The sequence below is a fragment of the Pontibacter sp. GD7 genome, assembly GCF_058216375.1.
Genome location: NZ_JBYZMP010000006.1, coordinates 1 through 115,343, shown reverse-complemented (window position 1 = coordinate 115,343; position 115,343 = coordinate 1). Strand labels below are relative to the sequence as shown.

The 115,343-nt window shown below is 47.0% G+C and carries 90 protein-coding genes and 1 rRNA gene (1 of these 91 running past the window's edge); 57 read left to right on the top strand and 34 right to left on the bottom strand.

The genetic code is table 11. The features are described 5' to 3' along the window. The 10 genes from AC4BAP_RS11215 to AC4BAP_RS11170 all read left to right on the top strand — a co-directional run. A protein-coding gene (locus AC4BAP_RS11215) for an NADH-quinone oxidoreductase subunit A (RefSeq protein ID WP_490582743.1) crosses the window boundary here: on the top strand, positions 1–129 show its 3' end. The gene continues 252 nt to the left of window position 1, outside the view; the window shows 129 of its 381 coding nt (coding positions 253–381); its start codon lies beyond the left edge, outside the window; the stop codon is at positions 127–129. Between the two features lie 82 nt (positions 130–211). Beyond that, the gene (locus tag AC4BAP_RS11210) at positions 212–763 is read left to right on the top strand and encodes an NADH-quinone oxidoreductase subunit B (RefSeq protein WP_490582742.1); all 552 of its coding nucleotides are present in this window, start codon (positions 212–214) and stop codon (positions 761–763) included. Positions 764–767: 4 nt separating this feature from the next. Further along, on the top strand, positions 768–1,274 hold the full coding sequence (locus AC4BAP_RS11205; protein ID WP_490582741.1) for an NADH-quinone oxidoreductase subunit C: 507 nt from the start codon (positions 768–770) through the stop codon (positions 1,272–1,274). Positions 1,275–1,289: 15 nt separating this feature from the next. Continuing rightward, positions 1,290–2,534 (top strand): NADH dehydrogenase (quinone) subunit D, encoded by a 1,245-nt coding sequence (nuoD, locus tag AC4BAP_RS11200; protein ID WP_490582740.1) that lies wholly within the window; start codon positions 1,290–1,292, stop codon positions 2,532–2,534. Positions 2,535–2,588: 54 nt separating this feature from the next. Further along, positions 2,589–3,122 (top strand): NADH-quinone oxidoreductase subunit NuoE family protein, encoded by a 534-nt coding sequence (locus AC4BAP_RS11195; protein WP_490582739.1) that lies wholly within the window; start codon positions 2,589–2,591, stop codon positions 3,120–3,122. Between the two features lie 150 nt (positions 3,123–3,272). Beyond that, the gene (gene nuoF, locus AC4BAP_RS11190; RefSeq protein WP_490582738.1) at positions 3,273–4,619 is read left to right on the top strand and encodes an NADH-quinone oxidoreductase subunit NuoF; all 1,347 of its coding nucleotides are present in this window, start codon (positions 3,273–3,275) and stop codon (positions 4,617–4,619) included. A gap of 132 nt (positions 4,620–4,751) precedes the next feature. Beyond that, on the top strand, positions 4,752–5,732 hold the full coding sequence (locus AC4BAP_RS11185; RefSeq protein ID WP_490582737.1) for an NADH-quinone oxidoreductase subunit G: 981 nt from the start codon (positions 4,752–4,754) through the stop codon (positions 5,730–5,732). Positions 5,733–5,735: 3 nt separating this feature from the next. Then, positions 5,736–6,791 carry an NADH-quinone oxidoreductase subunit NuoH gene (gene nuoH / locus AC4BAP_RS11180; protein ID WP_490582736.1) on the top strand — a complete coding sequence of 352 codons (1,056 nt, stop codon included), beginning with the start codon at positions 5,736–5,738 and terminating at the stop codon, positions 6,789–6,791. A gap of 85 nt (positions 6,792–6,876) precedes the next feature. Next, on the top strand, positions 6,877–7,386 hold the full coding sequence (locus tag AC4BAP_RS11175) for a NuoI/complex I 23 kDa subunit family protein (protein ID WP_490582735.1): 510 nt from the start codon (positions 6,877–6,879) through the stop codon (positions 7,384–7,386). Between the two features lie 4 nt (positions 7,387–7,390). Continuing rightward, a complete protein-coding gene (locus tag AC4BAP_RS11170; protein ID WP_490582734.1) occupies positions 7,391–7,909 on the top strand; it encodes an NADH-quinone oxidoreductase subunit J family protein in 519 nt (172 codons plus the stop codon). A 47-nt stretch (positions 7,910–7,956) separates the two neighbouring features. Here the strand turns inward: AC4BAP_RS11170 and AC4BAP_RS11165 are convergent, their stop codons facing one another. Together AC4BAP_RS11165 and AC4BAP_RS11160 are read right to left on the bottom strand one after the other, a co-directional pair. Further along, the gene (locus AC4BAP_RS11165; RefSeq protein WP_490582733.1) at positions 7,957–9,171 is read right to left on the bottom strand and encodes a TlpA family protein disulfide reductase; all 1,215 of its coding nucleotides are present in this window, start codon (positions 9,169–9,171) and stop codon (positions 7,957–7,959) included. Positions 9,172–9,264: 93 nt separating this feature from the next. Next, complete coding sequence (locus AC4BAP_RS11160; RefSeq protein ID WP_490582732.1) at positions 9,265–10,311, bottom strand: DUF6929 family protein; 1,047 nt, start codon at positions 10,309–10,311, stop codon at positions 9,265–9,267. Between the two features lie 258 nt (positions 10,312–10,569). Between AC4BAP_RS11160 and nuoK the strand changes: the two genes are divergently transcribed. From nuoK to AC4BAP_RS11135, 5 genes are all read left to right on the top strand, one after another. Continuing rightward, on the top strand, positions 10,570–10,899 hold the full coding sequence (gene nuoK / locus AC4BAP_RS11155) for an NADH-quinone oxidoreductase subunit NuoK (protein ID WP_490582731.1): 330 nt from the start codon (positions 10,570–10,572) through the stop codon (positions 10,897–10,899). A gap of 41 nt (positions 10,900–10,940) precedes the next feature. Next, complete coding sequence (gene nuoL, locus AC4BAP_RS11150; protein WP_490582730.1) at positions 10,941–12,905, top strand: NADH-quinone oxidoreductase subunit L; 1,965 nt, start codon at positions 10,941–10,943, stop codon at positions 12,903–12,905. A 12-nt stretch (positions 12,906–12,917) separates the two neighbouring features. Continuing rightward, a complete protein-coding gene (locus AC4BAP_RS11145) occupies positions 12,918–14,369 on the top strand; it encodes a complex I subunit 4 family protein (RefSeq protein WP_490582729.1) in 1,452 nt (483 codons plus the stop codon). 44 nt (positions 14,370–14,413) lie between these two features. Then, positions 14,414–15,796 carry an NADH-quinone oxidoreductase subunit N gene (locus AC4BAP_RS11140; RefSeq protein WP_490582728.1) on the top strand — a complete coding sequence of 461 codons (1,383 nt, stop codon included), beginning with the start codon at positions 14,414–14,416 and terminating at the stop codon, positions 15,794–15,796. Between the two features lie 141 nt (positions 15,797–15,937). Beyond that, positions 15,938–16,600, top strand: coding sequence for a dioxygenase family protein (locus AC4BAP_RS11135; RefSeq protein WP_490582727.1), 663 nt, complete (start codon positions 15,938–15,940; stop codon positions 16,598–16,600). Positions 16,601–17,455: 855 nt separating this feature from the next. On the opposite strand, the gene aspS is transcribed toward AC4BAP_RS11135, so the two are convergent. Together aspS and AC4BAP_RS11125 are read right to left on the bottom strand one after the other, a co-directional pair. Further along, positions 17,456–19,216 carry an aspartate--tRNA ligase gene (gene aspS, locus AC4BAP_RS11130; protein ID WP_490582726.1) on the bottom strand — a complete coding sequence of 587 codons (1,761 nt, stop codon included), beginning with the start codon at positions 19,214–19,216 and terminating at the stop codon, positions 17,456–17,458. A 72-nt stretch (positions 19,217–19,288) separates the two neighbouring features. Beyond that, positions 19,289–20,194, bottom strand: a complete 906-nt coding sequence (locus AC4BAP_RS11125) for a glycerophosphodiester phosphodiesterase (protein WP_490582725.1) — start codon at positions 20,192–20,194, stop codon at positions 19,289–19,291. A gap of 90 nt (positions 20,195–20,284) precedes the next feature. Between AC4BAP_RS11125 and AC4BAP_RS11120 the strand changes: the two genes are divergently transcribed. Next, a complete protein-coding gene (locus AC4BAP_RS11120) occupies positions 20,285–21,922 on the top strand; it encodes a glycosyltransferase family 39 protein (RefSeq protein WP_490582724.1) in 1,638 nt (545 codons plus the stop codon). Between the two features lie 484 nt (positions 21,923–22,406). Here the strand turns inward: AC4BAP_RS11120 and AC4BAP_RS11115 are convergent, their stop codons facing one another. Both AC4BAP_RS11115 and AC4BAP_RS11110 read right to left on the bottom strand, forming a co-directional pair. Beyond that, positions 22,407–22,925, bottom strand: coding sequence for a hypothetical protein (locus tag AC4BAP_RS11115; RefSeq protein WP_490582723.1), 519 nt, complete (start codon positions 22,923–22,925; stop codon positions 22,407–22,409). A 42-nt stretch (positions 22,926–22,967) separates the two neighbouring features. Beyond that, entirely contained in the window at positions 22,968–23,363 is a 396-nt protein-coding gene (locus AC4BAP_RS11110; RefSeq protein ID WP_490582722.1) for a GtrA family protein, read from the bottom strand. Between the two features lie 246 nt (positions 23,364–23,609). Here AC4BAP_RS11110 and AC4BAP_RS11105 point away from each other — a divergent pair, with 246 nt between their 5' ends. Both AC4BAP_RS11105 and AC4BAP_RS11100 read left to right on the top strand, forming a co-directional pair. Then, on the top strand, positions 23,610–24,524 hold the full coding sequence (locus AC4BAP_RS11105) for an ABC transporter ATP-binding protein (protein WP_490582721.1): 915 nt from the start codon (positions 23,610–23,612) through the stop codon (positions 24,522–24,524). 245 nt (positions 24,525–24,769) lie between these two features. Beyond that, entirely contained in the window at positions 24,770–28,402 is a 3,633-nt protein-coding gene (locus tag AC4BAP_RS11100; RefSeq protein ID WP_490582720.1) for an ABC transporter permease/M1 family aminopeptidase, read from the top strand. Between the two features lie 136 nt (positions 28,403–28,538). On the opposite strand, the gene AC4BAP_RS11095 is transcribed toward AC4BAP_RS11100, so the two are convergent. Further along, positions 28,539–28,976 carry a hypothetical protein gene (locus AC4BAP_RS11095; RefSeq protein WP_490582719.1) on the bottom strand — a complete coding sequence of 146 codons (438 nt, stop codon included), beginning with the start codon at positions 28,974–28,976 and terminating at the stop codon, positions 28,539–28,541. Positions 28,977–29,157: 181 nt separating this feature from the next. Here AC4BAP_RS11095 and AC4BAP_RS11090 point away from each other — a divergent pair, with 181 nt between their 5' ends. The 3 genes from AC4BAP_RS11090 (at position 29,158) to AC4BAP_RS11080 (ending at position 31,278) form a co-directional block, all read left to right on the top strand. Then, a complete protein-coding gene (locus AC4BAP_RS11090) occupies positions 29,158–29,715 on the top strand; it encodes a hypothetical protein (protein ID WP_490582718.1) in 558 nt (185 codons plus the stop codon). A 420-nt stretch (positions 29,716–30,135) separates the two neighbouring features. Next, on the top strand, positions 30,136–30,591 hold the full coding sequence (locus AC4BAP_RS11085; protein WP_490582717.1) for a nucleoside deaminase: 456 nt from the start codon (positions 30,136–30,138) through the stop codon (positions 30,589–30,591). A gap of 78 nt (positions 30,592–30,669) precedes the next feature. Beyond that, positions 30,670–31,278: a superoxide dismutase gene (locus tag AC4BAP_RS11080; RefSeq protein ID WP_490582716.1), complete on the top strand. Its 609-nt coding sequence runs from the start codon at positions 30,670–30,672 to the stop codon at positions 31,276–31,278. 246 nt (positions 31,279–31,524) lie between these two features. Here the strand turns inward: AC4BAP_RS11080 and AC4BAP_RS11075 are convergent, their stop codons facing one another. Continuing rightward, positions 31,525–33,756 (bottom strand): protein-disulfide reductase DsbD family protein, encoded by a 2,232-nt coding sequence (locus tag AC4BAP_RS11075; RefSeq protein ID WP_490582715.1) that lies wholly within the window; start codon positions 33,754–33,756, stop codon positions 31,525–31,527. Positions 33,757–34,340: 584 nt separating this feature from the next. Between AC4BAP_RS11075 and AC4BAP_RS11070 the strand changes: the two genes are divergently transcribed. The 3 genes from AC4BAP_RS11070 (at position 34,341) to AC4BAP_RS11060 (ending at position 36,644) form a co-directional block, all read left to right on the top strand. Further along, positions 34,341–34,652, top strand: coding sequence for a hypothetical protein (locus AC4BAP_RS11070; RefSeq protein WP_490582714.1), 312 nt, complete (start codon positions 34,341–34,343; stop codon positions 34,650–34,652). Positions 34,653–34,865: 213 nt separating this feature from the next. Beyond that, positions 34,866–36,182 carry a hemolysin family protein gene (locus tag AC4BAP_RS11065; protein WP_490582713.1) on the top strand — a complete coding sequence of 439 codons (1,317 nt, stop codon included), beginning with the start codon at positions 34,866–34,868 and terminating at the stop codon, positions 36,180–36,182. A 3-nt stretch (positions 36,183–36,185) separates the two neighbouring features. Beyond that, entirely contained in the window at positions 36,186–36,644 is a 459-nt protein-coding gene (locus AC4BAP_RS11060; protein WP_490582712.1) for a hemerythrin domain-containing protein, read from the top strand. 699 nt (positions 36,645–37,343) lie between these two features. Here AC4BAP_RS11060 and AC4BAP_RS11055 read toward each other — a convergent pair. After that, entirely contained in the window at positions 37,344–37,862 is a 519-nt protein-coding gene (locus AC4BAP_RS11055; protein ID WP_490582711.1) for a gamma carbonic anhydrase family protein, read from the bottom strand. A gap of 168 nt (positions 37,863–38,030) precedes the next feature. Next, on the bottom strand, positions 38,031–39,014 hold the full coding sequence (locus tag AC4BAP_RS11050) for a radical SAM protein (protein ID WP_490582710.1): 984 nt from the start codon (positions 39,012–39,014) through the stop codon (positions 38,031–38,033). Positions 39,015–39,304: 290 nt separating this feature from the next. Between AC4BAP_RS11050 and AC4BAP_RS11045 the strand changes: the two genes are divergently transcribed. Beyond that, complete coding sequence (locus AC4BAP_RS11045; protein WP_490582709.1) at positions 39,305–39,736, top strand: RidA family protein; 432 nt, start codon at positions 39,305–39,307, stop codon at positions 39,734–39,736. Between the two features lie 280 nt (positions 39,737–40,016). Here AC4BAP_RS11045 and AC4BAP_RS11040 read toward each other — a convergent pair whose 3' ends face one another. From AC4BAP_RS11040 to AC4BAP_RS11030, 3 genes are all read right to left on the bottom strand, one after another. Continuing rightward, positions 40,017–40,736 (bottom strand): LytR/AlgR family response regulator transcription factor, encoded by a 720-nt coding sequence (locus tag AC4BAP_RS11040; RefSeq protein ID WP_490582708.1) that lies wholly within the window; start codon positions 40,734–40,736, stop codon positions 40,017–40,019. A 5-nt stretch (positions 40,737–40,741) separates the two neighbouring features. Further along, positions 40,742–41,857, bottom strand: coding sequence for a sensor histidine kinase (locus tag AC4BAP_RS11035; protein ID WP_490582707.1), 1,116 nt, complete (start codon positions 41,855–41,857; stop codon positions 40,742–40,744). A gap of 201 nt (positions 41,858–42,058) precedes the next feature. After that, complete coding sequence (locus tag AC4BAP_RS11030) at positions 42,059–43,585, bottom strand: AbgT family transporter (protein WP_490582706.1); 1,527 nt, start codon at positions 43,583–43,585, stop codon at positions 42,059–42,061. Positions 43,586–43,778: 193 nt separating this feature from the next. Here AC4BAP_RS11030 and AC4BAP_RS11025 point away from each other — a divergent pair, with 193 nt between their 5' ends. Together AC4BAP_RS11025 and AC4BAP_RS11020 are read left to right on the top strand one after the other, a co-directional pair. Then, positions 43,779–44,672 carry a S66 peptidase family protein gene (locus AC4BAP_RS11025; protein ID WP_490582705.1) on the top strand — a complete coding sequence of 298 codons (894 nt, stop codon included), beginning with the start codon at positions 43,779–43,781 and terminating at the stop codon, positions 44,670–44,672. Positions 44,673–45,012: 340 nt separating this feature from the next. Further along, the gene (locus AC4BAP_RS11020) at positions 45,013–46,368 is read left to right on the top strand and encodes a S41 family peptidase (RefSeq protein ID WP_490582704.1); all 1,356 of its coding nucleotides are present in this window, start codon (positions 45,013–45,015) and stop codon (positions 46,366–46,368) included. Between the two features lie 214 nt (positions 46,369–46,582). Here the strand turns inward: AC4BAP_RS11020 and AC4BAP_RS11015 are convergent, their stop codons facing one another. Beyond that, the gene (locus AC4BAP_RS11015; RefSeq protein WP_490582703.1) at positions 46,583–47,290 is read right to left on the bottom strand and encodes an endonuclease III domain-containing protein; all 708 of its coding nucleotides are present in this window, start codon (positions 47,288–47,290) and stop codon (positions 46,583–46,585) included. Positions 47,291–47,465: 175 nt separating this feature from the next. Here AC4BAP_RS11015 and AC4BAP_RS11010 point away from each other — a divergent pair, with 175 nt between their 5' ends. Both AC4BAP_RS11010 and AC4BAP_RS11005 read left to right on the top strand, forming a co-directional pair. Continuing rightward, on the top strand, positions 47,466–48,155 hold the full coding sequence (locus tag AC4BAP_RS11010; RefSeq protein WP_490582702.1) for an MBL fold metallo-hydrolase: 690 nt from the start codon (positions 47,466–47,468) through the stop codon (positions 48,153–48,155). Positions 48,156–48,250: 95 nt separating this feature from the next. Beyond that, positions 48,251–48,922, top strand: a complete 672-nt coding sequence (locus AC4BAP_RS11005; protein WP_490582701.1) for a DUF2238 domain-containing protein — start codon at positions 48,251–48,253, stop codon at positions 48,920–48,922. Positions 48,923–49,062: 140 nt separating this feature from the next. Here AC4BAP_RS11005 and AC4BAP_RS11000 read toward each other — a convergent pair whose 3' ends face one another. The 4 genes from AC4BAP_RS11000 to AC4BAP_RS10985 form a co-directional block, all read right to left on the bottom strand. After that, positions 49,063–49,743, bottom strand: a complete 681-nt coding sequence (locus AC4BAP_RS11000) for a YiaD family glycine zipper/OmpA-like lipoprotein (RefSeq protein WP_490582700.1) — start codon at positions 49,741–49,743, stop codon at positions 49,063–49,065. Positions 49,744–50,068: 325 nt separating this feature from the next. Further along, positions 50,069–50,827, bottom strand: a complete 759-nt coding sequence (locus AC4BAP_RS10995; protein WP_490582699.1) for a YiaD family glycine zipper/OmpA-like lipoprotein — start codon at positions 50,825–50,827, stop codon at positions 50,069–50,071. 252 nt (positions 50,828–51,079) lie between these two features. Then, positions 51,080–51,979, bottom strand: a complete 900-nt coding sequence (accD, locus tag AC4BAP_RS10990; RefSeq protein ID WP_490582916.1) for an acetyl-CoA carboxylase, carboxyltransferase subunit beta — start codon at positions 51,977–51,979, stop codon at positions 51,080–51,082. 160 nt (positions 51,980–52,139) lie between these two features. Further along, on the bottom strand, positions 52,140–53,198 hold the full coding sequence (locus AC4BAP_RS10985) for a class I fructose-bisphosphate aldolase (protein ID WP_490582698.1): 1,059 nt from the start codon (positions 53,196–53,198) through the stop codon (positions 52,140–52,142). 432 nt (positions 53,199–53,630) lie between these two features. Between AC4BAP_RS10985 and AC4BAP_RS10980 the strand changes: the two genes are divergently transcribed. Then, positions 53,631–54,293 carry a DUF4136 domain-containing protein gene (locus AC4BAP_RS10980; protein ID WP_490582697.1) on the top strand — a complete coding sequence of 221 codons (663 nt, stop codon included), beginning with the start codon at positions 53,631–53,633 and terminating at the stop codon, positions 54,291–54,293. 400 nt (positions 54,294–54,693) lie between these two features. On the opposite strand, the gene AC4BAP_RS10975 is transcribed toward AC4BAP_RS10980, so the two are convergent. From AC4BAP_RS10975 to AC4BAP_RS10965, 3 genes are all read right to left on the bottom strand, one after another. Continuing rightward, entirely contained in the window at positions 54,694–55,701 is a 1,008-nt protein-coding gene (locus tag AC4BAP_RS10975; RefSeq protein WP_490582696.1) for a M28 family peptidase, read from the bottom strand. Further along, positions 55,691–57,184: a cysteine--tRNA ligase gene (gene cysS / locus AC4BAP_RS10970; RefSeq protein WP_490582695.1), complete on the bottom strand. Its 1,494-nt coding sequence runs from the start codon at positions 57,182–57,184 to the stop codon at positions 55,691–55,693. Before cysS ends, AC4BAP_RS10975 begins: the two co-directional genes overlap by 11 nt. A gap of 111 nt (positions 57,185–57,295) precedes the next feature. Further along, positions 57,296–58,420 (bottom strand): endonuclease/exonuclease/phosphatase family protein, encoded by a 1,125-nt coding sequence (locus AC4BAP_RS10965; protein ID WP_490582694.1) that lies wholly within the window; start codon positions 58,418–58,420, stop codon positions 57,296–57,298. A 324-nt stretch (positions 58,421–58,744) separates the two neighbouring features. On the opposite strand from AC4BAP_RS10965, the gene rimP reads away from it, so the two are divergent. From rimP to infB, 3 genes are all read left to right on the top strand, one after another. Then, complete coding sequence (gene rimP / locus AC4BAP_RS10960) at positions 58,745–59,218, top strand: ribosome maturation factor RimP (RefSeq protein WP_490582693.1); 474 nt, start codon at positions 58,745–58,747, stop codon at positions 59,216–59,218. 7 nt (positions 59,219–59,225) lie between these two features. Next, positions 59,226–60,479, top strand: a complete 1,254-nt coding sequence (gene nusA / locus AC4BAP_RS10955; protein ID WP_490582692.1) for a transcription termination factor NusA — start codon at positions 59,226–59,228, stop codon at positions 60,477–60,479. Positions 60,480–60,600: 121 nt separating this feature from the next. Next, the gene (gene infB / locus AC4BAP_RS10950; protein WP_490582691.1) at positions 60,601–63,573 is read left to right on the top strand and encodes a translation initiation factor IF-2; all 2,973 of its coding nucleotides are present in this window, start codon (positions 60,601–60,603) and stop codon (positions 63,571–63,573) included. A gap of 76 nt (positions 63,574–63,649) precedes the next feature. Here the strand turns inward: infB and AC4BAP_RS10945 are convergent, their stop codons facing one another. The 3 genes from AC4BAP_RS10945 to mscL form a co-directional block, all read right to left on the bottom strand. After that, positions 63,650–64,009 carry a hypothetical protein gene (locus AC4BAP_RS10945; RefSeq protein WP_490582690.1) on the bottom strand — a complete coding sequence of 120 codons (360 nt, stop codon included), beginning with the start codon at positions 64,007–64,009 and terminating at the stop codon, positions 63,650–63,652. Positions 64,010–64,101: 92 nt separating this feature from the next. Beyond that, a complete protein-coding gene (locus tag AC4BAP_RS10940; protein WP_490582689.1) occupies positions 64,102–65,046 on the bottom strand; it encodes a DUF3078 domain-containing protein in 945 nt (314 codons plus the stop codon). Positions 65,047–65,090: 44 nt separating this feature from the next. Beyond that, a complete protein-coding gene (gene mscL / locus AC4BAP_RS10935; protein ID WP_490582688.1) occupies positions 65,091–65,537 on the bottom strand; it encodes a large-conductance mechanosensitive channel protein MscL in 447 nt (148 codons plus the stop codon). 182 nt (positions 65,538–65,719) lie between these two features. On the opposite strand from mscL, the gene AC4BAP_RS10930 reads away from it, so the two are divergent. The 18 genes from AC4BAP_RS10930 to AC4BAP_RS10845 all read left to right on the top strand — a co-directional run bounded on the left by AC4BAP_RS10930 (position 65,720) and on the right by AC4BAP_RS10845 (position 93,164). Then, positions 65,720–66,502, top strand: coding sequence for an enoyl-CoA hydratase/isomerase family protein (locus AC4BAP_RS10930; RefSeq protein ID WP_490582687.1), 783 nt, complete (start codon positions 65,720–65,722; stop codon positions 66,500–66,502). Positions 66,503–66,535: 33 nt separating this feature from the next. Next, positions 66,536–68,029, top strand: a complete 1,494-nt coding sequence (locus AC4BAP_RS10925) for a lipopolysaccharide biosynthesis protein (protein ID WP_490582686.1) — start codon at positions 66,536–66,538, stop codon at positions 68,027–68,029. Between the two features lie 12 nt (positions 68,030–68,041). Further along, the gene (gene dut, locus AC4BAP_RS10920; RefSeq protein ID WP_490582685.1) at positions 68,042–68,491 is read left to right on the top strand and encodes a dUTP diphosphatase; all 450 of its coding nucleotides are present in this window, start codon (positions 68,042–68,044) and stop codon (positions 68,489–68,491) included. Positions 68,492–68,744: 253 nt separating this feature from the next. Beyond that, positions 68,745–69,752 (top strand): sugar phosphate nucleotidyltransferase, encoded by a 1,008-nt coding sequence (locus AC4BAP_RS10915; RefSeq protein WP_490582684.1) that lies wholly within the window; start codon positions 68,745–68,747, stop codon positions 69,750–69,752. Between the two features lie 4 nt (positions 69,753–69,756). Continuing rightward, positions 69,757–71,517: a tetratricopeptide repeat protein gene (locus AC4BAP_RS10910; RefSeq protein WP_490582683.1), complete on the top strand. Its 1,761-nt coding sequence runs from the start codon at positions 69,757–69,759 to the stop codon at positions 71,515–71,517. After that, positions 71,510–72,262 carry a lipoprotein insertase outer membrane protein LolB1 gene (gene lolB1 / locus AC4BAP_RS10905; RefSeq protein WP_490582682.1) on the top strand — a complete coding sequence of 251 codons (753 nt, stop codon included), beginning with the start codon at positions 71,510–71,512 and terminating at the stop codon, positions 72,260–72,262. Before AC4BAP_RS10910 ends, lolB1 begins: the two co-directional genes overlap by 8 nt. 75 nt (positions 72,263–72,337) lie before the next feature. After that, on the top strand, positions 72,338–73,573 hold the full coding sequence (locus AC4BAP_RS10900; protein WP_490582681.1) for a murein hydrolase activator EnvC family protein: 1,236 nt from the start codon (positions 72,338–72,340) through the stop codon (positions 73,571–73,573). Between the two features lie 856 nt (positions 73,574–74,429). After that, positions 74,430–74,639 carry a Sec-independent protein translocase subunit TatA/TatB gene (locus AC4BAP_RS10895; RefSeq protein WP_490582680.1) on the top strand — a complete coding sequence of 70 codons (210 nt, stop codon included), beginning with the start codon at positions 74,430–74,432 and terminating at the stop codon, positions 74,637–74,639. A 26-nt stretch (positions 74,640–74,665) separates the two neighbouring features. Next, positions 74,666–74,878 (top strand): Sec-independent protein translocase subunit TatA/TatB, encoded by a 213-nt coding sequence (locus AC4BAP_RS10890; RefSeq protein WP_490582679.1) that lies wholly within the window; start codon positions 74,666–74,668, stop codon positions 74,876–74,878. 1 nt (position 74,879) lies between these two features. Beyond that, the gene (gatA, locus tag AC4BAP_RS10885; RefSeq protein ID WP_490582678.1) at positions 74,880–76,316 is read left to right on the top strand and encodes an Asp-tRNA(Asn)/Glu-tRNA(Gln) amidotransferase subunit GatA; all 1,437 of its coding nucleotides are present in this window, start codon (positions 74,880–74,882) and stop codon (positions 76,314–76,316) included. A 6-nt stretch (positions 76,317–76,322) separates the two neighbouring features. Beyond that, positions 76,323–77,846, top strand: coding sequence for a lytic transglycosylase domain-containing protein (locus AC4BAP_RS10880; protein WP_490582677.1), 1,524 nt, complete (start codon positions 76,323–76,325; stop codon positions 77,844–77,846). 259 nt (positions 77,847–78,105) lie between these two features. Beyond that, entirely contained in the window at positions 78,106–80,382 is a 2,277-nt protein-coding gene (locus tag AC4BAP_RS10875) for an NADP-dependent malic enzyme (protein WP_490582676.1), read from the top strand. Beyond that, a complete protein-coding gene (ruvA, locus tag AC4BAP_RS10870) occupies positions 80,383–80,973 on the top strand; it encodes a Holliday junction branch migration protein RuvA (protein ID WP_490582675.1) in 591 nt (196 codons plus the stop codon). 14 nt (positions 80,974–80,987) lie between these two features. Continuing rightward, complete coding sequence (gene sov, locus AC4BAP_RS10865) at positions 80,988–88,145, top strand: T9SS outer membrane translocon Sov/SprA (RefSeq protein ID WP_490582674.1); 7,158 nt, start codon at positions 80,988–80,990, stop codon at positions 88,143–88,145. Between the two features lie 58 nt (positions 88,146–88,203). Continuing rightward, entirely contained in the window at positions 88,204–88,584 is a 381-nt protein-coding gene (gene gcvH / locus AC4BAP_RS10860; RefSeq protein ID WP_490582673.1) for a glycine cleavage system protein GcvH, read from the top strand. Between the two features lie 70 nt (positions 88,585–88,654). Next, positions 88,655–88,987 (top strand): VanZ family protein, encoded by a 333-nt coding sequence (locus AC4BAP_RS10855; protein WP_490582672.1) that lies wholly within the window; start codon positions 88,655–88,657, stop codon positions 88,985–88,987. Between the two features lie 43 nt (positions 88,988–89,030). After that, positions 89,031–90,302, top strand: a complete 1,272-nt coding sequence (locus AC4BAP_RS10850) for a M28 family metallopeptidase (protein ID WP_490582671.1) — start codon at positions 89,031–89,033, stop codon at positions 90,300–90,302. 213 nt (positions 90,303–90,515) lie between these two features. Further along, positions 90,516–93,164: a S8 family peptidase gene (locus AC4BAP_RS10845; RefSeq protein ID WP_490582670.1), complete on the top strand. Its 2,649-nt coding sequence runs from the start codon at positions 90,516–90,518 to the stop codon at positions 93,162–93,164. A gap of 484 nt (positions 93,165–93,648) precedes the next feature. Here AC4BAP_RS10845 and AC4BAP_RS10840 read toward each other — a convergent pair whose 3' ends face one another. From AC4BAP_RS10840 to AC4BAP_RS10820, 5 genes are all read right to left on the bottom strand, one after another. Then, positions 93,649–94,452, bottom strand: coding sequence for a M57 family metalloprotease (locus AC4BAP_RS10840; RefSeq protein WP_490582669.1), 804 nt, complete (start codon positions 94,450–94,452; stop codon positions 93,649–93,651). Between the two features lie 183 nt (positions 94,453–94,635). Beyond that, a complete protein-coding gene (locus AC4BAP_RS10835; protein ID WP_490582668.1) occupies positions 94,636–95,466 on the bottom strand; it encodes a M57 family metalloprotease in 831 nt (276 codons plus the stop codon). 290 nt (positions 95,467–95,756) lie between these two features. Next, positions 95,757–96,560, bottom strand: a complete 804-nt coding sequence (locus AC4BAP_RS10830) for a M57 family metalloprotease (RefSeq protein WP_490582667.1) — start codon at positions 96,558–96,560, stop codon at positions 95,757–95,759. Between the two features lie 470 nt (positions 96,561–97,030). Then, positions 97,031–97,909, bottom strand: coding sequence for a YicC/YloC family endoribonuclease (locus tag AC4BAP_RS10825; RefSeq protein WP_490582666.1), 879 nt, complete (start codon positions 97,907–97,909; stop codon positions 97,031–97,033). A 29-nt stretch (positions 97,910–97,938) separates the two neighbouring features. Next, positions 97,939–98,154 carry a hypothetical protein gene (locus AC4BAP_RS10820; protein WP_490582665.1) on the bottom strand — a complete coding sequence of 72 codons (216 nt, stop codon included), beginning with the start codon at positions 98,152–98,154 and terminating at the stop codon, positions 97,939–97,941. A 198-nt stretch (positions 98,155–98,352) separates the two neighbouring features. Between AC4BAP_RS10820 and AC4BAP_RS10815 the strand changes: the two genes are divergently transcribed. Beyond that, positions 98,353–99,885 (top strand): SulP family inorganic anion transporter, encoded by a 1,533-nt coding sequence (locus tag AC4BAP_RS10815; protein ID WP_490582664.1) that lies wholly within the window; start codon positions 98,353–98,355, stop codon positions 99,883–99,885. Between the two features lie 59 nt (positions 99,886–99,944). Here the strand turns inward: AC4BAP_RS10815 and AC4BAP_RS10810 are convergent, their stop codons facing one another. From AC4BAP_RS10810 to AC4BAP_RS10795, 4 genes are read right to left on the bottom strand one after another with little or no spacing between them, the layout of a single operon-like run. After that, positions 99,945–100,718, bottom strand: coding sequence for a TSUP family transporter (locus AC4BAP_RS10810; protein ID WP_490582663.1), 774 nt, complete (start codon positions 100,716–100,718; stop codon positions 99,945–99,947). A gap of 14 nt (positions 100,719–100,732) precedes the next feature. Beyond that, on the bottom strand, positions 100,733–101,884 hold the full coding sequence (locus AC4BAP_RS10805; RefSeq protein WP_490582662.1) for a serine hydrolase domain-containing protein: 1,152 nt from the start codon (positions 101,882–101,884) through the stop codon (positions 100,733–100,735). A gap of 9 nt (positions 101,885–101,893) precedes the next feature. Next, the gene (locus tag AC4BAP_RS10800) at positions 101,894–105,076 is read right to left on the bottom strand and encodes a hypothetical protein (protein WP_490582661.1); all 3,183 of its coding nucleotides are present in this window, start codon (positions 105,074–105,076) and stop codon (positions 101,894–101,896) included. A 4-nt stretch (positions 105,077–105,080) separates the two neighbouring features. After that, a complete protein-coding gene (locus AC4BAP_RS10795; protein ID WP_490582660.1) occupies positions 105,081–106,169 on the bottom strand; it encodes an NAD(P)/FAD-dependent oxidoreductase in 1,089 nt (362 codons plus the stop codon). Between the two features lie 80 nt (positions 106,170–106,249). Between AC4BAP_RS10795 and AC4BAP_RS10790 the strand changes: the two genes are divergently transcribed. The 5 genes from AC4BAP_RS10790 (at position 106,250) to AC4BAP_RS10770 (ending at position 114,130) form a co-directional block, all read left to right on the top strand. Beyond that, positions 106,250–106,885, top strand: a complete 636-nt coding sequence (locus tag AC4BAP_RS10790; protein WP_490582659.1) for an MBL fold metallo-hydrolase — start codon at positions 106,250–106,252, stop codon at positions 106,883–106,885. A 15-nt stretch (positions 106,886–106,900) separates the two neighbouring features. Continuing rightward, the gene (gene pssA, locus AC4BAP_RS10785; protein WP_490582658.1) at positions 106,901–107,605 is read left to right on the top strand and encodes a CDP-diacylglycerol--serine O-phosphatidyltransferase; all 705 of its coding nucleotides are present in this window, start codon (positions 106,901–106,903) and stop codon (positions 107,603–107,605) included. A 202-nt stretch (positions 107,606–107,807) separates the two neighbouring features. Then, positions 107,808–111,656: a type IX secretion system sortase PorU gene (porU, locus tag AC4BAP_RS10780; protein WP_490582657.1), complete on the top strand. Its 3,849-nt coding sequence runs from the start codon at positions 107,808–107,810 to the stop codon at positions 111,654–111,656. A 70-nt stretch (positions 111,657–111,726) separates the two neighbouring features. After that, positions 111,727–112,824, top strand: a complete 1,098-nt coding sequence (porV, locus tag AC4BAP_RS10775) for a type IX secretion system outer membrane channel protein PorV (protein ID WP_490582656.1) — start codon at positions 111,727–111,729, stop codon at positions 112,822–112,824. Positions 112,825–112,840: 16 nt separating this feature from the next. Then, positions 112,841–114,130 (top strand): M16 family metallopeptidase, encoded by a 1,290-nt coding sequence (locus AC4BAP_RS10770; protein ID WP_490582655.1) that lies wholly within the window; start codon positions 112,841–112,843, stop codon positions 114,128–114,130. Between the two features lie 1,135 nt (positions 114,131–115,265). On the opposite strand, the gene rrf is transcribed toward AC4BAP_RS10770, so the two are convergent. Beyond that, positions 115,266–115,343, bottom strand: a 5S ribosomal RNA gene (gene rrf / locus AC4BAP_RS10765); the annotation flags it as partial.

Below are 115,343 nucleotides of genomic sequence, written 5' to 3'. Positions count from 1 at the left end.
ATGTACCCTTGGGCAGTTAATTTCAGGGAGTTTGGCATGGAGGGATTTCTGCAGATGTTCGTGTTCATGGGCATGCTTCTTGCAGGTTTCTTCTACGTGATCAAAAAAGGTATCCTGAAGTGGGAATAGCCCGCTAAACTTTTCACAGGGCTTTTGTGTTCTTCTAATCGGTGCAATTGCACCTAAAAAAGACAAAGTCAAGCATTTAGAAATGAGCGATAATACAGATATAAAGTTAGCTGAGGCACCGGAGGGTATTTCTGGTGCAGGTTTTTTTGCCACCTCGTTTGAGAAGGTAATTGGACTGGCCCGCAAGCACTCGCTGTGGCCTTTGCCGTTTGCCACCTCTTGCTGTGGAATTGAGTACATGGCTACCATGGGCTCTAACTACGACATTTCCCGCTTTGGTTCGGAGCGCCCAAGCTTCTCGCCACGCCAGGCAGACATTCTGCTGGTAATGGGTACTATTGCCAAGAAAATGGGCCCGGTTGTGAAGCAGGTATACGAGCAGATGGCTGAACCACGCTGGGTAGTAGCTGTTGGCGCCTGCGCATGTTCGGGTGGTATCTTTGATACATACTCTGTGCTGCAGGGTATTGACCGCGTGGTACCTGTGGATGTGTACGTACCTGGCTGCCCGCCACGCCCGGAGCAAATACTGGATGGCCTGATGCGCGTTCAGGACCTGGCCGCTAACGAATCCCTGCGCCGCCGTAACTCTCCGGAGTACCAGGCGCTTTTAGCCTCTTACAATATTAAATAAGCAAATGGAGCTTACGAACGAAAACGTACTCGGCAAGATCATAAGCAAGTTTGGTGAAGATAACATCTGGGGAGCATACAACCCGGATGGCATCATGACATTTAACACCAACCGCGCAACGATTCACGAGCTTATTAAATACCTGCGCGATGATGAGGAACTGCAGATCAGCTTCCTGACCACGATGTGCGGTATCCATTTCCCTGAGCAGAAAGACCAGGAATTGTGCATGATGTACCAGTTGCACAGCCTGCGCCACAATTACCGCATCCGCATTAAGGTATACATGCCGGAGTCGGACCCTGTGATGCCAACCGTTACAGACCTTTACGCCACTGCCAACTGGATGGAGCGTGAGGCCTATGACTTCTATGGTTTCATCTTCACAGGCCACCCGAACCTGACCCGCATCCTGAACATTGAGGAGATGGAGTACCACCCGATGCTGAAGCAATACCCGCTGGAAGACCAGACAAGGGAAGACAAGATAAACACATTTTTCGGACGCTAAGCCAAAGTATAAAAAATGGCTACTGAACATAAAACAGCTGAGCTTACTGACCTGGAGCAGTTCCGTCTTGATCACGGACTGTCTCTGCATGAAGAACGGCCTTTAACCACGCTGAACCTGGGTCCTACGCACCCGGCTACGCATGGTATTTTCCAGAACATCCTGCAAATGGACGGCGAGAAGATCGTGGACGCTGTGCCAACGATCGGTTATATTCACCGTGCATTTGAGAAAATAGCAGAAAGAAGACCTTTCTACCAGATCACGCCGCTTACGGACCGCATGAACTACTGCTCATCCCCTATCAATAACATGGGGTATCACATGACGGTAGAGAAGCTTTTGGGTATTACGGTTCCAAAGCGTGCGCAGTACATCCGCGTGATCATGATGGAGCTGGCCCGTATCTCAGACCACCTGATCTGTAACTCGATCCTGGGTGTGGACTCTGGTGCGTTTACCGGCTTCCTGTACGTGATGCAGGAGCGTGAGCACATCTACGACATTTACGAGGAAGTATGCGGTGCCCGTCTGACAACGAACATGGGCCGCATTGGTGGCATGGAGCGTGACCTTTCTCCAAAGGCATTGCACCTGATCGGTGAGTTCCTGAAGCGCTTCCCGAAAGTATGGGCAGAGTTTGAGAAAATGCTTACCCGCAACCGTATCTTCATCGACAGAACTGTGGATGTGGGTGCTATCTCAGCAGAGCGTGCCCTAAGCTATGGTTTTACCGGTCCTAACCTGCGCGCCGCCGGTGTTGACTACGACGTGCGTGTGATGAATCCATACTCTTCTTATGAAGACTTTGAGTTTGAGATTCCGGTTGGCTCTAAAGGCGATACTTATGACCGCTTCCTGGTTAGAAATGCCGAAGTATGGGAAAGCTTGAAAATTATTGAGCAGGCTTACAAAAACCTGCCAGAAGGTTCTTACCACGCTGACGCGCCACACTACTACCTGCCTCCAAAGCAGGAAGTATACCGCAACATGGAAGCCCTTATCTATCACTTCAAGATTGTGATGGGTGAGATTGATGCTCCGGTTGGCGAAGTATACCATAGCGTAGAGGGCGGTAACGGCGAGTTAGGTTTCTACCTGATCTCAGACGGTGGCCGCACACCTTACAGACTGCACTTCCGCAGACCATGCTTTATTTATTACCAGGCTTATACAGAGATGATCAAAGGCGGTCAGTTGGCCGATGCTATCCTGACGCTGAGTAGCTTGAACGTAATTGCTGGCGAGCTGGACGCTTAATTAGAATTTTCAATTACCATTTATACATTGGCCCCGGCCGATGACAATACAAAAATGGCAGAGACTATAAACGAAGTAAAGTTTTCTGATGCGGCCATGGCCGAGATTCAGCGCTACATCAGCCACTACCCTGAGGGACGCCAAAAGTCTGCCTTGCTGCCTATCCTGCATATTGCGCAGGCGGAGTTCGGTGGCTGGGTAAGCCCGGAGGTAATGGACAAAGTTGCTGAGATCCTGAACATCAAGCCGATCGAAGTATACGAGGTAGCTACTTTCTATACTATGTTCAACCTGAAGCCGGTTGGAAAGCACGTGTTGGAAGTATGCCGCACTGGCCCCTGCTGCCTGCGTGGTGCAGACCAGATGATCGATATGATCAAGCAGAAGCTGAACATTGAGGAAGGCGAGACGACAGCAGACGGAATGTTTACCCTGAAGCCGGTAGAATGTCTTGCTTCATGCGGATCCGGCCCGATGCTACAAGTGCGCGAATTATACTACGAGAACATCGACAGCGAAGAAAAGCTGGACGCGTTTCTGGAGATGATGCGCAACAAGGAGCACGAAACGCCAACCTGGGCTAAGTAATTACTTGGACTTTGTGACAAAAGACTATCTGACAAAAGACTTTATACTTTATCTCTTTTGTCCTTTGTCAAAAAATCCTTTGTCAGTCAACAATAAAGTATAATCAGGCAGAAGCTGTTAAAGCAAAGCCAAGCTATATATCCTGCTAAAATGGGACTTAAAATATTAACCGAACATATTAACGTACCAGGCATTGAAACCTTGGAGGTATACCGTAAGCACGGCGGCTACAAATCTGTAGAAAAAGCCCTGAAAACGATGTCTCCGGATGAGGTGGTGGAAGAAGTGAAGACATCAGGCCTTCGTGGTCGTGGTGGTGCTGGTTTCCCTACTGGTATGAAGTGGAGCTTCCTGGCTAAACCAGAGGGCGTTCCGCGTTACCTGGTTTGCAACGCTGATGAGTCGGAGCCGGGCACTTTCAAGGACCGCTGGTTCATGGAAAAAAACCCGCACGCTTTAGTAGAAGGTATGATCACATCAAGCTACGCGCTTGGTGCCAATACATCTTATATCTACATCCGCGGCGAGTTGTTGTTCGTGCTGCGCATTCTGGAAAAAGCTATTGCTGAGGCATATGCAGCCGGATTGCTTGGTAAAAACATACTTGGTTCAGGTTACGACCTGGACCTGCACGTTGCTCCGGGTGGTGGTGCTTATATCTGCGGTGAGGAAACTGCCCTGCTGGAGTCTTTGGAAGGTAAGCGTGGCAACCCACGTAACAAGCCTCCATTCCCGGCTGTGAAAGGTCTTTTCCAGTGCCCTACGGTGGTAAACAACGTGGAGACCATTGCTTCTGTGCCTTGGATCGTGAACAACACTGGTGCAGAGTATGCCAAAATAGGTGTAGGCCGAAGCACAGGTACAAAACTTATCTCTGCAAGCGGTAATATCAATAACCCAGGTGTTTACGAGATCGAATTGGGTGTTCCGGTTGAGGAGTTCATCTATTCAGATCAGTACTGCGGTGGCATCTGGAAAGGAAAGCAACTAAAGGCTGTAGTGCCAGGAGGTTCTTCTGTTCCGATTCTGCCAGCCAACCTTATACTTAAAACGGCAGCCGGCGAAGATCGCCTGATGACATACGAATCGTTATCAGACGGTGGTTTCGTGAGCGGCTCTATGCTAGGTTCCGGTGCCTTTATCGTGTTTGACGAAGACCAGTGCATTGTGCGTAACACGTGGAACTATGCCCGCTTCTACCACCATGAGTCATGTGGCCAGTGTAGCCCATGCCGCGAAGGTACAGGCTGGATGGAGAAGGTGTTGCACCGCATAGAGTATGGCCACGGCCATCAGCAGGATATCGACCTGTTGGTAAGCGTGTCAAAGCAAATCGAGGGTAATACAATTTGTCCATTGGGTGATGCGGCTGCGTGGCCGGTAGCCAGTGCTATCCGTCACTTCCGCGACGAGTTTGAGTGGCACATCAAGCACCCGAAAGAGGCAACTGCTCCAGGTGCTGTGTACAGAGGCCAGCTGGCGGCTATAGAAGCGTAAGATCAAATACAAGTATCAAGACTTATACTTGATAAATACATAGCCTAAAATAAGGCGATAAAAAAGTATAGCTTAAATCGTTTGAGTTCTTCGCGATCAACGAACAACGAAAAACGAACAACGATAATAAAGATGGTTAAAATAACTTTCGACGGTATAGAGGTAGAGGTAGAAGAAGGTACTACCATTCTGCAGGCCGCTAGAAAAATCGGTGGCGATGTGGTGCCGCCTGCCATGTGTTATTACGGACCGTTAAAAGGCAGCGGCGGTAAGTGCCGTGTGTGCCTGGTTAAAGTAGCACAGGGTTCTGCCAAAGACCCACGTCCAATGCCAAAGCTGGTTGCTTCGTGTATCACACATGTGCAGGACGGCATGGTGGTGGAGAACACAACTAACGAAGACGTACTCAATGCCCGCAAAGGTATTGTTGAAATGCTGCTGATCAACCACCCGCTGGATTGCCCTGTATGCGACCAGGCTGGTGAGTGCGACCTGCAGAACCTTTCGTATGAGCACGGTGTGAGTGCTACCCGCTACGAGGAAGAGCGCCGCACTTTCAACAAAGTAGATCTGGGCCCATACATCCAGCTGCACATGACGCGCTGCATCCTGTGCTACCGTTGCGTGTATACTGCGGATCAGATCGCTGAGAACCGCGTGCATGGTGTATTGGGTCGTGGCGATGCCGCTGAGATCGGAACCTACATTGAGAATGTGATCGATAACGAGTTCTCAGGTAACGTGATCGATGTGTGCCCTGTGGGTGCCTTAACAGATAAGACGTGGCGCTTTAAGAACCGTGTTTGGTTTACCAAGCCTATGGATGCGCATCGCGACTGCCCTACCTGCTCTGGTAAAGTAACACTTTGGACGCGTGGCGAAGAAGTATTGCGTGTTACGGCCCGCAAAGATCAGTATGCTGAGGTAGAAGAGTTTATCTGTAATACCTGCCGCTTTGACAAGAAAGAGGTGAAAGACTGGACAATCGAAGGCCCACGCCACATCGACAGAGGCTCTGTTATCTCGGCTAACCACTACGAATTGCCGGTTGTTAACGTGCCGATCGTTCCAAACTTACCAGTATCCACCAAGAAAAACCTTCCACAGGAATAAGAAATGGAGTCTGTAGACCTATTATATAAAGCGATTTACATTCTGGCGATATTCGGCATCACCCTGCTGATAGCTACCTACTCAACATACTTCGAGCGTAAAATAGCTGCCTTCATCCAGGACCGCGTTGGCCCGAACCGTGCGGGTCCGCTGGGTTTGCTGCAGCCGTTGGCAGACGCCGGAAAGCTGTTCTTCAAAGAAGACTTTATACCTTCAAGAGCTAACAAAGCCTTATTCATTATTGGTCCGGGTATTGCGATGCTGGTAGCTACCATGTCCAGTGCCGTGATTCCTTTTGGAGACACCCTGACTATTGGCGGCCATGAGATCGTGTTGCAAGCCATTGAAGTAAACATAGGCGTACTGTACATCTTTGGCGTGGTATCGCTGGGTGTTTATGGTCTGATGATCGGTGGTTGGGCTTCTAACAACAAATTCTCCCTGCTTGGAGCAATCCGTGCTGCATCACAAAACATTAGCTACGAACTGGCCATGGGCCTTTCGCTTATTGCGGTGCTGATGATGACAGGCTCGTTGTCGCTTCGTGAGATCGCGGAGCAGCAGCAGGGCTTTAACTGGAACATCTGGTACCAGCCGCTTGGCTTTATCATTTTCCTGGTGTGTGCCTTTGCAGAAACAAACCGTACACCATTCGACTTACCAGAGTCTGAGGCCGAGCTTATCGGCGGATACCACACAGAGTATGGCTCCATGAAACTGGGTATGTACCTGTTTGCCGAGTACATCAACATCTTTGTGGCATCGGCAGTAATGGCAACTTTATACTTTGGTGCCTATAACTTCCCGTTCATGGAGGAGCTTCGCCAGTCGATCGCTGATCCGGTATTAGCCAACAACGTGGTAACGCTGGTAGGTGTAGGTGTGATGTTCGCTAAAATATTCATGTTCATCTTCTTCTTTATGTGGGTACGCTGGACGCTTCCGCGCTTCCGTTATGACCAACTGATGAAGCTGGGCTGGCAGATCCTGATTCCGCTTGCAATCCTGAACATCCTGCTGACAGGTGGCGGAATACTGCTGAAAGACTACTTATTTTAAACTATAGTACCGAAATTTGAATGTTGCCTGTAGCATACCTGTTCAAGTATAAAAGTATAAGGTAACGATCATAATCGAAATAGAGATGGAACCACTATCAAATAGAAGCAAGAAAGTGCAGAAAAGGGAAATGACCTTCGCGGAGAAGGCCTATCTTCCTGCTATTGCACAAGGTCTTGGTATCACGATAAAGCACTTCTTCAGAAAGAAAGCAACTGTACAGTACCCGGAGCAAACGCGTGAGCGCAGCGAGCACTGGCGTGGATTGCACGTGTTAAAACGCGATGAAAAGGGCGCTGAGCGTTGCACAGCCTGTGGTTTGTGCGCAGTAGCCTGCCCTGCCGAGGCCATCACCATGACGGCCGGAGAGCGTAAAGCGGGTGAAGAGCATCTCTACCGTGAGGAAAAGTATGCGGTAACTTACGAGGTAAACATGCTGCGCTGCATTTTCTGCGGATTGTGCGAAGAGGCTTGCCCGAAAGCGGCCATTTTCCTGCAGGATGATAAGATTGCGCCTGCCCGTTACGAGCGCGATGAATTTATTTACGGCAAAGACCGCCTGGTTGAGCCTCTGAAAACCACAGAAACGAAATAACCCGATGACAGAGAACCTGTTCTATTTCCTGAGTTCGCTTACGCTGCTTTGCGCTTTAATGGTGGTCATATCTAAAAACCCGGTGCACAGCGTGTTATTCCTGATCATTACGTTCTTTACCATATCAGGGCATTACATTTTGCTTAACGCACAGTTCCTGGCCGCCGTGAACATCATCGTTTATGCAGGTGCCATCATGGTGTTGTTCCTGTTCGTGATCATGTTCCTGAACCTTGGCAAAGACTCCGACAAGGGCATTAAGACATCCACTCTAAGCAAAATAGCCGGCACAGTGGCTGGTGGCTTGCTGTTTGTGATAATGATCGCAGCCCTGAAAGATGTGGAAATCGCAGGTTATAACCCGGACACATACAATTCACAGATCGGTATGGTGGAGAACCTGGGCGCAGTGCTGTTCAGAGAGTACCTGCTGCCGTTCGAGCTGGCATCTGTTCTGTTCCTGGTTGCCATGGTGGGTGCAGTAATGCTTGGCAAGAAAGAAACCGGCGAGCAGCATTTCTAAAGAACACCATCAGGTTTTGATATTTAGAGGCGGTTATAGCCCCTGCGCTATTTTAAAGCAGGGGCTATAACCGCCTCTAGTTTTGAAATCATCTTATCGTTAAATCCTATATGAGAAGCCAAAACTTTACCATCTGCACCAATTACATAAAGTGTAGGATAAGCTTTAACTAGAAAAGCATTGTCTATTGCCTCAGAAGCCAGTAAAGTGGGATATTTAATATCATTTCGGTACAAATAGTTCAAAATCTTTTCTTTTCTTAAAGGATTATCTTTGGAATTTATACCTAATACGACCAGCCCTTTAGAAGTATAATTCTGATAAAGCGTATTCAGATGTGGCATTGCCTGCAGGCAAGGATAACATGATAAATACCAAAAGTCCAGAATAACAACCTTTCCCTTATAATCAGATAGTTTTACCTCGTCACCTTGGAAATTATACATTGTTACGTCGGGTACGATACTACCTTTCTCAAGCGTTTTCAAATCAGAAATAAGAAGCGGCTGATAATACTCTATTTTATAGTCTTGTGGAAAGGTTAAATCTTTAAAATGAGTGTCCTGATTACTTCCGTTGATTACAATATTAGACAATGCTGTACTCTCATATTGAGAATTACCATTGTCTGTTGTAATGTACATAACCTTTTCGGGTAAAAAAGTAGTCTTATTTATCCAGAGCTTTAAAGTATCGCCGTCAAAACCGCTTTCTTGACGAGGTGGTCTAGTACGAGATACTACATAAAACTCAGGAGATTCTTCCTGCAAATTGCGCGATAGAACAGCAGGAGCATTTGTTAAAGCTGAAACATCAAACCCTTTAATAAGTCTGTCAACTATCATGTACCTGATAACATGCCCTGTAAGCGACTTTATACCATCTCTGACTGGGTCATAGACATAAACTAATTTATCTTCATGACTTATATTATAAGCCTCATCCCCAGTATACACTTGTTCCCAACCCTTACCAACCATATGAGCTTTAAATCCCAGTAATATATCTGATGTGTCCCTCATCAAAGTGCAGTTGCTGGTGAAAGTAGATGTATCATCGCTCATCATTGATTTACGAATATACTTTACATCATAATTAATGATACTGATATCAGCGATAGACTTATTAGATAATGCTATGATCTCCTCCGCTGTAAAATCTTCTGCTGCCAGTTCAGTAACAGGTGGTTTTGTACACGCTTGAAGTATAAATAGAAAGAGAATATAGGGCCAGCCAACTCTTAACACTTTTATTGCTATCATGGTATGATTCTAAGGATGAATATTCACTAAATATAAATAACTGAAAGAAACAGTACAAAATTTTTTAATGGTAACATTAATGAAACTCACAGATTATAACTTCTGCACATATAACTCTACCTCCAGCATTTCAGAACTACCCTGATCATCATCGGTAACAATAACCACTTTATACTTCTTATCTTTTACCAATTCAGTCACAACCAACGATTCCGCTTTTCCTTTAAAAGCTGTGCCTCCCGAAGCTTTAAGCTGTGCAACAGGTACAGGTAAGGGCGAGGCAGGATTTGTGGCATAAGGCAGATCCCGCAGCGGAATTATACCTACAAAGCTGCCCAACACTTCTCCATCCTGAATGGCATCCGGTGTATTCTCCACGGAAGCAGTAAAAAACAGTTTATCCCCTAGCGCGAAGGCCCCTGAAAAACCGGAAGGCACACCATTCAGGGCAGGCAGATCAAAATGGTAAACAGCCACAGCCGGAATAGGCCCATCTCTAAGTATAAAATCCTTAAAGTCATCTGCATTAAACCGGAACAACACATTTGGCCTGCCTCCAAAAGGGCGCTGTAATAAGTAGGCATACGCCTTGTCGATAGCAAGGCCTTCAATATTCAGTATGCCATCGGTTTCTATCTTTAGCACACGCTTCAGGAAAGTATAAAACCGGGTAAGGTCCAGTGGCCGAACAGCATAGTTCCCCGTTACATTCACCAAAAATCCGCCATTACGGGTAGCCGCGCTGCCAGACCCAAGCAGTAACAAAAGCGTATCGCGTCCATAAATAAGCTGGCTCATACTTTCAAGGTCGGGCTTGATGGCTTTAGGTATCCGGCCACCTTTAAAAGCGCTTGTATCAATCAAGGCATACTTTTTAGTTACTTTCTGCTGCTCATTAAGCTGGTACAAATACGGAGAATCATCGCTAAGTATAAAGTACCTGTTACCCACATTCTCCAGGCCGGATGCAGAAGGCAGATTGATGTAACTTTTAGAAGAAAGTATAGCGGCATCAACTTTTAGCTTGGGTGTGATCTCAGGGGCCGGGGCAATGGCAGGTTGAGAGGCCTTTTCGCCGGAGCTGCAGGCACTGGCCAGCGAAAGTATAAGAACAAATATGAACAGATGCTTATATGGCATATTAAATATATCTCAGGATTAAGCTTAGCTACGAAATCAGCAGCTAAAAGTATAAAAATCACAATTTAATCGATGCTTGCGTGCTGTTACTACCATGAAAAAAACAAGTGCCAGCCTTATCCCGATTTGGACAAAACCAACCACCTAAATAAGTAAAGAAGAGTGGAAATAAGTTATGGATTTTACAAAAATGGGGGTAACTTTGCGACTTGATTTTTGGACAGTAATTTAACAGTAATACGTTCAGTCCCATACAAGATGAACCAAATACCTGAGGTAATCAGAACCATTCCGTTGGAGTACTACATGTTCTTTAGTACTGCCCTGTTTGTGATTGGTGTGATCGGGGTGCTTACCCGCCGCAATGCGATCGTAATTTTTATGTGCGTGGAGCTTATGCTTAACGCCGTAAACATTTTGCTAACTGCCCTGTCTGCTTACAGAGCCGACGCCAATGCACAAGTTTTCGTGTTTTTTATCATGGCTGTGGCAGCGGCTGAAGTATGCGTTGGTCTTGCCATTATTGTAATGACGTACCGCAACATCCGATCCACAGATGTACAGGTTTTAAACTACCTGAAGTGGTAACGCCCTCATTTTAACCCTGAATAGCTTAAACACTTATACAGATGCAAGAAATTGTAATGCCGATTAGCAACCAGGAGATGGCACTACTTTGTCTGCTTGTTCCGATACTGCCCCTGCTGGGCTTTATCCTGAATGGCCTAGGCAACCGTAAACTGGCAAATGGCTTGGTAAGCATGATAGGCTGTGGCACCGTGCTGGCCTCTTTCCTTATTTCGATTTACCTGTTCCTCGACTTCATTGCAAACGGCAGCCGCGCCTATACTGTAGATTTCTACAACTGGGTGTCCGTAGCTGATTTGCAGATCGGATTCTCGTTTCTGATCGACCAGCTGACACTGCTGATGATGCTGATGGTAACGGGTATCGGATTCTTTATCCATCTGTACTCGGCCGGCTACATGAGCCACGACGAGAACTTTGGTAAGTTCTTCGCTTTCATCAACCTGTTCATGTTCTCAATGTTGTTGCTTGTGATGGGCTCTAACTACGTGATGATGTTCGTGGGCTGGGAAGGCGTGGGCCTTTGCTCCTACTTACTGATCGGTTTCTGGAACAAGAACACAAACTATAACAATGCGGCCAAGAAAGCCTTCGTGATGAACCGTATCGGTGACTTAGGCTTCCTGCTGGGCATATTCCTGATCTTTATCACATTCGGCTCGGTAAGCTATCCGCAGGTTTTCGCAGAGGCAGCCCGATTTACAGGTGGTATTGATACGAATATCATGATCGCGATTACCCTGCTGCTGTTTGTAGGTGCTATGGGTAAAAGTGCTCAGCTTCCGTTGTTTACCTGGCTACCAGACGCGATGGCAGGTCCTACGCCTGTTTCTGCCCTTATTCACGCGGCAACCATGGTTACGGCTGGTATCTACATGGTATTGCGTTCAAACGTACTATATGCGCTGGCTCCTACTACTTTAGAGATCATCGCTATAGTGGGTGTGGCAACGGCGGTGTTAGCAGCCACTATCGGTCTGGCTCAGAATGATATTAAAAAGGTACTGGCTTACTCTACTGTATCGCAGTTGGGTTACATGTTCCTGGCACTTGGCGTGATGGCGTTCTCTTCGTCTATCTTCCACGTTTTAACACACGCATTCTTCAAGGCGCTTCTGTTCCTGGGTGCTGGTTCTGTGATCCATGCCATGAGCAACGAGCAGGACATCCGTAACATGGGTGGCCTTAGAAAATACCTTCCTATTACCTTTATTACTTTCCTGATCGGTACACTGGCCATTGCCGGTATACCTCCTTTTGCTGGTTTCTTCTCTAAAGATGAGTTGCTGGCACATGTTTGGGAGCACAATAAAGTACTGTGGGGCTTAGGTATGCTGGCCTCTTTCATGACATCTTTCTACATGTTCCGTCTGGTGTTCCTTACTTTCTTCGGAACGTTCCGCGGTACAGCGTCTCAGAAAAGCCACTTGCACGAGTCACCTATCTCTATGACATTGCCACTTATCGTGCTGGCTATACTTTCTACGGTAGGTGGTTTCCTTGGAATTCCGGCTGTTTTCGGGGAAGGTAACCATATCCTTCAGAATTACCTTGCTCCTATTTATGATTATGCACAAGTAGCCAACGCTGCTGCGGTAGCTCCGCTTCATCTGGACCACGCTACAGAGTGGATGCTGATGGGCCTATCGGTGGGTGTTGCGGTAATTGCTGCGCTGATTGCTTACGTGATGTATGTGAGCAAGAAAACTGTGCCAGCTGCAGAAGGTGAGCGTTTATCTCCTATCCATAACCTGATCTATAACAAATATTACATCGACGAACTGTACGACACTATTATTGTGCGTCCGGTAATGTGGATGTCCACTGCTTTCCACCGTTTCCTGGATGTGATCGTTGTAGACGGTATCGTGAATGGCTTCGGCAAACTGGTAATGCAAAGCAGCCGCACACTGCGCTATGCGCAAAGCGGTGCCATAGGCTTCTATATTGTAGTAATGGTGTTCAGCATCGTTCTGATTCTATTTTTAAACTTCTTTATCGGATAAGGTTCTAAGAAGATGATTACAGCTCTTTTACTTTTCTGGCCTGCCTTAGCTGCACTACTGGTGCTGCTGATTAAAGGTGATGGCGCCAAGAAAGTGGCTTTTATTGCAGCGTTGGTAGAGTTCGCTCTTTCTTTATTCGCTGTATCTAGCTTCGATTCCCAAAACGGCACAACACAAATGGCACTTAGCTTTCCGTGGGTGGAGAGCGCCGGCATAAACTTCAGCATCGGCATGGACGGTATCAGCATCTTGATGGTGTTGTTAACCACATTCCTGGTGCCGCTGATCGTGCTCTCTTCTTTCAAGCATGAGTATAAAAACCCGAATGTGTTCTATGCACTGATCCTGTTCATGCAAACTGGCCTTATCGGGGTGTTTGTGGCTCTGGATGCGTTCGTGTTCTACTTCTTCTGGGAAGTTGCCCTGATTCCGGTATACTTTATCGCAGCGGTTTGGGGTGGTGAGAACAGGATCAAGGTTACGTTCAAGTTCTTTGTATACACTATCTTTGGTTCTCTTTTCATGCTGGCCGCTTTTGTATACTTATACTTGCAAACACCTGGTATCCACTCATCTGACATAAACGCATTTTACCAATTGGCATTAAGCACCGGTGAGCAGAGCTGGATCTTCTGGTTCCTGTTTATCGCATTTGCCATCAAAATGCCGATCTTCCCGTTCCATACCTGGCAGCCGGATACTTATACAGAGTCTCCTACACAAGCTACCATGCTTCTATCAGGCATAATGCTGAAAATGGGTATTTATGGCGTGATCCGTTGGTTACTACCAGTAGTGCCTATGGGTGTTAGCCAGTGGTCAGAACTGGTGCTTATACTTGCCATTATCGGCATCGTGTATGGCTCTATCATCGCCATCCGCCAGCGCGACCTGAAGCGTTTGATCGCTTACTCTTCCATTGCGCACGTTGGTTTAATTGCTGCCGGTATTTTTGCCTTAAACATGCAAGGCTTACAAGGTGGTATGATACAGATGCTAAGCCACGGTATCAACGTAGTAGGTCTGTTCTTCATCATCGATATCATCTTTAGCAGAACAAAAACTAGAGAGATTACCAGCCTGGGAGGTATCACACAAAATGCGAAAGCACTTTCGATCTTCTTTATGATCCTGATGCTGGGTTCAGTTGCTCTTCCCCTCACTAACGGCTTCATTGGCGAGTTCCTGCTGTTAGCTGGTGTGTTCCAGTATAACAACTACTTCGGTGCCGTTGCAGGACTTACCATTATACTTGGTGCGGTTTATATGCTGCGTATGTTCCAGGGTGTTATGTTCGGTACAAAGTCTGAGGCTACAGAAAATTTCTCAGATCTGACTTTCAATGAGAAAGCTGTACTGATCCCATTGGTGATCATGGTGTTCTGGATTGGCTTGTTCCCAAATACATTCCTGAGCATTTCAGAGCCTGCTGTTATTAATCTGTTAAGCATAATTAAGCGCTAGACAGCAAAAGAATAGAATAACGAGTTTATCAGAAATACGACGACATGACTTCGATTATACTTCTATCCGTATTTGGCATCGCGAACCTGTTTATAGGGTTCCTGAAGTCTAAGAGGATATTGTTGCCTCTGGCACTACTGTTTCTGGCGGTAGTGTTCGGTGTTAACCTGCTTAGCTGGAACAACACGCAGAGCTACTTCAACAACATGCTTACCATGGATAACTATGCGGTGGCATTTACAGGCATCATGACACTGACTACGTTGCTATTGTTGCCGTTCTCTCAGCGCTATGTGCGTGAAGGTGACTCTAACCTGGCCGAATATTACAGCTTGTTGCTCTTCTCTCTGGTAGGAGCTATCATGATGGTAAGCTATGAAAACATGCTGATGCTTTTCGTAGGAATTGAGATCCTTTCCATTGCAATGTATGTGGTAGCCGGTAGTAATAAGAAAAGCCTGCGCTCTAACGAAGCTGCTCTGAAATACTTTCTGATGGGAGCTTTCTTTACGGGCATACTGCTATTCGGCATTGTATTGATCTACGGAGCAACAGGTTCGTTTAACATCACAGAAATTGGCGCCGCACAAATTGCCACGGGTGGTGTAATGAACGGCATGTTTATACTTGGCCTATTACTACTTCTGATAGGTATTTCCTTCAAAATCTCTGCAGCGCCGTTCCACTTCTGGACGCCGGATGTGTACGAGGGTGCGCCAACGTTCTTTACTGCCTTCATGTCAACGGTGGTTAAAACTGCTGGCGTGGCCGCTTTCTTTAAATTAATGGCTGCCGCTTTCTCAGCTTCATACGCCACCTGGTTCCCGACATTAATAGCCATTACCGTATTAACACTTGTGGTTGGTAATATTGGTGCCGTTATCCAGACAAGCGCAAAGCGTATGCTAGCTTACTCAAGTATATCGCATGCGGGTTACCTGCTCATGTCGCTTATCGCCTTTAACGGTAACTCAGCATCTTCTATCCTGTTCTACTCGCTGGCTTATGCCACTGCTTCCATTACTGCTTTTGGTGTACTGATGCTGGTATCTGACCAGAAAGGATCGGACAAGTATGAAGCCTTTAACGGATTAGGAAAAACAAACCCATTGCTGGCATTTGCCATGACGGTATCCATGCTTTCTTTGGCAGGTATCCCGTTGACAGCCGGCTTCTTTGCCAAGTTCTTCGTGTTTACAGCTGTGCTACAGGATGCCAGCATGCTTTGGCTGGTAATTATAGCTGTGTTGCTTGCGGCGGTGGGTATTTACTACTACCTACGCGTGGTAATTGCCATGTACATGCAGCCGGCAGCTAATTACGAGAAAGTAAGTGTGAGCGGTATAGCATCATTTACACTGATCTTTATCACAGTTCTTACCATTCTTCTGGGCGTTGCTCCAGCATTGATGAGCAATATTCTGTAAGAACCAAGAAAATAAAATAAAACAAAAGAGGCTGCCCAAACAGGCAGCCTCTTTTGTTTTATGCCATAGTAAAAAACAACTAGGTTCCGACATCAGTAAAACAAAGTATAACCTCTACTGCTGTCTACAAAAACTGTTCTCATGGGCAATGTTTATACTTTTATCAGATCAACTTTTTTGCTGCTGTTGGTACTGGCCAGTTGCAACAATCAAGGCACTACACCTACCGAGACTGATACAACGGTGCAGTCAGGGCAGAGAATTGGAGGACGCTGCGAAACCTGTGAACTGATGTATGTAGATATGCCACAAAGTATAAATGCCGTGGACACCAGCGCAGCGTGGCATACTAACGCAGGTCAAAAGCTTATCGTGACAGGAACAGTTTATAAATCTGATAAAAAGACACCTGCCCCGAATATTATACTTTACTACTGGCAAACCAACGAAAAAGGAGTATATGCTGATAAACCCGGACTAAACCCCAAAGCCAGAAGACACGGTTATATCAGAGGATGGGTGAAAACAGATAAGCAGGGAAAGTATACTATCTATACGATACGTCCCGCTTCTTATCCCAATGGCCGAAACCCTCAGCATATACACATGCTGGTAAAGGAACCACAACTGGCCAATGAGTATTACATCGACGACATACTATTCGAGGATGACCCAATGCTGACCAAGCGAATCAAAGATCAATTAGAAAAGAAAGGTGGTAGTGGATTAGTAAGCCCAGTAATGCAAGATGATGTACAGCGGGTAAACCGGGATATTATACTTGGCATGAACATTTCCGGCTAGTTTGGTTATTGGTTACTGGTTGTTCGTTATTAGAGTTTCTGTAGAGACGCAATATTTTGCGTCTTGTTGGCTACAGGTAAATTGATTTCATTATGCGTGATTGGGATCGTAGAGACGCAATACTTTGCGTCTTGTTGGCTACAACGGTCTTAGTTAATTTGTGGGTTATTTGTTCCTCAGATAGCACGGTTACATTATCAGCCAACAACAGGATAATTAAGGCTTTACCAAAAAAGTAATCAATTATAATACATCCTGTTTGATAAGTAAACCAATACTAGTAAAATTCCCACAAGCACTAACGTGCCAATATTAATGTTATAAATGGCATTTTTTGTCTTAGCAACATGACCTGACCTTTTCCTCCCTTCCCAATACGCATCAAATCCTCGGCGCTCTTTACCAGTAACTTTACTGGCCAGGTAATTGGCAATCCATCTGGCTGAGGCTCCAATGAATTCGAAAACAAACGAAGAGAATATGACCTCAAATATCATAAACGCAGATAGATACCTTCATCTTTACAATCAGATTTATACTTATCGAATAATTCAAAACCAATATAGTTATAAGATTTCCATTCACCTAAAGATTTTCGCCAAGACCCATTCCTGTAAACTTTCTGTGTAACAGCACATCAGAGTTATACACCACACTTATCAACGTTACTTATCCACATATCCACAAAAGATAAAAGTAAAAGGTATAAAATCTCTTTTATAAAGTATAAACCAACCTCACAAATCCACAGTTATCAACAAATGTCAGGTGAATAACTGTGGATTTGTGGATAAACAAGAAGGCCTGCCCCATTTTCTGGAGCAGGCCTTGCTAATGTATGTTGAAGAACTGCTGTTACTGGTGCGGTACTCCTTTCATTCTTATGTGTAATTCTTCCAGCTGCGTATCCGAAATTGGGGAAGGAGCATCGATCATTACATCGCGGCCCGAATTGTTTTTAGGGAAGGCAATGTAATCGCGGATTGACTCGGAACCACCAAACAGAGAGCATAATCTATCAAAACCGAAGGCAATACCACCATGCGGCGGAGCACCGTATTCAAAAGCGCTCATCAGGAAGCCAAACTGAGCCTCAGCCTCTGCATGTGAGAAACCAAGCAAACGGAACATCTGCTCCTGCAGCCTGCGGTCATGGATACGGATAGAACCTCCACCTACTTCCACACCATTAATTACCATGTCGTAGGCATTCGCACGAATATCCCCCGGACGGTCATCGATCAGCTCAATATCTTCTGGCTTTGGTGAAGTGAACGGATGGTGCATGGCGTGGAAACGCTTTGAGTCATCATCCCACTCCAATAGTGGGAAATCTACTACCCAAAGTGGAGAGTACACATTCTTATCACGCAGACCTAAACGCTCACCCATTTCCAGGCGAAGCTCATTCAGGGCCTTACGGGTTTTATTTTTCTCACCGGCAAGTATAAGCAACAAGTCGCCGCGCTCTGCATGGAACGCGCTGCCCCAATGCTGCAGGTCGTCTGGAGAGTAGAATTTATCTACAGATGATTTGATGGTCCCGTCTTCGTTCACGCGGGCATAAACCAGGCCTGTAGCCCCGATCTGCGGACGCTTCACAAAATCTGTAAGTTCGTCCAGTTGCTTACGGGTATAGTAGGCTGCGCCTTTAGCGTTTATACCTACTACCAGTTCCGCATCGTCGAACACTTTAAAGCCTTTGTTCTTTACTAAGTGGTTCAGCTCCACGAAACGCATCTCAAAACGCGTGTCTGGCTTATCAGAGCCATAGTACTTCATGGCATCAGCGTAAGTCATGCGTGGCAGCTTGCCCAGTTTTATACCTTTTTCTTTTTCAAACAGGTGCGCGATAAAACCCTCGAACATGTTCAGCACATCCTCCTGCTTCACAAACGACATTTCGCAGTCTATCTGGGTGAACTCCGGCTGGCGGTCAGCACGCAGGTCTTCATCGCGGAAACACTTCACGATCTGGTAGTACCTGTCGAAGCCAGACACCATCAGCAACTGCTTAAAGGTCTGCGGAGACTGCGGCAGGGCATAAAACTCACCCGGGTTCATGCGGCTTGGAACCACAAAATCGCGGGCACCCTCCGGCGTTGATTTGATAAGTACTGGCGTTTCTACCTCGATAAAATAGTGGTTGTCCAGGTAATTGCGTGTGGCGCGCATGATGCGGTGGCGCAGTTCCAGGTTGCGGCGCACAGGCGTACGACGCAGGTCCAGGTAGCGGTACTTCATACGCAGGTCATCGCCTCCGTCCGTCTCATCCTCGATCAGGAAAGGCGGTAACTTGGCAGGATTCAGCACTTCCAGCTTATGCACCACGATCTCGATGTCGCCGGTAGGAATCTTGTCGTTTTTAGAGTAACGCTCAACAACTTTACCTACAACCTTAATAACATACTCACGGCCAAGCGTACGGGCCTGATCTATCTGATTTTGTGGCGAAACACCCTCTTCGTAAGTCAACTGCGTAATACCGTAACGGTCACGCAAATCAACCCACAGCATACCGCCTTTATCACGAATACGCTGTACCCATCCTGTTAAAATTACTTCTTCACCAACGTTGTCGAGGCGCAATTCGCCGCAAGTATGAGATCGGAGCATAGTATCTTGTATAGTTTTATGCAAATGTAAGAAATTGTATTTACGAGTTTACTTTAACAAAGCCTAAGTTGTTTACTTAAGCAGGTCTACCATAGCGGCAACGTTGTTTACCTGTATGGCATCCGGCTTAAGGGCTATCATTTTAGAAATGCTTGAGCGGGATTTTCCACCGAAAAGCGCCACCTGAAGTCCCTGCGCTTTAGCACGTTCTACCTGCTCCTGAGTTACCGCTTTGCCATTCGCACATATCCCATGAAAATTATTTTCGATGGCTATCTGCATGTCTTTCTCAAACTCATTTTCAGAATCGAACATTAAAGGAGCTTCCGCAGCTACCTGCCTGAAAGCATCCAGAAATGCAGGGTCATGCGAAATGAACATCAACTTCCCGAGCGGGTAATTATACTTTTGCAAAAGCGCCAGCACTGATCGAGCATAGTATAAATTACGCTCCGGGTTATAGTTGCGCAGATCCAGATGTAGTACCGGCAACTCCGGGTATGTGGCAAAGCGCTGCAGCATGGCCTCCATAGTGATGATCTCCTCGTCATGGAAAAGCTCGTAGAAGAAGCCTCCTTTATACTTTAGCCCAATCACATCGGCGGCTTTGTGGTTCTCAATCAAACCACTCTTATCTGTCATGGAGCTAAGGTCCACGTCGTGGTAAAGTATAGGCACTCCATCCTGGCTAAGCTGTACATCCACTTCAACCCCATCGGCACCGTGTTCTTCCATGGCTTTTACAATGGAAGCCATACTATTGGCCGGCAACGGGTTAAACGGGTTTAGCGGCGACATAAAACCGGAGCCGGCATGCCCCAACACCAATACCTCCGAATCTGTTTTCTGGCCCAGCCCAAACGGATAATACAAAACGCCAAGTATGGCCAGGGCTACTATTGCCGTTATGATTACAAACCTGTTTGTACGTTTACCGCGCTTCGGCTTCTGTACACTTGTTGTTTCAGTTGTTTTCAATTTTGAGTGGCTGTTAAGCAATTATACAGCGAAGGTAACACCATTTCTTTTTAATTACCCTTAAATTTGCACCTGCACAACCACAAGCCTATGCAAACTACGCGAAAATCATCTGTAGCTAAAGCCTTCACCGCGGATGCCGACACACTGGGACAACCTGCGCAGGAACGCTACCTGATGCCTTTGTCGGTTATACTCTTGATTGCTTTTGCCATCCGGATGCTGGCCGCGTTTTTCTCGAAGGGCTATGCGTTCAGTGACGACCATTTTGATGTGATCACGATTGCGCAGGGCTGGCTGGATGGTTTTCCGTTGTGGTTGAATGAGCCGATGCCACCACGCCACAGCATGCTGTACGTGCTGCTGCACTACGGCCTGTTTTATACTTTGGAAGCTATGGGCATTTTTAGCCCTGAGGTGAAGATGACCGTGGTACGCATACTGCATGGGCTTCACTCGCTGCTCATCGTATACTTTGGCTACAAGATCACAGAGCGTTTATCAAATAAGGCAAACGCAAGGCTGGCAGGACTGATGCTAGCGCTGATGTGGTTTATGCCTTTCATGAGTGTGCGTAACCTCGTAGAGATGGTGTGCATTCCGCCGTTAATGGCAGCTTTTTACTTGATGCTGCGTGCAGAGCAGGATAAGAAGAAACTCCTGATGCCATACTTCTGGGCAGGTACTTTGTTCGCCCTCTCTTTTGTATTCAGGTACCATACCATGCTGATGGGAGCCGGAGCAGGCATGGTGCTGCTGTACCGCAGGCAGTGGAAAGAAGCCTTTGCCTTGTTGCTGGGTTTTGCGTCAGCGGCACTGCTCATACAGGGCACCATCGACATCATCTACTTCGATTACCCATTCCACTCTATTGTAGCTTACTTCCTTTACAACACCGAGAATGCCTACAACTATAGCACAGGGCCTGTATACCGATTTTTGTTAACCATACTTGGTTTCCTGGTGCCGCCTGTTAGTGGGTTTTTATTGTTTGGCTACTCCCGTACAGCTAAACTGGCGCCTGCTATTTTCTGGGGCGGTCTTATATTCTTTGTGGCGCACTCCCTGTTCCCGAACAAGCAGGAACGATTTATACTTCCGCTGTTGCCACTCATTATGATTCTGGGAGTAATAGGCTGGCAGGATTTTGTGCATACCTCAGCTTTTTGGAATAAGCGCCGTAAACTACTGGCTGCCTGCTGGATATTTTTCTGGACGATTAATATACTTGCTGCCGTTGGCCTTGCCTTTACCTATACTAAAAAGAGCCGTGTAGCACCGCTGATATACTTATCTGAAAAACCGAACATGGATGCCGTAGTACTGGAATTCGGTAATCATAGCGTTAAAACCCCTCCCCTGTTTTACCTGAACCATGTAAGCGCAGACTATGACCTTTATACTATTGATGAAGACATGGTATGGGAAGATTACCTGGCAGGCCGTAAGCCACTACCGGAAGAGTTCGTGATGATTTATACTTTGAACGGTGACAAAACCACAACCGCCCTCGACTCTGCCATACAATCCACGCCTTACAAACCGGATTATGTTGTGGTAGTGGGCACTGATGAGATGGAAGAACGCATGGCCCGTTTAAGAAGCCTCTTCCCGAACCTGAAACTGGAACATACCATAACGCCATCGCTCTACGACAGGGTGCTACACTTCCTGAACCCACGTGTGCACAAAGATGAGCATGTGCAGATTTATGAGGTGGTGAGGTAGCAGAAAGTAAGTCTTTATTCTTTCGTATTTTTAATCTGCTGCCAATTTTACTAGCTGCTTTTAATCCTCAGTCTTGCTTGCCAATCGTTTCACATCTGGCTTTGGTGCGCTTAAGATAGGGGTTGGGATAGACACTTCTTAGCTGCTGTATTCTGCAACTGGAAAGAAAGCATAAAACAGTAATGCAGAAAAAGTCCCCCTTCGAAGGGGGTGTAGGGGGGATGTTTACACCTGCCAGAATTCCTCTCTTGAGAGCAGGGCGTTTCATTCTAATAAATTCTATACTTAGATCATAAGCAGCCATACTCTCAACCTGTACTATTGGCCCTCCGGGCCAGTTGAGTCGGAGACTCAACCTTATTTGTAAGTCACGAATCTGGAGATTCGCGCCAGAAAATAGTAGAATGAAACGATCCTGCATCTCAAGAGGGGTGCAGGGGTGTGTTTACACCTTTAAAGGAATAGATAGCGGCTAAATAAAGGGTTAATGTTTGTAAAACTCTGAAATTAGTAAAGAATTATAGAGACCATTACTTGAATGTTCGTTTAAAAACAGGCAATATAATCTTACAGACTCCCCTTTTTTCACCTCCTTCTTGAGTGGCTTTTCTAGTTGACTTTGAATAGGAGCCCAGAACGTTACATCACCCACCCGAAACAGATACTCATTTTTAACATCATTTTTTATAGCTTCGATATTACCTCCAAACAATTTAAATACATTTAACATCGAGCGCATTACTCCAGTATCTACAGTTCTGGACTCCCCCAAGTAAGTGGCCATGAACCTATATTTCGCAATTCTGGTGTAATAATTACTTTTCCCAAGTGTTACATCAATACTATCAGCATATTCCTGCTCATACTTTAAAATCTCAATTAGATTTATCGAATTGTAGTTTTTATTCCATTCTTCAAATCCTTTTTGAGCGAAAGCAGTGTTTATTTCGAATAAAAACGAAAAGAACACCAATAGCACAGCAATTCTGTAAACTGATGACATAGAGTGGTTAAAGTTTAAAGGGTTATGAAGAGCAGATTCTAATTACCTCGTAAAAGTATACAGGTAATTTATGGAGAAATTCCAGAAGAACACGATAACGATGGCGCAAAACTTTGCCACGTAAAAGTTAAACCGCAGCCGATCGGAAAGGACGTAGATGATGAAGTTGTTTAAGATTAAACCCACCAGCGCCACCACCAAAAACTTGGAGTACTGCCAGCCAATTTCAGGGTCGAGGCTGCGGAAGGTCCAGATGCGGTTGAGGTAAAAATTGCTGGCTGTGGCAAGTATAAACCCCAGACTGTTGGCCACATACTTATTCCAGCGCAGCTTCTCTTTTGCCACATACGTAACGCCAAAATCCAGCAGCAGGCCGGAAAATCCGACTATCCCAAACTTCAGAAACTTAAAGAAAAGACTTTGCAGGTATTCCGACATTCGTTACAGGCTACAGCAGAAAGGGTGTGGCAGCTACAGCATAGCAAAAATAATATACTTGTTACAGGCAGCCAAGTCCTAAAGCTGATCTTTTGCTTCAACATCTCACCCCGTTTCTAGATAAGAAATTGAAATCAAGCCTGTTTGGTCGATAAAAGGTATAGGTTAGTATAGTTTATTTTGAATGGTTGCTAAGAAATATTTAATTGATTATTAGCAAGTTTCACCTTAAAACAGACACTAACTATGGAACTAGTCATTCAAAACCTATCCAAAACTTATCCTAACGGCACAAAGGCGCTGAAAAACATCAACCTAACCATTCCGAAAGGCATGTTTGGTTTGCTTGGTCCTAATGGCGCCGGTAAATCATCATTGATGCGCACTATCGCCACTTTGCAGGAAGCGGACCAGGGCAGTATTATGCTGGGCAACCTGGATGTGCTGCACCAGAAAGAGGAAATGCGTAAGGTGTTAGGTTACCTGCCACAGGAGTTTGGTGTCTACCCAAAGGTATCTGCTGAAGAAATGCTGGACCATTTTGCCGTGCTTAAAGGCATTAGCAACTCCAAAGAACGTCAGGAAGTAGTAAAAGCGCTGTTGCAGCAAACGAACCTGTACGACGTGCGCAAAAAGAACCTGGGTGGCTACTCCGGTGGTATGAAACAGCGCTTTGGTATTGCACAGGCATTGCTGGGTAATCCGAAGATCATTATAGTAGATGAGCCAACTGCCGGCCTCGACCCGGCGGAGCGTAACCGTTTCCATAACCTGCTAAGCGAGATCGGTGAGAACATCATCGTTATACTTTCCACACACATCGTGGAAGATGTTACAGACCTCTGCCGCAATTTCGCCATCATCAACAAAGGTGAGGTATTGCTGGAAGGCGACCCGCTAAAAGTTATCGACGACCTGAAAGGCCGCATCTGGCGCAAATTCATCAACAAAGACGAACTGGTACAACACCAACTGCAATATGAGGTTATCTCTTCTCGCCTATTTGCCGGCAAAACCATTATACATGTAGTAAGTGATGTACAGCCAGGGCCAGAATTTGAACCGGTTGCACCAAACCTGGAGGATGTGTACTTCAGCAGAATTCATGAGGCTACAAAAGGCGAGCACCTTGAGCCTGCTGAAGTAATTGCTGTTAACTAAACCATCAGAGCAGTTTTACCCACCTCTGCCCCTCCCAAGAGGGGAATCGTGGAACGATTATAATCCCGCTCAAATTTAAAACAGACTCTGTTCTGTAGCCAAGCTTCATGAATGTGGTAAGGCAAGTAAGAATCCCCTCTTGGGAGGGGCAGGGGTGGGTTTAATCAATCTGCATTAATCTTAGGCAACTGCCACTGGGGAGACAGGGCATAATTAATAATTCATCATTCATAATTATTAAGAAGATGTTTAAAGAGATATTTCTTTTCGAATTAAAGTACAGGCTGAAGCGGCCTGCTACTTACGTATACTTTGGGCTGTTGTTTGCGATGGCCTTTCTGGCAATGCTGGCGCTGGGTGGTGCTTTTGGCGGAGGTGTTATCATAGGCGATGCCAGTGGCGGCAAGGTGAATGCCAACTCTCCGTACCAGATAAACTGGATCGTGACGCTGCTGAGTTGGTTCGGTGTGCTGATAACCTCTGCCATGATGGGCACACCCATTTTCCGAGACTTCGAGCACAAAACGCACTCCTTATACTATACCACCCCTATTACAAAGGCTGGCTATTTGTTTGGCCGCTTTTTTGGTTCTTTCCTGATCACGCTGTTTGTGTTTTTAGGCGTGGCAGTAGGCGCCTGGGCGGCAACGGTAATGCCTTGGGTAGAGCCGGAAAAGATCGGACCTTTCAACCTAATGTGGTACCTGCAGCCTTACCTGACTATCATCATCCCTAATCTTATATTTACCGGGGCCATTTTCTTTACGCTGGCCACACTTACCCGCAGTGCCCTGTCAATCTACGTGGGTGGTGTTATTTTCCTGGTGCTTTACGGAATCTCCAGCAGCCTTACCGGCGACCTCGACAACGAAACCATAGCCAATCTGCTGGACCCGCTTGGCGCATCTGCCATATACTATACCCAACGCTACTGGACAACTGCCGAACGTAACACGCTGATGCTGCCATTCAGTGAACACATACTCGCAAACCGTGCCCTCTGGACAGGCATCGGGCTGGCATTACTGGCTTTCTGCTATTTCCGCTTCAGCTTTTCGTTTGCCAATACAGGTATAAAGCTATTCCGTAAGCGAAGCAGCGCGGAAGCAGCCGGTGCTTTTGTGCCATCAGAGCGTTTAAAATTGCCAAAGGTAAGCCAGCAGTTTTCTTTCAGCCTAAGCTGGCAGCAGTTCCTGAAACTCACTAAGCTGGAGTTTAAGGGCGTTATCAAGAGTGTATACTTTATTGCCATTGTAACAGCCGGCATCATCTTCCTGTTTGTGTCGGGCACCCAGATAGGTAAAATGTATGGTACCACAGTTTTCCCGGTAACTTCCACTGTAATTACCGTGCTCAACGGAACATTTGCCCTGTTCTTCCTGATTATCATCACTTTCTATGCCGGCGAACTGGTGTGGCGTGAGCGTGACAACAACATCAACCAGATGTATGATGCGCTACCAATACCAAATTGGGTGCCTTTTGCCTCCAAGCTGCTTGCCCTGATGCTGGTGCAGGTAATATTGCTTTTCGTGATCATGTTCTGTGGCATCGTTATCCAGACGTTTAAGGGCTACTACAATTACGAACTGGATGTATACTTTAAAGGACTCTTCGGCCTGCAACTGGTAGAATACATGATGCTATGCGTGCTTGCCATGCTGGTACAGGTGATCGTGAACAACAAGTACCTGGGCCATTTTGTGATGGTAGTATACTTCCTGCTGAACATCTTTAAAGGCCAGCTTGGATGGGAACACAACCTCTACAGCTTTAACTCCGACCCTGGCATAACCTACTCTGCCATGAACGGCTACGGTCATTTTGTGTGGCCGTTTACCATCTACAAAGTATACTGGGCTGCCTTTGCCATTATACTTGCCGTACTGGCCAACATGCTGTGGGTGCGCGGCACGGAGTCGATGATCAAGTGGCGTTTTAAACTGGCTGCATTGCAACTAGGCAGGCCAACAATGGCAGTAACCGGAGCTGCAATGGCTATTTTTATGGTAACTGGCGGCTACATTTACTATAACACCAATGTACTGAATACCTATCGCAATTCTGATGAGCAGGAAAAACGGCAGGCAGAGTTCGAGAAAACCTACAAAAAGTATGACGGCATTCCGCAACCACGCATTACCGATGTAAAGCTAAACGTGGATATTTATCCTGATGAGCGTGCGTTCGCTTTTAAAGGCCACTTCTGGCTCAAGAACAAGCATGCGCAACCCATCGACTCCATCCACTTAATGTGGGACGACCAGTTAGAGATAAAGCAACTGGAGTTTACAAAGCAGGCGAAACAAGTGCTCAACGATACAGACCTTGGTTACCACATTTACAGGCTGGAGCAACCACTGCAACCCGGCGATTCTGTAAAACTGAACATGGACTTGCTTTATGAGACCAAAGGCTTCCGAAACAGCGGCTCCAACACCAACATCGTGTATAACGGCACCTTCATTAACAGCCAGTATTTACCCAAAATTGGTTACCAGGAGGCTGTAGAATTGAGCGACGATGATATACGCAAAGAGCATGGCCTGGACCCTAAACCACGCATGGCCGATGTAAACGATGCCGAGGCACGCAAGAACACCTACATCAGCAACGAAGCCGACTGGATTACCTTTGAGGCCACCGTAAGCACCGTACCCGACCAGATCGCCATTGCACCGGGTTACCTGCAGAAAGAATGGACAGAAAACGGACGCCGCTATTTCCATTATAAAATGGACGCGCCAATCCTGAACTTCTACTCTTTCCTGTCGGCGGACTACGAGGTGCTGAAAGACAAGTGGGTTGGCAAAGACGGTAAAGAAGTGGCAATTGAAGTATACTACCACAAAGGCCACGAGTATAACCTGGACCGCATGGTGAAAGGCGTTAAAAAGTCGCTGGATTATTTTACAACCAATTTCAGCCCTTACCAGCACCGCCAGGTTCGTATCATCGAGTTTCCGGGCTATGCCTCGTTTGCACAGGCTTTCCCTAACACTATTCCATTCTCTGAGTCGATCGGTTTTATTGCCGACGTGGACGACAACGACCCGGAAGACATTGATTACCCGTTCTATGTTACCGCACACGAAGTAGCGCACCAGTGGTGGGCACATCAGGTTATTGGCGGCGATGTGCAGGGCTCAGTGCTGATGTCGGAAACCATGAGCCAGTACAGCGCTCTTATGGTAATGAAACACGAATATGGTGAAGAACGCATGAACAAATTCCTGAAGTATGAGTTAAACTCATACTTAACTGGCCGAACGGCAGAAAGCAAGAAAGAATTGCCGCTTTACCGGGTTGAGAACCAAGGCTATATACATTACAGAAAGGGCAGCCTGGTAATGTATGCACTGGCCGACTACATTGGTGAGGAGAAGGTGAACGATGCTTTGCAGCAGTACATAAAAAAAGTTGCTTTCCAGCAGGCACCATATACTAATTCTATCGAGTTCATGCAGTATATTCGCGCCGCCGCTCCAGACTCGTTGCAGTACCTCGTAACCGATATGTTTGAAAACATAACGCTTTACGAGAACAAGACCACCGAGGCCAAATACACCAAACTTAAAAACGGGAAGTATAAAGTAAACTTTACTGTTGACGCTAAGAAACTTTATGCAGATAGTTTAGGTTCTGAAAGTGAGGCCACTATGAACGACTGGGTTGATATTGGCGTGCTGGCCCGCCAGAAAGTGAACGGGCACTGGCAGGATAAGCCGCTTTACCTGAAAAAGCACAGACTGAAGGCCGGCGAAAATAAATTTGAGTTCGTTGTGGATAAGAAACCAGCCAAAGCCGGAATCGATCCATACAATATTCTGATAGACAGAAATCCATCAGATAATACAAAGACATTGTCGGAGGGCTAACCTAGCGCCGGCAATAAGGCAAGCTTGTTTAAGGTGAGATGTAAGTAAGAATTGCCTTACGCACTAAAAAATCTACGTGACGTTAAGGAGAAGCCATACCTGCTGGGTATGGCTTCTTTCATTTTATACTTCTGGCTTACTTAAACAGTCCGCCAAGCTTATCGCCAAGGCCTTTCCCGAGTGTATCTTTCAGGTTTCCGCCTACCAGGCTCCCCAGTATATCCGACTGCCCCAGGTTTTCGGAGGCCATTTTTCCGGAGATCTTCTGCATGATAAAGTTGATAGCGAAAGGTGCCACCTGTTTGGCTATACTTTCCGGTATACCCAGCTTGGCTGTAAGGTCAGACACATACTTGTTGATGATGTTATTGGCTCCTGCAGTACCTTGTCCGCCTTTTAGCATGTTCATCACACCTCCAACATCGCCGCTGGTAGCTCTGCTTTTCACCTCGTCCATCAGGTTTTCCTTGGCCAGGTCTACGGAGCGATTGGCAGTATCCGGCTGCAACTGAAACTTATCCTGCAGTTCGCCTGCCAACTGTCCTTTTACCTGGCTGATAATGTTTTCTAGCATAGTGTTTTTTTATTTTGGTTATACTTGTCCGATAAAGTATAACGGCAACCGTCTCAACAGGATGTGCTTCCGGAATTTTTAAGGTGAAGTCTGCGTTTAACAAACTGGCAAAGTAATTGCACCTAAAACAGCGTAACTGCCAACTTACCTGATATTTTTATAGCTTTGCCTTTCCATATTTATGAACATGCGATATTTAGCCTTTTTAGTGATCATCATGCTGGCCGGCGCCACTTTTGGCCAGTCCAAATTAAAGAAGACCCAGATCAGCAAGGAGATCTCGGTAATGCTGCCCCGTGATTTTACGCCGATGCCCGACGATGGCATTGCCCGCCGTTACCCGGCCACTACCAAACCGCTTGCCGTATACACTAGCCCAAATGGCCAGATTGATTTCAGCGTAACGCAGAAGCGCTCTCAGTTCAGGGCTCAGGATCTGAACATGCTGCAGGAGTTTTACAAGGCAAACCTTCTGGAGAAATTTACCGATGTGGATTTTATCCGTGAGGAGATCGTGGACATAAAAGGTGAGCAGTATATTGTGTTTGAGTTTGTTTCTAAAGTAGCTGATGAACGCGGAACTACAAACTTGGCCCCGGTTCAGAAGTACAGCATCATACAATACACCATTAAAGGAAACCAGCTGATAATCTTTACCATGCACGCGCCTTTTGCCCTTAAAAACGACTGGCAACCAACCATGCGCGATGTCATGAGTTCTATCAGGATCAAAGTATAACCCAAATTTTATACTTACTGAAAGCCTCTCTTGTATAAAGGGAGGCTTTTTTTTGGTGCTTTGGCAGGTATTTTATTTTTCGTATGGACAGGTCGGGACCCAATGCCGTCAAATTAGGATTTAAGTATCTTATTGCTGTTTCGGATTTGCAATCCGAAACCTGGCTACTATCAGGATTTGTAATCCGTTTTGATACTATTTCAGTTTTCATTCAGGTTTAAGAAGAGGGCCGGATTACAAATCCTGATAGTAAGTACTTCTGGATTACAAATCCAGAAGAGCCGTTTAGCAACAGGTTTTCCTTAAGGTGATGGCATTGCATCACGACCTGCCCCTGCCAATACTTCTTACATTTTATACTTTATACCCTTATTCAAAGTAAAACTTTATTAAAACGGTACAACTTATACCTTTGCCCCTATGGCTACAGACTTTTTATCAATACACAGCGACGAGCATTTTATGCAGCAGGCTTACAGGCAGGCGCAGCAGGCATTTGAGGAAGGCGAGATACCCATTGGGGCAGTAGTGGTGGCCAATAACCGCATTATCGCTAAGGCCTACAACCAAACCGAGAAGCTGAATGACGTAACGGCTCACGCTGAAATGCTGGCCCTGACAGCTGCCGCTGAGTACCTGGGCAACAAATACCTGCACGAGTGCACCCTGTATGTTACCGTTGAGCCCTGCGTGATGTGTGCGGGTGCAAGCTACTGGGCACAGCTTAAACGCGTGGTTTTCGGAACATCGGAGCCCAAACGCGGTTATAGGCGTGTAGGTAATCTGCTGCACCCAAAAACAGAGATGGTAAGCGGCGTAATGGCGCAGGAGTGCGCCGATCTGATGTCGAGCTTCTTTGCGGGTAAAAGAAATTAACTAACTTTGGTACCAGGACGTACACGTAAAAGCTTTGTGACGTCATATCATTTTTAATCATAAAACATATATAAAACTATGGCTTTCGAACTTCCGAAACTACCTTATGCTTACGATGCTCTGGAGCCGCACATCGATGCGCGCACCATGGAAATCCACCATACAAAACACCACCAGGCTTACACAGATAACCTGAACAAGGCTATCGCTGGTACTGACATGGAGAACATGAGCATCGAAGAGATCATGCGCAATGTGAAAGAAGACAACAAAGCTGTTCGCAATAACGGTGGCGGTTACTACAACCACAACCTGTTCTGGACTATCCTTTCGCCAAACGGCGGCGGACAACCATCCGGCGAACTGGCTGATGCGATCAACGAGGCTTTTGGCTCTTTCGATCAGTTTAAAGAGAAGTTCAACAACGCGGCAGCTACACGTTTCGGCTCAGGCTGGGCATGGCTTTGCGTAAAAGACGGCAAACTGGAAGTATGTTCTACACCAAACCAGGACAACACCCTGATGCCATTCGCAGAAGGTTGCGGCGGACAGCCGATCCTTGGCCTTGACGTTTGGGAGCACGCCTACTACCTGAACTACCAGAACCGCCGCCCGGACTACATCAGCGCTTTCTGGAATGTAGTTAACTGGGAAGAGGTTACTCGCCGTTACAACGAAGCGAAATAGGTGTTTTAGACGTATCTCGATACACGTATCAAGTATCACGACAAATAAAGAAGCCAGATTATATCAAATCTGGCTTCTTTGTTTTTACCCGTAGAGACGCAATATTTTGCGTCTCTTAATATTTGCAGAGATTGACTAAGTCTGGGTATAGCAGGAGACGCAAAATATTGCGTCTCTACAAAAACTGCTTGACATGAATTCGGACAAGAGTCATACTCATCAGTATAATTCCATTAATCACAGGCCTTACTTCTGGGCTACCTGCTCGTGCCTTGCTTTGTAGGAGGCTACGCCGGCATCCAGGAACTGCACAAAGTTGTCTACATTCAGGTCGTAGGCGATAGGCTTTACCAGCACGTTCTCTGCTGCGTCCATCAGCACATAATATGGCTGCGCATTCACGTTAAATTTTGTGATCTGGTAATCGGCATACTTTTTACCGATGGTGGTTTTCTGCTTGCTATCGTAGCTGCTGGTATACCATTCACTTTCCGGCAACTCGGTCTTGTCGTCAACATACAATGCCACTACCACATAATCCTCTCGCAGGCGCTTCAGCACCGCCGGGTCCGACCATACATTGGCCTCCATCTCGCGGCAGTTAACACAGCCATGGCCCGTAAAATCGATAAAGATAGGCTTGTTTTGTGCTGCGGCGCATTTCTTTGCTTGTTCCAGGTCGAAGTATCCTTTGAGGCCATGCGGCAAGTGCAGGAAATCGCCATACTTTGGAGTTTCGCAAAGCTCGTTCGTAGTGCCGCTTACCATGGCTGTTCCTGTTCCATTCTGTCTGATGATCTGATTTATGTCGAAATCCTGTGTGGTTTGCGGCGGCAGGTAACCTGACAAGGCCTTAAGCGGTGCCCCGAACATACCTGGTATCAGGTATACTACAAATGCAAAGGTGGCCAAAGCCAGAAACAAACGCGGTACGCTCAGGTACTTGATGTCCGAGTCGTGCGAGAACTTAAGCTTGCCCAGCAGGTAAAAACCCATCAGGGTAAATATCACGATCCATAAGGCCAGGTATACTTCGCGATCCAGTATTCCCCAGTGGTATACCTGGTCGGCAACGCTCAGGAATTTAAGCGCCAAAGCCAATTCTATAAAGCCCAGCACTACTTTTACCGAGTTTAACCAGCCACCGGACTTTGGCAGGCTGCTAAGCCACGACGGAAACACAGCAAACAAAGTAAACGGAAGGGCAAAAGCCAACGAGAAGCCCAGCATGCCCACCACAGGGCGTAGTGTTTCACCTCCGGCAGATGCCACCAGTATACTTCCCACTATCGGGCCGGTGCACGAAAAAGACACCAGTACAAGCGTAAGTGACATAAAGAAAACTCCCAATAAACCGCCTCTGTCGGCCTGGGCATCCACTTTGGTAAGGAAAGAGCTTGGCAGCGTTATCTCGAAAAGGCCAAAAAAAGACATCGCGAAGATGATGAACACTGCAAAGAAAAGTAGGTTAGGAAACCAGTGCGTGCTGATGAAATTGGCCCCATCGGCCCCAAATAATTTGGCCACCACCGTACCCACCAAAGTATAAATGGCAATGATAGAAACGCCATAAACCAGGGCCTTAAAAATTCCTTCTCCCCTGTTTGTGCTGTTGCTGGTAAAAAAGCTCACCGTCATCGGGATCATCGGGAAAACGCATGGTGTTAGCAAAGCGCCTAAACCGAACACAAACGCGATCAGCATAAATGACCATAAGCCCTCTGCCTCATCGCCGGGGGCAGGTTCAGATAAAACAGCAGGTATAGCCTCCGGTGTGGTTGTTTCGCCTTTCACTGCCGCAGTTGTAGTATCTTCTGTCACAGTTGTGCCTGCCTCAGTCTGCATACCAATGGTGTCTACAGGCTCGTTGGTTGTCCCAAAAGCCGGCGAGGCAGGCTGTTGCATTTTATTCTGCGCTTCCTGCCTGGCTGGAGCATCCGGTTTTTGCGTGGCACCGGGCTTTGCAGCCGGCAGCGCTTCTCCGGTTATACTTATCTGTTTATCGGTAAAGGTAAAGCTGTCATCGAAGGGTATGCACTGCCCCGACACATCAGAACACACCTGGTACTCGTAAGTACCTTTCACCAGCAGATCCGGCTTCAGCACACGGATTTTCTGCCTGAACTGGGCCGTTCCTGTGAAATAAGTATACTCTCCCTCCCACAGGTCATCATACTTTTTCTTCGGCTTTACAGGCACAATCTTGCCCACCAGTTCATAGGAAGGATGTTTCTGAAACTTAAACTCCGTCACCATCGGCCCCAGGTCAGGGTCAAAATCTGAGGAGTACAGGTACCAGTTCTTGTCGATGCGGGCATTGAAAATGAGTTCGACCTCCTCGCCAGCTGCTGCCTGCTTCTTAGACACGTCGTAGCTCCAGGTTATGGGCTTCAGTATCTGGGCCTGTGCAAGGGATGCTATTAGTAATACCAGCAACCAGGTAGCTGCCAGTTTTTTTGCCATCACTTTCTTATTCATGTATGATGTTATGATTCTGTGCTGTTTGTACAAAAATATCAACCGCAGGTATGCCAGTAAATGTTCACACCTACCCTGCAAAAGTATGGAATTTTGTTCGGATGCGCTCAATAAGCAGTGCCATTCAGATAAACAACACGCTGGTTTGCCTATACAAATAGCATACTCCTACATATAACGCTGCTTCAACAACCTACAACACAACCCGCCCCCTTGATCTTACACATCACCTGAGTCAAACATCAACCTCACATTCAATTTAGGATGAAACCAATCAGTAACTGGTTCTGCTGATGGGGTTATGTAAAGCTCAAATACTAAATAAAAAAGTATCACTACACACTTTAAAACAATTTAATAATAATTTTTATAAAATTATTACATATAAATACAACCATATTAATATATATGCGTTGTTAAGTACCAAATAAAATAAAATTATTACACTAACAGTGAATTCAAAGCCTTACACCCTCCAAAATTTGACTTTTACGGGTAAAAAGGCACTATTAGCAGATCAAAAGGAATTATTTACAACGGCAAATTGTGTATCATATAAAGAATATTTGTAACTATTTATCACTATGGAGAAAACTGCAGCAACACAGCAAGAACTGTTAATCAAGACAGAGTGTGGCAAAGTATACAGTAATGTATTTAAGGCCATAAAGCTTGTGCGTGATGAGCGGCATAATTTCCATATTGTGTACAGAACGTATGCTGACGAGTACATTTATTCTTTTTGCAATCCCTTCCAGGATACTTATACAGCCGAAACTTACAAAGTGATTACTGAGGCTGAGGCAAAGAAGATATTTATGCCCCGGCTTTCTCAGGACAATGCTCGCGAGTTGTTCAGTACCGCAGAAGCGTTCTCTAAACAAATAGTCCTCTAACTGCTGTTAAGTATCCCATAAATAAAGAGGTGCCTCCCGGTGAGGCACCTCTTTATTTTTTTCGTAAGTTATACTTTGCAGTCGGGTATAAACTTAGAAGCTATAGAATATAAATTTTAATATATAGCTGCGCTTTTGTATCTTCTACCTAGCACAAGCACGTATTTTAAGTTAATTTTACCTCTTGCTGCATAAAAGCCAAGCAAAATAACTATGATATTAGACATCCTACTTACCATTTTCCTGGTTCTGCTTAATGGTTTCTTTGTGGCCGCTGAGTTTGCCATTGTTAAAGTAAGGGCATCTCAGATAGAATTGCGTGCCCAGGCAGGCAATACCATGGCTAAAATGACACAACGTATGCTAACCCACCTGGACGCATACCTTTCGGCTACCCAACTGGGTATTACGCTAGCCTCACTGGGTCTGGGTTGGATAGGTGAGAGCGTGGTGGCCCAGATCGTGATAAATGTAATGGAGTTCTTCGGTTTTAGCGGAAGCGAGGAACTGGCCCATACCATAGCCCTTCCGATCTCATTTGCCATCATTACTGTGCTACACATCGTTTTTGGTGAGCTGGCGCCTAAATCACTGGCTATTCAGCGTCCGGAGTCTACATCGCTGGCAATAGCATATCCACTGCGGTTTTTTTATGTGGTTTTCAGTCCGTTTATCTGGTTGCTTAATGGCCTGGCCAATATGGTGCTTCGAAGCATGGGTATACAGGCAGTGCATGGCGCCGAGGTGCACAGTGCCGAGGAGTTAAGGCTTCTTTTCGAGCAGAGCGCCGAGGGAGGTGCCCTACAGGACACACACCATGAGCTTATCGAAAACGTTTTCCAGTTTAGTGAGCGTATGGTGAAGCAGATCTTGGTACCGCGCACTAAAATGGTGGCCATTGATGTGAGTATCCCTGAACATGAACTAATGGAGGTTATTTTTAATGAGGGCTACTCGCGATTACCGGTATACAGCGGAAACATAGATAACATTGTAGGTATACTTTATGTGAAGGATATCCTGAGCATCATGCGTTTAGGTAAATCGATCAATATTGAAAAACTAATGCGCCCTGCCTACTTTGTTCCGGAAACGAAAAAGATAAACCTTTTGCTAAAGCAATTCCAGCGCAGGCGTTTACACATGGCCATTGCCACCGACGAGTTTGGGGGCGTATCTGGTATTGTTACGATCGAGGATATAATTGAGGAACTCGTAGGAGAGATCCAGGACGAGTATGATGAGGAAATGCCTATTGTAGAGCGCATCAATGACTATGAATACAAGGTTAATGGTGCTGCCTCCGTACCGGATGCCAATGATTACCTGCCTTATCCGCTACCAGAGGGGGAAGATTACGAAACCGTTGGAGGACTTTTGAATGTGATCTACGGCCATATTCCCGAAAACCTGAACGAGGTGGCCAGCTTTAATGAATACGATGTGCGCGTGCTGGAGAAATCTGAGCGCCGCGTTGAGTGGGTATTACTTACAGTTAAGGAGGAAGCCCGCGGAGGCATAGGGGAATAAGACATGAAGCGCCATGAAAGCATTGTACCTATTTCGCGGCAGCACCACAGCGGGCTGCTAACGGCAAGGCTACTGCAGAAAGGTGCTCCACCCTATAAAGGCATGCCCACTACCCCTGAGGCTAAGCGCGACTACACGTTGAATTTTCTGCAGCAGCATTTGCTTCCGCACTTCAAACTGGAAGAGAACACTGTTTTTAAACTAGCCCCGGAAGTATCGGAAGAACTGGCACAGCAGACCAAATTGCTTGAAGAGCAGCACCAGCACCTGGAGCAGCTTATAATTGCCCTACCCGATGCCACCAGTACAGACCTGCCAGACAGGCTCCATACAATAGGCAAGCTACTGGAGCAGCACATCCGCTACGAAGAACGTGTGTATTTTGAAGAGTTGCAAACGAAGCTTTCAGAAGATGACCTCAAGAAGTTGCAGATGTTGGTGATGAAGCATCTTGGGATGTAAAGCTATACTTTCACTTGCAAAGGGTTATTATTCCGCCTTTCTTTCTAGTTATCATCAATCCTCAGCTTTGCTTGCCTATAGTTCCACATCTGGTTTTGGTGCCCTCAAGGCCGGGAGGCCTCGTTTCTCTGCATCGCCGCTGTGTTCCCTCCTGCGCTTGCGCGCTGCCGCATCCGCGGCACCGGATCTCACAAGGCGGCTCAACAGAGAAACTGGGATTGACACTTCTTGGTTAAAGCCTTCTGCAACTGGCAAGCAAGTATAAAATGGTAATATAAAAATTCCCCGCCTTGGACAAGGAGGGGATAAAGGGGTGGTTTGACCCGGTTTAATAGAAATTCCCCTCTTGAGAGGGGTGCAGGGGTGTGTTAATCGTATACAGTAAACTCCCTCTCCTGTTTTTAGGAGAGGGCTGGGGTGAGGTAAAAACTCCCCTCTTTGGTTTTAAAGGGGGGCTTCTTAATCCCCCAGGAGTGTAGGACCGTTTCATTCTAGTAGGTTATACAGTTACGGCGCGTGCGTCCTCGCTCATGTCGGGCTATGGCTGGGCCTCTGGCCCAGTTGGATTGCAAATCCAACGGTATAACAAGTCACGGATCACAGATCCGCGCCAGCAAAAAATAGAATGAAACGACCCTACCCAGGAGGGGCAGTTCGACCCAGCACTATTTTAAATTGATATCAGGAAAAACAGGTCAATTATACCTGCCCGGTAAACCAGCCGCTATACATCACATAGTTGTTTGCAACTTTATCCAGTCCGGCTATCTGCTCCTCACTTAGTTGCTTTACCTTCTTTGCCGGAATACCCGCATAAATCCACCCTGACTCGCAAACAGTGTTCTCCAGCACGATGGCACCCGCCGCCACAATACAGTTCTTTTGTACCAGCGCATTGTCCATTACAATAGAGCCCATGCCAATAAGCACGTTATCCTCTACGGTGCAGCCATGCACAATGGCGTTATGCCCGATAGACACATTACTGCCGATGGTTGTCGCAGCCTTCTCATAAGTACAATGTATCACCGCGCCATCCTGGATATTGGTCTTGTCCCCGATCCTGATGCTGTTCACATCGCCACGGATAACGGCATTAAACCAAACCGAGCAGTTACTACCCATGATCACGTCCCCTACTATAGTCGCGTTTGGCGCTAAAAAGCACTCATCCCCCATCTGTGGCTTAATCCCTTTAACCGGAAGTATAACTGGCATATGTTTCGTTGTTTGTTGTTAGTTATTCGAGGTTGTAAAGATAGAAGGTTATACTTTTTATGAAGCGCACTAATCTATTTGCCCTTAAAGTTTATACTTCTACTGAAGGAGACTTCAGTAAACTAGTTATAATCAAAAAACGAACAACCAATAACGAGCAACGAATAACTAAAAACGAACCAACCGCTTCCAAGTCCCTTTCAGGTAGTTATACTTTAGAGTACTTGGCAGGGCTTTCCAGAAGTATTTGTTAAGCTCTACGGCAAAGCTCGGTTGCATGTAGCAGTTAATCGTGCAGCCTTCGCATGCCGGCAGCCTTCCCTCCTGCTGTTTCAGCGTTTCCACTTCCTGGCTCAAGTATAAGTTATGCAGATCTCCATTTATCGGAAAGCTTTTGGCACCGAGGTGATAGCAGGGAAGCACCAGGTCATTTTCAGGGGAGATAACCAGGGTTGTACTGGCTGCTTTACATACCGGATCGTTTACATGATTGCCACCATCACGACGCAGCTGTATAAAGCCTTCGTTTAAGTATACTTGCCTGCGCCTCCCAAAAGCCGCCAGATAATCCAGTTCCTGCTCCGTCAGTTGGTCTCCTGTTTCTACCTGGTTGTACTCAAAAGCAGGGTTAATGATAAGCACAAGTTTGTTCGGAAGTATGATCTTCTGATACACCTCCTCCAGTTGATCCAGATTGTGCTTGAATACCGTGAAAAGTATATCCGGACGTTCGCCTAACCTCTTTGCCACCTCAATAGATTCCATCACAAAATCGTAGCAGGCAACCCCACGGCCCGTGTCATGCGCTGTTTTATCAGCCGAATCGAGGGAGAAGTGCAGCATATCCACTTTGCCCCTAAGCCGCTCTGCCAGTTTCGGGTACAGTAGTCCGTTGGTGGTTAGCGTAGTGATAAAACCCATGCTATGTGCCATTGCCAGCATCTGGTCTATCTCACGGTGCAGTAACGGTTCGCCGCCAGTAAAGTCTATCACCTGCACGCCCAGCCGTTTCATGTCCAGCAGGTTTTGGTGCACATCTTCCAGGGTAATGTATGGCGAAGGCTTTTCCCAGATGTCGCAGAACGAGCACTTTGCGTTACACCGGTAGGTAACGTAATAGTTGCAAAGTACAGGCTTCGTTCGCAGGCGCATTTTGGGGAATTATGAATTATGAATTACGAATTACGAGTTTTGATCTGAGAATTGGAAATATGAGTAAAGTATAAGCTGTGAAGTATCGCTGATCATGCTTAAAAATATTAGGAGTGATAAAACAAATAAATTTATACTTCTAATCATTCGTGTTGTTTGTTATTGACCACCAAGCCGATCTAGAACTGACTCAAAACTTTCTAACTTTATACTCTTTCAACCTTATAACTCTTTAACTTTCTAACTCCAAAACTCTTAAACTTTGTAAACTCTTTAATCTCCTAAAATCTATGAAAAGAAAGAACATTTCCTCTGGTGCGGTCTGGGAAGACATTGTGGGCTACAGCCGTGCTGTTCGGATTGGAAACATTATTGAAGTTGCCGGCACCACCGCTACCGAGGGCAACGAAATTATAGGTAAAGGCAGCGCCTACGAACAGACAAAGTATACCATGCACAAGATTGAGAAGGCTCTCGCAGAAGCCGGCGCAACCCTAAACGATGTAGTGCGCACCCGTATTTTCGTTACCGACATCAGTCAATGGGAAGAAGTTGGCCGGGCGCATGGCGAGGTCTTTCGTGCTATAAAACCCACCGCAACCATGGTTGAAGTAAGCGCACTTATTAACCCGGACCTGCTCGTGGAAATTGAAGCGACGGCCATACTTTCGGATAACGAAAAACTTATTAACGAAAACGCCGCGACTTACGATGAAGTATAGCTTTAAATAGTTTAAAGCAACTTTATTTGTCACCAGAGGCCTGTTAACAACAGAATAACACAGGGTGTTCGTCCGGTTTTTATCGGCGGTTGTATAGCAATATCAGCACTTTGTATAAAAAAGTTTTAAACCCGGATTAAACCATTACTTTTGTATTGCATCTAAGTATGCAATGGGTATTCTTGTTTAAGGTGAGATATAAGTAAGAGCCCTCTTATTTCAAAGGCCGTACCTCCGGGTATGGCCTTTGTTGTTAACAGCAAATTGAAAAGCTACAACACTAAAACCCTTGATCCAACAACTTGAAAAAGTCTGTTGCATAGGTTTTACCAATAGGAATCTGTTGCTTGTTCAGCGTTACATGCTGCCGCTCCACAGCATCAATATGTCTCAGGGCCACAATGTAGGACTTGTGTAAACGGTAAAAGGCATCGGCAGGCAGTAATCGCAACGCCTCATTCAAAGACATTAGCGCGAGCACCTTCTTATCAGTGGTTATAAAAGTTACGTAGTTCTTGTCGGCCTCTACATAAAGTATGGAATCTAACTTGATCTTAACCAGTTGATACCCGCTTTTGACAAAAATATAATCTTTTACTGCTGCCTCTTCCTCACGATCTTCGGTGTGTGTTGGTTTGGTGCGCAGGCTAAGCTGCTCCAGTGCTTTGTTTATGGATTTAAGAAATCTGTCGAACTCAATAGGCTTGAGTAAATAGTCAATGGCATCAAATTCATAACTTTTAACAGCATACTCTGAATATGCCGTTGTAAACACGACCAAAGGAGGTTGCCGCAGGGTTTTCAGCAGTTGTATACCTGAAAGGTCAGGCATGTTAATATCTAAAAACAACAGGTCTGTATCATTTGTCTGCAGGAACGCCAACGCTTCTAAACTATTACTGAAAGAGCGCTGCAGCAGCAAATTAGGCGTCATTTTGATATAGTCTTCCAGCACTTCTATAGCCATTGGCTCATCGTCTACTACCACGCAGCGTATCATAGTTGTTAATTTAGGTGGATGTGCAATTGTGTAAGAAAATCATGTTCGGTTTCCTGGGTAAGCAATTCGTGGCGATTAGGATAAAGCAAGGCCAGGCGCCGGCGCATGTTCTCCAACCCAATGCCTGAGGCATCCTCTTCAAGTTTGCTTTCGCGGCGGTGCAGGCTGTTGCGCACATTAAATACCAGGTCTTGCCCCTGCACATCCAACTCCATATGTATAAACGAAGGATGCTGATAGCTGATACCATGCTTAAATGCATTCTCTACCAAAGTTATCAGCAGCATAGGCGGCACTTGTACTGTCTCCCAGTTGCCTTTTTTCTCGAGACTTATCTCTACCCCTTTTTCGGGCAGTCGCATTTGTTGCAGGGCAATGTAATCTTCCATGTGCTTAACATCTTTCTCCAGTTCCACCAGTGGCAGGTTGCTATCGTGTAACGTATAGCGCATCAGGTGGGCCAGTTTTGCCACGCATGCAGCAGTGCTATGAGCCTTTTCGCGGCGCGCCATCGAGAACAGGTTATTTAAGGTATTAAAAAGGAAATGAGGGTTTATCTGCGCCTTCAGGAATTTCAGTTCGGCTTCCAGCTTTTCCTGTACCAGTTGCCTTTCCCGGCGTTCGTGCGCTATCCAGTCTTTTAAAAAACTGTAGGAGAAAGACAGCAGCAGCACCAACAGGTTCATCACCAGGTTAGGCACTATCGACATGCCGCTGCGAACAGTATACTCCTCTGGCCAAAGGTAGGCTACCAGAAGGCCATCAAACAATACTTCAAGGGCGGTAACGCCGGCATACAGCAGTAACACCTGGCCAATAAAAAGCTTCAGGTTGCGGTACAGTTTATACTTTGGCAGCAGCAGCAATGCATTGTAGTAAAAAAGCACTACGTTAAAGCACATCCATACAAAAGCAGGCAGTATAATGGAGCCGTCCTGCCCGTTGAACTTGTACATGGTTACGTTAACAAACGGACTCACAAACAGCACATAGCCGATAAGCCAGACTAATACGTGTAACCATACTTCTTTTTGTAGCCTTTTCATGGCAATCGGGGGATGTTTTATACTAAAGTTAAAAGGTTTTACCATCATTAACCATACTTCTTGACCAACAGCCATACTTTGTGTACCAACGTGCAGATGCACTGTACTTTTATGTCTATCACATAATGCTCAACTACACCTCAACCGGCAAGAGAAACCTTAATTATGTCAGGCTTTGAAGGTAATCCTGTCTATCTTTTAATTCTGCAAATCCTGATCTAAAACAAAATCGCCTGAACATTGCTGCTCAGGCGATTTCTATCAGTTAACTTATACTTAAGGCATGTATAAATTTGCTCCAGGTCCAATTGGCAAGTCTGCCAGAATCCAGACGATGAACAACAGTATCCAGCCAATTAAGAATGCCACAGAGTATGGCAGCATGGTGGAGATTACTGTTCCGATACCAGCCTTCTTGTCATAACGCTGGATAAAGGCTACAATCAGGGCGAAGTATGACATCATCGGTGAAATAATGTTGGTAACACTATCGCCGATACGGTAAGCCACCTGCGTAAACTCCGGCGTGTAACCCAACAGCATGAACATCGGGATGAACACCGGCGCCATGATGGCCCATTTGGCAGAAGCCGAGCCCATAACCATATTAATGGTAGCTGCCACAAGTATGAACATGATCATCAAAGGTATACCGCTTAAGCCCATTGTTTTAAGGGCATCGGCACCGTTAATGGCAAGTATAAGTCCCAGGTTTGTCCAGTTGAAGTAAGCTACGAACTGCGCCGCAAAGAACACCAGTACGATGTATGAGCCCAGCGTTTCCATTGACTTGGCCATGCCGCGCATTACGTCGCTGTCGTTTTTGATGGTTCTGGCACCCACACCGTAGGCGATACCCGCAATACCGGCCAACAAGAAGATAAAGGCCACAATACCCGACATAAACGGCGAGTGTAGGATCTCCCCTGTTTCAGGGTCGCGCAGGTAACCGTTTTCCGGAAGCAAGCCGCCAAGTATAAAGGCCACCATCAGAAGTATGGCAATGGTAGCATAAAGCAACCCGCGCTTTTCCTGCGAATTTAGCCTGTCTATACTTTGCGGCTTCTCATCGCCTTCATACTCACCCAGGCGAGGTATAACCACTTTCTCGGTAACCCAGGTACCAAGCGCCGCGATCACGAACGTAGACACAAACATAAAGTAATAGTTGGCAGCAGGGTTTACAGCGTAAGCCGGATCGATGATCTTGGCGGCCTCTGTAGAAAGTCCGGCCAAAAGCGGATCTACAGTACCAAGCAACAGGTTGGCGCTATAACCACCCGATACACCGGCAAAGGCAGCAGCCAGACCAGCCAACGGATGACGGCCAGCCGCCAGGAAAATTACCGCAGCCAATGGCACCAACAATACATAACCAACCTCAGAGGCCGTGTTGGAAAGTACGCCGGCAAATACGATCACAAACGTAAGCAAGCGTTTAGGAGAGGATAACACCACTAAACGTAATACCGCCCCGATCAGGCCAGTACCTTCGGCAATGCCGATACCCAGCAAAGAAACCAGTACCGTACCCAGTGGCGCAAAACCAGTGAAGTTGGTAACCATTTTGGTCAGGATCATGTGCAGGCCCTCTGTAGAGAGCAAGTTAACCGGTGTTACTGTTTCGCCGGTGCCAGGGTGCACTACAGCCATATCAAACTGGCTGGCCACCCACGACAGGAGCACAACCAGCAGTGCAAAGCCTGCAAAAAGCGTGGCAGGGTGCGGCAGGGCATTGCCGATGCGCTCCACCACCGACAGGAATTTATCAACTCCTGATTTTTTCTTTTCTACTTCAATCATAAATAGGTTGGTTGGTTAGATTAGCCCAGGCACAACAGGGTTGTACTCAAAGTTTAAGCATCAATCCAAAACAGACTTTGCATTGTTGCCGTCGCTTTTTTAAGGCCTTCGAATTTGGCAAAAAAAAGCCATCCTCCCAAATTTTAGCTAAAAACCCATAACTTAGCCAGCCTTAAAAACAATGCTTTTACATATGATTCCAGCACTACGCCCCGGCGACCGCATCGCCATACTTTCCACGGCCCGAAAAATAGAACCTGCAGAGCTTAAGGCGGCTATTCATGCTTTTGAGAGTTGGGGTTTAAAAGTAGTGCTGGGCAAAACGATAGGAGCCAGCTATAACCAGTTTGCCGGCGATGATGCCCTTCGCCTGCAAGACCTGCAGCAAATGCTCGACGATGAAAGTATAAAAGCCATTGTGTGCGCACGCGGTGGCTATGGCACCACCCGCATAATCGATCAGGTTGATTTTACCCATTTCAAAAAGCATCCGAAGTGGCTGGTGGGATTTAGCGATGTAACTACTTTGCACAGTCACATCCATAACCTGGGCATCGAAACCATACACGCCATTATGCCTGTGCTATTTGCCAAAGAGGGGGCTGCACCATCCGTAGAGAGCCTGCGCCAGTTGCTGTTTGGCGAAGAGATTACCTACACCGCTGCCCCGCATGAGTTTAACCGCTCAGGTACCTGCACTGGCCAATTAGTGGGTGGCAACCTCTCTATGCTGCACAACCTCACAGGCACCCGCTCCGACATCCAAACTGATGGCAAGATCCTTTTCCTGGAGGACCTGGACGAATACCTTTACCACATTGACCGCATGATGGTGCACCTGGACCGTAGCGGTAAGCTAGCCAACCTGGCCGGCCTGATCATCGGCGACATGAGTGACATGCACGACAACGCCATACCTTTCGGCAAAACGGCCTACGAAATTATACTTGAGCATACTGGCAAGTATAACTATCCTGTCTGCTACGGCTTCCCGGTTGGGCACGAGCCGCTAAATTTAGCTTTGGTATGTGGTAGAGAGGCGATACTGGAGGTAAATGAGGCTGGGGCAAGGTTGGTCTATTGTTAGGGTATTAAAAGTTTAACCTTCTACAGCTGTTTTACATCAAAGTTGCTTTGCATTGCTTTGAGTTAATAACTAATGCCCTTATCTGCCAAAAGTGGTGAATATCGTATTTCGGCGCATTTTATGGAGATTATCGAAGGTTGATTACGAGGCATACATCAGTTGAAATTACACCCATTTAAAAAAGGAGCCTACAAGCAGCCCATTTCTACCTATCTGATTTTTATCGCTTATAAAATAAAGTCAACGCATGGGCACACAACTGCCTGAATGTTAAGGTATGTTAAAGTTTTCTTCCATATTAATTCCTCTTTGTATACTTGCAATACAAAACTATAAAACTATGGAAAAATTACTCACTGCATTGTTTACAGCCTATCTGATTTGCACAACTGCATTTAGCCAGCCAAGTCAGACCTCTCAACCGCACAAGCCTCTTGGCAAAAAAGAAATAAGAGATATAGTAACTGCGCTTGCTGATTCTGTCGGGCGCATTTATGTAGATGAAAAAATTGCTACAAACATCTCTAAACAATTACGCCAGCAGTTAACTAAAGGCGAATATGATAAAGTTGATAACCCGCAAGACCTTAGTGCTCTTCTGACTAATCAGCTTATTAAACTTAGTAATGATAAGCACTTTGGTGTTAATTACATGCCACCTAATGCAAGTTCTGGTACTATGCGCAGGACGATGCCCGGTAGTTATAAGCACCTAGAGGCCTATAATTATTATTTCAATAAAATGGAAATTTTACCTGGTAATGTAGGTCTGTTGGAATTAGATCAGTTTGTTCCTACCGATTATACAGGCCAGTTGATAGTTGCTGCGATGAACTTCTTCTCTAACAGCGATGCTTTAATTATTGACCTACGTAAATGCATAGGCGGCGACCCAAGAACTGTTGCACAACTAGCTGGGTACTTTTTCCAAGATCCTGTACTACTTCATATTAGCTATAATAGAGCCCAAAATATTCGGAACGAATTATGGACAACGAAAACTACTTTTCAAGCTATTGAGAGAGGAGGCCCAAATACTTCAGAAAAAAATATAAATGCTGATTATAGCAAACTTGCAGCTATTCCAATCTATATACTAACAAGCAACAGCACCTTCTCCTCAGCCGAGCTACTATCTTATGGTTTGCAGGCAAGAAAAAGGGCGAAGATAGTTGGTGAAACGACTGGCGGTGGCGGCAATGGCATCAGGCCTTTTAGCTTACCTAATGGTTTTACAGCGTTTATACCTTTTGTGCAGTCTATTAATGCTGTAACAGGTACTGGCGGGTGGCAAAACACTGGAGTTTTGCCTGATATTACAAGCAGTTCCGATAAGGCTTTAGATGTTGCTTACTCAACAATTTTACAGCAACTGTTATCGCAAACAACTGACGAAAACACCAGAAAAAGACTTAGTTGGGTAAATCACTTACATGAACTTCGTCAAAAAAATAATCCCGCAAATAATTTAAACCTCTATGCAGGAAATTACGGTGACGTTGAAATAATCCATGATAAGGATGCCCTATATTATCATCGGAAGGGAGACCTTAAAAAACAACTAGAACCTTTAGATAAAGAGCATTTTTTGTTAGATAAACAAACAATGTTAGAATTTAGCGCTGACTATCAATCTTTCCGTCTTCAAAGAATGAATGGAACTACCAGCAATCCGTATGAGCGCAAAAAACTCTGAATAATATATTAACCAAGATTATTAAGTTAAAAAAAGGAGGCATAGCATCTTGTTTGCGCTATGTCTCCTTTTTTTATACTTCTTCGAGTCAAACCACTTTGATGTCTATACACAACACATCAATTAACAATAGACTCAAAATCACTTATTTATACTTTCAGAACAAAACTTAGATCATCCTTTGCTAAGCTTTGATTGTTTAATTTATACATTCTCACGCCGCTTTATCAATCCCCTTCTGCCGCACATCCTGGTAATAGTTGCAAAAGCTATTCAGTACACACTGCTCACACTTAGGCGTAAAAAAGGTGCAGACCCGCTGCCCGTGCCGCAGCATATGTATATGGAAATTGTAAAGCTCTACCGGGTCTTGGGGCAACATTTCCAAAAGTATACTATGGGCTTTGTTGGCTGTAGCCTTTGCTCCAATCAACCCAACCCGCTGGCTTATCCGGAACACGTGCGTATCAACGGGCATCACAGGCTTTTTAAAGTTGAAGAGCAGCACCAATGTGGCTGTTTTTATACCTACGCCTGGCAAGCGCGTGAGCCATGCAGTGGCCTCCTCTGCGGACATGTCCTCCAAAAAATCAATGTTAAGCTCTCCGCGTTCTTCCTTTATCATGTGCAGGGTCTTTTGTATTTGCGGTGCTTTCTGCTCTGGGTAGCGCGTTGTTTTTATAGCATCTGCCAGATCGTTTACATCAGCATTCATTACCCCTTCCCAGTCGCCAAAACGTTCCAGCATGGTATGGTAAGCTTTTTCCTCGTCGGCATGGGTGGTGCGGTGCGAGAGCATCGTAGAGATAAGCTCGTGCATGTGGCTGCGGCGTGGCACCAACTCCCGGCGTCGGTATTCCTGGTTCAGCAGCTCGTGGGTTAGCTGGGTTTTGTCATACGCTGGTAATTTATGGGCATCCATAGGCAACAGGCATCTTGAACTATCTCTTTACGGGTCTAAATGCTGCTTGTTAACTATGCCCTAGCCTGATCAGAACGCTGCATTTTTTTAAAGTAAAAACACAGAAGCACGCACAACTATTTATTTGTTTTAACGCTATACCTTTTGGCTGAAGGGCTTTCACGTATTGTACAGTATGCAGATCAAGTTTTTAGGCACAGGCGGCGCTTTCGACACAGACTACCTGAACTCAGCGGCTTTACTCGATTTCAGGGGTATACACCTGCTGATAGACTGCGGCTTCACTGTTTTCCCGGCATTGGTAAAGAAGAACCTGATCGCCAAAGTAGACCACATTATACTTACCCACCTGCACAACGACCACTGCGGAAGCCTTGCCAACCTCCTGGTATACAAACAAGTTATCGAGAAGGCCAAACCGCCTGTTATCCTTTACCCTTCCGAAAGCTTCAGGCAACAGCTCTATAAATTCCTGAAAATACAGGTAAAGGACCCGGACAAGTATGCAGAGTTTGTACCGCTGGAGCAGTTTGAAGGCATTACAGCCATAGACACTTTCGGGCAGCACTCCGAGGGCATGCAAACATATGCTTACATTTTTGAAGAGGAATACCGGATCGTTTACTCCGGGGATCTGGGCAAACCAGACATGCTTTTTGAAAGGTTGGAGAAAATGCCCTCCATGCCTACCTGCGTTTTCCACGACATCACCTTTAATTCCGAGAATACAAGCCACACCTACTATAAAAAACTCTTGCCTTACATAAATGGCATCGATATGTTTGGCTACCACTGCGACCCTACCGAGAACCCACCGGACAATCCCATCAGGCTGGTATTCTACGAAAAAGACCTGATGGCATAAAATCCCATAATGCGGTTTCGCTGAGCCATATCTCATGACCTGTATAGCATATCTGCAAACTATACCGGCGCTTTTCAGGTTATTACCACAGAACGATGGCACTGCTATTACCTATGAACACAACTACCAAAAAAGCAACTGTAGGCAACAAAGCATTTCTAAGCCAGCCGCTGCACATATTGTACAGTGTGCTTTTTGTGGTCTATCTGCTTTATACTGGCCTTACCACCCCCGACCTCAAAAACTGGGCTCTCGAAAACACGCTTTCGCTTTCTCTAGTCATCTTCCTGATTGCATTCTATAACATTTTCCGGTTCTCCAACCTGAGTTATACTTTGATCTTCCTGTTTTTGCTGCTGCACATGTATGGCAGCCAATACCAGTACGCCGACAATCCTTTTGGTGAATGGCTGCAGGCAGAGCTTGATCAACCCCGCAACCAGTATGACCGCCTGGTTCATTTCGGTTTCGGCTTGCTGCTGGCCTACCCTATGCACGAAGTTTTTTTAAGAGGATTTAAAGTAAGGCGTATTTACAGTTACCTGCTGCCCATGGAGGTGGTATTATCGCTGAGTGCGGTGTATGAGTTGGTGGAGTGGCTTGTAGCAGACCTGGTTTTTAAAGACCCGCAACGCGGCATGGACTTTTTAGGCATGCAGGGTGATATTTGGGACGCTCAGAAAGATATGGGTTTAGCCTTAGGAGGTGCTTTTCTGGTCATGCTTTTCACTTTTATACTTCGGATAAAGCGATCCAGTGGCCGGTAAACAGTTGCCTAACCTGCATGTATAAAGTATAGTACGCCCCATCACATTAGGTTCAAGTATAAAAAAACCAGCCGCACCCTTGGGGCACGGCTGGAAATCATCTATTATTCAAAACACTAAAATCTCAAATTCACTAGTTTCTATAGCTCGCCTTTCTCGGCTGCTTTCTTCATTTTCTCGTTCGCAAAAATGGCGATCTCCACGCGGCGGTTCTGCGCGCGGCCGGCTGCAGTGCTATTATCTGCCACAGGCTGTGTATCGGCATATCCTTGCGTTGTCATACGTGTACGGTCAACGCCCATTGTAGCAAGGTAGCTGGCCACAGACTGCGCACGGCGCTCAGACAAAGGCTGGTTGATTTCACGAGTACCGGTATTATCAGTGTGTCCTTCGATCAGGATGTTGGTATCCGGGTACTTCTTCAGTGTTTCGGCCAACTGCGCCAATTCAGTTTTAGCACCTGGCTGCAGCTCTGCAGAGTTTATCGGATAAAGTATACCAGAATCGAACGTGATCTTGATACCCTCGCCAACGCGCTCTACTTGTGCGCCTTCCAGGTCACGGCGAAGCTCTTCTGCCTGCTTGTCCATCTTTCTGCCGATCAGGGCACCTGCAGTACCGCCCACAGCAGCACCAATAATGGCACCTTTTGCTGTGCTACCTGCGGCCTTACCAATTACACCGCCAACCACGGCACCAGAACCGGCACCAATTATACCGCCTTTTGCAGTCTTGCTCATGCCACCCTCTCCAGAGGCACACGACGACATCAAAATTGCTACAATAGCTATAATAGAGAGATTGATCCTAAAATTTTTCATAGTCGTTTTGTTTTATCTACTTATTGAACTTTTGGTTCTGTGCTTAATACTCCAATAATTTTAAAATGTTTGGTTTTATACTTTGGGCCTGTCTGCAAAACTTTGCCATACTATACCACTACAGAGCAATTTGTATTGGTAACCAACATATTACATTGTGCATACTTTATACTTTAACGATACTGATTAATTGTAGTTTAAGTGCTTTGGTATCAGTAGCAGGTATCATTTAGTATAAGGCAAGTATGAATTAGTATAAAGCAACAAAGCCTGCAGGTTGGTACCTGCAGGCTTTGCTCTTACATATCGCTTAGTCAGAAAATGCTTATTTGATATCGCCTTTTTCTGCGGCTTTCTTCAGCTCTTCGTTCGCAACGATGATGATCTCCACGCGGCGGTTCTGTGCGCGGCCCTCGGCAGTGCTGTTATCAGCAATCGGCTGGTCGTAGCTATATCCTTTTGCCTGTAAACGAGAACCATCTACACCCAGGCTTTTCGCATAATTTGCCACAGCCTGTGCGCGTCTCTCAGAAAGCTTCTGGTTCAGTTCATAAGAGCCGGTATTATCTGTATGGCCCTCGATGATCACATTTGTGCCTGGGTTCTGCTTTAACGAGGTGGCAAGTTTTTCAATGTCTTTCTTGGCACCAGCGCTCAGGTCCGCGGAGTTAACGTTGAAAAGTATACCAGAATCGAAGTTAACACGGATAGCCTCTCCTACACGCTCCACTTTCGCATTCTCCATACTTTTCTCCAGTTCCTCAGCCTGCTTATCCATGCGGCGACCGATAACGGCACCAGTGGCACCACCTACAGCAGCACCAATAATAGCGCCGGCGGCAGTGTTACCCATCTTATTACCGATAATGCCACCAATTACAGCACCTGAACCAGCCCCGATAATACCACCCTTCGTGGTCTTATTCATGCCTTTCTTTTCATCGGCAGTAGTGCCTGTTGTGGTTTGCTCGGTTTTAGTGGTAGTAGTGGTCTCGGTGCTTGCCGTTGGCGTCTTAGTTTGGCATGACGCAAAGAAAATGGTCGTAGCCAAAAGAGAGCTCAGGGAAATTCTCACTAGTTTCATGTTGTTTGTTGTTTTGGTAAAAGTTGTTTTACGATTTTTAAATTTGATGTTACATGTACACCTGATATTGCCATTGCAATCCATATGCCAAATGTATATCTGTTTTTAGCTATACACGAACAATTCAATTTTTTATTTTAGTCAGTGCCTGAAAAATATTTATTTCTACAGCCAATACAGCCTTAATCAAAACAAAAAGCGCCGGCACTTTAGGGTAGCCGGCGCTTTTTATTTATATTTTATACTTATTAGCTAAGATACTTTAACAGACTTGGTCGTTTTTGCCTTGGCATCGCTCGAGGCCCCCTCAGAGATGATCATGCTCAGCAAATCTGTCAGCTTGTTCTTCAGCTCCTTACGGTCAACAATAAAGTCCAGGAAGCCGTGCTCCAGCACGAACTCAGCACTCTGGAAGCCTTTAGGCAGGTCTTTACCAATTGTCTCTTTAATTACTCGTGGGCCGGCAAAACCAATAAGCGCACCTGGCTCAGATATGTTAAAGTCGCCAAGCATGGCATAAGAGGCTGTAACACCACCAGTGGTAGGGTCTGTCAGCATCGAGATGTAAGGCAGCTTCTCTTCAGACAACAAAGCCAGTTTTGCAGAGGTCTTCGCCATCTGCATCAGCGAGAAACCGGCTTCCATCATGCGGGCACCACCAGATTTTGAGATCATCATAAATGGAGTGCGTGTTTTACGGGCATGATCGATGGCGCGGGCAATTTTCTCACCTACCACAGAACCCATAGAACCACCGATAAAGGCAAAGTCCATACAGGCAATGGTGATGTCGATGCCATTCATTTTGCCATAGGCCGAACGCACGGCGTCCTTAAGACCTGTAGCTTTCTGCGTGGAAGCGATGCGGTTAGGGTATGGCTTCGAGTCTACGAAGTTAAGCGGGTCGCCTGAGGTCAGGTTCTCATCCAGCTCTGTAAACTGGTTATTGTCAAAAAGTATGGCAAAGTATTCCTTAGAGCCAACGCGGTCGTGGTAATCACACTTTACGCAGGTACTAAGGTTTTTGCGGTGCTCGGCCATGCTGGTAACAGTTTTGCAGCTCGGGCATTTGTACCACAATCCGTCCGGTGTCTCTTTCTTTTGCTCTGTAGGAGTAATAATTCCTTTTTCAGCTCTCTTAAACCAAGGCATCATAGTAATATGCGTGCTTCAAGCACATTTAAGTTAAATATACGCCTGCCACACAGCAGTGTATAAAAATTAAGTGACCCGCCCTCACTTAATCCGGTATCCGGAGTTTTGTAGAAAGCAGGTCACAAAAGTATGTAATAATCAGCAGTTCTGCTACAAATTATGCTAATGTAATATCTTTCGCAAGATATACATCCTGGATGGCGTTCAACAGTTCAACACCGGTTTTCATGTCTTTCTGAAACGCTTTACGGCCAGAGATCAAGCCCATACCACCGGCACGCTTGTTAATTACCGCTGTGCGTACTGCATCCGCCAGATCCGACTCGCCCTTAGACTCACCGCCAGAGTTGATAAGACCTGCACGACCCATGTAGCAGTTAGCCACCTGGTAACGCGTCAGGTCGATCGGGTTATCTGAAGAAAGCTCAGAGTACATTTTCTCGTGGTACTTACCGAAGCCGATCGCTTTGAAGCCGCCGTTGTTCTCAGGAAGTTTCTGCTTGATGATGTCTGCCTGGATAGTTACACCCAGGTGGTTTGCCTGTGCCGTAAGGTCGGCAGCCACGTGGTAGTCTTTACCGTCTTTCTTGAAGGCGTTGTTACGAGTATAGCACCACAGGATAGTGGCCATACCCAGCTGGTGCGCTCTCTCGAATGCCTCAGCCACCTCAATGATCTGGCGGGAAGACTCCTCGGAACCGAAGTAGATAGTAGCGCCCACTGCGGCAGCACCAAGGTTCCAGGCCTCATCCACAGAGCCGAACATGATCTGGTCATACTTGTTAGGGTATGTCATCAGTTCGTTATGGTTGATCTTAACCACAAACGGAATTCTGTGTGCATATTTTCTGGACATCATGGCCAGGTTACCAAATGTAGTGGCTACAGCGTTGCAACCACCTTCGATAGCAAGCTTAATAATGTTCTCTGGATCGAAGTAAATAGGGTTAGGCGCGAAAGATGCACCGGCAGTATGCTCAATGCCCTGGTCTACCGGAAGGATAGAAAGGTAACCAGTGCCACCTAAACGGCCATGGTCAAATAACTGCTGCAAGCTGCGCAACACCTGAGGGCTGCGGTTAGACTGAGCGAAGATGCGCTCTACGAAGTCCGGGCCTGGGGCATGCAGCTGCTCTTTAGAGATTGTTTTGCTTTCATACTGCAGCAGGCTTTCTGCTTCAGAACCAAGTAAAGAAACGATGTTATCGTAAGTCATTTGTCTTTTTAATTTGTGTAAGAGACACTTTGAATTGGTGATACAAATATATAATTCTTCTATTTAATTCTATCAATACTTGAGAGATACAAGTATAAATGTACCTGATGCGAGCTCATTGTGGCTGTATTCACGCCCTCAGATTCCACAGAACATACTTATACCTCTCTAAAAGGTTGTGTGTAAAGAGCGCCGGCCCTGCCAACCAAAACCGACGCACATACAACAGCTAAAGCCAGACTACCTGCACTCTTCGCTCACAAAGTATAAAAGGTAAAGTCTAGCATATCAACTTAGCGATTTTTTGCCTGAAACAAAAATCGCCAGCCTGCTTTACACGCAATTGCGCGTGCCACGGGCAGGGTTTGTACATCTATTTCACTCTCCCATGCGTTATATCTTCATATAACCATTTCATAATCTGCTACCTATATGAAAACATCGCACAAAAGCATTTATCATAATCTGGCTCAAATAGTGGCGCTCTCGCTTGTTGTACTTTTATGGGCCTGCACCCCGACCACCAGGATAACCGGCACCTGGAAAGCCCCTGACGCTGCCAGCAAAAACTACAACAGAATTGTAGTTGCAGCACTTACCGATAATATCAGGGCCCGTGAAACAGTGGAGAACGACATGCAGGCTCAGTTCAGGGCACGAGGCGTGGAAGTAACCAGAAGCATGGACTTGTTTCCGCCAACTGCCTCGGGTAAAGGAGGCCCGGACGTAGACCTGCTGCTTGATAAGCTTAAGACAGAGAACTACGACGGCATTATGACCATTGCCCTTATTGATGAAAAGACAGAGACACGCTATGTGCCCGGCACCTATGGTTATGCCCCTATTACGCGCTTTGGCTGGTACGGACGTTTCAGAGGATATTATACTTACTGGTACCCTACCCTTTACGACCCGGGTTATTACACCGAAGAGAAAATATACTTCCTGGAAACCAACCTGTACGACGAGGATACTGAAAACCTGGTTTGGTCTGCACAATCCAGGTCTTATAGCCCTGCCAGTTTACGAAACGCCTCCGAAAAGCTAGCCGAGATCACCGTTGGCAGATTAGCGCAGGATGGGTTGATTAGGTAAGAATTGATTTACCTCACCCCAGCCCTCTCCTAAAAACAGGAGAGGGAGCTTTTTGACCTCGCAGCGTGCGCAGCTCCTGCGAGCGTCTAAAATGGTAGAGAATTAAAGAGTTTAGAGAGGTATCCACCCAATACCGTGAATTTAAGAAATATGTAAAGCATTTGCTCTTTGGAATCTATAATCCGTAAGAGCTATTGGCTTAGATTGACGGCATCGAGTCGAGACCTGTCCCTGCGAAGGTGTTAACACACCCCTTCCCCGCCCTGAGCGCACCACAACAAACAATGGAACGATAGGTAGGTAGGACTGAAGAATACCGGCAACTAGAACTGCTACAAAGCAAAACAGCCAGCTCTTCAAATCTGAAGTACTGGCTGTTTTGCTTTCAATTTATACTTTACTACTCATTATACAACACATGCAACACCGTCTGCCCAACTGCTTTTAGCGTATTTTTGCTAATCACATCCATGTTATCCGTGTGGCGGTGGTGGTATGGGCCGAAGTAGTCGTCGGGGTTGTTCATGTTATACTCGATGATATCGATCATGCGAATATTGCCCCAGGCGTTAACATAGGAGTGGTCGTCGGTAATGGCAGGAGCATTCACATACTTAAAGTAATCTGAGTAGCCCAAGCTATTTCCGGCTTTCCATACTTTGTCCACGATCTCTTTAGCATACTGCATGGATGTGCCTTCTCTGGCAAACTTAGCACCTTCTGCACCCACCATATCCAGCAAAATACCATAGTTGGCGCGGTAACTTGGGTTATGTTTGTTCTTGCTCCAGTACTGCGAGCCCAGGCACCAGGTATCGTCCTGATAGGCAAACTCGCTGTCGTCCGGCTGTCCGTAATCCTCTCCGTCGAAGAAGATTAAGTCTACGCCAATCTCAGGCTTCTGCTGCGAAGTATGGATGGTTCTGGCAATCTCCAACAGAACGCCTACACCGCTGGCGCCGTCATTGGCCCCATCAATTGGCTTTTTAGGGTCATTTGCGTCTTTGTCGGCAAAGGGGCGGGTATCCCAGTGCGCAGCAAGCAGCACACGGTTGGCTGCGTCCGGGTTATAGGAAGCTATGATATTGCGCAGGTTCAGCATCTTGCCATCGAAGGCACGCATCTGGAACTCCTGCACCTCAACCTTTGCCCCATACGCTTTCAGTTTCTGGATGATCCATTCGCCAGTAGCATAATGCGCCGGTGTGTTGGGCACACGCGGGCCAAAGGCCACCTGCTTTGCAATATACTTGTAAGCCGAATCGGCATTGAACTCCGGGGCGTTAACCACCGGGGCCTCTTCTGTTTTAACAGCTTGCTTGGCACCACCTTTCTCAGCAGAATCGCAGCTGTATAAATTCATTGCCCCTGCAATTAAAAAAGTAAGTGCAATAATCTTATTCTTCATAAGCCCAGTCTATTCCGGTTTTCATGTCTTTTATCACGATACCCTGCTTTTTCAGCTCGGCACGTATAGCATCTACTTTATCGTAGGCTTTGCTTTCTTTCGCCTCTTTGTAAAAGCCCAGCACCAACTGCAGCATCTCGTCCATGTCGCCGGCCTGTTCCTCTTTCAGTCCCAGCACATCCAGCACCAGTTGCTGATAGGTATTGCGGATGGTATCGAAGGTACCTCTCTCAAGCTGCGCAATATTGATCTGCCCTAAGTATAAACTGTTGATCTTTTTAAGCAGGTTGAACAGTGAGGCAATGGTACGGGCAGTGTTCATGTCATCGCTCAACCCACGGTAGCAGTCCTCTGCTAGCTTTCGCAGCTCTTCATTCAGCTTTGATTCAGGAGTAATTTCCGCGTTAGTTGGGTACTCCAGTTTCTTCAGCACGTTCAGGCCGTTCATCAATTTGGTATAACCTTTACGCGCCGCCTGCAACGCCTCGTTGCTAAAATCAAGGGTGCTACGGTAATGCGCCTGAAGTATAAAGAAGCGGATCGTCATGGGCGAGTACTTCTCTTCCAGCATCTCGTGGTTGCCGCTGAAAAGTTCGCTAAGGTTAATAAAGTTGCCCAGCGACTTACCCATCTTCTGCCCGTTTACCGTGATCATGTTGTTATGGATCCAGTACTTGGCAGCATCGGTGTGGTTGTTACTTGCCTGGCTCTGTGCAATCTCGCACTCGTGGTGCGGGAACATCAGGTCAAGGCCACCGCCATGAATATCAAATGTAGTACCCAGGTACTTGCGGCTCATGGCAGAGCACTCCAGGTGCCAACCCGGAAAACCGTCGCTCCACGGCGATGGCCAGCGCATGATATGCGAAGGAGACGCTTTTTTCCAAAGTGCGAAGTCCAGCGGCGAACGCTTTTCTTCCTGCCCTTCCAGTTCACGGGTATTAGCCATCAGGTCTTCAATAATCCTGCCGGAAAGCTTTCCGTAGTTGTGGTTCTTGCTGTAAGACTGCACATCAAAGTATACCGAGCCATTCACTTCATAAGCAAAGCCATTAGCCAGTATCTCCTTGATCATCTCTATCTGCTCAATAATATGCCCTGAGGCACGCGGCTCAATATCAGGCGGCAGAGTGTTCAGTTTTTCCAGGTCGCGGTGGTATACATTAGTGTAGTGCTGCACCACTTCCATCGGCTCCAGTTTCTGCGCCTTCGCTATCTTCTCAATTTTATCCTCCCCTTCATCGGCATCGTTCTGCAGGTGGCCCACATCCGTAATGTTGCGCACAAACCGAACCTTATAGCCCAGGTACTTCAGGTAGCGGTAAAGCACATCAAAGGTAACGGCGCTGCGGGCATGGCCCAGGTGTGGTTCTCCGTACACAGTCGGCCCGCACAGGTACATCCCTACAAAAGGGGCGTGCAATGGCTCAAACTCTTCTTTTTTGCGCGTAAGCGTATTGTATAAACTCAGTTTCTGTTGCATGGTTCTATCTAAAGTATAGGCCTTTAAGAGGCTGCCGTACTTTTATATTGCCTTTATACTTTGGCTGTTTGGTGGTTCAAAACTATAAATATTGCGCCCTTTCTCCTAACGCTACTCTTCTGCGGTAGGCTGCAGCACATACTTTGCCGATATAGGAAAGTGGTCTGAAAGCCCCATGTCATAGTGCGTTTCAAACTCGTAAGCGTGCAGGGCATCGCTATAGAACTGATTGTCGATGCGCAGAAATGGTAGTGGCCCGTTGTACGTTGCCCCTACCCCGGAGCCTGCCTGCACAAAAGCGTTTTTCAGTTCCTTGGCCATCTGGTTATAAGTATAGCTAAAGGGTATGTCGTTAAAATCTCCGCACACGATCACCGGGTAAGGCGACTCTTTAATATGCTCCAGTAATAAATCTACCTGGTTGCCACGGGCAATAAAGCCACGCTTTAAACGGCGGGCCAGGTTGCGTCCCTCCTTTTTAAAGCTTTCTTCGTTGCCAATAGCGGAATACGTGTTCTCTATGTCCTGCGACTTGATGCTCATCGACTGCAGGTGCGCCGTGTAAACCCTTATCGTATCGCCTTTTACATTCACATCTGCCCAAATACCGCGGTTATGGTTCGACTCGCCAAAGCGTATTACGCCCTTATTCACGATCGGGTACTTAGAGAAGATAATTATACCAATGTCGGCTTTATTGCGGTCCACGTACGACACAGAAAAGAACCTGTACCTGTCGTAACGGTTGCCTATTTTGCTGATGGTGTTATAGGTATTAGACCCGCGGTTGCTGTAGAACTCCTGCAGGCAGATGATGTCGGCGGGATGTTGCGCCACCCAGTCGATCATGTCCGTAGAGGCTTCCATCTCACTCCCATCCTGGTCAGCGTAGGCATTAAAGACGTGCGTGTTAAAGCTGAGCACCTGCAATGTTTTAGCCCCTTCCGCTACCTCTTCATCAAAATTAACAGCCATCAGTCGGGCGTAGTAGTTCCAGCCAAGTATAAACACCATGAGCGGCAGCACCAGCAACCATGAGCGGCGCAAAAGCCAGTAAACCAGAAACAGGAAGTTCAGCACCAGCGGCGCCGGCAGCGAAAAAGCGATAAAGGCAGCTGGCCAGAAATCGTCTGGCGACACCTGAAGGCAAAGCACGCCAAGCAGTATCCAGAGCACAACCAGTGTGTTCAGGAGAAACCACACGCGCCTACGTATTGTTCTAAAACTTGCCGCCATAAAGCAAACATACAAATAATGCCTCTATCTATCCCATTCAAAGCTGCAGAATTAAATTTAAAAATATGCGGGGCAACACCACGGCACACACGCACAAAGGTGGCGGCGAACTATAAGCAAGGCTGTTTTGTTATTTTTCGATGGCCAACATGCGGCCAGGGTTACCCTGCGGGTTCTACGGGAACAGAATGCACAAATTAATTAAAGGCTTAACTCCCTACACAATGTTGTATATATAATGTTTTTGTAGTAAATTTGTGGCGATATTTCCAAGGAGATGAGGGGACAAAAGCAGTCCCCTTCTTTATTTCTTAACCACTAACTATGGCACTTACTGCGCAAACCATAAAAGCTATGGCGGAGGAAAGCCTCCCCGAAAACGATCTTTTTATCGTAGATGTTGCTGTGTCTGATGCGGCGGTTCGCCCAAAGATCACAGTGCTGGCCGACGGTGAGCAGGGAATAACCATAGACCAGTGTGCCATCATCAGCCGCCGCATAAATGCCAAAATAGCCGAAGCCTTTGGCGAGGACATGGCCTATGTGCTGGAGGTAAGCTCGCCTGGCGTAGATTTCCCTTTAACGCAGCCACAGCAGTTTAAGCGCAATGTGGGCCGCAACCTTAAAGTGAAGATGCAGGACGGCACCGAGAAAACAGGCAAACTGGAAGAGGTTACTGAAGCAGGTATAAACCTGATGGAGGAAATAAAACAAAAAGGCAAAAAGGCTACGTATGTGCCTGTGCAAATACCCTATGGGGACATGGTAAAAGCAAATGTTGTAATATCATTTAAATAAAAAGATAATGAACAGTTCAGTCCTGATCGAGTCGTTCGCTGAATTTGCGAAATTCAAGAACATTGACCGTCCGACCATGATGCGTATACTTGAAGACGTATTCCGCACCATGATCCGCAAAAAGTGGGGCACCGACGAGAACTTTGACATCATTCTAAACGTGGAGAAGGGTGACCTGGAGATTTGGCGTAACCGCGAGATCGTGGACGATAACTCGGAGGACATCTGGGACCACGACAAGATAAGCCTTTCTGAGGCACGCAAAATAGAGCCTGACTTTGAGGTTGGCGAGGAAGTATCGGAAGAGATCCAACTGGAAGACTTTGGTCGCAGAGCCGTACTTACAGCACGCCAGACGCTGATCCAGCGTATCAAAGACATGGAAAAGGAACTGCTGTTCCAGAAGTATAAAGATCAGGTTGGTGAGATCATCTCCGGTGAAGTATACCAGGTTTGGAACCGTGAGGTATTGTTACTTGACCAGGAAGAGAACGAACTGTTGATACCGAAAGGTGAGCAGATCCCGAAAGACCGCTACCGTAAAGGTGATGTGGTGCGTGCTGTTGTGCAGCGTGTGGAGATCGTGAACGGCAACCCTAAAATCATACTTTCCCGTACTTCTCCTACTTTCCTGGAGCGTTTGTTCGAGAACGAGGTACCGGAAATATTCGATGGCCTGATCGCTATCAAGAAAATTGTGCGTGAGCCAGGCGAGCGTGCCAAAGTAGCCGTAGAGTCTTTCGACGATCGTATTGACCCGGTTGGTGCTTGCGTTGGTATGAAAGGTTCTCGTATCCACAGCATCGTACGCGAGCTGGAGAACGAAAACATTGACGTTATAAATTACACAGATAACCTGGAACTGTACATTCAGCGTGCGCTTAGCCCGGCTAAGATCAGCAGCATGAAGATTGACGAGGAAACCGGCCGTGTGTCTGTGTTCCTGAAGCCAGACCAGGTATCGCTTGCCATCGGCAAGGGCGGTCAGAACATCAAGCTTGCCAGCAAGCTGGTGGATATGGAGATCGACGTGTTCCGTGAGTCTGAAGTATACGAAGAAGACATCAGCCTGGAAGAGTTCACTGACGAGATCGAGGACTGGGTAATTGCAGAACTACGCCGCATAGGTCTTGACACAGCAAAGAGCGTACTGGCAATAAGCAAAGAAGATCTGCTGCGCCGTACAGAGCTGGAGGAAGAGACAATTGACGAAGTGCTTTCTATCCTTCGCGAAGAGTTGGAAGAAGAAGACAATCAATAGTTGTTAGTTGCGCTCTGTTCGTATAATTTTGAAAAGACTTTCGTACGGAGCGGAATGACACCTTAACCATTGAGGCAACTATACTTTAACATTAGAATTTTAAGACAGCATATAGAACAAAATGGCAGAAGAAACAACAAGGAGGCTTAAACAGGTTGCGACTACTTTAAACATTGGCACATCTACCATTGTGGACTACCTCTCTGCTAAAGGTTTTGACGTGGAGAATAAACCAACAGCCAAAATCACAGCAGAGCAGTTCAATATGCTGGCTAAAGAATTCGCATCCTCAATGCAGGACAAGCAGGAGGCTGAAGAGCTAAACATAGGCAAGAAACCACAGAGCAACCAGGTTATCGAGTCGGAGCCACAGCACCATGCAGAACCAAAGAAAACAAGCGAGCCGGAGCAGGAGTTACAGATCAAAACTGTGCACCAGCCAAAGCCTGCCGAAGAGGCACCAAAAGCGCCTGAGCCGGCAACGCCGGAAAGCAAGCTGCCAGGCATAAAAGTGCTTGGCAAAATAGAGCTTGACTCGAAAGGACGCCCAGTGCCTAAGAAGCCTGAGCCAGCGCCGCAAGAACCAGCTGCTGCACCGGAGCCAGAAGCAAAAGCTGAAGAAAAGGCACCTAAACAGGAAGCACCTGCGGCGGCCCCTCAGAAAGAAGAGGCGCCAAAGGCACCGGAACAAAAGCCACAGCCGGAACCGGCAGCGCCAAAAGCAGAAACTCCGAAGGAGCCTGTGGCCGAAAAGCCAAAAGCAGAAAAGCCTGCTGAAGCCCCTAAAGCTGAAAAAACTACACCGCCTGCTGAACAGCAAGCACCTGCAGCGCCAGCTCCTGAGCCAGCTGCTGCAGATAAAGATAATAAACCAATAGAAACGATCACTGGAAAAGCCGACCAGCTTAAGGGTCTGACTGTACTTGGCAAAATAGAGCTGCCAACGGAGTCGAGAAGAAAAGGACCAAAGCCGGTAGCATCTTCTGACGAGAAGAAAGGCAAAAAGAAAAAACGTAAGCGCATTATGGTGGCCACAGAAGGTGGCCAGCAGCAAGGTCAGCAACAAGGTCAGCAACAGGGTGGCCGCCCTGAAAGAGGGCCAGGCCAAGGACCAGGACAGCGTCCGGGCAAACCTGGCAAAGGGCCAAGACATGCGCAGGCTCCTAAACCAGATAAGAAAGAAGTATCTGATAAGGAAATTCAGGAGCAGATAAAGGCTACGCTTGCAAAACTTAGCGGTGGTAAAAGCTCAGGAGGTAACCGTGCCAAGTATCGCCGCGAAAAACGTTCTGCTATTGCAGATGCAACAGAAGAGCGTAGAATGCAGGAGCAGGCAGAGTCTAAGATGCTACGCGTAACAGAGTTTATCTCTGCTAACGACTTAGCAGCCTTGATGGATGTGAGTGTGAACGAAGTAATTAAGGTGTGTATGCAGCTTGGTATGTTCGTTTCAATCAACCAACGCCTGGATGCCGAAGCCATCACTATTATTGCCGATGAGTTTGGCTATAGTGTTGAGTTTATGACAACCGAAGAAGAGCAGGGCTTGGAGGATATAGTAGAGGAGAATGAGGAAGACCTGGAAGAGCGTGCACCGATTGTTACAATCATGGGTCACGTTGACCACGGTAAAACTTCCCTGCTAGACTACATCCGCGATGCAAACGTAACAGCCGGCGAAGCAGGTGGTATTACGCAGCACATTGGTGCTTATAAAGTAAAAACAGAAAGTGGCCGCACAGTTACGTTCTTAGATACTCCTGGTCACGAAGCCTTTACGGCCATGCGTGCCCGTGGTGCAAAAGTAACCGACGTTGTTATTATTGTGGTAGCTGCCGATGACTCGGTGATGCCGCAGACAAAAGAGGCTATAAATCACGCACAAGCAGCTGGAGTACCAATTATTATTGCACTTAACAAAATAGACAAACCTGCTGCCAACCCTGATAAAGTTCGCGAAGAACTTGCTCAGATGAATATACTGGTAGAAGAATGGGGTGGTAAATATCAGTCTCAAGAAGTATCGGCAAAAACTGGCCAGGGTGTAAATGACCTACTGGAGAAAGTATTGCTGGAAGCAGAACTACTTGAGTTAAAAGCTAACCCTGAGAGAAATGCAGTTGGTACTGTAATTGAAGCAGCCTTAGATAAAGGTCGCGGTTATGTGGCTACAGTACTAGTGCAAACTGGTACGTTAGAAGTTGGCGATATAGTACTGGCAGGATCACACTACGGTAGAGTAAAGGCAATGACCGACCACCGTGGCAGAAAGATGAAAGAAGCGGGTCCGTCTACTCCGGTACAGCTGTTAGGCTTGGATGGCGCACCACAGGCCGGTGATAAGTTTGTGGTAATGGAATCTGAGCGTGAGGCACGTGAGATCGCATCAAACCGTTCTCAGATGCAGCGTGAGCAGAGCTTGCGTACCCGTAAGCACATTACGCTTGATGAAATTGGCCGTCGTTTAGCGATCGGTACCTTTAAGGAGCTTAACGTGATTGTAAAAGGTGACGTGGATGGCTCAGTAGAGGCCCTTTCTGACTCCCTGTTAAAGCTATCTACCAACGAGGTACAGGTAAACATCATCAACAAAGGTGTGGGTGCCATCTCAGAATCTGACGTGTTGCTTGCTTCGGCATCTGATGCCATCATCATCGGCTTCCAGGTTCGTCCGTCAGCCAATGCACGCAAACTGGCAGAGCAGGAGCAAATAGACGTACGTCTGTACTCTATCATCTACGACGCCATTAACGAGGTGAAGGATGCGATGGAGGGTATGCTTGCACCTACCCTTAAAGAGGAAATCATCGGTAATGCTGAGGTACGTGACGTATTTAAGATCAGTAAAGTGGGTACAATTGCCGGATGTATGGTTACTGACGGTATTATCCAGAGAAACTCGAAAGTACGCTTGGTACGTGACGGCATTGTGGTGCTTGACGGTGAGATACTTGCCCTGAAACGCTTCAAAGACGATGTTGCTGAAGTAAGACAAGGTTATGAGTGCGGTATCAGCCTGAAGAACTACAACGACATACAGGTAGGTGACATCATTGAAGCCTACGTAGAAAAAGAAGTGAAGCGTAAGCTTTAATTCAAGTATAAATAAAACAGAAAACCCCGGCTGCTGTGGCAACCGGGGTTTTCTGTTTTATAGTAAATATCGAAAGCTATTTAAGCAAGCCCTTCCTTTTCTGGCGTTTTTTCAGCTGCTTCTTATCCTTTTTATGCTTTTTCATCATTTCCTCTTCTTTTTTGAGGATCTCTTTCATCTTCTTGCTATTGGCGATCCTCTTTTTCTCAAAAGACTTTCGGCGGCTGCCTTTTTCTTCGTACTCATTGTAACGCTTGTCAAGCCCCTGCGACCTTCTGCCAACGGCATCTGCGGTGCTGCCCTTAGTGGCCACCTTAGAAGTCCCCCAATACTCGTCTTTGGATTTGGTGCTGCTCTGAGCCGAAGACTGGGCCTGAGCCTCTGAAAAAGCCAGGAAACAGCCTAAGCTAAGCATTATCAAAAAAAATCTTTTCATAAATAACGGCATGTGTCTAGTACTACAACGCGTAAAAGCGTGTAATGTATATATTTATATCCAGAACAACGCATAAAAGTTTAAAAGTTCAGCTACTGAAAACTATAAGACAGGCCAATACCAAGGGACTGTTTTACCTGTAGCCGGGGGCCGCTCTTGCCTGCCACACCTGTTTCTTCCTGCGGAAGTTTAATATTTATATCATCATCGTAGATCATATGCACAAACAGACTAGCCGCAATAAGCTTATTTACTTTAAAGTTGATCAGGTTTTCCCAATTAACATCCACATTCTTTGGGTTGTTGAGATAATTGGAAAACAAATCGAGTTTTGACAGCAGCACGACATTTTTCATTATCTCATTGCGGTACCTCAGGTTTACATACCCACCGAACTCCTTGCGCAACCGCTGCCCCGTGCCCGGAATAAGCTCTCCGGCAGCATCCCGCTCCGCAGCCTCCACACCAAACAACCCTCTGTCGGCCAGCTCCTGCCTGCGCACATAAGTAAACTTGCCCGTTAAGGGAGACAAAAAAGCGGAGAACTTATCGTTGGGCTTATAGTCCATACCTAGTGAGGCAAGTATAAAAGCAGGAGCCAGGAAGTCCGAGATTAATGTATCGCGTGCAGCAGTGTAAGTTGGCGTAAGCTGCGTTTTTAAGTTTACCTGGGCAGTGTAAAACCACCTGGAAGTAGCCCGATGTCCATACCTTGTATTAAGCTCTAGCTTATCATCGCTTTTACGTACACGTTGCCCTTCTAACTTAACGGTGCCATAGGTAGCGTCTAAAGAGTTTTCCCAGATATTCTTGTCCCTGGCATAATTCGCAAAGCCAGAAACGATACCCAGCACAGAAACAGAACTTTGGCCACCCGCAGCCCAGTTTGTAAGGCTTACCTGGTTAAAATTCACGGTACCGGTGCCGCCAAAATTCCAGATATTGGTTGTGTCAGCTTGTGTTTGTTTGTCCTGGCCAAAAGCAGCAGGAAGGTATATTATTAAAAGTGAAAGTATACTTAGTATGTATTTGATCATCAATTAAGGTGTTGCTATTTAAATAGAAGTATGAAACTGGAAGCTTAAACCGTTTTCTCGCTTACAGGGGTAGCTGATGCGCCGTCGTTTTTCAGCAGGTCACGGATCTCCGCTAAAAGCACTTCCTGCTTGTTAACCGGAGGGGCCGGCTTTGCTGCTTCTTTCTCGCGCAGGCGATTAATGGTCCTGACAAGTATAAAAATTGCCATGGCTATAATGAGAAAGTTAACCACTGCCTGAATAAAGTTACCGTAGTTGATGGCAACGGCCTGCTCCACAACCTCACCATTTACGACTACCGCTTCCTGCAGCACTACTTTCAAACGCGAAAAATCAACATTACTGATCAGCAGGCCAAGCGGAGGCATGATCACATCATCTACCAATGATTTAGTGATGCCTCCAAAGGCCGCTCCGATCACTACACCAACAGCCAGATCAATTACATTGCCCTTTACGGCGAACTTTTTAAACTCAGAAATAAAACCCATTCTTTTAATTTATATGTGTACTAAAACTTTGTTCATACTTTATACTTATACACTCAGTATTGTGCCTGAAACAACTGCAGCACAGGGCTACAATACCAAACAGAGCCAAATTGGCTCTTATAGATTTGTCTAAATTACTATATTTGTGCTGAAAAATTAAGAATAGAAAAGGCAAAAGACCTATGGCTACATACGAAAACCTGCTGCTTGACCTGAATAACGGTATACTTACCATCACTATAAACAGGGCTGACAAGCTTAATGCGCTTAATATTGACACGATACGCGAGATAAAAACTGCCATGCAGCAAGTGTACGACGATGTGGATGTAAAGGGCGCAATTTTTACGGGCGCAGGCCCGAAAGCGTTTGTAGCAGGTGCCGATATTGCTGAGATCGCTGAGCTTAGCGAAGTAAACGCAAGGAGCTTTGCCGAGAGAGGCCAGGAAGTATTTGCCATGATAGAACGTTGCAACAAGCCTGTAATTGCGGCTGTAAACGGATTTGCACTGGGTGGTGGTTGCGAACTAGCTATGGCTTGCCACATGCGCATTGCCAGCGAGAATGCCCGCTTTGGCCAGCCTGAGGTAAACCTGGGCGTGATCCCGGGTTACGGCGGCACACAGCGCATGACACAGCTGATTGGCAAAGGCAAAGCCATGGAACTGATGATGACCGGCGACATGATCACGGCAGAGGAAGCCAGGCAGCTGGGCCTTGTAAACCACGTGGTACCACAGGAGGACCTTATACTTAAATGCACGGACATCCTGAACAAGATCATGGGCAAAGCGCCGCTGGCAATTGGCCTTGTGATTGAGTGCATAAATGCTGTGTACGACAAAGACGAAAACGGCTACCAGACGGAGGCCAACTCTTTTGCACGCTGCTGCTCTTCCGAGGACTTTGTTGAAGGCACCAGCGCCTTCCTTGAAAAACGTAAACCAGAGTTCAAAGGCATTTAATCCTATTCTTCCCTCACCCGACCCTTTTAAAGTATGAGTATAGCCAAAAAACTGGTCGGGCAGACTGCTGCCTATGGTTTGAGCAGTATTATAGGCAGGGCTTTAAATTATTTACTCGTTCCTGTTTATACTGCCGTTTTCCTGCGCGAAGAATACGGTATCGTTTCATACCTGTACTCGTTCACGGCTTTCTTCAATATCCTGTTTACATATGGCATGGAGACGGCTTTCTTCCGTTTTGCAAACAAACCGGGGGCAGACAAACAGGCACTATATAACAGAACCTTAACCTCCATTATACTTACCTCTGTTATACTTTCAGGGGGGCTTATACTATTAGCAGAGCCAATTGCTGCCTACGTTGGGTTGCCTAACCACGAAGAGTACATTGTGTGGCTGGCAATTGTTCTGGCCATCGACGCCATTGTTTCCATACCTTTTGCCAAACTGCGCCTCGAAAATAAGGCCATGAAGTTTGCCTCTATAAAACTGGCAAACATACTGATCACGGTTGGGGCCAACATGTTTTTCCTGGTTATTTGCCGCGACATTTACCAAGGCGATTACCTGACTGCGCTGCGGCCGGCTATCACCACAATTTACAACCCGGATTTTGGCATTGGCTATATTTTCCTGATAAACCTGGTGGCCAACGCCCTTTTAATACCCATGCTGTGGCGTGAATTTGCCGCATTCAGGTTCAGGCTGGACCTGGAACAGCTAAAGCCAATGCTGCACTACGCTTATCCCCTGCTGTTTATGGGCCTTGCCGGTGTGGTAAACGAAGTGATAGACCGTATACTTTTAGAGCGTTTCCTGCCGGAGGGTTTCTATCCCAATACCAGCAACATGGCAGCCGTGGGTGTTTACAGTGCCTGCTATAAACTGGCTATCTTCATGACACTCACCATACAGGCATTCAGGTATGCCGCTGAGCCCTTCTTCTTCTCTCAGGCCGATGACAAGAACTCGCCTTATACTTTTGCCCTGGTGATGAAGTGGTTTGTGATTGCCTGCGCTTTCATTTTCCTGTTTATCTCGGCCAATTTGGAGGACTTCGCCCTGTTGCTTCGTAGCGAAGCCTACCGTGAAGGTATTATGGTAGTGCCGGTGTTGCTGTTGGCAAACCTGTTTTTGGGCGTATACTATAACCTGTCGGTGTGGTTTAAACTGACAGACAAGACAAAGTATGGCACTTACATCAGTTTTGGGGGAGCCGCCATAACTATACTTTTCAACTTGTTGCTTATACCTGTACTTGGTTACATGGGCTCAGCGATTGCCACATTTGTATGCTACTTCAGTATGGCACTTATCAGCTACGTTCTGGGCAACCGGTATTACCCAATCCCCTACCCTGTAAAGGCCTTAGCCGGCTACATTTTATTAGCAATTGCTTTGGTGTGGTTGGCATTGGCCATAGAAATTGATAACTTCTGGCTGCGTCATGCGTTTCATTTGGCTGTGTCTGCTGCTTTTCCGGTAGTAGTATGGCTACGTGAGCGTCCTCGCTTTCTTAAATTTTAAGCATTTTTCAGAATGAAAAACAACACCCTTAAGGTTAATGTCATTAACCAGTCTAAACACGCGCTCCCATCGTACCAAACTATTCATTCTGCTGGAATGGACCTGAGAGCAAATTTAGAAGCGCCTGTTATACTTAAACCCCTTCAGCGTGCGTTGCTTCCAACCGGTCTTTTCATAGAGTTGCCCGAAGGCCATGAGGCGCAGATTCGCCCTCGCAGCGGCCTGGCCTACAAACACGGCATTTCTATCGTAAACAGCCCTGGCACTATAGACGCAGATTACCGTGGCGAGATCAAGGTGCTACTGGTTAACCTGTCTGATCAGGAGTTTGTGGTAGAAGACGGTGAGCGCATCGCCCAGATGGTAGTGGCAAAGTATGAGCGCGTAGCATGGAGCGAGGCCGAGGCCCTTACGGACACTGAACGAGGCGCAGGCGGCTACGGCAGCACAGGCACGAAATAGTCGTTGTTGGTTGTTCGTTATTCGTTGTTGGATTCTGATAAAAGTATAAATCCAATACAGTAAATAATTTTGTAGAAGTATTTATCAGCCAACAATGACTGATTTAAGCAGCGCTCTATATCCAAATAACGAACAACCATTAACGAATAACGAATTCCAACAACGAATAACCATCAACTAATAACGAAAAAAACCTACGGCTTACGCTGTGGCACCAATTATATAATTTAGTTTAAACCAAAAAGAAATAGCTATGAGGATAATAATACCGATGGCAGGTATGGGCAAGCGTATGCGCCCCCACACATTAACAGTACCGAAACCACTTATCCCGATTGCAGGCAAGCCCATTGTGCAGCGCCTGGTAGAGGATATTGCCAAAGTATGCCAGGAACCTATCGAAGAAGTTGCTTTCGTGATCGGCCATTTTGGTGAGCAGGTTGAGGCTGACCTTAAAGATATAGCCGCGAAAATAGGTGCGGAAGGAACAATCCATTACCAGGACGAGGCTCTGGGCACTGCCCATGCTATTATGTGCGCCAAAGATGCCCTTAAAGGTAAGGTAGTAGTTGCCTTCGCAGATACCCTGTTCAAAGCAGATTTCAAACTGGACACCAATGCCGACGGCACTATCTGGGTACAGCGCGTAGAGGACCCGCGTCCGTTTGGCGTGATCAAGCTGAATGACAACAACGAAATAACGGATTTTGTAGAGAAGCCACAGGAGTTTGTATCCGACCTGGCCATCATCGGCATCTACTATTTCCGCGACGGTGAGTACCTGCGCCAGGAACTTCAGTACCTGCTCGACAACGACATCAAGGATAAAGGTGAGTACCAGCTAACCAATGCCCTGGAGAACATGAAGAACAAGGGTACTAAGTTTATACCTGCCGTTATCTCTGAATGGCTGGATTGCGGAAATAAAAACGCAACAGTTTATACTAATCAACGCTATTTAGAGTATATAAAAGACGAGGAGGGACTGATAGCCTCTACGGCGAAACTGGAGAACACGGTAATTATACCCCCAGTATACATTGGTGAGAATGTGCAGCTTACAAATTCAGTAATTGGACCGCACGTTTCCATCGGCAATGATACAAGCGTATATAACTCTGTAATAAGCAACTCCATTGTTCAGGAGAACACCGGCATCAAAAATGGCAGCATAACAAACTCAATGCTTGGCAATTTTGTTGTTTATGAAGGTCGTCAGTCCGACTTAAGCCTCGGCGACTACAATACGCTTATAGACTAGACCCATGAATACCTTCAGAAACATCTTGCTTGCCGCCTGCTGCGTATCTTTGCTGGCAGTGGCGGACGCCAACGCTCAGTCTTCTAAAAAAAAGGCTAAAGCAGCAAAAGAAGCTGTTACGGCCCAGGCTCCGGTTAATGCTCCATCTGAGCACGACAGGCAGATAAGCGAGGCGATGTTTCTGGATGGCCTGAAATACTTTATGCTGGAGGACTATCAACAAGCCCTCCAGCTTTTTCAGAAAGCCTATACTATTACCCCAAACAACGCAGCTCTAAACTATAAGATCGGAGAAACCTACCTCCTGCTAAAAGACCCCAAGGCTGCTGTACCTTTTGCACATGCTGCCATCGCGCAGGATACAAAAAACGCATACTATTATCTTTTACTGGCTCAGTTGCACACAGAGCAAAAGCAGTTTGATGCGGCCGCACAGGCTTACAACGACCTGTTGCGCAATGTACCCGGCTCTGAGGAATACCTGTTTAACCTGGCAGACCTTTACCTTGCCCAGGCCCGTTACGATGATGCTCTTAAAACGTATGAGCGCATCGAAAAGCAGTTTGGTGAACTGGAGCAGTTAACCGTTAACCGTCAACAGATCTACCTGCGTCAGAAGAATATAGACAGAGCCATTCAGGAAGGTGAGAAACTGCTGGTAAGCAACCCGAACGAGGTGCGTTATTTCTTAGCCCAGGCTGAGCTCTATAATGTAAGTAAAAAGCCGGATCAAGCTATTTCCGTTCTGGACAAAGCGCTGCGCATAGAGCCTAACAACCCGTTTGTACACCTGATGCTTTCAGACCTTTACCGCCAGAAAGGCAATCTGCCTGAGTCTGAAAAGAGAGTAGTGAAGGCGTTTTCCAGCTCCGACCTGGACATTGACACGAAAGTGCGCATTTTAGTAGACTTTATCCGCCAGTTACCAAACCCTACCATCGAGCAGGTATCTCTTGAGCTGGTGGACCTTACTATACAGAACCACCCCGACGAGGCAAAGGCATTTGCTGTTGCCGCTGACTTGCAGACAATTGTAGGGCAGAAAGAAAAGGCGCGCAATAATTACCTGAGAGCCGTAAAACTTGACGACTCACATTTTAAAATATGGCAGCAGATTGTGTTACTGGATGCAGAGCTGGCACAAGCCGACTCATTGGTGATACATTCTGAGCAGGCCCTGGAGCTTTTCCCTAACCAGGCAGTATTCTGGTTCTATAACGGCACTGCTCACATGATCGAAAAGAATTACTCGAAGGCCGCAAGGGCACTGGAGCATGGCAAACGACTTTCTGCCGGTGAGCCTGACCTGGTGACACAGTTTAACCTGCAGCTCGGGGATACTTATAATTCCCTGAAAGAGTATAAGAAATCTGACGAAGCGTACGAGGCCGTTCTGGCACACGATGCGGATAATGCCCACGTACTAAACAATTACAGTTACTTTTTATCGTTACGTAACGAGAACATGCAAAAGGCCAGACAGATGTCTGAGCGCCTTATTAAACAGCATCCTAACAACCCGACTTACCTCGACACCTACGCCTGGGTGCTTTATAAACTTGGGCAGTATGACGAAGCCAGAAAATACCTGGAGCAGGCAGTGGCTATTTCGGATGACGCCACCATCGTAGAGCATTATGGCGATGTACTGTACAAGCTGGGCAAGAAAGAGGAAGCGGTAAGCCAGTGGCAAAAAGCTAAATTAAAAGGGGAAGCATCTGCCTTTATTGACAAAAAAATAAAAGACAAAAAGCTTTATGAGTAAACACCTTTTGGTGGGCTTGCTATCAGTGATCTTACTGGCAAGCTGCAAAAAAGAAACTGTACCCACAACCGCATCCGAAACCACCGAAACAGTTGGCCGGGTAACAGTCAACAACCTGGACTTTAATTACCTTACCTCCAAAGGCCAGATTACTTTCAACGATAAAAATGACAACCTTTCGTCGGGCGTTACCCTGCGCATGAAGAAGGACAGCGTGATATGGGTATCGGTGCAACCCGGCCTGGGCATAGAGGCTGCCCGCCTTATGTTAACACAGGACTCGGTGTTTATGATCAACCGCCTGCAGAAAGAGTTTGCAGCTACAGATTACCGTTTCCTCAGAAGCAAACTAAATGTGGATGTAGATTTTGATGTTATCCAATCCATTATACTTGGCAATTACCAGGCGCAGGGCTCTGAGAAAGTCATGGCTAAAGAAAGCCTGCAGCATATACAGCAAAATCGCCAGAACCTGCTCTTCGATTACTTTATTGCCCTGGACAACAACAAGCTAAAGCAGCTGAATGTACAGGACAACAGCAACGGCAACTCCATTACAGTAAAGTATAACAGCTTTAACAATGTAGGCGCTGTACCATTTGCCCACGACCTTGCCGCACAGGTTCTTCAGGAGGGCGAGGTTACAGACCTGACCCTGAAGCACAGCCGCATTGCCATCAGCGACGAGGTACTTGATTTCCCCTTTTCGATTCCAAAGGATTATAAACGCCTAACATTTAATTAAATCTGCCCCGAGGTTGGTACTTCATTTATAGTTTTGCCATATTTGTAAACTAAGTGTATACCAACCTGTAGTTTAATGAAGGCCCTTTACAAATTTGTTTTTTTACTGTGTTTCCTATTCCTGCCCCTGGCTATAGTAGCCCAACAAAGCAAATCAAAGGCACAGCTAGAAAAGGAGAAAAGGGAAAACCTTAACCGCATTAAACAAGCCAACCAGATACTACAGCAAACCAAGAAGGAAAAAGAGGCCTCTATTGGCCAGCTTAACGCCATCAAGGAAAAGATCGATGTCCAGAAAGGCGTCATCAGCAACATTTCTAAAGAGATCACTTACATCGAGTCGGATGTAAAAGAGACGGAAGGTATAGTTAAGTCCCTGGAAAAAGACCTGGACAAGCTTAAAGCGGAATATGCAACCATGGTGTATGCCGCCTCCAAAACAGCCAACAGCTACAATAAACTCATGTTCCTGTTTGCATCGGAGTCATTTAACCAACTGGTTATGCGCCTCCGCTACCTTCAACAATATTCTGAGGCACGCCAGAAACAGGTAGAGCAGATAAACAAAGTACAGGCAGCCCTTACCGGGCAGTTGCATTTACTGGAGTCTAAGCGCAGGCAAAAACAGGGCTTGTTAGGCAAGCAGATAGCCGAGAGTAAAAACCTGCAAACTTTAAAAGTGCAGCAAGACAGCGTTATAAACAGGTTAAGCAAGCAGGAGAGCGAACTAAAGCAGGAAGTGGCGCAGCGCCAGCAAGCAGTAAAGAAACTGGACAAGCTTATTGCTGACATAGTGCGGGAGGAAATTGCCCGTGCAGCCCGCGCAGCACGTGAGGCTGGCAAGGCTTCCAGCGGCAGCAGCAGCAAAATGACGCTAACCCCGGAGGCGGCCCTTATCTCCTCTTCTTTTGCAGGTAACAAAGGCAGGCTGGCCTGGCCTGTTGAGAGAGGCTTTATCTCGCAGAAGTTTGGCCGCCATAACCACCCGGTACTTAAAGGAGTTGTGGTCGAGAACCGCGGCGTAGATATACAAACCGCGCAGGGAGCAGCGGCACGAGCTATTTTTGAAGGGAAAGTATTAACGGTGGCATCCGTACCCGGCATGAACAACATCGTGATGATACAGCACGGCGAGTATTTTACTGTTTATGCCAAGCTTAAGTCAGTGAGCGTGTCTGTTGGCCAGGATGTAAAGCTAAAAGATGTGATCGGTACGGTGTACACTGATTCGGATGGTACAACCGAGCTACAGTTTCAGGTGTGGAAGAACAGTGATAATATGAATCCGGAAGCATGGCTGATCAGAAAGTAAAGCCACGCTTTGTCCATAAATGGGAAACTCATGCTGCACAGCATGAGTTTTTTTATTTAGAAACCCCCACAGGTTACAAAAATGGCTGTTTAGGGGATTTAGCTGCAATTGCAAGTATAAAGTAGCATTAATTACATATAGCTATAAAACAAAAAAACACCCTACAGTGCAGGGTGCCTTTCCAAGCTATGAAAACAAACTTAATATTTTATATATGAATGCTGTTCCGGGTTTCCAAAACTAGCACTATAATATTCTAACTCTAAATTAGTAACTGGAGTTCAAACAAACAAATAATTAATTAATTATTCAAGTTTTACGCTGAATTCTTGTATAGCTATACTGCTATTTAACTTCTTTTGTTGCAAACCATATACCTTTTTTAAAAGATTCGGGTTTCCTGTTAAGCAAATTAAAATTTTGAAGTTAAAAGAGAAGTATAGTACCTTCGGCTTTTTATCCAGAATATAAATTATTTGATAAGCCTTCTGCTTCTTGACATACTATTTACAAGCATGATGCCAAACTCAATCACAATCATTAAAACACTGAATATCAACAGTATTTAAAAACCGCCATTATACTATTATTCCCAAATATAGACAAAATTAGATCAAAAAGTCCCTTATTGGGAAAAACAGAATTGCTCTAAATATTTTTACCTCCCTCAACTAGCTCATTTACCTGAATATGCTTCTGTTATTCTGCAAAAATCCAGAGGCAGAACAGTGATAACCAGCATGACAGGAAACTAATTATCCATTACTTCTACCATATTAAACTTATCTCGGCTGTTGTGGGTTTATTTAAAATATTAACCCTAATTTTGCAGCATACATTTTTTAATTTCAACAACATGGAAATCAATAACATTTTCCTATTCATTGGTGGTCTTGGTGGCACAGAGGTAATTCTTATTCTGGTAGTTATCCTTTTGCTTTTTGGCGCTAAGCGTATTCCTGAACTTGCGAAAGGCCTTGGCCGTGGCATCAGGGAGTTTAAAGACGCTACGAAAGAAGTTAAGAACGAAATCGAATCTTCTGTAAAAGACGACGACCGCAAATAACACCCGGTAATCTGTCATTATAGACTATGTGCTTAACCACAATACTTCTTTTCCTGGGAGACCTGGGAGGAGGAGAGATGCTTGTCATCATGACAGCAATTCTATTATTGTTTGGCGCAGATCGCATACCAGGTATTGCCCGCTCTTTTGGCCGTGGCATGAGGGAGTTTAAAGATGCGACCAACGAAATTAAACACGAACTAGAGCGTTCTATCGAAGACGAAAAGAAGTCAAAATAGATTGAAACAGTATAATTCGCTACAGGAGATCCGCACTGACCTTGCCAATGGTCAGGTTACGTGCCGTCAGCTGGTGGAACACTATCTCCACAATATAAAAGAGAAGGCTGAGCTTAATGCGTTTCTTGAAACTTTTGAGCAGGAAGCTTTTACACAGGCCGACATCGTAGACCATAAACTCACAAACGGCACGGCTGGCAAGCTGGCCGGCATGGTGATTGGCTTAAAAGATGTGCTGGCTTATGAAAACCATAGCCTGCAAGCCTCAAGTCAGATCCTGAACGGCTTCAAATCATTGTATACTGCCACTGCAGTACAGCGATTGCTTGCCGAAGACGCTATTATCATAGGTCGTCAGAACTGCGACGAGTTTGCTATGGGTGCCTCCAATGAGAACTCATCATTTGGTCCGGCGCTTAACGCAGACGACACCACGCGTGTGCCTGGCGGTTCGTCGGGTGGCTCTGCCGTTGCAGTGCAAGCCGACCTGTGCCTGGCCTCCATCGGCTCCGACACAGGGGGCTCTGTGCGTCAGCCAGCGTCATTTTGTGGTGTAGTGGGCTTAAAGCCTACCTATTCACGCATTTCACGCTACGGCCTGATTGCTTATGCATCGTCTTTCGACCAGATAGGCATTATTTCTAAAAGCGTTTCGGATGCGGCACTGCTACTGGAGGTAATGGCCGGCAAGGATGAGTATGACAGCACTGTTAGTCAGCGCGAGGTACCCGCGTACAGCGAACTGCTTACCTCCGACAAAAAGTATAAGATCGGTTACATCCGCGACTGCTTCGAAAGCGAAGGCTTAGATACAGATGTTAAGGATTCTATACTTGGCGTTAAGGACATGCTGAAAGAGGCAGGCCATACCGTTGAGGCGGTGGAGTTCCCTTACCTGGATTACATGGTGCCGACCTATTATATCCTTACCACCGCAGAGGCCAGTTCAAATTTGGGCCGCTACGATGGCGTTAAGTATGGATACCGCTCAGAAAACGCAACAGACCTTACTTCTTTATACAAGAAAACGAGATCTGAGGGCTTTGGACCTGAGGTACAGCGCCGTATCATGCTGGGCACCTTCGTTTTAAGTGCCGATTACTATGACGCATACTATACAAAGGCTCAGCGCGTTAGAAGATTAATAAAGGAGAAGACGGATGAGTTGCTGCAGGCATATGATTTTCTGATCTTGCCTACTGCTCCTACTACCGCCTTTAAGATCGGTGAGAACACTGCTAATCCGTTAGCGATGTACTTAGCTGATATCTTCACCGTGCAGGCCTCGTTAGCAGGCGTACCGGCTATTTCAATTCCAGTTGGTCGCGATGCCAACGGCCTTTCCATCGGGTTGCAGCTGATGACCCGCGCCTTCGAGGAACCGCAACTGCTGGCTTTCTCGAATTACATCTTGGATAAGATTACCGTTGAAGCATAACACTACATGACTAATTTAAGACTGTTTACAGTTATAGTGGCTATAATTGGCAGCTTTTGTGCATTACAGGCACAAGCTGCCAATTATGGTTTTACCCTGGATAACCCTACGCTGGAAGACACCCTTAGACCGGCAAAGGATACCACCAAACTATCACAGGACGACCTGGCCCTGCTCGTAGAGTATATCCCAAACGAGCCCAACGAGGTTATTCAGGATCGTCTGAGCTGTATTGAGTCTGACATCCCGTTGGTGTTTAATAACTTTGTGCGGTCACACATTGATTATTTTACGATCCGTAACAGAAAGTATACCCGCACCATGCTGTCGCGTGAAAACGTATACTTCCCGCTTTTTGAGAAATACCTTGAAAAGCACAACATGCCCCGCGATTTAAAGTACCTTGCCATTGTTGAGTCCGGTTTAAACCCGAAGGCTGCATCCTGGGCAGGTGCTGTTGGGCTTTGGCAATTCATCAAAGTTACAGGCAGGGAGTATGGCCTGGAACAAAACCAATACATCGATGAACGTATGGACCCTGAGAAATCCACGGATGCGGCCATGCGTTTCCTGAAAAGACTTTACAGAACTTACGGCGACTGGGAACTGGCTATGGCAGCCTATAACTGCGGCCCTGGCAACGTGAACAAAGCTATCCGGAAAGCCGGCGGTGGCACCCGCACCTTCTGGGAGATCTTCCCTCACCTGCCCCGCGAAACCCGCAGCTATGTTCCTAACATGACTGCAGTAATCTATGCCATGAACTATGCTGCGGAGCACAATATCTTCTCCGATTCTATACTTTACACCCCCGATGTAGCTTACCTTGAATTGAACAAGGAGGTGGACCTGGAGAAACTGGCAGCGGAACTGCACATTACCACTGCACAGTTGATGGCGTTGAACCCAGAGATCAAAAAGACCCGGATTCCGCAACATCTGCTTAACTACAGAATAAAGATACCGGCCCAGTCGGCAAGGCTTGTAGCAAACCTGACAGATAAGGAGTGTATACTTTTGGCGGCCGCGCCTGTAAAAGAGCCGGAACCAGAGGAAACCCCAGAGCCTGCTAAAAACACAGCGTTGCTGGCAAGTGCCGCACCAGAGAAAACAGAGAAGCAGGAACCAAAGGCAACTGACAAGACTACTTACACAGTCCGCCGTGGCGACAACCTTTCAAATATCGCCAAAGACCACAGTGTAAGCCTGGAAGACCTTAAAGCCTGGAATGACATAAAAGGCAGCAGCATCATGCCGGGCCAGAAACTTGTTGTCCTGAAGCCTGCAGAAGAAGCTGCAACCACGTTGCTGGCCTCAAACAGGGAAAGCAACACAACCACTAAGCAGCCCGCGGCAAAACCTGCCGTCGAAAAGATCAAGGCAGAAGCACTGATCCACCATGTGCAGCCCGGCGACACCCTCTGGAATATCTCGCAGCGCTACGATGGCATAACCGTGGAGCAGATCAAAAAGCTTAACAAACTGAAGACGAACGCCATTCAGCCGGGTCAAAAATTAATATTAGGATAACAGCCTGAAAAGTATACTTAAGGGAGCATCTTTTGCGTAAAAAGGTGCTCCTTTTTTTTATTTGCCACTTAAATACATGCCAAAGGCTAAATAATTGTGATTTCTGCATCAGAATGTAGCCATAGCCCTTATCTTTGGAGGCTCAATTTTGGATTAACGCAAAATTCTTATAAAATTGGTCTTTAGCAAGATACAATTTCAAGAAAGACGGCAACGCGGTCCTGGTTGAGAAGTTACAACACAAACAACAACGCATACAATGACCACTAAAGTAAACAGAGAAGACGCCTTGAACTACCACATGCAGGGGCAACCCGGCAAGATAGAGGTAGTTCCTACTAAAATGGTGAGCACCCAGCATGACCTTGCGCTTGCTTACTCGCCGGGCGTTGCAGAACCGTGCAAAGAAATAGCCGCAGATAAAGATAACGTTTACAAGTACACCGCTAAAGGCAACTTGGTGGGCGTGATCTCAAATGGTACTGCCGTGCTTGGCCTTGGCAACATTGGCCCGGATGCATCTAAACCTGTTATGGAGGGTAAAGGCGTACTGTTTAAGAAGTTTGCTGGCATTGACGTGTTTGACATTGAGATAGACTGCAATGACCCCGCTGAATTTGTGCGCATCGTAAAATCACTGGAGCCAACTTTTGGCGGCATTAACCTGGAAGATATCAAGGCTCCGGAAAGCTTTAAGATTGAGAACGCGCTGAAGGAGCAGATGAACATTCCGTTGATGCACGATGATCAGCACGGTACTGCCATTATCTCTTCTGCAGCCCTATTAAATGCACTTGAACTTGCCGATAAAAAGATCGATGAGATCAAGATGGTGATGAATGGTGCAGGCGCTGCGGCCATTGCATGTGCCAAGCTATACGTGGCGCTGGGCGTGAAGATGGACAACATCGTAATGTTCGACAAAGAGGGCGTTATACGTCCGGAGCGCGACGACCTGGATATCTATAAGGCCCAGTTCGTGACCATGCGTAAGATCAATAACCTGGAAGAAGCCATGCGCGATGCCGATGTGTTTGTTGGCTTGTCGGCTGGTAATGTGCTTCCAGCGGAGTTTGTGCAGCTGATGGCTCCAAACCCGATCATCTTTGCCTTGGCCAACCCTGACCCTGAGATCCCCTACGACGTGGCCATGGCTACCCGTGAAGACCTAATCATGGCTACAGGCCGCTCAGACCATCCTAACCAGGTAAACAACGTACTCGGATTCCCATACATTTTCAGAGGGGCTCTGGATGTGCGCGCCACCGAGATAAATGAAGAAATGAAGCTCGCTGCGGTTCATGCACTGGCGGCGCTGGCTAAAGAAGATGTTCCGGAAATCGTGCACAAGGCCTACGGCGACAATACGATCTCTTTCGGCCGCAAATACCTTATCCCGAAACCGCTGGACCCTCGCCTGATCACAACCGTCTCGCCGGCAGTGGCTAAGGCTGCCATGGAGAGTGGGGTGGCTCGCATGCCAATTACCGACTGGCTAAAGTATGAGCAGGAGCTACAGGAGCGTATCGGTATTGACCAGAAGCTGATGACCCGTATTACCAACCAGGCAAAAGAAAACCCTAAGACTGTTGTATTTGCCGAGGCTGATAACTATAAGATACTGAAGGCAGCGCAGACGGTTAAAGACCAGCGAATTGCCTACCCTATACTTTTAGGTAACCGCAAGCGCATCGAAGCCATCATCGAAGAGAACCACCTGGACCTTCAGGGTGTTACCATCATCGATCCATTTGAGGAAGATGAGAAGCGTGAAAAGTATGCGCAGATCCTTTATAAGAAGCGTCAGCGCAAAGGTCTAACGCTGTTTGATGCACGCCGCATGGTTCGTGACCGCATATACTTTGGCAGTTTGATGCTGGAGTGTGGCGAGGCTGATGCACTTATCTCAGGCCTTACACGGGATTACTCCAAGACCATAGTGCCGGCACTGCAGGTAATTGGCGTAGAGCAGGGAATAAACAAAGTGGCGGGTATGTACATTATCCTGAACAAGAAAGAGCCATACTTCTTTGCCGATACTACTGTAAATGTAAACCCGACTGCTGATGAATTAGTGGATATTATTGGCCTTACAGCACGTACTGTACGCTTCTTTGATCAGGAGCCGCGAATGGCTGTGGTGTCATACTCAAACTTCGGGTCTGTGAAAGGCGACATCCCGGTTAAATCGGCTGAAGCAGTAAGAAAGGCTAAAGAGAAGTATCCGAACCTTTTAATAGATGGCGAGATGCAGGCAAATACGGCACTGAACAAAAATTTACTGCGAGAGCACTATCCATTTAGCGAACTAGCGGATAAAGGAGCTAATACATTAGTATTCCCAACCCTAACTTCCGGCAATATTGCTTATAAGATTTTACAGGAGCTTGGAGGTGCGGAGGCGATTGGCCCTATCCTGATGGGAATGCGTAAGCCTGTACATATCTTGCAGTTAGGAAGTTCTATCAGAGAAATTGTAAACATGGTGGCTATTGCCGTCGTAGATGCTCAAAACTATAACAATCAACATATATAGATGATAGCCTATATTGATGGCAAATTAACTCACAAAGATCCTACCTACGTCATTATCGATGTTAATGGCGTAGGCTATCAGATCAAGATCTCACTGAGCACATATTCGTCGCTGCCAGCTGGCGAGCGTTGCAAGCTGCATACTTTCCTGCACATAAAGGAAGATGCGCACACGCTTTACGGCTTTACCACAGCAGCGGAGAAAGATGTGTTCTTGCATTTGATATCCATTTCAGGTGTGGGCCCCAATACGGGGCTCATGATCCTGTCATCTCTTTCAGTGGAAGAAGTGCAGCAGGCCATTATCAGAGAGGATGTCAGAACCATACAGCAGGTAAAAGGCATAGGCGCCAAAACCGCCCAGCGCGTTATACTTGAGCTGAAGGATAAAATGAAGAAAGAAGTACTGCTTACAGATTCATTTGTGCCTGCCGCCGCACACAATACAAACAGAGCCGAAGCGTTATCTGCTTTAGTTACACTTGGTTTTGCCAAAGCCGTAGCAGAGAAAACGCTGGACACGATCATCAAGCGAGAAGGCCGTGACCTAAGTGTAGAGGAGTTGATTAAGTTTGCCTTGAAAACGTCGTAACAGATATACCCAATTTGATCTGGAAAAGTAAAAAGAACAACCTGCTTCTGGTAGCGGTTGCAACTATCTCTATGCTGGCCTGGTGGTCGCAGGCGGAAGAATTGCGCTCTGGAAAAAGGTTTAAGTATACTATTCTCCAAAATCTGCTATCTGTTCAGGATACAGTAAAAAAAGACACTGCTTACCTCCCAAGCAGACGGCCGACTTTTGTGCCCCGCGACAGGCATGGCAACCCCTTCAGCACACGCCCAAGCTCCTCCCCCCTGCTGCTGGGCCAGCCTAGTAACCTGAAATTAAACGTTGAGCTGGACGACAGCTTAAAGCAATACAACATCACCGAAACCATCGGCGACATAAACTACCGTCCGCCTTCTGCCATGACCTTGCAGCAGTTTTCGGAGTGGCAGCAACGTGAGGCGATCCGGAATTACTGGCGCGCCAAGTCTGCCGGACTGGATGGTGAAAGCGTGGTTAGCAGCAACAGGCTTATACCTAAAATATACATTAGCCCCGCATTCGACAGGATTTTTGGTGGCAACTATGTGGATATCCAGCCAAACGGAAACGTTTCCCTGAAATTTGGCGCTCGCTTTAACCGTAACCAGAACCCGACGATACCGCTGCGCCAGCAACGCACCGGCGACTTTGACTTTGACCAGAACATCTCGCTTAACCTGGTAGGCAAGGTTGGTGAGAAAATGCGCATCAACTTTAACTGGGATAACAACGCCAACTTCGACTTCGAGAACAACATGAAGTTGGATTACACGGGTTACGAGGAAGAGATCATCCGGAAGGTAGAGGCTGGTAATGTAAGCCTGCCACTTAACAACTCGCTGATTACAGGTGCGCAAAACCTGTTTGGCATAAAGACTCAGCTACAGTTTGGCCGGCTTGCCGTTACCACTATTGCCTCGAATGTGCGTGGCCGTAACGATGAGGTTATTATTCAGAATGGAGCCCAGAACAAACCCTTTTTGATCCGGGTGGATGAGTATGACCGTGATCGCCACTTTTTCCTTTCGCAGTTTTTCCGGGGCCGGTACGACCAGGCGCTGGCCAGGCTACCATTGGTAAACTCCGGCATCGTGATTCGCCGCCTGGAGCTTTACGTAACCAATAACAACCGCTCTACCGAGAACCTGCGCAACATGGTGGCTCACATGGACATTGGTGAGCCAGACCCGTTCCGGGAGCAATTTGATACCGGCAGACCCGGCACGGCACCGGCGGCCAATAATGCCAACTCCCTTTACAGCATACTTACCAACCCAACCGCCCGCGACAACGCCAGGGTAGATGAGTACCTGCGCGGCCGAGGCTTGCAGAAAGGCATTGACTTTGAGCATGTGCGTGCCCGAAAACTGGACCCGCGCGAGTATAAGTTTAACCCGCAGCTTGGCTATATTTCCCTGAACACCGCGCTTTTGCCGGACCAGGTATTGGGCGTTGCCTTTGAGTATACTTTCAACGGCAAAACCTACCAGGTAGGTGAGTTAATTGAGGATTACCAGAACCTGGACGACCAGAAGGTGATCCACATGAAGTTGCTGCGCGCCACAAACCCTGCACTGGAATACCCAACCTGGGACCTGATGATGAAGAACGTCTATAGCCTGGACGCAACCCAGGTTAACCGTCAGAACTTCCAGATGCAGATCATCTACAAGGACGATGAGACAGGCGTAGACATTACAAGTATAAAAGAACCGAGCCCGATCCAGAACATCCCGCTAATTGAGGTTCTGAACCTGGACAATGTAAACCCGAACAACGACAAGCCAAGCGACGGTAACTTCGACTTTTTGCCGGGCATTACCATTGATACAGAAACAGGCCGGATATACTTCCCGCAGGTAGAGCCATTTGGCAGCTACCTTGCCCAGAAACTGGAAGGCAGGCCAGAACTGATCGACCGCTACGTATTCCAGGAACTATACGACCAGACTCAGACAGATGCCCAGCAGAATAACGTGAAGGCCAAATTCTTCCTGAAGGGCCGCTTTCAAGCCACCTCTGCCGACGAAATTACCTTGCCAGGTTTCAGGATTGCCGAAGGCTCGGTGGCCGTTTACTCGGGGGGTACCCGATTGGTGGAGGGCACCGACTACCAGGTATTCTATGACCTTGGCCGCATCAAGATATTAAACCCAAGCTACATCAGCTCTGCCAGCGACCTGAGGGTGACCTACGAGAAGGCCGAGCTGCTGAACATACAGCCACGCTCTTTGCTGGGTGCCAGGTTTGACTATAGACTGAACGAAGAGGTGAACATTGGTGCCACCGTACTGCACCTTGCCGAACAGCCATACATCAACCGGGTAAGTATAGGCGACGAGCCATCGAACAATACCATCTATGGCCTTGACTTGAACATTCAGAAACAGTCGCGTTTTCTAACAAAGATGACGGATGCCATTCCACTGATCCAGACAAAAGTGCCTTCGCTGGTTTCGTTTAGTGGTGAGTTTGCGCAGCTGGTGCCTGCCAATACCAAGTCGGCTGTGAATGAGGATGGTGCTTCGTACATCGACGACTTTGAAGGTGCAGAGACTCCGTATAGCCTTGGTGGTTTTAATAACTCCAGCTGGCGTTTGGCAGCCACTCCTGCCCCGCTTGTGCCCGGCACCGGACTTGCTTACTCGTATAACCGTGCAAAGCTTGCCTGGTATACCATTGACCAGATTTTCTACCGCGATGCCGACGGCTTAAGACCCAAGAACATCACCAAAGAAGAGCTGGCCAACCACTATGTGCGAGGCGTAAGGAGAAACGAAGTATTCCCTGGCCGTGACCCGGAAGTTGCCAACACCTTTGAGTATACGTTTGACCTTGCCTACTACCCAAGAGAGCGGGGCATGTATAACTACAACCCTAACCTGACACCACAAGGCTTACTTGCCGGCGATCCGCGCAAAAACTGGGGTGGCATCAGCCGCGATATCACCTTCGATACCGACTTTGACAACGCCAACATCGAGTATATTGAGTTCTGGATGATGGACCCGTTCATTACAGGGCCAAACGGTAGAAAAGACGCGCAGGGCAACCCGATCACCAACAACGAGGGCGGCCAATTGGTCTTTAACCTGGGCAGCGTTTCGGAAGATGTGCTGAAGGACAACCTATACTCGTTTGAGAACGGCTTGCCAACCTCGCAGGACAATATGTTAAAGGTACAGGAAACGTTATGGGGCCGCATTACCACCCAGCAATTCCTGACGGATGCCTTTACTGGCGTGGCCGGAGGCAGACAATTTCAGGATATAGGTTTGGATGGTTTGAGTGATAGAGAAGAACAGGCATACTTCCAGAACACATTCCTAAACCTGATATCGGGCACACCACCACAGAACGTACTCGACGACCCTTCGGCAGACAACTTCCTGCACCACCTGGATGCCCGTTACGATGCCCAGAATGCCGGTATACTTGCACGCTACAAGAACTTCAACGGCATGGAGAATAACTCTCCGGAAAACAGCCGCTTCTCAAATTACGCCTTCCCGGACAAAGAGGACCTGAACCGCGACAACGTGATCAATGACGTGGAGCAGTACTACGAGTATAAAGTTAACCTAGAACCGGGCCAACTGAACGTTGGGCAGAATTACATTGTGGATGCCATTAAAAACGGCGAGACAACATGGTACCAGTTCAGGGTGCCGATTCGCCAGCCTACAGGCAAGGTGGGCAACATCAACGGTTTCAAGTCGATCAGGTTTATGCGTATGTACCTGACCGAGTTTGCCGACCCGGTGGTGTTGCGTTTTGTGCAGTTCCAGTTTGTGGCAAACCAGTGGCGCCAGTACCTGCAACCGCTTACAGATGGCAACCCATGCTTAACCTGTACCGATGAGGCAAAGTCGTTCACAGTATCAACAGTAAACATAGAAGAGAACGGCCAGGCAGTGGAAGGCACTATACCTTACGTGGTGCCGCCGGGCATACAGCGCCTCCGCGACTACGCCTCTACCAACGATCGCCGCCAGAACGAGCAGTCGCTGCAACTTTGCGTGGAAGACCTTAAAGACTCTTTTGCTAAAGCCGTATACAAAAACATCACGCTGGACATGCTTATTTATAAACGCCTGAAGATGTTTATACATGCACAAAGCCCTGAACCGGGACTACGAGACGGCGAAATGCAGGCTTTTATCCGAATCGGCACAGACTTTACACAGAACTACTACGAGTATGTGGTGCCGCTGCAACTTACCCCGCAGGGCAGCCAAAGCGCAGATGCCATTTGGCCACAAGGCAACCAGATCGACATAGCCCTGGAAGAGTTTGTGAACGCCAAGGTGCTGCGCAACAAACAACCTGGTTCAGATCGCTTCAGGCCGTTTGAAGTAAATGTGGGAGGCAAGACGATACGTGTGGTTGGTAACCCGGATTTCAGTGAGGTTCAAAGTATAATGATCGGTATCCGGAACCCAAGAGATAACGGGCAGCCGCACTCGGTGTGTATGTGGGTGGATGAGCTTCGTGTAACTGATTTCCGCAACCAGACAGGCTGGGCAGCTAACGCGCGCCTGAACACCAAACTGGCCGACTTTGCCAACATTACAGCCACAGGCGCCTATACTACCATCGGTTTTGGCGGCCTGCAGCAGAAAATAGCCCAGCGCGCCCGCGAAAACACAGCCTTGTTTGACGTAAGCGCCAATATTGTGGCTGATAAATTCCTGCCGGAGAAACTGGGCATTAAAGTGCCTGTAACCGTGCAGTACGGCACCCTGAACAGCGAGCCGCAGTTCGACCCGCTGGACAAGGACGTGCCGCTGGAGGAATCGCTAACCAGGTTTGATTCTGATGAAGCTAAGAGGGAATACAGAAAAGAGGTAACTACACGCGAAACACGCAAGAGCATCAGCCTGCTGAACGTGCGCAAAGAGCGCACTGACCCTGAAGACAAAGTGCAGCCGTATGATATCGAGAACTTCTCTTTCTCCTACTCCTACGGCGAGCGCCTGTTCACGAACATTGAAACAGACCGCGACTTCACTAAAACCTATAACGGGGCTATAGCTTATACTTACAACACCACACCGCGCAACTTTGAGCCTTTCGCTAAAGTGGAAGGTATGAAATCGCCGTACCTGCGCCTGATCAAGGACCTGAACTTTACGCCCCTGCCAAGCAGCTTTAACTTCAGGGCCGATCTGGACCGCCGTTACAACGAGACGTTCCTGCAGCGTCGCGATTCAGAAACCGGCCTGATCACCTCCAGGGGTATTGCGCCAACGTTCCAGAAGTATTTTTACTTTAACCGCATCTACGACCTGAAGTGGGATATAACCAAAAGCCTGGGCCTGGATTATACTGCCACTAACCGAGCCATTGTAGACGAGCCGGACAACCGTATCAACAAGGAGATAGACTCCCTGGCTTTTAAGAACAAGATTATCTGGGACAACCTGAAAAACTTTGGCCGCAACACCAACTTTAACCAGATGGTGGCCCTAAACTACAAGTTGCCGCTGGATAAGTTTCCGCTGGTTGACTGGATCGGTGCCGATACCCGCTACGCTGTAACTTACATCTGGACGGCAGGCTCAACGGCCCTGAACCAGGATGCAGAATTCAGGTTGGGCAACACTGTAGAGAACAACAGCGAGTTTACAGTTAACGGCAAGTTTGACCTCCTGAAGCTGTATAACAAAGTGAAGTTTCTGAAGGCTGTGAACTCACCGGCCCCGGCAGGCCGACCTGCCACCCCGGCACCCGGCGACACAACTGCTAAAAAGCCTGCCTCGGAGATGAAGTTTGCCAAGGGCCTTGCCAGAACCCTGATGATGGCCCGATCGATAAACTTCACATACTTGCAGAACCGGGGCACCTTATTGCCAGGCTACCTGCCAAGCACACAATTCTTTGGCTTTGATGATGATTTTGAGGCACCGGGACTGCCATTTATACTTGGAAAGCAGTACGATCTGGATAATTTATACTTCAGGGCAAAAGAAAACGGCTGGTACACTGATAGCAGCCAATACCTGAACACTCCCCTCAGCAGCATCTTTACTGAGGATTTCAGGGCGCAGGCAAACCTGGAGCCATTCAAGAGCTTTAACATGCAGTTGGATGTGCGCCGTAACAAGTCAACGATTGAGGAGATTTTCTACCGCAAGGAATTTGATGATTTTGGCGAGATCGGAACTGTAGACCAGCGTCAGAATCCGTTTAACACCGGCGCCTTCTCTACCTCGTTCATGGCGCTGGGCACTTTGTTCGAGTCTACCAGTGCAGGTACGTCGGCCGCTTTTGAGCAGTTTATCCAAAACCGCTACAACGTGCGCGAAAAACTTCTGGCAGCCAACCCGGCCGCCACCACCGATTCGTCTTATACTTTAAACTCGCAGGATGTGCTTATCAAGTCCTTCCTGTACGCCTACCAGGGCCGCGATATAAATGGCTTTGCACCAGATGCCGATGATAATCCATTTAAACGCCTGCCAATACCTAACTGGCGCGTGGATTACAATGGTCTGTCGCAGTTACCGTTTTTCCAGCAGTGGTTTAGCCAAGTAAACCTGACGCATGCGTATAACTCAAGCTTTAACATTACCAGCTTTACCACCTCGCTGCTTTATGACCAGCAGCCGGACGGTTTCCCGACGGCCATGAACAACTTTGGCCAGCTGGTGCCATACTACATCGTAAACCAGCTAACGGTATCAGAAAGGCTGGCCCCTCTGATTGGGGTTAACTTCAGAACAAAGACTAACCTGACCGGCCGACTAGAGTATAAGATCGAGCGTAACCTGTCGCTGAACCTGACCAATGCGCAGGTAACGGAGACGAATGTAAAAGATTATGTGTTTGGCTTTGGCTATGCCACCAGCAATTTCCGGATACCGTTCCGGATCGCGGGGCAGCGCCGCGTGCTGGAGAATGAACTGACAATGCGCCTTGACTTCTCGGTGCGTGAGAACCAAACAGTGCAGCGCGCCATCTCTACCGACGACTCCGGGGTTGAGGTAAGCCAGAACCAGATAACCAACGGCACGCGCCAATTGCAGCTGCGCCCAACCGTGGACTATGTGCTGAGCCAGCGCGTGAATATCCAGTTCTATGTGCTGCGCACCGTCTCCGACCCTAAAATTTCTACGTCGTTCCGAAACAGTGTAACAGAAGGTGGCGTTCAACTGCGAGTTAGTTTGCAATAAAATTTTAGCATTGCAAAAAAGACTGTATTTTTGGGCTTCATCTTAACCAGATAAAACAATGAATCTACCAGAGAACTTAAAGTATACGAAAGACCACGAGTGGGTACGCATTGAAGGCGATGTAGCATATGTAGGCATCACGGATTTCGCACAGAGCGAACTAGGTGATATCGTATATGTAGACATCGACACTGTAGACAAAGACGTGAACCAGGAAGACGTATTCGGCACAGTAGAGGCTGTTAAAACCGTATCTGACCTGTTCAGCCCATTAAGCGGTACTGTACTTGAGTTTAACGACAAGCTGGAAGCAAGCCCTGAGCTTGTAAACTCTGACCCTTATGGCGACGGCTGGATCATAAAGATGTCTATCGGCGACAACAGCCAGGTAGACGAACTGCTTTCTGCAGAGGCTTACCGCGAACTGATCGGTCAGTAATTTATCCTGAACAAACGATTAAGCAGGTTTGATACTACGCTATAATCTGTTTACCATACTTTGGGCAGTAATGATCTTGTTAACGACATTACTGCCCTCTTCTTCAATGCCCTCGCTTGGGATATGGGAGCTTTTCTCCTTCGACTCCTTTGCCCATGCTTTCCTTTTCGGGGTGCTTACCTTCCTGATGATCGTGGGGCTTACAAAGCAGTACACTTACTTGAAGCTACGCCACTTTGCCATCAGGTCCAGCCTGTTTATCTCCTTCATGTTCGGCATTTGCGTGGAGTTAATGCAGCACTTCTTTATCTATGGCCGCCAGGGCGATATTATGGATGTGATCGCCAATACTATCGGCTGCCTGCTGGGTATAGTGCTGTTTAAGTGGGTGTATATCTGGTAAGTAAAGCCTGCTTCGTATTTCTTTAATTGCTTATCTTTAACAGATGAAGCGCATTTATACTTTCCTGCTGTTTATACTTATACTTGCCGGGCCTGCTCTTGCCCAGGATATGGCGCGCGTGCGGCAAACTGTAGACACCCTGGCAAGCCCATACTTTCATGGTCGTGGCTATGTATTTGAAGGGGATGCCAAAGCCGCCGCATACTTACAGGACAGGTATAAACAAATTGGTCTGAAGCCAATTGGTAGCTCATACTTCCAGGAATTCAGTTTTCAAGTAAATACCATTACCGAAACACCGCAGCTTGAGGTAAACGGAAGAAAACTACTGGCAGGCAAAGATTTTGTGGCGCGCGCCTCCTCCCCTTCCGGCTCTGGCAAGGCAACTATACTTACCCTCGACACCCTTATTTTTACAGACGCAACTGCAGCGCAGAAGTTTTTCTCCCAAAGCTTTAAAGGCAAAGCCATTGTGTACCGGCAACAGGATGCCAAACTGGTTAGCCAGCTGCCACAGCCCTTACAGCTTAAACTGCAACAAGCATCGGTGCATGTTATACTTCAGCCTAAAGCCCTGTTAACAACCATAGCCAAACAAACCGATACTACGCCTACCCTTGAGGTGCTGCGCAGTGCCTGGCCTGCCGATGCGAAAAGTATAAAGTATAAGATCAAAAGCAGCCTTAATCCAAACCACCAGGCTCGCAACGTGATCGGCTATATAAAGGGTAGCACCCAACCCGACTCGTTCCTGGTATTTACGGCACACTACGACCACCTGGGCGGGCAGGGCAAAGAAGTATACTTTCCGGGGGCCAACGATAATGCCAGCGGTACCGCCATGTTGCTGGAGCTGGCAGCGCACTACAGCAAGCCAGAGAACAAGCCAAAGTATAGCATGGTGTTTATAGCCTTTGCCGCAGAAGAGGCTGGCTTGCTGGGCTCGTTCCATTATGTACAAAACCCGTTGTTCCCGCTGCAAAGCATCCGTTTTCTGGTTAACCTCGACCTGCTGGGCACCGGCGAAGAAGGCATGATGGCAGTAAACGGCCAGGTACACAAACAGGAGTTCGAGTTGCTTACCTCCATTAACCAAAAGTATAACTACCTGCCCCAGATAAAAAGCCGGGGCAAAGCCGCCAACTCCGACCACTACCCATTTTCGGAGCGTGGGGTACCGGCCTTCTTCTTTTATACTTTGGGCGGCACTGCAGCCTACCACAACACCCAGGATTTTGCCACACAACTGCCCCTCACAAAATTTCCGGAAGTGTTTAAACTGATCACCACGTTTGCCGACTGCCTGCAACAGTAACAACCAATAACCCTACATTTGTCCATCTACATAACATCACATTTCGCATTTCGGCATCCACTCCGGCTTGCCAAACACGACAGTAAACTAAAAAGCTGAAATTTGATAAGCCAAGCCATCCGGAGGTATTGTGTTATTGGCTGTAATTCTTTAGCTTTAGTGTTATTTGGCTCCTGCCAACCCCGGCAGAATCTTGATTTATTAACAGTACTTATGCAACACTCTTACACGAGCCGCAAAAGGAATGCGATACTTTTGCTGTTTATGCTGCTGCCTTTTGTTTCCTTTTCACAGAGGAGGCAGGATGATGCTTTGCAACAGCAAGCAAAAGCCAGGCTAGCCCCAGCACTCCACCAGTCGTTGCAGAAGAACACAACTGGCAATTACAGAGTAGCCGTAAAAGACACACAAGCATTTAAAGCCTGGCTTAAGCAGCAAAACCTGAACATCAACTCGAAAGAGCAAGCTGGAGCAGCCAATATCCTTATACTTTCCAATGTAAAAAGAGACGAGTTAAAGCTGCTCCTTAACAGCCCCCACGTTACCTTCGTTGACCAGGGCAACCGTGTTGCCAAGGAAGAAACAGAGTTAAAAGACATTGACTTCGCTGCTAACAACATACCCATACTACAGACAAGCTTTCCGGAACTCACCGGCGACGGGATGGTAGTATCAGTAAAGGAAGGCGCCTTTAACCCGAACGATATCGACCTGAAGGCCCGCGTACTGTCACCTGCAAGTTTTGGCACAGGCTATACCCAGCACGCCACTACTATGGCCACTATAATTGGCGGAGCCGGAAACTCAGGACCCAAAGGAAAAGGCATCGCACATAAGGCTATACTTGCCTCTTCCGACTTTAAAGAACTGTTCCCGGACAACAGCACCATACTTACCAGCAACAATATTGGTGTGCAGAATCACTCTTATGGCGTAGGGGTGGAAAACTACTACGGACTCGAGTCTAAAGCATATGACCAGCAAGTGTTTCAGAACCCACATTTGCTGCATGTTTTCTCGTCGGGTAACAGTGGCAGTAAGGCCGAGACAGCCGGAAACTATGCCAACATCCCCGGGTTTGCCAACTTAACAGGCCAGTTCAAGAATTCCAAGAACACCCTGAGCGTGGGAGCCCTGGAGCCGGGGAACCTGGTAGGCCAGCTCAGCTCCAAAGGCCCTGCCAACGATGGCAGGATAAAACCTGAACTGGTGGCCTATGGCATTGCTGGCACTTCCGAAGCCGCTGCTGTGGTGTCGGGTGTGGCCGTGCTGGTGCAACAAGCCTATAAAAACAGTTATACTGGCAATTTGCCGTCTGCAGCGCTTGTGAAGGCTGCTCTCATTAACAGTGCCGATGACGTAGGGCGCAAAGCCGTAGATTTCGAGTCAGGATTTGGTAACACGGATGCATTAGGCGCTGTGAGAAGCATTGTGGAGGGCCGGTTTATTGAATCTTCTGTAAGCCAAAACGAACAGAAAACGCATACGATCAATGTGCCGGAAGGTGTAAGGCAGCTGAAAGTTACCATTGTGTGGCATGATAAGGAAGCCGACCCAAGTGCCTCCAAAGCATTGGTAAACGACCTGGACCTAAAAGTAATGCACCTTAATTCCGGGAATAGTTGGCTACCCTGGGTGCTTAGCACACACCCGCATCCAGACTCACTTGCCAAACCAGCCAGGCGCGGCATAGACAGGCTTAACAACGTAGAGCAGGTAACCATAGACTTGCCAGCACCAGGAAAGTATGAGCTGCTGGTAAAGGGACATTACATTGAGGATAAAGCACAGGACTATAGCTTGGTTTATGAGTATGAGTCGGGTTTGGAATGGCTGTACCCTGCGTTGGGACTTAGCTTAAAAGCCGGCGCAATTAACAAACTTCGCTGGCAGGGAAATACAGCCGACGGAGATGCACTGTTAGAGTATAAGTTCACACAAAACAAAGAGTGGGTCCCGATTGCACAAATAAGCGCGTCCGCAACCTCTTATGATTGGCAAGCCCCGGATACAGTGGCCCTGGCACAAGTAAGATTAACCACCCCTGGTGGCAGTATAGAATCAGAACCGTTTATACTTACAAAGTCTCTGCGGCTTACTATTGGCTACAGCTGCACAGACAATGCCATGGTATACTGGCCGGCTTTGCGTGGCGTTAAAGAGTATCAGTTGTTGTTCGTGGATAAAGCATACCCTGCCAAGCTGCTTGCTACAACCGATACCCTGGCCGTGCTGGATAAAAAGCAGTTGCAGAGCCTGAGCGAGTACATCATGGTGGCCCCTATCGTAGACGACATGCTTGCTGAGACAAGTGATGCAGTGGCATTTGCCAGGGAGGGCATCGGCTGTTACATTAAAAGCTTTCTGCCAAAGCAATTCGTAATGGACACCATGCAGTTTGACCTGAGGCTTAGTACACTATACCAGGTAGCCTCCGTAACCCTGGAGCGTGAACATAGCGGCACTTATACTTCCGTTTCAAAAGTAACCTCGCCTGGCAGCATTAACCTGGTGCTACACGACCCTAACCCCGAACCGGGCAAAAACCTTTACAGGGTTAAGGTTGAAACAAAGAATACGGTAATGTACTACAGCGATACCGAAGAAGCCATTTATGCAAAAAAAGGCTATATACAGGCCTACCCCAACCCTGTAGAGGCCGGCTCGCCATTGTACATAGCAGTTGCCGACGATACCGCCACTATCCAGTTATATGACCAACTTGGTAAATTGGTTAGAGAGTCAGAGGAGATAGGGATAATAAAAAGCCTGGACACCAGCGGCCTGAATAAAGGCTTATACATATTGCGCGTTATTACAGCCAGCGGCGATCGGATCTCATCCAGAGTGCTGATATTGTAAGGCAAGAAGTCTTGCTGTCTAAAGGGGCGTTTAAATAAGAAACTCAAGTTACGATTAACCCACCCCTAACTCCTCCGAGGAGCAGGGTCGTTTCATTCTATCTTTTTCTGCCGCCCCGAACGCTTTCGGGGTGGTTTAAAATGGTGTTGAGTTTTCAACTCAACTGGGCCGGAGGCCCAGCTATAGCCCGACACGAGCGAGGACGCACGCGCCATTACCTTATAATCTGCTAGAATGAAACGGCCCTACTCCGAGGGAGTGGAATTTTGATCTTGCATGTAATCCCTTCTTGCAGACTAGCCAAAATGAGCGTTTTGAGCTAGCGAGCGTAGCTCTCAGGGGCGTGTTTACACCTGCCTGTTTTACCATATACCGCAACTTGAGTTAAGGACTTAAAACTCCGGATGGCCCAACCAGATTAGGTACGATCACAAAAAAAGCCCCTGCAGTCTGCAGGGGCTTTATACTTTAAGGCTAAATTATACTAGTACAGGTAATCCAGCGCAATTTTGTCGTTTGAGTTGAAGGGACGGTTCTGGCCAGAGCCGATGCAGGCAAGCATCCATGAGTTTGGATCCTGCGTTGTTGGCGTGCCCGGAATGTGGATAGCACCTACAGTAGAAGCCCCCTCGTTCGTGTAGCTGCCACCGCAAGAGTAGCTACGGTCCATGTAGTCGGTGTGACGGAAGCCGATGCAGTGACCGATCTCGTGTGCAAGGATGGTAGCGAACCAGTTTTGGTTAGGATTAGAACCGATATATCTTTCCTGGATCAGTATCTCATTGTGCGGATCACCGGCAGCAGTAGGGAATCCGGCTGATGCCAGGTAACGCGCACCCTTTGGAGACGCCTTTAGATAAATATCAGCACCAGAGGACACACGACGCATTGTAATGGTCAAGTTCTCGGCATTGTAACGGGCAATTGCTGCATCCAGCGCAGTTACATACGTAGATGGCAACTTAGGATCCATAGCCAATGTGATCTCGCGGCCAGAACCGGCATTAACAAGGTTGGTAGTGCGGTACTGCTCTACTTCACCTACGCGCAAAGCTTTCGTATTGTAAGCACCACTAAGGTCACTCTCAGATAAGAAGATGTCGCCTTCAACAACATAGCCACCATCAGTCTTCTCAACATTCTGGTTGCTGAAGCCCAAAGCCTTGATCTGAGCTAATACTTCCTGAGAAGCTTCCTCCTTGTTAGAGATCTCCTCTTCTTGCTGGCATGAAGAAAATCCAAGGGTAGCCACTACAGCAGCACACAACAATAGTCTTTTTGTAAACATGTTTTTTAATAATTTAAGTTAGACATATCTAAATATAGATATATCAATGTTATAACACAAGATAAAATTTATTTTTCTGTGTTTTAACTTCAATTATTTTTCCCACTCATAGTATGTGTAAAAACAGAAAGGCCTCTGCATTGCTGCAGAGGCCTTATATATTGACCTTATACTAAACAGTTCTTAGTACAGGTAGCTTAATGCAGTTTTGTCGTTTGCATTGAACGGACGGTTCTGGCCAGAGCCGATGCAAGCTAACATCCATGAGTTTGGATCCTGCGTTGTTGGCGTGCCCGGGATGTGGATAGCACCTACAGTAGAAGCACCCTCGTTCGTGTAGCTGCCACCGCAAGAGTAGCTACGGTCCATGTAGTCAGTGTGGCGGAAGCCGATGCAGTGACCGATCTCGTGTGCCAAGATAGTAGTGAACCAAGCCTGGTTAGGGTTGTTACCGATGTAACGGGTAGCAATCAGGATTTGGTTGTGAGGGTTGCCAGTTGAAGTTGGGAAACCTGCAGAGGCAAGGTACTGTGCTGATTTAGGAGCAGCCTTAAGATAGATGTCACCACCAGAAGAAACACGTGACATTGTGATGGTCAGGTTCTCCGCGTTGTAACGGTCAATAGCCGCATCAAGCGCAGTTACATATGTAGATGGCAAAGAAGGGTCGATAGACAACGTAATGTTACGACCAGTACCAGCATTTACAAGGTTGGTTGTGCGGTATTGCTCAGACTCACCAACACGAAGTGCTTTCGTGTTGTGCGCAGAGCTCAGGTCACCTTCTGTAAGGAAAATGTCACCTTCTACCACATAACCACCTTCTGTTTTCTGCACATTCTGGTTGCTGAAGCCAAGGGCTTTGATCTGAGCTAATACTTCCTGAGAAGCTTCCTCCTTATTAGAAATCTCCTCTTCTTGCTGGCATGAAGAAAATCCTAATGTAGCCACTACAGCTGAGAACAATAGTAAACGTTTTGCAAACATGTTTTTAAAAAATTTTAAGTTAGACATAATTTAAATATAGGAGTATAAAAGTTATAACACAAGATATTTTTTCGGTTTTTTCTCATGCTAAACACACTTTTTTGTAAAATATAAAAAAAACTATACTAGCATTCAGTTTATATAATTTTTTAAAGCCAAATTTAATTATAAATGAATCAAGCATGCATATGCAACACCACTGCAAATGCAACTTCATCTACAACAACACTCCTCTTATAATACAAATAGCAAAACCCTATAAAAACAAAGGGCTCCCCTGTGCGAGGGAGCCCTTTGCTTTTATAGTAAACTGCTAACTAGTAGATGTAGTTAAGTGCAGTTTTATCGTTTGCGTTGAACGGACGGTTAACACCTGTTCCGATACAAGCAAGCATCCAAGAGTTCGGGTCCTGGGTTGTTGGCGTGCCAGGGATGTGGATAGCACCTACTGTAGAAGCACCTTCGTTATAGTACGCGCCGCCGCAAGAGTAGCTACGGTCCATGTAGTCAGTGTGACGGAAACCGATGCAGTGTCCCATTTCGTGCGCCAGGATAGTAGCCAGGTAGTTAGTACCAGGGTTTGAGCCTAAGTAGTCAGAGTTAACTACAACGCTGTTGTGAGGGTTGCCTGATGATGTAGGGAAGCCAGCAGATGCCAGATAAGTAGCTCCTGCAGGTGCCTTAGAGAATAGGATCTCATAGTTAGAAGACACACGCTGGAACTTGATAGTCAGGTTCTCTGCATTGTAACGGGCAATAGCTGCATCAAGGGCTGTTACATAAGATGATGGCAAGCTGGTAGTGATCGCAACACGGATAGTACGTGAAGAACCAGTGTTTACAACGTTAGTAGTACGGTACTGCTCAGATTCCCCAACACGAACAGCTTTCTGATCATAGGCTGTAGTAAGGTCTTTATCGCTTAAGAAGATATCGCCTTCTACAATATAGCCTCCATCAACCTTCTGCACATTCTGGTTGTTGAAGCCCATGGCAGAGATCTGGCTCAGTGCAAGCTCAGAAACTTCTGCTTTGTTTGTGATCTCCTCCTCTTGCTGGCAAGAAGAGAAACCAAACACAACCGCTAAAGCGGCAACTGCAAGTAAACGGGTTACTTTCATAAAAATTAAACAATTAAAAGTTAGACATATAGGTTAAATAAACAGAAAATGCACAGGTAAACACTTAGCCATCGGCACGCACTTTTATACTTAGTGCCACCAACAGGTAAGCCAGGAACATAAAAAGGTAAAGGGAAGCTTTAACACCTACACCCCCAGCCTGCCGGCCAGGTTATGTTTATTGCAGATGTTTGTATGGTAAAAGTAAGGGATAACATCCTGTAAAAACAGGAATAATTGCAACTAAAGGTAACATGGCATTTTTTATAGCCTAACTGAGTTTGCTGGGGAATTTCGAAGAAAATGTATTAAAAACACATCTCAAAAAGTGCGAAAGGTAACAGAGAGAATTGTTGCAACTGAGTTTCAAATTAACTAATTCTTAGCAACTTACAATGCTTTTAGAAAAAAAATCGGGCTCCGGCACTTTAAAAGCCCCGGAGCCCGACAAATTTATAAATAGGTACTTATTAAAGAATGTTATTGATCTGTTCTTTAATTTTCTCTAGTTCTTCCTTCATTTCTACTACATGGTGCTGTATGGTGGCATCATTTGCCTTAGAGCCTATGGTGTTTATCTCACGCCCAATTTCCTGGGAGATGAATCCTAGCTTTTTTCCTGTAGGCTCGGGCAGGTAAACGGTTTCGGTAAAATAATGCAGGTGGTTTATAAGCCTTACCTTTTCCTCAGCAATATCGAGCTTCTCCATAAAGTAGATCATCTCCTGCTCAAAGCGGTTCTTATCAAACTGCTCCGAGTTGGAGATTTCGGTAAGATGGCCCCTTACCCTGTTGCGGATATTCTCCATGCGAACAGGGTCATGCTTATCTATCTCGGCAAGCAGGATACGGATACGGTCCACGTAAGACATGATCTCAGCGGTAAGCGCCTTGCCCTCGTCCGCACGGAAGGAGTTTATACTTTTGAGAGCCTCCTCCAGTAAAGGCTGCACAATGCTCCAGTCTGCATCCTCTGCTTCTTCATCCTGGTCCTGTTGCAATACCTCAGGCATGTGCAACGCCAGGCGAAACAGGTCCTGCTTAGAGGCGCCAACAGCATCGGCTGCCTGGTTCAGTTCATTGTAGTAAGCCTGCAGCAGCTCACGGTTTATGGTATTCTTCGCCTTCTGGGCTTTATTCTTCGTGTAATCTATACTTACCGTTACCTTGCCTCTAACGAGTGCTTTGGTCACCATATTCCGGATCTCATACTCTTTATCGTTCAGGTAACGCGGCGTACGCACGCTCAGGTCCATCCCTTTCGAGTTCAAAGACCGGATTTCAACGCAAATGGTGTATTGGTCGGAATCTAGGCGGGCGCTGCCAAAGCCTGTCATGGACTGCAACATAGTTTTATATAATATGGTACGCTGGCAAATTAGCTATAATTATTCATTTTTATGCGACATGCCGCCATCAAAGCACCTAAAAGGCTGCCTAACACGGCAAGTTCACTTAATTTACTTATTACCCGAATTCTGATCTTGTAGTTTTCTAAACCCGCTTTACTTGCAATAAACGTACAACTTATACTTCCCAAAGGCACATTGCGCTCATGTGCCAACCCGACTTGAGATTGCAGGCAAAAATCCATACTTTTGCACCCGAAATGACAACAGCTGCTCTATTTATAAAAGTCACTCCACCGTGACACATGCCTTACCCGATTGCCATTACCTGGCCGAACTAACATCTATACATTGTCTTTTTAGTAAAACCACCTTGTGCGGCTGTTTGCATGCTATACTTATACCGCATCCGTGCCGGCACAGCATAACATAGTTATTTAAGTATGATTTACAGTCCGATCAACTTCCGAGAGATCAACTATAAGAATGAGATCCTTTCGGGCCTTACAGTAGCACTGGCCCTTGTGCCGGAAGCCGTTGCCTTTGCCTTTGTAGCACATGTAGAGCCGCTGGTAGGTTTGTACGCTGCCTTTATTGTCTGCCTTATCACCTCAGTTTTCGGAGGCCGCCCCGGCATGATATCGGGCGCAACCGGTGCGCTTGCCGTGGTAATGGTGGCGTTGGTAACTACCCATGGTGTAGAGTACCTGTTTGCTGCCATTGTGCTCATGGGTCTTTTGCAGATCCTTTTCGGGGTATTTAAGCTAGGTAAGTTTATTCGCCTGGTGCCCGAGCCGGTGATATATGGTTTTGTGAACGGCCTGGCCATCGTGATCTTCATGGCGCAGTTTGGTCAGTTTAAATATGCCGATGTAGGCGGTAATCTGGCCTGGCTTGAGGGCACCTCGCTTTACCTGATGCTGGCGTTGGTTGCCCTTACAATGCTGATCATTTATGTGCTACCTAAAATCACTAAGGTGGTACCGGCTGCACTTGCTGCTATTGTAACCGTATCTGCCATCGTTATCGGCTTTAACCTCGACACCCGAACAGTTGGCGACATGGCATCTGTGGCCGGTGGCCTGCCTCAGTTCCACATCCCGATGGTGCCGTTTAACCTGGAAACGCTGCAGATCATTTTCCCATACTCGCTTATACTTGCTGGCATTGGCTTGCTGGAATCCTTGCTTACCCTGACTATTGTGGATGAACTGACCAACACACGCGGCCGTGGTAACCAGGAAAGTATGGCCCAGGGCCTGGCCAATGTGGTTGGCGGCTTTTTCGGGACAATGGGTGGCTGCGCCATGATCGGACAGAGTATCATTAACGTGAGTTCTGGTGGCCGCACCAGACTGTCGGGTATAACGGCGGCCGTTATGTTGCTGGTGTTTATTATGTTTGCCTCCAGCCTGATCGAGATGGTGCCTCTGGCTGCATTGGTTGGCCTTATGTTTATGGTGGCGATCGGTACATTTGAGTGGGCTAGTTTCAGAATGCTGCGCCGCATACCAAAATCGGATGCCATTGTAATGGTAGCTGTTACCATACTTACCGTGATCTTTGACCTGGCCATCGCCGTTGCCATTGGTGTGGTGATCTCGGCACTGGTGTTTGCCTGGGACAATGCCGTACGCATACGAGCCCGCAAGCACACCGATCAGAACGGCGTAAAGCATTATGAGATCTATGGCCCACTGTTCTTTGCCTCAACTGCCCCTTTTCTGGAGAAGTTTGACGTTGCCAACGACCCAGAGGAGGTAGTAGTGGATTTCAGAGAATCAAGAGTCGTAGACCATTCCGGCATAGAGGCCCTGAACAAACTAACGGAACGCTACCTACAGGCCGGTAAAAAACTACACCTGCGCCACCTAAGCGAGGACTGCCGTAAGCTTATAAACCGTGCCGGTGATATTGTGGAGGTAAACATCCTGGAAGACCCGCATTATGCCGTAGTAACAGATAAGCTGTCTTAAGTAAAGTATACATACTGTTATAAACCTGCGGCCATACTTTATAGTATGGCCGCTTTCTTTTAGATAAGTCCGGATGCCAGCCCAAGGGCAACAAGTATAAGCATAACGGCTACAATCATTTGCAGGGCCTGTATGGTCACTTTCTTTAATAGCGCATTACCCAGCAGTGCACCCGCAAACGCAGCAAGAGTAGCTGCAGCCAGCGAAGTATAGTTTATACTTTGCTCCCCAGAAAAGATCAGTTTGGCATACACACTAATGCGGGTAACATCTATCATGCAGGCTATAACCACACCCGTAGCTATGAATGCCTCTTTGGCAAGACCTGCTTTAATAAGAAAAGCACTACGCAGTGCCCCCTGATTACCCGATAAACCTCCGAAGAAACCGCTTAGCAATCCACCCACTGGAAGGTACTTCGGGTTAAAGGAGAGCTTCATAAGCCGCGGCACCAGGTCAAACAGCGAGAAAAAGATGATCAACAGGGCCACGATCAGCTTAACAGGCGTGATGTAGAATAACCTATCTGCCAAAGTATAACTTGCCAGCGGCTCCCACTCCGAAATGATGGCCAATAGCGCAGCCCCGGCAAATGCAGCCACAATAGAGGGCAGTCCAAATTTTAGCACCACCGGAAAGCGAGCATGCCTGCCAACCAGGGTAAGTTTGAACAGGTTGTTAAGGAAATGTACCACAGCCGTAAGCGCAATGGCAATGTCTATCGGGAAGAAGAGTGCAAATACCGGGACCAGCAGTGTTCCCAGACCAAATCCAGAGAAAAACGTTAGGCCGGATGCTAAAAACGCAGTAGCACAGATGAGCAGGTAATCCATGTGCTAAAGTATGGCTAAGGCACCATTTTATTGGCCGCGTCAATCATGGCTAACACTTCTCCAGGGTTCTTACCCACACGTTCTGCCCTTTCCTTCCCTAACCGCACCATTACAATGTTTTTCTCCGGTATTACGATGATGTATTGGCCAAGTATACCTCTGGCATAAAACACATTCTGGCCCTTATACTCCGGAAGCAGCCACCACTGGTAGCCGTAAAAATCTACCTTCTCCTGGTCACGCTCATCAACTAGGCCACTGGGTGTAAGCGATGCCTGAACATAGGCAGGCGGCACAATGGTATCGCCATTCCAGACACCGTTGTGCAAGTATAACTTACCAAGCCGTGCAAAATCGCGGGCATTTGAATAGAAGCAGCAATAAGCCTTTTCCATACCTCCGGGCCGGTCCAGGCTCCACTCAGCATCGTGTTCCGCCCCAAGGGGTTTCCAGAGTTTTTCTTCTGCCAGTTCGCTCAGGCTTTTGCCGGTGGCAGCCTGCAGTACCATACCCAGCACTTGGGTGTCTCCGCTTTTGTAACTAAATTTTTTACCGGGTTCTTCAACAGCTTCCAACCTGTCTATTATTTTTTTGAGATCAGTGCCGTAATAGGCTTCGGTGGTAACAGACAAAGGACTGCTGTACGATTCATCCCAGTTCAGGCCAGAACTCATCCAGAGCAGGTGCTTTATTTTAATATTAGCCTTGTCGCCTTCCCTGAACTCCGGCAGAAAATCACCTACAGGCTGCTCCACGCTTTTAATATGTCCTTCTTTTATGGCCATGCCCACCAGCATACTTACTATACTTTTAGCCATCGAAAACGAGTTGCTCAGCGACGCATCAGAATAACTGTCCCAGTACTGTTCGTAAAGTATAGAATCGTTGTGGATAAGCAGAAAAGCAACCGAGCCGATGTCCTGGTGCAGTTGTGCAAGCTCCTGAGGCAGGCTTATCTGGTTATAGTTCGGTGCCAGTGGCCATGGCTGCGCCTTACGGGGAGCATCGATCTCGCGCTGATGAAAAATATCCCTGTCATCGATGTCGGCAAAGTTGTAGAGCACCGCCTTGTACAGGTAATTCTTATCAGCCATGTGTATCCAGGCCGCCGTTAAAGTCAGCAACAGTACGGCGCCCAGTCCAAAGCGCTTCGTCTTTCGGTTCATGCAGCGATGTTAGAAGTCGTAACCCAGTGTTATGTAGAACTTAGGTCCTTTGCGCTCAAAATCCTCCTCGCCCCAGGCTACATCCAGCTTGCCATAAACACCCAGCAGTGTGGTACGGGCACCAAAACCATAGCCTAGCAGGAATGGGTTACGATAGTTTATTACAGTTATTTCGAATGGGTCTACTTCTGTTGGGCTTGTGCGGCCACCGATCACGCGTGTGTTGATGGAGTTATTACCTGTGAATGGGTTTGAACCGTTGTAGGCCGAACCGGCATCGGCAAAAGCTGTAAGCTGCAGGTTCCGGAAGAAGCCTGAAGGTATAGGGCCATTATAGAAGTACTGCACAATCGGTACACGAAGCTCAGCGTTTGCCATCAGGTATTTGGTACCGTTACGGGTGTTAAAGCTGAAGCCCCGAAGCGGTGTGGCATACTCCAGGTAAAACAAGTCGGCAGGCGACTGTATCAGGATATCGTTCTGATCTGACTCTTCATCGTCATCGGCCAGCAGCCAGTTGTCCATCCCCCCGATCAGGAAGCGCTTAGGTGAGTTTCCGAAGAAGGAGCCATAACCGATGCGGGTTGCCAGCACGATCTGGCGGTGCAGCTTCTGGTAATGGCGCAGGTCCACATAAAACTTGCTGAAGTTAACCGCCGATTCCTCAAAGCCTTTTAGGGTAAGTATACCGGCTTTCATACGGGTACCTTCGCGCATGTTAACGCCTGTCGCCACGGAGTTATCATACACCAGCTCCAGGTTGGCACCGCCAAAGTTTGTAATGCTGTCAGGGGTCACAAAGCTGTTAACGAAGGTAAACCTGGTGTTCACGAACTTTGGCTGCGCCCTTAAGCTGGTGCTGTGGCTAAGCGGATAAACCAGTATAGGCGAAAACTCATTTTTTGAGAAGCGAAGCCTTGCCCCGGTTTCAGGCACCTCAGTAAGTATAATATCACGGCGGAACTGCATGCCCAGGTCAACCCTGTTCTTCAGGTTCATGTACTCGGCCCACACGCGGCTTGTTTCCAGGTCGGTTCTGATAAAGGCGCTGCCCCGTATGTGGTGGTTCTCAAACAAATCGCTCATGTTCACACCGGCCACAATACCAAATCCCAGCTGTGGGTCGGCATATACCGATGTAACGATCTCGTGCACGCTAAAACGCACATCGTAATCCAGCGGCCCGGTGATCTGTTGGTTAGCCAGCGCTGTGGAAGCCCTTCGGACAGGTGCCGTTGTAGCCTTGGTTGTATCAGACTTGGCAGCCTGCTTGTTCTCCCCGAACTGGTAGTTCTCGATATTTACTTCGCCGGCGGCCCTGGTTGGTGCTTTTTTCTTTTCCTGGCTCTCCAGCAGTTTGCGCGTAGCAGCCGACTGCTGTGGTGCCCTTACCCGCGTCTCCAGTATTATCTGGCGCGAAGTCTTGGGAAGCTCGTTTAGCGTGGTAGGTGTAAAATTAGGCAACATGTATACAAAGTCACGCCCACGGTCCCGGGCCACAAAGGCTAGTGTGTTGGTGGTAGTTGCATAGTCGTAGCTTTCAATGCCTTGCATAAAATTGGTTACCGGAGTACTGGTGCCAGTATTCAGGTTGTAGCGGTACAAGCTACGAATGCCGCTTTCCTCGCTTAAGTATACCAGGTCGCCGTTCTCAAGCACACGGGGTTTTAACTCGCTGGCCACCGAGCTGGTAAGCTGGCGCACATTGGTCCCCTGCGCATCTATCATAAAGATATCGTAGTTGTTTACCACGCTGGCAAAATTGGCATCCGGGGTGGCGCCTGTTGTGTCTACCCAACGGTTAGAGCTGAAAACCACGCCTTGGTTACCTTTTAAAAATGCCGGCTGCACATCGTCGTAAATGTCTTTGGTCAGCTGTTTTTGCAAACGTCCATTGGCGCTTAGCAGGTAAATATCTGTCTGGCCCTCTCTGGAGGCACTAACCACTATACTCTGCCCGTCTTCCGAATAATCCATATCATACACCTGCGTAAATTGGTCCAGGGTGGCCGCAGGAGTCGTAAGATTTTCATAAAACGGAAGCAAGGTATAACGGTCACGGGCATCAATCTGGCGCAGCGTCATTTTGCCGCGGCGGGCCTCAATAAATCCCAGCTGCGTGTTAGAGCGCCATGCTATTACAGGCAGTTCATAGTCTACCAACTGGTCAAGCGTTTTATAGCCGCCGCGCCACACAACCCTTTCTTTACCGGTGCGCACATCACGCACGATAATCTTAAAGCTGCCATTGTCCATTTCGGCATAGGCAAGCGTGGTACCGGCCGGGTTTAAAGATGGCTCGGAATACCGATGATTCTGTTTGTTCTTATTAATGATCCTGGCCGACTCGGGTACAGCGACCAACTGGTTATCAGAGCTGGTATTGATTTGCACGTAGTAGTTTTTCCAGTCCTGCAGAAAGCGCTTGTAAGGTATGTTCAGGCTGCTGGTTATCCCGATCTCCACATCGCGGGTAATGCGTGTCAGGTTAAGTATATTTTGTATAGCTGTGTAGCCATAGCGCTCGGCAATGTAATTCCAGATAGACTGGCCTGTAAGCATGGGATTGCGGACAAAGAATACCTGCGGGGTCTGTTTTTCCTCCAGTAGCATGTCGCGCATAAAGTTATCCATCCGTATGCTCCATCCTTCGGCAGTGTAAGCGGCCACTCCGCTAATGAACCAATCCGGCAGGCGCAACAGGTAGCTGCTCTGCAAAGCCTCTTTCAGGCTGCCGCCATACATCATGTCGTTCAGCAGCAGTTCGGTCAGGGAATAACTAAGATCGCGTTTAAACTCGGTTTGGGCACCACTGAAAGCCAGCTCTATCTTGCTCTTCATGAACAGGGTTTCGCCGCCTGTCTCATATTGGTCTGTATCCAGGCCTATATTGCTTTGGCGCAGGTCGGTTGGGGAGTTGTAAAGTAACAGCGTGATTTTGGAGTATGGGTAGTACCCGATCAGGCTGGTGATGCGTTTTAACTCTTTTTCAGCGTACTCGGCCGCATTTAGCGCCGCCTCTTTTCCTCCGCTGTAAAAGTATATGTTAAAGTTCTGGGTGCTGTAAAGCTTCCAGTCAAAGTTTTTATATTGAATGCGGCTCTTCCCGAAAGCATCCTGCCCTGGCTGGGCCTGCAGGGTGTTTACTGTAAAGAAGCACAGCACAATCAGCAACAAAGTATAAAAACGCATGCGCTTAGGTTTGATGGTTCTGGTGTTTTATGTAGTCGTAATATAACGAAAAATATCGCGAAATGTGTATCTCCGGAAGCAGGTTAGTTTTACCCTCCAGGCTTTCTGCAAAGTTCCCGGCAAGGTACGGCGACATCATCACCCCTTTCGAGCCCATCCCGTTGAACACGCTCAGCTGCCCGAACTCGGGATGCGTACCTGCCAGCGGGCGCCTGTCGCGCACAGCTGGCCTGATACCAGCCCTGTGCCCTACTACGGCAAACGGTTCGGATGTAATTTGCTTAAACCGCTCAGAAAGCTCTGCCTCACCTGCGGGTGTCGGATTTTCGTCGGCTTCGCGCCAATTGTAAGTTGCGCCGATTTTAAACCTGCCACTCCCTATCGGAACAACGTAAACCGCTTTGTTATAGATGCATTCCGGCTCGAAATTATCGGTCTGCACCTCCAGTACCTCCCCCTTGGTAGGCTGCAATGGCAACCATTTAAAGTATGGATTGTTTACAGCCTGGTACCCCTCACAGAACACCAAATGCTTTGCAGCTATACTTTTATACTTCACACCGGCATCCGTCAGGTATAACTCCTCAAAGTCAAAGCGTTCCGGCAACAGGGCACCTTGCTCCAGCAAGTCTTTCTCCAGCAGGCGCAGCATCTCTTCTACCTTAAGGTAACCCCCTTTGCTTATCATAATGCCACCATACGGGTCGTCTATGCCGGGCTGGTTTATACTTTGGGTATAGGTTGCCGAAATATAACCTTTCCAGCCTTCGCCGGTGCTTTTGGCCATCCAGGTGTTTTGCTCCTCAATAGAAGAAAATATTTTATAGATAGGCTTACGGATGTATAGCTGCTGCCCGAAACGCTGCGACAGTTCATCGTAGAAAGCATTGGCGGCAGGAATAAACTCATCGGCCAGCCACGACTTAGCAAAACGCTTGCCTGCCACCGGGTTAACCAAACCAGCCGCCACTTTGGAGGCAGTGTCTGTTTTCGGTTCGTCGATCACCAGCACACGATGCCCTTTCTTGCGTAGGGTATAAGCTAAAACAGCCCCTGCAAGGCCATGCCCAACAACTATAAAATCGTAATTCATTGAGGCAAGTTACAAGATGTACAGGTGAAATTCGTAACTTAGTTGCCGATTTTGTGGCCCAGAAAGCAAAAATATACCCAATGGAAGTTACCTGCCTTACCTTCAACCCTTTTCAGGAAAACACTTACCTGCTGCACGACGAAACAAAGGAGTGCGTGGTAGTGGATCCGGGGTGCTATGACAAACGCGAACAGGAAGAACTGAAAAAATACATCGCAGACAAAGGGCTGAAAGTGGTGCGCCTGTTAAACACGCATTGCCACATCGACCATGTGCTGGGAAACAAGTTTGTAGCCGACACCTATGGCGTTGAACTGGAGATCCACCCTGAGGATGAACAAACCTTACGATCGGTTCCGGCTTATGCCCCTGTGTACGGTTTCCCGATGTATGCCGAGCAGCTACCTGCCAAATACCTAAAAGAAGGAGAGAACGTAACTTTTGGCAACACAGAGCTGGAGGTGATCTTCGCCCCGGGCCATGCACCCGGCCATGTGGTTCTTTATCATAAAGAAGATAAAACCGTAATCGGTGGTGATGTGCTGTTCCAGGGGAGCATCGGGAGAACCGATCTGCCTGGCGGTGATTTCGACACGCTTATCCAAAGTATAAAATCCAAGCTTTTCACGCTGCCCGATGATGTTACGGTGTATCCCGGCCATGGTCCGGAAACAACTATCGGCTACGAAAAAAAGTATAACCCATTTCTGCGCTAACGGCTGCCTTCACGCATGAAGAAACACATACCCAACGCCATTACCTGCCTGAACCTTTTTGCTGGTTGCCTGGCTTTATACTTCGCATTTAAAGGAGAGTTAGTGTATACCGCCTACCTGGTGGGCATTGCCGCTATTTTCGATTTCCTGGATGGCATGATTGCTCGAGTGCTGCATGCATACTCCGAAATAGGCAAGCAACTCGACTCGCTGGCAGACATGGTATCGTTTGGTGTGGTGCCGGGCACTGTTATGTTTATGCTGCTGCAACGCGCCGGCGATAGCTTCCTGGGTATACCTATGCAAACACTGGCCTTTTTCGGCTTCCTGATCACGATATTCTCGGCGTTGCGCCTGGCCAAGTTTAACATCGACACACGCCAGACGACTTCCTTCATTGGGTTGCCAACTCCGGCCAACACCATCTTTGTGGCTTCGCTGCCGCTTATACTTGAGCACGGAGACCTTTTATACTATGAGCTTATACTTAACCCATGGGTGCTGCTTATACTTACGGTGTTGCTGTCTTATCTGCTTGTGGCGGAGCTGCCGTTGTTTGCGCTTAAGTTTAAGAACCTTAAATGGCAGGACAACTCAGTGCGGTTCATTTTCCTGATCCTGTCGGTTATTCTGGTGATAATGCTCAACTTCGCAGCTATTCCGCTTATCATTGTGCTGTACATACTTTTGTCGATCATCAAAAAAACCTCACACTCATAAAGTTAATTGCCTGATTTACAGCAACAGGAATAAATGTTTAAAATCTGGTAATACTTTATCAGCAGGATTACAACAAGACCCAAAACAGGTTTGAAACCCCGCTGAATTACAATAAATTAACCGTATATTTGTTACATACCAAAAAGGTGTGCCAGGATCAAAGGCCCGGGTTACCTCGTGGTTTCTATATTACGGTTTTCGGATGAGGTCATTTCTACTCGTTTTTGTTAACACATTTATACTTATAAGCTTATTTGCTTCTAGTGCCAGTGCCCAGCAAAGTATAAAGCTTAACTGGAATGGCTACGAGAGCGCACTGCCTGCTGATAACCTTCCGGATAAAGTGCCAGCCTTTGAGGGAGCCACTTTAGACCCTACGGAGCGCCTGCCCTATTACCGCCTTCGCCTACCTCAGCACATAGATAACTTTACCATTGCTGAGGCGGTTTACCAGCCCTTTACCACTGAAGACCAGAAGCTGTTTGGAAAGTATAACTTTGGCGCCAACCCGGAAATACACATCACTAACAGCACCCAGAATAAAGTACCCATAGCCGTTGTAACATTACTGCCGATCCGGCGCAACCCACAAAGCAACCAGCTTGAGAAACTCACCAGTTTTACTTACAAGTATACTTCGGCTACTATAAAAGCTGAAAATGCCAAAACCGGCACCCATACGTATGCCAGCAATTCTGTACTCAGCTCCGGCACCTGGTATAAACTGGCGGTTACGGCCTCCGGGGTGTATAAGATAGACAAAAGCCTGCTACAGGCGCTGGGTGTTAATGCCCAAAGTATAGACCCCAGAACAATACAGCTTTTCGGCAACGGCGGTGGAATGCTGCCACAGCCAAACAATATTGCACGCCCCGACGACCTTACCGAAAACGCTATCATGGTAATAGGTGAAGCTGATGGTAAGTTTGACGACAGCGATTTTGCCTTGTTTTATGCACAGGGGCCATATACTTGGGAGTATGACGCGACGCAGCAGCAGTTCAGGCACAATTTTAATGTTTATTCCGATACAGCCTTCTACTTCCTAAGGGTAGGTACCGCGACGGGTAAGCGCATCAGCAGCAGAGCCCAAACCCAGGGCGCTTCCCAAACCATAACAAGCTACAACGAACGTTATTTTCATGAGCGGGACCTGAAGAACATGGTGTTCTCGGGGCGCGAATGGTACGGCGAGGAATTCAGCTCCTTTGTATCATCCCAGAACTTCAGTCTGCCTGTTTCGGATATTGCACCCGGCTCTAACGTAAAGCTTACCGCTTTTTTAATGGCTAATGCCCCTACCGAAACCTCATTTACCATAAAAGTCAACAATCAGGTTATCGGCAACCCTAAAATACCGTCCCGTGGCACCTTCAGCTATCACCCCAATGGCACCAACAGTATAACTAACTATGTGATCAGCCAGCAGTCTCTTGGCAATCCTGCTACTTTAGAAACAAACCTGACCTTTAGCACCGGGGGCAGCTCTACATCTTTGGGTTACTTAAACTACCTGCTATTGAATTATGAGCGGCAACTGCGTTTTAAAGGCGAGCAAACCAGTTTCAGGTCTGTGGCAAGTATGGCTGCCCCCGTTAGCATGTTCCGGATTGCAGGCGCTCCAACAGGTGCCATGGTTTGGGATGTAACGAATCCGCTTGTACCCGTGCTGCAGCAAGCCGATGCCGGCTCCGACTTAAGCTTCAGTACATCAACCAGCACATTGCGCGAGTTTGTGGTGCTGCAGAATAACATCAGCAACAAACCAATACCGGCAGGAAAGGTAAACAACCAGAACCTGCATGCGCAAAACCAGGACGGCAACCTGGACTTCGTGATAATATCTAACCCAAGGTTTTTACAGGAAGCCAACAGACTGGCCGAACACCGACGCAAGTTCAGCGGCATGCAGGTGCTTGTTACCACCACCACCCAGGTATACAACGAGTTCTCGTCAGGGGCACAGGACGTAACCGCCATCCGCGATTTTATGCGCATGCTGTATAAGCGCAGCAACAAAAGCGGCCATAACCACATGTACCTGCTCCTTCTCGGCGATGCATCTTATGATTACAAAAACAGGCTAAGCAACAATACCAATTTCGTACCTGTGTACGAGTCCCGCCAATCGCTTCATCCGATAACAAGCTATTCATCTGAAGATTATTATGGGTTTCTGGATGACGATGAGGGCGAATGGGTAGAGTCTACTATCGGTGATCATCTGCTGGATATCGGTATAGGAAGGCTTCCAGCCAAAACAGCTTCGGAAGCTGCCGCGATGGTAAGCAAAATTATCAACTACGACAGCCCAACCCATTTCGGTAAATGGAAAAGCCGGGTTACCCTCCTAGCCGATGACGGCGACTACAACGAGCATCAGAATGATGCGGAGTTCCTGGCCAGCTTTCTGGAGAACAATGCCATCAACTATAACCCGAACAAAATATACCTCGACCTGTACCGCCAGGTATACGAGGCCAATGGACAGTCGGTGCCGGATGCGGTAGCCGCTTTAAACAAGGCTATCGAGCAAGGCTCGCTGATCACGAACTACACCGGGCATGGAAACGAGGTAAGCCTGGCGTCGGAGCAAATACTCACCATTCCGCGCATTAACAGCTGGAAAAACAAAGACAGGTTGACCTTTTTGCTGACTGCCACCTGTGAGTTTGGCCGCTACGATGACCCATCCGGTGTGTCAGGCGCTGAAACGGCATTGCTGCATCCAGAAGGTGGGGCAGTTGGGTTAATTACCACAACACGGCCTGTTTACTCTAATGGTAACCGCGTGTTGAACCGTAACTTCTTTAAGAGTTTCTTTACACCGGCACCTGGTTCTGGCACACGTTTAGGCGACCTGGTGCTCAATACCAAGAATAATAGCATCACGGATAATGTGAGTGGCTCTAAAGGGGTCAACAACCGTAACTTCACCTTGTTGGCAGATCCATCTCAGGAGTTGGTGGCTACGAAGTTAAGCGCTGAAATAACGCACATTAATAATAAACAAACCTCCTCTGATACTTTAAGTGCACTAGGAAAGGTAAACCTCAGGGGACGAATTAAAACAGACACAGGGGCCTTGGTATCCGCCTTTAACGGTGAGGTACAGGTAACAGTATACGAAAAGCCATCCATGCTTAGAACTTTGGGTGATGAGGGGTCGCCTCCGGTTTCGATCAAAGTGCGTGAAAGTATACTTTATGATGGTAAAGTAACCGTAAAGAATGGTCTGTTTGAAGTAGGATTTGTAGTACCGAAAGACATCGCTTACAATTATGGCCAGGGAAAAATCTCGCTCTATGCCAGTAACCAGGTGAAGGATGCCTTAGGGGCTAACCAGTCAATCGTAATTGGTGGCACAGCTAAAAATGTACAGGAAGACAACACCCCTCCCACATTACAACTATTCATGAATGATGAGTCTTTTGTGTTTGGAGGGCCTACCGGAAAAGACGCCGTGTTACTGGCCAAAGTTTTTGACGAAAGCGGTATTAACACAGCTGGCCTCGGAATCGGGCACGAGATAACCGCAGTACTTGATGGTAAAAATGAAAACCTCATCGTTTTAAACGATTACTATACTTCTGACCAGGATAGTTACCAGTCGGGCAGGGTAAAGTATAGCTTTAAAGACCTAACGGCCGGTGCCCACTCGCTTAAAGTAAAGGTTTGGGATACTTTTAATAATGCGACTGAAGAATATATAGAGTTTGTTGTATCAAATGACAGCAAAATTGCGTTAGAGCATGTGCTGAATCATCCAAACCCGTTCTCTACTAAAACAACATTTCACTTTGACCACAACAGAGCCGGCGAAAACCTGGAAATTCAGGTTCAGATATTTACCATTTCAGGCAAGCTAGTAAAGACGTTGGAAACGACAAGTTATGCAAGTAAGACGCACTTGGCAGAAATTACATGGGACGGCAAGGATGAATACAATGATGTGCTGGCAAAAGGCGTTTATATTTATAAAGTGAACGTGAGGTCGCAGCAGGACGGGTCTAAAGCTTCAAAATTTGAAAAGCTTGTGATATTAAATTAATATAGTTGCACAATATTTCTATATTTGGTATAGCATTATCAAAAATCAACATATGTATAAAAGAAGTACTTTGATAAAAGCAGTTGCTTTCATTCTAGCGTTTGCTTCGGCTCCTTTCGCATTCGCACAATCTACGGTGGGTAGCAATGCAGTAACTACTGCTGTACCAATTCTTACTGTTGCTCCCGATGCCCGTTCTGCTGCCCTCGGCGATGCAGGCGTAGCCATCAGCCCGGATGCAAACGCACCTTTCTGGAACCCTGCTAAACTTGGCTATGTACAGAACGACCTTAGCGTAAGCTTTTCCTATTCTCCGTGGCTACGTAATATCGTAGACGACATGTCCTTGAGCTACTTGTCTGGCTACAAAAAACTTAATGAAACTTCTGCTCTGTCTGTTTCTCTTTTATACTTTGACCTGGGCGAGATCCAGTTCATAGATGAACAGCGTAACCCGATCCAGGATTATAATCCAAAAGAATATACCGTATCAGTAGCTTATGGCCAGGCCTTGAGTGAAAACTTCAGCCTTGGTATCGGAGCCAGATTCATACATTCAAACCTTGCAGGTAATGTAAATGTTGGTGGTTCAACGCAGTCTTTCGAGTCTGAACCAGGTAACACTGCTGCCGTTGATGTGGGCGTATACTATAACAAAGACCTAAATCAGAAACTCAACCTGGCTTTAGGTGCCAACATTTCAAATATCGGAGGTAAGATCTCTTATACTACCAAAGACGAGAAAGACTTCTTGCCAACAAACCTGAAGATCGGTACTGCTACAACCTATAACCTGGATGCATACAACAAGCTGACTTTCCTGCTTGATGCCAATAAACTTTTAGTGCCATCGCCTGGGGCAGATAGTACCCAAACTGTACTTAGCGGTATTTTTACTTCTTTCACTGATGCAGAAGGTGGCTTTAGCGAAGAATTACAGGAAATAAATCTTTCTGCTGGTTTAGAATATTGGTATAACGACCTGTTTGCTGCCAGGGCCGGTTATTTTTACGAGCATCCAGAAAAAGGCGGAAGAAAATACTTTTCGCTAGGTCTGGGCTTAAGATACCAGAAGTTCGGAATCGATGCAGCATACTTAATTCCGAACGATCAAAGCAACCCGTTAGCGCAAACCCTTCGTTTTAGCATTGCGTTGAACTTAGATTAAAAAGTACTTATAAAGAATGCTTGACAGAACAATAGCACCAGAAATACACGAAATAGATGCAGTAACGCTACAAATAGCTGAGGTAACAAACTTAGACAACGGCGTTAGAGTACACAGCATCATCAACGAAACCCAGCCTGTCATCAGGCTGGATTTTGTTTTTAAAGCCGGTAAGTGGTATGAAAATGAGAATGGCCAATCCGATCTAAGCACTAAAATGTTGCTTGAGGGAACGGTAAATCTCACTGCTCGCCAAATAGCAGACAAGGTAGCATTTTACGGTGCCTCTCTTGATGTAAACCATGGCTATGACAGAACAGAAGTAACATTATACTGCTTGGCTAAATATGTAAATGAGCTCCTACCAATAGTTATTGATGTTTTGGAGAATCCTTCCTTTCCAGAAAATGAGTTTGAGCTATTAAAGCAACGTTCTCAGCAGAATCTAAAGGTACAGAGGCAAAAGAACAGTTACCTGGCTACTAATGCCTTTACTAAACAGATATATGGCGACGGTCACCCTTATGTATTCGGATATGATGAGAACGACCTCGAAAAGATCGATCTGGCCAAAATAAAAGACTTTTATAAACAACACTTCTCTACGAAAGACATGGAAGTGTTCGCTTGTGGCGCTGTAGACAGGGCTATGCATCAGTATATAACAAATAGCATTGGCAACCTAAAACTTAATATTAAATCAGAAACTGAATCTAGCGCTAACCAAGCCAGCATCGCAAGCAACTTAAATAAAACTGAGTTAGTGGAAATGCCAGATAGCCTGCAATCATCCATCCGGATGGGCAAACGGTTTCCCATGATGCATACAGAGGATTACCAAAAGCTTCTCGTACTAAACGAGATACTTGGAGGATATTTTGGTTCCAGACTGATGAAAAACATAAGAGAGGACAAAGGCTATACTTATGGGATATACTCAGCGATATCTCCGAAAGAGCATGACACTTTGTTTTTTATTGGTACTGATGTTAAAAGCTCAGTAACTGAGGATACACTTACTGAAATAAAAAAAGAGATTGCTCTTTTAAGATCTGATGAAGTACCACAGGATGAACTGGATACTGTAAAGAACTACATGCTCGGTAAGTTTCTGAATGACATTGCAACAATTTTTGAACAGTGCGATAGGTATAAGAGAATAGTGCTTAATGATCTGCCACAGGATTTCTATAATAATTACGTATCCGTAATAAGAAACATTACTTCGAAGGAAATAAAAGACCTTGCAAATGTATACCTCGCAGAACAGGATCTGTTTACAGCGGTTGCAGGCAAATATGAATAATCAACCAGCATAAATAGAAAAGCCCCTTATGGGGCTTTTTTTATGTACGTAGTAAATGTGCACTTATCTTGTCTGAAGTATAGTGAAGGTTGGCTTTCAGGCTTCTAAGCGGTTTAGAGTATTAACTAGAAACAGCAACCCGCCGTAATTGGTGTTTTCATCAAAAATTTGAAAGTGCTGACTATTATACTTGCTGGTGAGCCCACACAGCAAGGCAGGCAGTATGGATTTTAATAAATTCTAAACAGGCTCTTTATTAAATCACCTAACAAAGTATTCCTGTCTTGAATAGAAGATTAGCTAACTCAAGTTCGATTAACTCCTCCTTAGGGATAAAAGAAACAGTTCAAACAACCATATCTTAAAAGGTGCGCAGGGTGTGTTTACACCTGCCTGTTTTATACTATAGCGCAACTTGAGTTTGCTATACAGAAAAGCTATCACCAATTTAACTCAAGCTAAACGCAACTTCATAAATCTAATTGGGAAGCAACATAGCTTTATCCTGACAACAAAAACCTCAACATGTCCAGGAGAATGGGGTCAGCAGGCCAGGGGCAGAACAGGCTGAGCGCCCTGGCACGGCGGCACGGCTGCCAAAAGGGAACGGACCCGGGCATTGGAGGAACTATACGCCCATGACGCCCCAAGGCTGTTGAGCTCTAATGAAAATTGTCACCTTATGGGCAGGGCCGTTTCATTCTATTTTTTCCTGGCGCGAATCTCCAGATTCGTGACTAAATATGAATGTTGAGTCTCCGACTCAACTGGCCCAGAGGGCCAAAAGGCAGGTTGAGCATAAGTTTGCATGTGCCACTAGTGTAGATTTTAATAGAATGAAACGGCCCTGCCCTTGAGGGAACCACAGGGGTGTAAAAAGCCAGTTGAGAACACCTTTCGCAATGAGCAGACACCCCTCTAGGACCTGTGGTCGCAAGTTTCAAGCCCCCGTTTTCACTTGTCCTCAAGGGGAGAATCGTTGTACTATTTATTAATCCTCTAAGCATCACGGAGGGGCAAACTTTTAGGACTTGACGGCCCTGGCGTGAGTGCCCTGGAGGCGTTTGGCGGGCTGTGGGTGGGGGGAAAAGAAAAAGGGGGCAGCGTCCTTTTGGGATGCTGCCCCCTTTGTTGGGGTTGGCGGCCACCTACTCTCCCGGGTGTGACCCCAGTACCATCGGCGCGTCCGGGCTTAACTTCTCTGTTCGGGATG

What these genes read in the sequence shown, in the direction of transcription:
- nuoK (WP_490582731.1), top strand. Translation starts at nt 10,570, where the DNA reads ATGAACCAAATACCTGAGGTAATCAGAACCATTCCGTTGGAGTACTAC.
- AC4BAP_RS10880 (WP_490582677.1), top strand. Translation starts at nt 76,323, where the DNA reads ATGACTAATTTAAGACTGTTTACAGTTATAGTGGCTATAATTGGCAGC.
- nuoL (WP_490582730.1), top strand. Translation starts at nt 10,941, where the DNA reads ATGCAAGAAATTGTAATGCCGATTAGCAACCAGGAGATGGCACTACTT.
- AC4BAP_RS11100 (WP_490582720.1), top strand. Translation starts at nt 24,770, where the DNA reads ATGTTTAAAGAGATATTTCTTTTCGAATTAAAGTACAGGCTGAAGCGG.
- accD (WP_490582916.1), bottom strand. Translation starts at nt 51,979, where the DNA reads ATGCCTTGGTTTAAGAGAGCTGAAAAAGGAATTATTACTCCTACAGAG.
- AC4BAP_RS11135 (WP_490582727.1), top strand. Translation starts at nt 15,938, where the DNA reads ATGGGCAATGTTTATACTTTTATCAGATCAACTTTTTTGCTGCTGTTG.
- AC4BAP_RS10915 (WP_490582684.1), top strand. Translation starts at nt 68,745, where the DNA reads ATGAGGATAATAATACCGATGGCAGGTATGGGCAAGCGTATGCGCCCC.
- mscL (WP_490582688.1), bottom strand. Translation starts at nt 65,537, where the DNA reads ATGGGTTTTATTTCTGAGTTTAAAAAGTTCGCCGTAAAGGGCAATGTA.
- AC4BAP_RS10835 (WP_490582668.1), bottom strand. Translation starts at nt 95,466, where the DNA reads ATGTCTAACTTAAAATTTTTTAAAAACATGTTTGCAAAACGTTTACTA.
- AC4BAP_RS11090 (WP_490582718.1), top strand. Translation starts at nt 29,158, where the DNA reads ATGAACATGCGATATTTAGCCTTTTTAGTGATCATCATGCTGGCCGGC.
- AC4BAP_RS11085 (WP_490582717.1), top strand. Translation starts at nt 30,136, where the DNA reads ATGGCTACAGACTTTTTATCAATACACAGCGACGAGCATTTTATGCAG.
- AC4BAP_RS10820 (WP_490582665.1), bottom strand. Translation starts at nt 98,154, where the DNA reads ATGGATTTTTGCCTGCAATCTCAAGTCGGGTTGGCACATGAGCGCAAT.
- AC4BAP_RS10830 (WP_490582667.1), bottom strand. Translation starts at nt 96,560, where the DNA reads ATGAAAGTAACCCGTTTACTTGCAGTTGCCGCTTTAGCGGTTGTGTTT.
- AC4BAP_RS11010 (WP_490582702.1), top strand. Translation starts at nt 47,466, where the DNA reads ATGCAGATCAAGTTTTTAGGCACAGGCGGCGCTTTCGACACAGACTAC.
- AC4BAP_RS11210 (WP_490582742.1), top strand. Translation starts at nt 212, where the DNA reads ATGAGCGATAATACAGATATAAAGTTAGCTGAGGCACCGGAGGGTATT.
- nuoH (WP_490582736.1), top strand. Translation starts at nt 5,736, where the DNA reads ATGGAGTCTGTAGACCTATTATATAAAGCGATTTACATTCTGGCGATA.
- AC4BAP_RS11145 (WP_490582729.1), top strand. Translation starts at nt 12,918, where the DNA reads ATGATTACAGCTCTTTTACTTTTCTGGCCTGCCTTAGCTGCACTACTG.
- AC4BAP_RS11160 (WP_490582732.1), bottom strand. Translation starts at nt 10,311, where the DNA reads ATGCCATATAAGCATCTGTTCATATTTGTTCTTATACTTTCGCTGGCC.
- AC4BAP_RS11060 (WP_490582712.1), top strand. Translation starts at nt 36,186, where the DNA reads ATGAAGCGCCATGAAAGCATTGTACCTATTTCGCGGCAGCACCACAGC.
- AC4BAP_RS10890 (WP_490582679.1), top strand. Translation starts at nt 74,666, where the DNA reads ATGTGCTTAACCACAATACTTCTTTTCCTGGGAGACCTGGGAGGAGGA.
- AC4BAP_RS11030 (WP_490582706.1), bottom strand. Translation starts at nt 43,585, where the DNA reads ATGATTGAAGTAGAAAAGAAAAAATCAGGAGTTGATAAATTCCTGTCG.
- AC4BAP_RS11025 (WP_490582705.1), top strand. Translation starts at nt 43,779, where the DNA reads ATGATTCCAGCACTACGCCCCGGCGACCGCATCGCCATACTTTCCACG.
- AC4BAP_RS11000 (WP_490582700.1), bottom strand. Translation starts at nt 49,743, where the DNA reads ATGAAAAATTTTAGGATCAATCTCTCTATTATAGCTATTGTAGCAATT.
- AC4BAP_RS10895 (WP_490582680.1), top strand. Translation starts at nt 74,430, where the DNA reads ATGGAAATCAATAACATTTTCCTATTCATTGGTGGTCTTGGTGGCACA.
- AC4BAP_RS10770 (WP_490582655.1), top strand. Translation starts at nt 112,841, where the DNA reads ATGCTTGACAGAACAATAGCACCAGAAATACACGAAATAGATGCAGTA.
- AC4BAP_RS11055 (WP_490582711.1), bottom strand. Translation starts at nt 37,862, where the DNA reads ATGCCAGTTATACTTCCGGTTAAAGGGATTAAGCCACAGATGGGGGAT.
- AC4BAP_RS11045 (WP_490582709.1), top strand. Translation starts at nt 39,305, where the DNA reads ATGAAAAGAAAGAACATTTCCTCTGGTGCGGTCTGGGAAGACATTGTG.
- AC4BAP_RS11040 (WP_490582708.1), bottom strand. Translation starts at nt 40,736, where the DNA reads ATGATACGCTGCGTGGTAGTAGACGATGAGCCAATGGCTATAGAAGTG.
- porU (WP_490582657.1), top strand. Translation starts at nt 107,808, where the DNA reads ATGAGGTCATTTCTACTCGTTTTTGTTAACACATTTATACTTATAAGC.
- AC4BAP_RS11035 (WP_490582707.1), bottom strand. Translation starts at nt 41,857, where the DNA reads ATGGCTGTTGGTCAAGAAGTATGGTTAATGATGGTAAAACCTTTTAAC.
- AC4BAP_RS10825 (WP_490582666.1), bottom strand. Translation starts at nt 97,909, where the DNA reads ATGTTGCAGTCCATGACAGGCTTTGGCAGCGCCCGCCTAGATTCCGAC.
- AC4BAP_RS10790 (WP_490582659.1), top strand. Translation starts at nt 106,250, where the DNA reads ATGGAAGTTACCTGCCTTACCTTCAACCCTTTTCAGGAAAACACTTAC.
- AC4BAP_RS10910 (WP_490582683.1), top strand. Translation starts at nt 69,757, where the DNA reads ATGAATACCTTCAGAAACATCTTGCTTGCCGCCTGCTGCGTATCTTTG.
- AC4BAP_RS11005 (WP_490582701.1), top strand. Translation starts at nt 48,251, where the DNA reads ATGGCACTGCTATTACCTATGAACACAACTACCAAAAAAGCAACTGTA.
- AC4BAP_RS11195 (WP_490582739.1), top strand. Translation starts at nt 2,589, where the DNA reads ATGGCAGAGACTATAAACGAAGTAAAGTTTTCTGATGCGGCCATGGCC.
- AC4BAP_RS10945 (WP_490582690.1), bottom strand. Translation starts at nt 64,009, where the DNA reads ATGAAAAGATTTTTTTTGATAATGCTTAGCTTAGGCTGTTTCCTGGCT.
- AC4BAP_RS10845 (WP_490582670.1), top strand. Translation starts at nt 90,516, where the DNA reads ATGCAACACTCTTACACGAGCCGCAAAAGGAATGCGATACTTTTGCTG.
- AC4BAP_RS11110 (WP_490582722.1), bottom strand. Translation starts at nt 23,363, where the DNA reads ATGTCGGAATACCTGCAAAGTCTTTTCTTTAAGTTTCTGAAGTTTGGG.
- AC4BAP_RS10855 (WP_490582672.1), top strand. Translation starts at nt 88,655, where the DNA reads ATGATCTTGTTAACGACATTACTGCCCTCTTCTTCAATGCCCTCGCTT.
- AC4BAP_RS10980 (WP_490582697.1), top strand. Translation starts at nt 53,631, where the DNA reads ATGAAAACATCGCACAAAAGCATTTATCATAATCTGGCTCAAATAGTG.
- AC4BAP_RS10850 (WP_490582671.1), top strand. Translation starts at nt 89,031, where the DNA reads ATGAAGCGCATTTATACTTTCCTGCTGTTTATACTTATACTTGCCGGG.
- AC4BAP_RS11065 (WP_490582713.1), top strand. Translation starts at nt 34,866, where the DNA reads ATGATATTAGACATCCTACTTACCATTTTCCTGGTTCTGCTTAATGGT.
- infB (WP_490582691.1), top strand. Translation starts at nt 60,601, where the DNA reads ATGGCAGAAGAAACAACAAGGAGGCTTAAACAGGTTGCGACTACTTTA.
- gcvH (WP_490582673.1), top strand. Translation starts at nt 88,204, where the DNA reads ATGAATCTACCAGAGAACTTAAAGTATACGAAAGACCACGAGTGGGTA.
- AC4BAP_RS10995 (WP_490582699.1), bottom strand. Translation starts at nt 50,827, where the DNA reads ATGAAACTAGTGAGAATTTCCCTGAGCTCTCTTTTGGCTACGACCATT.
- nuoF (WP_490582738.1), top strand. Translation starts at nt 3,273, where the DNA reads ATGGGACTTAAAATATTAACCGAACATATTAACGTACCAGGCATTGAA.
- nuoD (WP_490582740.1), top strand. Translation starts at nt 1,290, where the DNA reads ATGGCTACTGAACATAAAACAGCTGAGCTTACTGACCTGGAGCAGTTC.
- AC4BAP_RS11175 (WP_490582735.1), top strand. Translation starts at nt 6,877, where the DNA reads ATGGAACCACTATCAAATAGAAGCAAGAAAGTGCAGAAAAGGGAAATG.
- AC4BAP_RS10800 (WP_490582661.1), bottom strand. Translation starts at nt 105,076, where the DNA reads ATGCGTTTTTATACTTTGTTGCTGATTGTGCTGTGCTTCTTTACAGTA.
- AC4BAP_RS10900 (WP_490582681.1), top strand. Translation starts at nt 72,338, where the DNA reads ATGAAGGCCCTTTACAAATTTGTTTTTTTACTGTGTTTCCTATTCCTG.
- AC4BAP_RS11120 (WP_490582724.1), top strand. Translation starts at nt 20,285, where the DNA reads ATGCAAACTACGCGAAAATCATCTGTAGCTAAAGCCTTCACCGCGGAT.
- AC4BAP_RS11095 (WP_490582719.1), bottom strand. Translation starts at nt 28,976, where the DNA reads ATGCTAGAAAACATTATCAGCCAGGTAAAAGGACAGTTGGCAGGCGAA.
- AC4BAP_RS10940 (WP_490582689.1), bottom strand. Translation starts at nt 65,046, where the DNA reads ATGATCAAATACATACTAAGTATACTTTCACTTTTAATAATATACCTT.
- AC4BAP_RS10805 (WP_490582662.1), bottom strand. Translation starts at nt 101,884, where the DNA reads ATGAACCGAAAGACGAAGCGCTTTGGACTGGGCGCCGTACTGTTGCTG.
- AC4BAP_RS11070 (WP_490582714.1), top strand. Translation starts at nt 34,341, where the DNA reads ATGGAGAAAACTGCAGCAACACAGCAAGAACTGTTAATCAAGACAGAG.
- AC4BAP_RS10925 (WP_490582686.1), top strand. Translation starts at nt 66,536, where the DNA reads ATGAGTATAGCCAAAAAACTGGTCGGGCAGACTGCTGCCTATGGTTTG.
- rimP (WP_490582693.1), top strand. Translation starts at nt 58,745, where the DNA reads ATGGCACTTACTGCGCAAACCATAAAAGCTATGGCGGAGGAAAGCCTC.
- AC4BAP_RS11020 (WP_490582704.1), top strand. Translation starts at nt 45,013, where the DNA reads ATGGAAAAATTACTCACTGCATTGTTTACAGCCTATCTGATTTGCACA.
- ruvA (WP_490582675.1), top strand. Translation starts at nt 80,383, where the DNA reads ATGATAGCCTATATTGATGGCAAATTAACTCACAAAGATCCTACCTAC.
- aspS (WP_490582726.1), bottom strand. Translation starts at nt 19,216, where the DNA reads ATGCTCCGATCTCATACTTGCGGCGAATTGCGCCTCGACAACGTTGGT.
- AC4BAP_RS10840 (WP_490582669.1), bottom strand. Translation starts at nt 94,452, where the DNA reads ATGTTTACAAAAAGACTATTGTTGTGTGCTGCTGTAGTGGCTACCCTT.
- AC4BAP_RS10985 (WP_490582698.1), bottom strand. Translation starts at nt 53,198, where the DNA reads ATGACTTACGATAACATCGTTTCTTTACTTGGTTCTGAAGCAGAAAGC.
- AC4BAP_RS10795 (WP_490582660.1), bottom strand. Translation starts at nt 106,169, where the DNA reads ATGAATTACGATTTTATAGTTGTTGGGCATGGCCTTGCAGGGGCTGTT.
- cysS (WP_490582695.1), bottom strand. Translation starts at nt 57,184, where the DNA reads ATGCAACAGAAACTGAGTTTATACAATACGCTTACGCGCAAAAAAGAA.
- AC4BAP_RS10965 (WP_490582694.1), bottom strand. Translation starts at nt 58,420, where the DNA reads ATGGCGGCAAGTTTTAGAACAATACGTAGGCGCGTGTGGTTTCTCCTG.
- nusA (WP_490582692.1), top strand. Translation starts at nt 59,226, where the DNA reads ATGAACAGTTCAGTCCTGATCGAGTCGTTCGCTGAATTTGCGAAATTC.
- AC4BAP_RS11115 (WP_490582723.1), bottom strand. Translation starts at nt 22,925, where the DNA reads ATGTCATCAGTTTACAGAATTGCTGTGCTATTGGTGTTCTTTTCGTTT.
- AC4BAP_RS10930 (WP_490582687.1), top strand. Translation starts at nt 65,720, where the DNA reads ATGGCTACATACGAAAACCTGCTGCTTGACCTGAATAACGGTATACTT.
- AC4BAP_RS10815 (WP_490582664.1), top strand. Translation starts at nt 98,353, where the DNA reads ATGATTTACAGTCCGATCAACTTCCGAGAGATCAACTATAAGAATGAG.
- AC4BAP_RS11185 (WP_490582737.1), top strand. Translation starts at nt 4,752, where the DNA reads ATGGTTAAAATAACTTTCGACGGTATAGAGGTAGAGGTAGAAGAAGGT.
- AC4BAP_RS10875 (WP_490582676.1), top strand. Translation starts at nt 78,106, where the DNA reads ATGACCACTAAAGTAAACAGAGAAGACGCCTTGAACTACCACATGCAG.
- AC4BAP_RS11165 (WP_490582733.1), bottom strand. Translation starts at nt 9,171, where the DNA reads ATGATAGCAATAAAAGTGTTAAGAGTTGGCTGGCCCTATATTCTCTTT.
- AC4BAP_RS11170 (WP_490582734.1), top strand. Translation starts at nt 7,391, where the DNA reads ATGACAGAGAACCTGTTCTATTTCCTGAGTTCGCTTACGCTGCTTTGC.
- AC4BAP_RS11075 (WP_490582715.1), bottom strand. Translation starts at nt 33,756, where the DNA reads ATGAATAAGAAAGTGATGGCAAAAAAACTGGCAGCTACCTGGTTGCTG.
- AC4BAP_RS11140 (WP_490582728.1), top strand. Translation starts at nt 14,414, where the DNA reads ATGACTTCGATTATACTTCTATCCGTATTTGGCATCGCGAACCTGTTT.
- AC4BAP_RS11050 (WP_490582710.1), bottom strand. Translation starts at nt 39,014, where the DNA reads ATGCGCCTGCGAACGAAGCCTGTACTTTGCAACTATTACGTTACCTAC.
- lolB1 (WP_490582682.1), top strand. Translation starts at nt 71,510, where the DNA reads ATGAGTAAACACCTTTTGGTGGGCTTGCTATCAGTGATCTTACTGGCA.
- dut (WP_490582685.1), top strand. Translation starts at nt 68,042, where the DNA reads ATGAAAAACAACACCCTTAAGGTTAATGTCATTAACCAGTCTAAACAC.
- AC4BAP_RS11105 (WP_490582721.1), top strand. Translation starts at nt 23,610, where the DNA reads ATGGAACTAGTCATTCAAAACCTATCCAAAACTTATCCTAACGGCACA.
- AC4BAP_RS10810 (WP_490582663.1), bottom strand. Translation starts at nt 100,718, where the DNA reads ATGGATTACCTGCTCATCTGTGCTACTGCGTTTTTAGCATCCGGCCTA.
- AC4BAP_RS11080 (WP_490582716.1), top strand. Translation starts at nt 30,670, where the DNA reads ATGGCTTTCGAACTTCCGAAACTACCTTATGCTTACGATGCTCTGGAG.
- pssA (WP_490582658.1), top strand. Translation starts at nt 106,901, where the DNA reads ATGAAGAAACACATACCCAACGCCATTACCTGCCTGAACCTTTTTGCT.
- AC4BAP_RS11205 (WP_490582741.1), top strand. Translation starts at nt 768, where the DNA reads ATGGAGCTTACGAACGAAAACGTACTCGGCAAGATCATAAGCAAGTTT.
- AC4BAP_RS10975 (WP_490582696.1), bottom strand. Translation starts at nt 55,701, where the DNA reads ATGAAGAATAAGATTATTGCACTTACTTTTTTAATTGCAGGGGCAATG.
- AC4BAP_RS11015 (WP_490582703.1), bottom strand. Translation starts at nt 47,290, where the DNA reads ATGGATGCCCATAAATTACCAGCGTATGACAAAACCCAGCTAACCCAC.